Annotated in this window: 110 protein-coding genes (1 of these 110 running past the window's edge); 79 read left to right on the forward strand and 31 right to left on the reverse strand. The window is 46.0% G+C overall.

The window, feature by feature from the left end; all coding sequences use genetic code 11:
* The 15 genes from ATB76_RS27370 to fliJ all read left to right on the forward strand — a co-directional run.
* A partial coding sequence (locus ATB76_RS27370; protein ID WP_276306963.1) for a flagellin occupies nucleotides 1–167 on the forward strand: 167 nt, incomplete at its 5' end.
* 299 nt (nucleotides 168–466) lie between these two features.
* Nucleotides 467–1597, forward strand: coding sequence for a flagellin (locus ATB76_RS16870; RefSeq protein ID WP_038896146.1), 1131 nt, complete (start codon nucleotides 467–469; stop codon nucleotides 1595–1597).
* Between the two features lie 80 nt (nucleotides 1598–1677).
* Nucleotides 1678–2106 carry a flagellar protein FlaG gene (gene flaG / locus ATB76_RS16875; protein ID WP_038872115.1) on the forward strand — a complete coding sequence of 143 codons (429 nt, stop codon included), beginning with the start codon at nucleotides 1678–1680 and terminating at the stop codon, nucleotides 2104–2106.
* A 20-nt stretch (nucleotides 2107–2126) separates the two neighbouring features.
* Nucleotides 2127–4130 carry a flagellar filament capping protein FliD gene (fliD, locus tag ATB76_RS16880; protein WP_061035781.1) on the forward strand — a complete coding sequence of 668 codons (2004 nt, stop codon included), beginning with the start codon at nucleotides 2127–2129 and terminating at the stop codon, nucleotides 4128–4130.
* Between the two features lie 3 nt (nucleotides 4131–4133).
* Nucleotides 4134–4439, forward strand: a complete 306-nt coding sequence (locus ATB76_RS16885) for a flagellar protein FliT (RefSeq protein ID WP_039974189.1) — start codon at nucleotides 4134–4136, stop codon at nucleotides 4437–4439.
* A gap of 12 nt (nucleotides 4440–4451) precedes the next feature.
* Nucleotides 4452–4862, forward strand: coding sequence for a flagellar export chaperone FliS (fliS, locus tag ATB76_RS16890; RefSeq protein ID WP_005438665.1), 411 nt, complete (start codon nucleotides 4452–4454; stop codon nucleotides 4860–4862).
* Between the two features lie 285 nt (nucleotides 4863–5147).
* A complete protein-coding gene (locus ATB76_RS16895; protein WP_038872109.1) occupies nucleotides 5148–6614 on the forward strand; it encodes a sigma-54 dependent transcriptional regulator in 1467 nt (488 codons plus the stop codon).
* A 192-nt stretch (nucleotides 6615–6806) separates the two neighbouring features.
* Nucleotides 6807–7844: an ATP-binding protein gene (locus ATB76_RS16900; protein WP_038882126.1), complete on the forward strand. Its 1038-nt coding sequence runs from the start codon at nucleotides 6807–6809 to the stop codon at nucleotides 7842–7844.
* Complete coding sequence (locus ATB76_RS16905) at nucleotides 7844–9253, forward strand: sigma-54 dependent transcriptional regulator (protein ID WP_038882128.1); 1410 nt, start codon at nucleotides 7844–7846, stop codon at nucleotides 9251–9253. The genes ATB76_RS16900 and ATB76_RS16905 overlap by 1 nt, the downstream gene beginning before the upstream one ends.
* A 126-nt stretch (nucleotides 9254–9379) precedes the next feature.
* Entirely contained in the window at nucleotides 9380–9691 is a 312-nt protein-coding gene (gene fliE / locus ATB76_RS16910) for a flagellar hook-basal body complex protein FliE (protein ID WP_038872101.1), read from the forward strand.
* Nucleotides 9692–9705: 14 nt separating this feature from the next.
* The gene (gene fliF / locus ATB76_RS16915) at nucleotides 9706–11448 is read left to right on the forward strand and encodes a flagellar basal-body MS-ring/collar protein FliF (protein ID WP_095760607.1); all 1743 of its coding nucleotides are present in this window, start codon (nucleotides 9706–9708) and stop codon (nucleotides 11446–11448) included.
* Nucleotides 11441–12493 (forward strand): flagellar motor switch protein FliG, encoded by a 1053-nt coding sequence (gene fliG / locus ATB76_RS16920; protein WP_038872096.1) that lies wholly within the window; start codon nucleotides 11441–11443, stop codon nucleotides 12491–12493. The genes fliF and fliG overlap by 8 nt, the downstream gene beginning before the upstream one ends.
* A 112-nt stretch (nucleotides 12494–12605) precedes the next feature.
* The gene (gene fliH / locus ATB76_RS16925; RefSeq protein ID WP_061035782.1) at nucleotides 12606–13406 is read left to right on the forward strand and encodes a flagellar assembly protein FliH; all 801 of its coding nucleotides are present in this window, start codon (nucleotides 12606–12608) and stop codon (nucleotides 13404–13406) included.
* A 3-nt stretch (nucleotides 13407–13409) separates the two neighbouring features.
* Complete coding sequence (gene fliI, locus ATB76_RS16930; RefSeq protein ID WP_061035783.1) at nucleotides 13410–14729, forward strand: flagellar protein export ATPase FliI; 1320 nt, start codon at nucleotides 13410–13412, stop codon at nucleotides 14727–14729.
* A gap of 6 nt (nucleotides 14730–14735) precedes the next feature.
* Complete coding sequence (fliJ, locus tag ATB76_RS16935) at nucleotides 14736–15179, forward strand: flagellar export protein FliJ (protein ID WP_039974184.1); 444 nt, start codon at nucleotides 14736–14738, stop codon at nucleotides 15177–15179.
* 36 nt (nucleotides 15180–15215) lie between these two features.
* Here the strand turns inward: fliJ and ATB76_RS16940 are convergent, their stop codons facing one another.
* A complete protein-coding gene (locus ATB76_RS16940; RefSeq protein ID WP_038882129.1) occupies nucleotides 15216–15530 on the reverse strand; it encodes an NIPSNAP family protein in 315 nt (104 codons plus the stop codon).
* A 264-nt stretch (nucleotides 15531–15794) separates the two neighbouring features.
* On the opposite strand from ATB76_RS16940, the gene ATB76_RS16945 reads away from it, so the two are divergent.
* The 31 genes from ATB76_RS16945 (at nucleotide 15795) to ATB76_RS17095 (ending at nucleotide 44789) form a co-directional block, all read left to right on the forward strand.
* Nucleotides 15795–17801: a flagellar hook-length control protein FliK gene (locus ATB76_RS16945; protein ID WP_061035836.1), complete on the forward strand. Its 2007-nt coding sequence runs from the start codon at nucleotides 15795–15797 to the stop codon at nucleotides 17799–17801.
* Nucleotides 17802–17840: 39 nt separating this feature from the next.
* A complete protein-coding gene (fliL, locus tag ATB76_RS16950) occupies nucleotides 17841–18341 on the forward strand; it encodes a flagellar basal body-associated protein FliL (protein WP_038872085.1) in 501 nt (166 codons plus the stop codon).
* 7 nt (nucleotides 18342–18348) lie between these two features.
* Nucleotides 18349–19395 carry a flagellar motor switch protein FliM gene (gene fliM / locus ATB76_RS16955; RefSeq protein ID WP_038872083.1) on the forward strand — a complete coding sequence of 349 codons (1047 nt, stop codon included), beginning with the start codon at nucleotides 18349–18351 and terminating at the stop codon, nucleotides 19393–19395.
* A gap of 98 nt (nucleotides 19396–19493) precedes the next feature.
* Nucleotides 19494–19904, forward strand: coding sequence for a flagellar motor switch protein FliN (gene fliN, locus ATB76_RS16960; protein ID WP_005438697.1), 411 nt, complete (start codon nucleotides 19494–19496; stop codon nucleotides 19902–19904).
* Between the two features lies 1 nt (nucleotide 19905).
* Nucleotides 19906–20319 (forward strand): flagellar biosynthetic protein FliO, encoded by a 414-nt coding sequence (fliO, locus tag ATB76_RS16965; RefSeq protein WP_038872081.1) that lies wholly within the window; start codon nucleotides 19906–19908, stop codon nucleotides 20317–20319.
* Nucleotides 20306–21175, forward strand: coding sequence for a flagellar type III secretion system pore protein FliP (gene fliP, locus ATB76_RS16970; RefSeq protein ID WP_038872079.1), 870 nt, complete (start codon nucleotides 20306–20308; stop codon nucleotides 21173–21175). Before fliO ends, fliP begins: the two co-directional genes overlap by 14 nt.
* A 28-nt stretch (nucleotides 21176–21203) precedes the next feature.
* Nucleotides 21204–21473, forward strand: a complete 270-nt coding sequence (gene fliQ / locus ATB76_RS16975; protein WP_005380488.1) for a flagellar biosynthesis protein FliQ — start codon at nucleotides 21204–21206, stop codon at nucleotides 21471–21473.
* An 8-nt stretch (nucleotides 21474–21481) separates the two neighbouring features.
* Nucleotides 21482–22264 carry a flagellar biosynthetic protein FliR gene (gene fliR / locus ATB76_RS16980; protein ID WP_038872076.1) on the forward strand — a complete coding sequence of 261 codons (783 nt, stop codon included), beginning with the start codon at nucleotides 21482–21484 and terminating at the stop codon, nucleotides 22262–22264.
* A 9-nt stretch (nucleotides 22265–22273) separates the two neighbouring features.
* Nucleotides 22274–23404 carry a flagellar biosynthesis protein FlhB gene (gene flhB, locus ATB76_RS16985; RefSeq protein WP_038872074.1) on the forward strand — a complete coding sequence of 377 codons (1131 nt, stop codon included), beginning with the start codon at nucleotides 22274–22276 and terminating at the stop codon, nucleotides 23402–23404.
* Between the two features lie 239 nt (nucleotides 23405–23643).
* Entirely contained in the window at nucleotides 23644–25743 is a 2100-nt protein-coding gene (gene flhA, locus ATB76_RS16990) for a flagellar biosynthesis protein FlhA (RefSeq protein WP_005438706.1), read from the forward strand.
* A 28-nt stretch (nucleotides 25744–25771) separates the two neighbouring features.
* A complete protein-coding gene (flhF, locus tag ATB76_RS16995) occupies nucleotides 25772–27283 on the forward strand; it encodes a flagellar biosynthesis protein FlhF (RefSeq protein ID WP_038882133.1) in 1512 nt (503 codons plus the stop codon).
* Between the two features lie 14 nt (nucleotides 27284–27297).
* Complete coding sequence (locus ATB76_RS17000) at nucleotides 27298–28185, forward strand: MinD/ParA family protein (protein ID WP_038882135.1); 888 nt, start codon at nucleotides 27298–27300, stop codon at nucleotides 28183–28185.
* Nucleotides 28178–28912, forward strand: a complete 735-nt coding sequence (locus ATB76_RS17005) for an RNA polymerase sigma factor FliA (protein WP_038882136.1) — start codon at nucleotides 28178–28180, stop codon at nucleotides 28910–28912. Before ATB76_RS17000 ends, ATB76_RS17005 begins: the two co-directional genes overlap by 8 nt.
* A 45-nt stretch (nucleotides 28913–28957) precedes the next feature.
* A complete protein-coding gene (cheY, locus tag ATB76_RS17010; RefSeq protein WP_017635949.1) occupies nucleotides 28958–29326 on the forward strand; it encodes a chemotaxis response regulator CheY in 369 nt (122 codons plus the stop codon).
* A 119-nt stretch (nucleotides 29327–29445) separates the two neighbouring features.
* A complete protein-coding gene (locus ATB76_RS17015) occupies nucleotides 29446–30186 on the forward strand; it encodes a protein phosphatase CheZ (protein ID WP_038872065.1) in 741 nt (246 codons plus the stop codon).
* Nucleotides 30187–30195: 9 nt separating this feature from the next.
* Complete coding sequence (locus ATB76_RS17020) at nucleotides 30196–32445, forward strand: chemotaxis protein CheA (protein ID WP_061035784.1); 2250 nt, start codon at nucleotides 30196–30198, stop codon at nucleotides 32443–32445.
* A gap of 29 nt (nucleotides 32446–32474) precedes the next feature.
* Nucleotides 32475–33590 (forward strand): chemotaxis response regulator protein-glutamate methylesterase, encoded by a 1116-nt coding sequence (locus ATB76_RS17025; RefSeq protein WP_054757146.1) that lies wholly within the window; start codon nucleotides 32475–32477, stop codon nucleotides 33588–33590.
* 8 nt (nucleotides 33591–33598) lie between these two features.
* Nucleotides 33599–34378 carry a ParA family protein gene (locus ATB76_RS17030; RefSeq protein ID WP_038872059.1) on the forward strand — a complete coding sequence of 260 codons (780 nt, stop codon included), beginning with the start codon at nucleotides 33599–33601 and terminating at the stop codon, nucleotides 34376–34378.
* Nucleotides 34368–35495 (forward strand): chemotaxis protein CheW, encoded by a 1128-nt coding sequence (locus ATB76_RS17035; RefSeq protein ID WP_061035785.1) that lies wholly within the window; start codon nucleotides 34368–34370, stop codon nucleotides 35493–35495. Before ATB76_RS17030 ends, ATB76_RS17035 begins: the two co-directional genes overlap by 11 nt.
* 35 nt (nucleotides 35496–35530) lie before the next feature.
* Nucleotides 35531–36025: a chemotaxis protein CheW gene (locus tag ATB76_RS17040; protein WP_038864816.1), complete on the forward strand. Its 495-nt coding sequence runs from the start codon at nucleotides 35531–35533 to the stop codon at nucleotides 36023–36025.
* A gap of 14 nt (nucleotides 36026–36039) precedes the next feature.
* Nucleotides 36040–36531: a DUF2802 domain-containing protein gene (locus ATB76_RS17045; protein WP_038882173.1), complete on the forward strand. Its 492-nt coding sequence runs from the start codon at nucleotides 36040–36042 to the stop codon at nucleotides 36529–36531.
* A 199-nt stretch (nucleotides 36532–36730) separates the two neighbouring features.
* Nucleotides 36731–37348 (forward strand): cytochrome c biogenesis heme-transporting ATPase CcmA, encoded by a 618-nt coding sequence (ccmA, locus tag ATB76_RS17050; protein WP_038864813.1) that lies wholly within the window; start codon nucleotides 36731–36733, stop codon nucleotides 37346–37348.
* Nucleotide 37349: 1 nt separating this feature from the next.
* Entirely contained in the window at nucleotides 37350–38018 is a 669-nt protein-coding gene (ccmB, locus tag ATB76_RS17055) for a heme exporter protein CcmB (protein WP_038864811.1), read from the forward strand.
* A 109-nt stretch (nucleotides 38019–38127) separates the two neighbouring features.
* Nucleotides 38128–38871: a heme ABC transporter permease gene (locus ATB76_RS17060; protein WP_038864810.1), complete on the forward strand. Its 744-nt coding sequence runs from the start codon at nucleotides 38128–38130 to the stop codon at nucleotides 38869–38871.
* A gap of 11 nt (nucleotides 38872–38882) precedes the next feature.
* Nucleotides 38883–39089 carry a heme exporter protein CcmD gene (gene ccmD / locus ATB76_RS17065; protein ID WP_038864808.1) on the forward strand — a complete coding sequence of 69 codons (207 nt, stop codon included), beginning with the start codon at nucleotides 38883–38885 and terminating at the stop codon, nucleotides 39087–39089.
* Complete coding sequence (gene ccmE, locus ATB76_RS17070; protein WP_038864807.1) at nucleotides 39086–39571, forward strand: cytochrome c maturation protein CcmE; 486 nt, start codon at nucleotides 39086–39088, stop codon at nucleotides 39569–39571. Before ccmD ends, ccmE begins: the two co-directional genes overlap by 4 nt.
* Nucleotides 39568–41550, forward strand: coding sequence for a heme lyase CcmF/NrfE family subunit (locus tag ATB76_RS17075; RefSeq protein ID WP_038882174.1), 1983 nt, complete (start codon nucleotides 39568–39570; stop codon nucleotides 41548–41550). The genes ccmE and ATB76_RS17075 overlap by 4 nt, the downstream gene beginning before the upstream one ends.
* 1 nt (nucleotide 41551) lies before the next feature.
* Nucleotides 41552–42106: a DsbE family thiol:disulfide interchange protein gene (locus ATB76_RS17080; protein ID WP_010449576.1), complete on the forward strand. Its 555-nt coding sequence runs from the start codon at nucleotides 41552–41554 to the stop codon at nucleotides 42104–42106.
* Nucleotides 42103–42588, forward strand: a complete 486-nt coding sequence (locus ATB76_RS17085) for a cytochrome c-type biogenesis protein (protein ID WP_038882176.1) — start codon at nucleotides 42103–42105, stop codon at nucleotides 42586–42588. Before ATB76_RS17080 ends, ATB76_RS17085 begins: the two co-directional genes overlap by 4 nt.
* Entirely contained in the window at nucleotides 42588–43805 is a 1218-nt protein-coding gene (gene ccmI / locus ATB76_RS17090) for a c-type cytochrome biogenesis protein CcmI (RefSeq protein ID WP_039974175.1), read from the forward strand. The genes ATB76_RS17085 and ccmI overlap by 1 nt, the downstream gene beginning before the upstream one ends.
* A 204-nt stretch (nucleotides 43806–44009) precedes the next feature.
* Entirely contained in the window at nucleotides 44010–44789 is a 780-nt protein-coding gene (locus ATB76_RS17095; RefSeq protein ID WP_061035786.1) for a VacJ family lipoprotein, read from the forward strand.
* A 90-nt stretch (nucleotides 44790–44879) separates the two neighbouring features.
* On the opposite strand, the gene ATB76_RS17100 is transcribed toward ATB76_RS17095, so the two are convergent.
* The 4 genes from ATB76_RS17100 to ATB76_RS17115 form a co-directional block, all read right to left on the reverse strand.
* The gene (locus ATB76_RS17100; RefSeq protein ID WP_038871374.1) at nucleotides 44880–46169 is read right to left on the reverse strand and encodes an outer membrane protein transport protein; all 1290 of its coding nucleotides are present in this window, start codon (nucleotides 46167–46169) and stop codon (nucleotides 44880–44882) included.
* Nucleotides 46170–46478: 309 nt separating this feature from the next.
* Nucleotides 46479–47702 carry an outer membrane protein transport protein gene (locus ATB76_RS17105; RefSeq protein ID WP_038871371.1) on the reverse strand — a complete coding sequence of 408 codons (1224 nt, stop codon included), beginning with the start codon at nucleotides 47700–47702 and terminating at the stop codon, nucleotides 46479–46481.
* Between the two features lie 297 nt (nucleotides 47703–47999).
* Nucleotides 48000–48734, reverse strand: coding sequence for a DUF3379 domain-containing protein (locus ATB76_RS17110; protein WP_042603323.1), 735 nt, complete (start codon nucleotides 48732–48734; stop codon nucleotides 48000–48002).
* On the reverse strand, nucleotides 48727–49320 hold the full coding sequence (locus ATB76_RS17115) for a sigma-70 family RNA polymerase sigma factor (protein ID WP_042603324.1): 594 nt from the start codon (nucleotides 49318–49320) through the stop codon (nucleotides 48727–48729). Before ATB76_RS17115 ends, ATB76_RS17110 begins: the two co-directional genes overlap by 8 nt.
* Nucleotides 49321–49932: 612 nt before the next feature.
* On the opposite strand from ATB76_RS17115, the gene fadI reads away from it, so the two are divergent.
* Both fadI and fadJ read left to right on the forward strand, forming a co-directional pair.
* Nucleotides 49933–51240 carry an acetyl-CoA C-acyltransferase FadI gene (gene fadI, locus ATB76_RS17120; RefSeq protein ID WP_038871365.1) on the forward strand — a complete coding sequence of 436 codons (1308 nt, stop codon included), beginning with the start codon at nucleotides 49933–49935 and terminating at the stop codon, nucleotides 51238–51240.
* The gene (gene fadJ / locus ATB76_RS17125; RefSeq protein WP_061035787.1) at nucleotides 51240–53354 is read left to right on the forward strand and encodes a fatty acid oxidation complex subunit alpha FadJ; all 2115 of its coding nucleotides are present in this window, start codon (nucleotides 51240–51242) and stop codon (nucleotides 53352–53354) included. Before fadI ends, fadJ begins: the two co-directional genes overlap by 1 nt.
* Nucleotides 53355–53423: 69 nt before the next feature.
* Here fadJ and ATB76_RS17130 read toward each other — a convergent pair whose 3' ends face one another.
* Nucleotides 53424–56201, reverse strand: coding sequence for an insulinase family protein (locus tag ATB76_RS17130; protein WP_061035788.1), 2778 nt, complete (start codon nucleotides 56199–56201; stop codon nucleotides 53424–53426).
* Nucleotides 56202–56577: 376 nt separating this feature from the next.
* Between ATB76_RS17130 and sixA the strand changes: the two genes are divergently transcribed.
* Complete coding sequence (gene sixA / locus ATB76_RS17135) at nucleotides 56578–57042, forward strand: phosphohistidine phosphatase SixA (protein ID WP_038871355.1); 465 nt, start codon at nucleotides 56578–56580, stop codon at nucleotides 57040–57042.
* 102 nt (nucleotides 57043–57144) lie between these two features.
* Here the strand turns inward: sixA and smrB are convergent, their stop codons facing one another.
* On the reverse strand, nucleotides 57145–57675 hold the full coding sequence (gene smrB, locus ATB76_RS17140) for an endonuclease SmrB (RefSeq protein WP_038871353.1): 531 nt from the start codon (nucleotides 57673–57675) through the stop codon (nucleotides 57145–57147).
* 61 nt (nucleotides 57676–57736) lie between these two features.
* On the opposite strand from smrB, the gene prmB reads away from it, so the two are divergent.
* Nucleotides 57737–58669: a 50S ribosomal protein L3 N(5)-glutamine methyltransferase gene (gene prmB / locus ATB76_RS17145; protein WP_038871350.1), complete on the forward strand. Its 933-nt coding sequence runs from the start codon at nucleotides 57737–57739 to the stop codon at nucleotides 58667–58669.
* Nucleotides 58670–58893: 224 nt separating this feature from the next.
* Entirely contained in the window at nucleotides 58894–59979 is a 1086-nt protein-coding gene (gene aroC / locus ATB76_RS17150) for a chorismate synthase (protein ID WP_005433120.1), read from the forward strand.
* A gap of 84 nt (nucleotides 59980–60063) precedes the next feature.
* Here the strand turns inward: aroC and ATB76_RS17155 are convergent, their stop codons facing one another.
* Complete coding sequence (locus ATB76_RS17155; RefSeq protein ID WP_009707348.1) at nucleotides 60064–60687, reverse strand: trimeric intracellular cation channel family protein; 624 nt, start codon at nucleotides 60685–60687, stop codon at nucleotides 60064–60066.
* 328 nt (nucleotides 60688–61015) lie between these two features.
* Between ATB76_RS17155 and ATB76_RS17160 the strand changes: the two genes are divergently transcribed.
* The 3 genes from ATB76_RS17160 to ATB76_RS17170 all read left to right on the forward strand — a co-directional run bounded on the left by ATB76_RS17160 (nucleotide 61016) and on the right by ATB76_RS17170 (nucleotide 62769).
* Entirely contained in the window at nucleotides 61016–61546 is a 531-nt protein-coding gene (locus ATB76_RS17160; protein WP_061035789.1) for an elongation factor P hydroxylase, read from the forward strand.
* A 280-nt stretch (nucleotides 61547–61826) separates the two neighbouring features.
* The gene (locus ATB76_RS17165; RefSeq protein ID WP_005433127.1) at nucleotides 61827–62090 is read left to right on the forward strand and encodes a YfcL family protein; all 264 of its coding nucleotides are present in this window, start codon (nucleotides 61827–61829) and stop codon (nucleotides 62088–62090) included.
* A gap of 154 nt (nucleotides 62091–62244) precedes the next feature.
* Nucleotides 62245–62769, forward strand: coding sequence for an NADPH-dependent FMN reductase (locus ATB76_RS17170; protein ID WP_061035790.1), 525 nt, complete (start codon nucleotides 62245–62247; stop codon nucleotides 62767–62769).
* A gap of 546 nt (nucleotides 62770–63315) precedes the next feature.
* Here ATB76_RS17170 and mnmC read toward each other — a convergent pair.
* Nucleotides 63316–65334 carry a bifunctional tRNA (5-methylaminomethyl-2-thiouridine)(34)-methyltransferase MnmD/FAD-dependent 5-carboxymethylaminomethyl-2-thiouridine(34) oxidoreductase MnmC gene (gene mnmC / locus ATB76_RS17175; RefSeq protein ID WP_061035791.1) on the reverse strand — a complete coding sequence of 673 codons (2019 nt, stop codon included), beginning with the start codon at nucleotides 65332–65334 and terminating at the stop codon, nucleotides 63316–63318.
* A 128-nt stretch (nucleotides 65335–65462) separates the two neighbouring features.
* Between mnmC and fabB the strand changes: the two genes are divergently transcribed.
* The 10 genes from fabB to purF all read left to right on the forward strand — a co-directional run bounded on the left by fabB (nucleotide 65463) and on the right by purF (nucleotide 79871).
* The gene (fabB, locus tag ATB76_RS17180; protein ID WP_038878775.1) at nucleotides 65463–66674 is read left to right on the forward strand and encodes a beta-ketoacyl-ACP synthase I; all 1212 of its coding nucleotides are present in this window, start codon (nucleotides 65463–65465) and stop codon (nucleotides 66672–66674) included.
* A 317-nt stretch (nucleotides 66675–66991) separates the two neighbouring features.
* Nucleotides 66992–68125, forward strand: coding sequence for a 4-phosphoerythronate dehydrogenase (locus ATB76_RS17185; RefSeq protein ID WP_061035837.1), 1134 nt, complete (start codon nucleotides 66992–66994; stop codon nucleotides 68123–68125).
* Nucleotides 68122–69135 (forward strand): aspartate-semialdehyde dehydrogenase, encoded by a 1014-nt coding sequence (locus tag ATB76_RS17190; RefSeq protein ID WP_038878778.1) that lies wholly within the window; start codon nucleotides 68122–68124, stop codon nucleotides 69133–69135. The genes ATB76_RS17185 and ATB76_RS17190 overlap by 4 nt, the downstream gene beginning before the upstream one ends.
* 199 nt (nucleotides 69136–69334) lie before the next feature.
* On the forward strand, nucleotides 69335–73843 hold the full coding sequence (locus ATB76_RS17195; RefSeq protein WP_061035792.1) for a FimV/HubP family polar landmark protein: 4509 nt from the start codon (nucleotides 69335–69337) through the stop codon (nucleotides 73841–73843).
* Between the two features lie 90 nt (nucleotides 73844–73933).
* Nucleotides 73934–74728 carry a tRNA pseudouridine(38-40) synthase TruA gene (gene truA, locus ATB76_RS17200; RefSeq protein ID WP_038871331.1) on the forward strand — a complete coding sequence of 265 codons (795 nt, stop codon included), beginning with the start codon at nucleotides 73934–73936 and terminating at the stop codon, nucleotides 74726–74728.
* Nucleotides 74729–74923: 195 nt separating this feature from the next.
* The gene (accD, locus tag ATB76_RS17205) at nucleotides 74924–75850 is read left to right on the forward strand and encodes an acetyl-CoA carboxylase, carboxyltransferase subunit beta (RefSeq protein ID WP_038871328.1); all 927 of its coding nucleotides are present in this window, start codon (nucleotides 74924–74926) and stop codon (nucleotides 75848–75850) included.
* Nucleotides 75851–75896: 46 nt separating this feature from the next.
* Nucleotides 75897–77159 carry a bifunctional tetrahydrofolate synthase/dihydrofolate synthase gene (gene folC / locus ATB76_RS17210; RefSeq protein ID WP_038871327.1) on the forward strand — a complete coding sequence of 421 codons (1263 nt, stop codon included), beginning with the start codon at nucleotides 75897–75899 and terminating at the stop codon, nucleotides 77157–77159.
* 14 nt (nucleotides 77160–77173) lie between these two features.
* The gene (locus ATB76_RS17215; protein ID WP_038871324.1) at nucleotides 77174–77767 is read left to right on the forward strand and encodes an SPOR domain-containing protein; all 594 of its coding nucleotides are present in this window, start codon (nucleotides 77174–77176) and stop codon (nucleotides 77765–77767) included.
* Between the two features lie 61 nt (nucleotides 77768–77828).
* Nucleotides 77829–78320, forward strand: coding sequence for a CvpA family protein (locus ATB76_RS17220; RefSeq protein WP_005432921.1), 492 nt, complete (start codon nucleotides 77829–77831; stop codon nucleotides 78318–78320).
* 36 nt (nucleotides 78321–78356) lie between these two features.
* Nucleotides 78357–79871 carry an amidophosphoribosyltransferase gene (gene purF / locus ATB76_RS17225; RefSeq protein WP_061035793.1) on the forward strand — a complete coding sequence of 505 codons (1515 nt, stop codon included), beginning with the start codon at nucleotides 78357–78359 and terminating at the stop codon, nucleotides 79869–79871.
* Between the two features lie 69 nt (nucleotides 79872–79940).
* On the opposite strand, the gene ATB76_RS17230 is transcribed toward purF, so the two are convergent.
* On the reverse strand, nucleotides 79941–80816 hold the full coding sequence (locus ATB76_RS17230; protein WP_038871318.1) for a LysR family transcriptional regulator: 876 nt from the start codon (nucleotides 80814–80816) through the stop codon (nucleotides 79941–79943).
* 285 nt (nucleotides 80817–81101) lie between these two features.
* On the opposite strand from ATB76_RS17230, the gene ATB76_RS17235 reads away from it, so the two are divergent.
* From ATB76_RS17235 to recR, 7 genes are all read left to right on the forward strand, one after another.
* Nucleotides 81102–82208, forward strand: coding sequence for a response regulator (locus ATB76_RS17235; protein ID WP_061035794.1), 1107 nt, complete (start codon nucleotides 81102–81104; stop codon nucleotides 82206–82208).
* A gap of 249 nt (nucleotides 82209–82457) precedes the next feature.
* A complete protein-coding gene (locus tag ATB76_RS28830; protein WP_005380608.1) occupies nucleotides 82458–82589 on the forward strand; it encodes a hypothetical protein in 132 nt (43 codons plus the stop codon).
* Nucleotides 82590–82604: 15 nt separating this feature from the next.
* Nucleotides 82605–83009, forward strand: coding sequence for a YbaN family protein (locus ATB76_RS17240; protein WP_038871313.1), 405 nt, complete (start codon nucleotides 82605–82607; stop codon nucleotides 83007–83009).
* Between the two features lie 166 nt (nucleotides 83010–83175).
* Nucleotides 83176–83721 carry an adenine phosphoribosyltransferase gene (apt, locus tag ATB76_RS17245; protein WP_038871311.1) on the forward strand — a complete coding sequence of 182 codons (546 nt, stop codon included), beginning with the start codon at nucleotides 83176–83178 and terminating at the stop codon, nucleotides 83719–83721.
* 8 nt (nucleotides 83722–83729) lie between these two features.
* On the forward strand, nucleotides 83730–85901 hold the full coding sequence (gene dnaX / locus ATB76_RS17250; RefSeq protein ID WP_061035795.1) for a DNA polymerase III subunit gamma/tau: 2172 nt from the start codon (nucleotides 83730–83732) through the stop codon (nucleotides 85899–85901).
* Between the two features lie 82 nt (nucleotides 85902–85983).
* Entirely contained in the window at nucleotides 85984–86313 is a 330-nt protein-coding gene (locus ATB76_RS17255) for a YbaB/EbfC family nucleoid-associated protein (RefSeq protein WP_005380618.1), read from the forward strand.
* Nucleotides 86314–86343: 30 nt separating this feature from the next.
* Entirely contained in the window at nucleotides 86344–86943 is a 600-nt protein-coding gene (gene recR, locus ATB76_RS17260; RefSeq protein ID WP_038871307.1) for a recombination mediator RecR, read from the forward strand.
* A 53-nt stretch (nucleotides 86944–86996) separates the two neighbouring features.
* On the opposite strand, the gene aqpZ is transcribed toward recR, so the two are convergent.
* Nucleotides 86997–87695 (reverse strand): aquaporin Z, encoded by a 699-nt coding sequence (gene aqpZ, locus ATB76_RS17265; protein ID WP_009707332.1) that lies wholly within the window; start codon nucleotides 87693–87695, stop codon nucleotides 86997–86999.
* Nucleotides 87696–87910: 215 nt separating this feature from the next.
* Nucleotides 87911–89170: an amino acid permease gene (locus ATB76_RS17270; RefSeq protein ID WP_038871389.1), complete on the reverse strand. Its 1260-nt coding sequence runs from the start codon at nucleotides 89168–89170 to the stop codon at nucleotides 87911–87913.
* 307 nt (nucleotides 89171–89477) lie between these two features.
* Here ATB76_RS17270 and ATB76_RS17275 point away from each other — a divergent pair, with 307 nt between their 5' ends.
* Genes ATB76_RS17275 through ATB76_RS17285 form a run of 3 tightly spaced genes read left to right on the forward strand, consistent with a single transcriptional unit; the run spans nucleotide 89478 to nucleotide 91838 of the window.
* The gene (locus tag ATB76_RS17275) at nucleotides 89478–89858 is read left to right on the forward strand and encodes a RidA family protein (protein WP_038881906.1); all 381 of its coding nucleotides are present in this window, start codon (nucleotides 89478–89480) and stop codon (nucleotides 89856–89858) included.
* Nucleotides 89859–89872: 14 nt separating this feature from the next.
* The gene (locus ATB76_RS17280; RefSeq protein WP_042601250.1) at nucleotides 89873–91150 is read left to right on the forward strand and encodes an L-serine ammonia-lyase, iron-sulfur-dependent, subunit alpha; all 1278 of its coding nucleotides are present in this window, start codon (nucleotides 89873–89875) and stop codon (nucleotides 91148–91150) included.
* Between the two features lie 28 nt (nucleotides 91151–91178).
* Nucleotides 91179–91838, forward strand: coding sequence for a PAS domain-containing protein (locus ATB76_RS17285; protein WP_038871302.1), 660 nt, complete (start codon nucleotides 91179–91181; stop codon nucleotides 91836–91838).
* On the opposite strand, the gene ATB76_RS17290 is transcribed toward ATB76_RS17285, so the two are convergent.
* Both ATB76_RS17290 and ATB76_RS17295 read right to left on the reverse strand, forming a co-directional pair.
* Nucleotides 91835–92083: a YkgJ family cysteine cluster protein gene (locus ATB76_RS17290; RefSeq protein WP_038871300.1), complete on the reverse strand. Its 249-nt coding sequence runs from the start codon at nucleotides 92081–92083 to the stop codon at nucleotides 91835–91837. The two genes, ATB76_RS17285 and ATB76_RS17290, sit on opposite strands and share 4 nt — an antisense overlap.
* Nucleotides 92084–92200: 117 nt before the next feature.
* Entirely contained in the window at nucleotides 92201–92458 is a 258-nt protein-coding gene (locus ATB76_RS17295) for a hypothetical protein (RefSeq protein WP_038881903.1), read from the reverse strand.
* A gap of 218 nt (nucleotides 92459–92676) precedes the next feature.
* On the opposite strand from ATB76_RS17295, the gene ATB76_RS17300 reads away from it, so the two are divergent.
* Nucleotides 92677–93117 carry a YcgN family cysteine cluster protein gene (locus ATB76_RS17300; RefSeq protein WP_038871294.1) on the forward strand — a complete coding sequence of 147 codons (441 nt, stop codon included), beginning with the start codon at nucleotides 92677–92679 and terminating at the stop codon, nucleotides 93115–93117.
* A gap of 61 nt (nucleotides 93118–93178) precedes the next feature.
* Here ATB76_RS17300 and ATB76_RS17305 read toward each other — a convergent pair whose 3' ends face one another.
* The 3 genes from ATB76_RS17305 to ATB76_RS17315 all read right to left on the reverse strand — a co-directional run bounded on the left by ATB76_RS17305 (nucleotide 93179) and on the right by ATB76_RS17315 (nucleotide 96723).
* A complete protein-coding gene (locus ATB76_RS17305) occupies nucleotides 93179–93430 on the reverse strand; it encodes a GlsB/YeaQ/YmgE family stress response membrane protein (RefSeq protein ID WP_042601251.1) in 252 nt (83 codons plus the stop codon).
* A 96-nt stretch (nucleotides 93431–93526) separates the two neighbouring features.
* Nucleotides 93527–95254, reverse strand: coding sequence for a hypothetical protein (locus ATB76_RS17310; protein ID WP_038871386.1), 1728 nt, complete (start codon nucleotides 95252–95254; stop codon nucleotides 93527–93529).
* A gap of 74 nt (nucleotides 95255–95328) precedes the next feature.
* Entirely contained in the window at nucleotides 95329–96723 is a 1395-nt protein-coding gene (locus ATB76_RS17315; protein ID WP_042601252.1) for a glutamate decarboxylase, read from the reverse strand.
* Between the two features lie 360 nt (nucleotides 96724–97083).
* On the opposite strand from ATB76_RS17315, the gene ATB76_RS17320 reads away from it, so the two are divergent.
* The gene (locus tag ATB76_RS17320; protein WP_038871288.1) at nucleotides 97084–98775 is read left to right on the forward strand and encodes a mechanosensitive ion channel domain-containing protein; all 1692 of its coding nucleotides are present in this window, start codon (nucleotides 97084–97086) and stop codon (nucleotides 98773–98775) included.
* A gap of 77 nt (nucleotides 98776–98852) precedes the next feature.
* Here the strand turns inward: ATB76_RS17320 and ATB76_RS17325 are convergent, their stop codons facing one another.
* The 9 genes from ATB76_RS17325 to ATB76_RS17365 form a co-directional block, all read right to left on the reverse strand.
* On the reverse strand, nucleotides 98853–99137 hold the full coding sequence (locus tag ATB76_RS17325) for a putative quinol monooxygenase (RefSeq protein WP_038871285.1): 285 nt from the start codon (nucleotides 99135–99137) through the stop codon (nucleotides 98853–98855).
* Nucleotides 99138–99205: 68 nt separating this feature from the next.
* Nucleotides 99206–99601, reverse strand: coding sequence for a VOC family protein (locus tag ATB76_RS17330; protein ID WP_038871282.1), 396 nt, complete (start codon nucleotides 99599–99601; stop codon nucleotides 99206–99208).
* 82 nt (nucleotides 99602–99683) lie between these two features.
* Entirely contained in the window at nucleotides 99684–99980 is a 297-nt protein-coding gene (locus tag ATB76_RS17335; protein WP_061035796.1) for a ribbon-helix-helix domain-containing protein, read from the reverse strand.
* Between the two features lie 145 nt (nucleotides 99981–100125).
* Nucleotides 100126–101703, reverse strand: coding sequence for an alkaline phosphatase (locus tag ATB76_RS17340; RefSeq protein ID WP_061035797.1), 1578 nt, complete (start codon nucleotides 101701–101703; stop codon nucleotides 100126–100128).
* A gap of 172 nt (nucleotides 101704–101875) precedes the next feature.
* Nucleotides 101876–103774, reverse strand: a complete 1899-nt coding sequence (locus ATB76_RS17345; RefSeq protein WP_061035798.1) for a BCCT family transporter — start codon at nucleotides 103772–103774, stop codon at nucleotides 101876–101878.
* A 119-nt stretch (nucleotides 103775–103893) separates the two neighbouring features.
* Nucleotides 103894–104268, reverse strand: a complete 375-nt coding sequence (locus ATB76_RS17350) for a hypothetical protein (RefSeq protein WP_061035799.1) — start codon at nucleotides 104266–104268, stop codon at nucleotides 103894–103896.
* A 459-nt stretch (nucleotides 104269–104727) separates the two neighbouring features.
* Nucleotides 104728–105675: a ChaN family lipoprotein gene (locus ATB76_RS17355; protein WP_045419875.1), complete on the reverse strand. Its 948-nt coding sequence runs from the start codon at nucleotides 105673–105675 to the stop codon at nucleotides 104728–104730.
* 84 nt (nucleotides 105676–105759) lie between these two features.
* A complete protein-coding gene (rlmA, locus tag ATB76_RS17360; protein WP_061035800.1) occupies nucleotides 105760–106602 on the reverse strand; it encodes a 23S rRNA (guanine(745)-N(1))-methyltransferase in 843 nt (280 codons plus the stop codon).
* Nucleotides 106603–106711: 109 nt separating this feature from the next.
* Nucleotides 106712–108748, reverse strand: coding sequence for a Cache 3/Cache 2 fusion domain-containing protein (locus ATB76_RS17365; protein ID WP_061035801.1), 2037 nt, complete (start codon nucleotides 108746–108748; stop codon nucleotides 106712–106714).
* 364 nt (nucleotides 108749–109112) lie between these two features.
* Here ATB76_RS17365 and ATB76_RS17370 point away from each other — a divergent pair, with 364 nt between their 5' ends.
* The gene (locus tag ATB76_RS17370) at nucleotides 109113–110081 is read left to right on the forward strand and encodes a nucleoside hydrolase (protein WP_061035802.1); all 969 of its coding nucleotides are present in this window, start codon (nucleotides 109113–109115) and stop codon (nucleotides 110079–110081) included.
* A gap of 10 nt (nucleotides 110082–110091) precedes the next feature.
* Here ATB76_RS17370 and ATB76_RS17375 read toward each other — a convergent pair whose 3' ends face one another.
* The 3 genes from ATB76_RS17375 to gap all read right to left on the reverse strand — a co-directional run bounded on the left by ATB76_RS17375 (nucleotide 110092) and on the right by gap (nucleotide 112612).
* Nucleotides 110092–110439 (reverse strand): hypothetical protein, encoded by a 348-nt coding sequence (locus ATB76_RS17375; protein ID WP_038871262.1) that lies wholly within the window; start codon nucleotides 110437–110439, stop codon nucleotides 110092–110094.
* A 112-nt stretch (nucleotides 110440–110551) separates the two neighbouring features.
* Complete coding sequence (locus ATB76_RS17380) at nucleotides 110552–111436, reverse strand: D-hexose-6-phosphate mutarotase (RefSeq protein WP_061035803.1); 885 nt, start codon at nucleotides 111434–111436, stop codon at nucleotides 110552–110554.
* A 180-nt stretch (nucleotides 111437–111616) separates the two neighbouring features.
* The gene (gene gap, locus ATB76_RS17385; RefSeq protein ID WP_038871258.1) at nucleotides 111617–112612 is read right to left on the reverse strand and encodes a type I glyceraldehyde-3-phosphate dehydrogenase; all 996 of its coding nucleotides are present in this window, start codon (nucleotides 112610–112612) and stop codon (nucleotides 111617–111619) included.
* Nucleotides 112613–112946: 334 nt separating this feature from the next.
* On the opposite strand from gap, the gene msrB reads away from it, so the two are divergent.
* Nucleotides 112947–113360 carry a peptide-methionine (R)-S-oxide reductase MsrB gene (gene msrB / locus ATB76_RS17390; RefSeq protein ID WP_080774313.1) on the forward strand — a complete coding sequence of 138 codons (414 nt, stop codon included), beginning with the start codon at nucleotides 112947–112949 and terminating at the stop codon, nucleotides 113358–113360.
* 117 nt (nucleotides 113361–113477) lie between these two features.
* Here msrB and ATB76_RS17395 read toward each other — a convergent pair whose 3' ends face one another.
* Nucleotides 113478–114299: a DUF2989 domain-containing protein gene (locus ATB76_RS17395; protein WP_042606005.1), complete on the reverse strand. Its 822-nt coding sequence runs from the start codon at nucleotides 114297–114299 to the stop codon at nucleotides 113478–113480.
* A gap of 101 nt (nucleotides 114300–114400) precedes the next feature.
* On the opposite strand from ATB76_RS17395, the gene ATB76_RS17400 reads away from it, so the two are divergent.
* On the forward strand, nucleotides 114401–114685 hold the full coding sequence (locus tag ATB76_RS17400; RefSeq protein ID WP_038871251.1) for a DUF1315 family protein: 285 nt from the start codon (nucleotides 114401–114403) through the stop codon (nucleotides 114683–114685).
* A 106-nt stretch (nucleotides 114686–114791) separates the two neighbouring features.
* On the opposite strand, the gene ansA is transcribed toward ATB76_RS17400, so the two are convergent.
* A protein-coding gene (gene ansA, locus ATB76_RS17405; protein WP_038871249.1) for an asparaginase crosses the window boundary here: on the reverse strand, nucleotides 114792–115343 show its 3' portion. It continues 462 nt past the right edge of the window; the window shows 552 of its 1014 coding nt (coding positions 463–1014); its start codon lies off the right edge, out of view — the gene reads right to left on this strand; the stop codon is at nucleotides 114792–114794.

The raw sequence follows: 115343 nt of genomic DNA on the forward strand, positions 1-115343 counted from the left end.
ATAACATCAACGAGAACGTGAACGCGTCGAAGAGCCGTATCAAAGATACCGACTTCGCAAAAGAAACGACTCAAATGACCAAGTCACAAATTCTATCGCAAGCGTCAAGCTCAATCCTTGCGCAAGCAAAACAAGCGCCAAACTCAGCGCTAAGTCTTCTAGGTTAATCCCTAACCTAAGACAAGAACCATATTGGCTCGTGGTGAGAGATGAGCGAGTAAACCCAGCTTCGGCTGGGTTTTTTTATGTCTGATTTTTTAATTTAATCGAGTGTTATTTATCCCCAATCGTAATATTAGAGATTCATCACACTTCATTAAGTCGAAGAAAATAATCGCAAAAAATTGAAATTTTCTCCTAAAGGATATTTATAGGCCGCCGTTAAAGGGACTGAGAGAAATGAGATGTACCTAAGTGAGGTGAGAGACACGACGGTACATCAACTAAAGCCTTAAGGAGATCAACTATGGCGATTAACGTTAATACTAACGTTTCTGCGATGACCGCACAGCGTTACCTAAATCAGGCGGCTGAAGGTCAACAAAAATCAATGGAGCGTTTGTCTTCGGGTTATAAAATCAATAGCGCGAAAGACGATGCTGCCGGTCTACAGATTTCTAACCGTTTGAACGCACAGAGCCGTGGTCTAGACATGGCTGTGAAAAACGCGAACGACGGTATTTCTATTGCACAGGTTGCTGAAGGTGCAATGAATGAATCTACCAACATCCTACAACGTATGCGTGACCTATCGCTTCAATCTGCGAACGGTTCGAACTCAAAATCAGAACGTGTAGCGATCCAAGAAGAAGTTACAGCGCTTAACGACGAACTAAACCGTATCGCTGAAACAACTTCATTTGGTGGTAACAAGCTTCTTAACGGTACTTACGGTACTCAATCTTTCCAAATCGGTGCGGACTCTGGTGAAGCAGTAATGCTTTCTATGGGTAACCTACGTTCTGATACTTCTGCAATGGGCGGTAAGAGCTACGCAGCAGAAGATGGTAAAGACGCGTCTTGGACAGTAAGTGACAAAACTGAACTTAAGATGAGCTACACCAACAAGCAAGGTGAAGAGAAAGAGCTGACTATCAACGCAAAACAAGGCGATGATATCGAGCAACTAGCAACTTACATCAACGGTCAGAGCGACGATGTGAAAGCATCAGTAGGTGAAGACGGTAAGCTGCAAGTATTTGCTGCTTCTCAAAAAGTAACTGGTGATGTTGAGTTCTCTGGCAACCTAGCAGGTGAAATTGGTTTCGGCGATGCAAAAGACGTAACGGTTAAAGACATCGACGTAACATCAGTTGCAGGTTCTCAAGAAGCGGTTGCTATCATTGATGGCGCACTAAAATCAGTAGACAGCCAACGTGCGTCTCTTGGTGCATTCCAAAACCGTTTCAACCACGCTATCAGCAACCTAGACAACATTAACGAGAACGTTAACGCGTCTAACAGCCGTATTAAAGATACTGACTACGCGAAGGAAACGACAGCAATGACTAAGTCGCAAATCCTTCAACAAGCAAGTACTTCAATCTTGGCACAAGCGAAGCAGTCACCATCTGCAGCGCTGAGCTTGTTGGGCTAATTGGGTCGACTCAGCCTAGTGATACCATCACCAAAGCGATAGACCTAATCGTTAGCTCATAAGGTGGAAGGGAGATTGTAATGGAAATATCCTCCTACGCATCGAACATCCAGCCTTACGGCACACCGAGTGGCACAAAAGTTGCTAAAGAAAATGGCATAGGCACGCCTAGCACAGCAAGTTCAAACGGTAATACTTCGCCTGTAAAAGCGAAGGAAACCGAACGTGACCTCTCTGTTCAAGCTGCGATTGAAATGGCGGAATCCCGCCAAGAGCTGAACAAAGAAGAGCGCGAGAAAATGGTTGAGCAAATGAATGAATTTGTGAGCGCCATGAATAAAGGAGTGGCGTTTCGAGTCGATGAAGAATCGGGTCGAGACGTCGTGACGATTTACGAAGCCACAACCGGTGATGTAATTCGTCAGATTCCTGATGAAGAAATGCTAGTGGTATTGCGTCGCCTAGCTGAGCACACAGCTAACCGCGGTTTGTTAGTTGAAAAGGTGTAAGTCGTTTTTGAGGTGATTTGATGAGTTTAGGCCCTTTGGGGATGTCTGGTGGCATGGATATCAATTCCATGGTCAGCAAAATTGTAGATGCCGAGCGTGTGCCAAAGCAGCAACGCATCGACAACGAGCGTACGACAATTGACGCCAGCATCAGTGCCTACGGGCGACTCAGAGAATCGTTGGATACGATGAAAAATCTCATGACGAACTTTCGTCAGGAGAAGGCGTTTGCCGTTCGTTCTGTAGAGACAACGGACGACGCAGTCGTATCTGCGACCGCAACTACTGACGCTATAGCCGGTAAGTATGCTATCGATGTGTTGCAGCTTGCACAGAGCCATAAAGTGGCTTCTGACGTTCTGCCAGAAGACGCTAAGTTTGGTCCTGGTAAGCTGCAGATTTCTCTTGGTGATGACACCTTCGACGTTAATGTCCGTTCTAGCTCTAAGCTAGTTGATATCGTTCGTGGAATTAACGGCGCTAAGGATAACCCTGGCGTACGTGCTTCCTTAATTAACGACGTAGAAGGGCCGCGTTTGATCCTTGCTTCGAACCTGTCGGGCAAGGACCATCAACTTAAAGTCAGTGTGGACGCCGAAGCCGGCAGCCCTCTGAAACATTTCGAATACAAAACACTGGAAGACCGAGTTAATGCGCTTGAAGAAGCACGTGAAGCGGCTGAAGCAGTGTTAGGGCCTCTAAAAGCGCCTGAAACCGATGCAAACCAACCGGAAGCGTTGGATGCAGACGGCAATCCTATACCTCCTGAAGAACAACAAGCGGCAGAGAATGTGCCAGATGGCGCAACGGATGAACCGATTTCTGCGGCCGGTGCTGCCGCTGCGAAAGCGGGTCAAGAAGCGATAGAAAAAGCCAATCAACGAGCGGGTATGCGTCCGCAAGACAGTATCCCTGGCTGGACTGAAACCGCTTCAGGTACACTCCTCGATTCTTACCGTCCACCGGAATTAGAGTTGGACGAAGATGCGATCGCCAAAGCGCCAGACGTACCGGGCTGGAACAATACCGCCTCAGGTACGTTGACTGATTCTTACGTCACAACCAAAGAAGCCAAGCAGCAATTAGAGCAAGAAAAAGCCGAGATCGAAGAAAAGATTGCGGATGAAAAACAAGCGCTTGACCAAAAAGTGGAACGTGGAGAACTGACAGAAGAACAGGCAAAGACCATCCATCGCGCTAAATTAGAACCCGAAGAGCGTGAACGTCTTGAAAAGATAGATGTAGCAGAAGCTAAAATTGCTGAGGCTCAAAAATCCTTCGAGGCTTACACCGGTATGGCTCAAGTCCAAGCAGGACAAGACTCCATGGTGATGCTGGATGGTGTTGCGCAGTTGTCGAGTCACAACAACGTCATTGAAGATGCGATTGAGGGCGTGAACCTCACTTTGAAAGGCAAATCAGAGCTGGGTAAACCGCCTGCTGAAATCGGTGTTGAATATGACCGTCAAAGCGTGCGCTCAGATATTGAAAGCTTTGTTTCGGCTTACAACGCGTTCTATCAAACATCCAAAGCATTAGCGAATGTTGACCCAACGACAGGTCAACGCGGGCCTTTAGCGGGTGACAGTACTGTTCGTAATGCTGATTCTCGGTTGAAATCGGTCTTTTCGACCAACATTGAAAAAGCACCAGAAGACCTAAAATCGCTGACTGAATTTGGCATTACTACGACTCGTCAAGGTACGCTAGAAATCAACTACGACATGCTTGATCGTCAGCTGAACAACAACTTCAACGAGTTAGAGAAGTTCTTTGGTGGCAATACCGGTTTTGCCAAACGTGTGGAAGATGCGATTCAAGGCATCACGGGTTTCACTGGCAGTATCCGTACTCGTGAAAAAAGCCTGACTGAACAAAATTATCGTCTGAGTGATGATCAAGCGGCACTCGATCGCCGCATGGACAGCTTAGAGAAGCGCACTCATGCAAAATTCGCTGCCATGCAAGACGCTACTGGCAAGATGCAAGGCCAACTTGGAGCGTTAATGAACGCGCTGGGCTAATAGATGCGAAATGAACTCATTGAAATAAGTGATATTGATCAACTAATTACGAAAGAATTGGAAAAAGTCGACGTTAATGCTGAAGAAATTCAACGTTTGGTCGATATCAGGGAACGGTTATTGCAAAACCTGCTACCCATTGTCGAGAGCAATCCGGTGCTAAAGCAGGAAGCAGAATGGCAAAACTTGCTTATTCGTACCAAAAGAATTGTCGAGCTGATGCAGGCAGAGACTTCTAACGTGGGTAAAGAACTTCATAAGTTCCGTTATGGTCAGCGTTCGCTTCAGCAGTACAAAAAATTTATATAAAAGAGGAATACTATGCGCGGTTCTTTGCAAGCATACAAAAAGGTATCAGTCGACAGCCAATTGAGCGCGGCTTCTCCGCACAAAGTCATTCAAATGCTAATGGCGGGTGCAATTGAGCGTCTGATCCAAGGTAAAGCAGCAATGCAAGCAGGCAATATTCCTGCAAAAGGTGAACGTCTGGGTAAAGCGTTGGACATCATCATCGCACTGCGCAGCTGTCTGTCGATGGACGACGGTGGTGATATTGCATCAAACTTAGATTCACTTTACGAGTTCATGATCACTCAGATCTCGGCAGCGAACCACCAAAACGATCCTCAACCGATCGACGACGTTATCGACATTATTCGTGAGATAAAATCAGCTTGGGACCAGATCCCGACTGAATTCCACAACCTAACAGCTGCTGAAGTCGGCATTTAATAATCAAAACAATACCTTACTTAAATAGTAGGGTATTGCGTCTGATTGCACAGAAAGTTATTCAGTAAAGTTACAATCAAGCTCACACCTCTTTATTGCTTGGTTGCCTTATTTTTTTATTCAAATAAAATAGAAGTCATTAGTGGCCCCTAATGGCTTTTTTTTGTTGCTGATTTTCCTATTTTGTCTATCGTTAATTGAGAGTGGTCCCCCCTTTTTACACTCAATTGCGCAAATCAAGGTCTGGCCGCAACACACCCATAATAAAGGCAATCATTCTTACTTATGCAAGGTTTGGCAAAGCTGCTTGTAATTGATGACGATGCACCAAGTCGTTTAAATATAAGCAATATATTGGAATTTGTTGGAGAAAGTTGCGAAGCGGTCAGTTCTGACCAGCTAGGCGATGTAGACTGGTCTAGCGTGTGGTCAGGTTGTATTGTCGGTAACATCTCGGCGGGTAGTGCTGCGACAACAGTGATGGCTCACCTTAATGAAGCCTACCATATCCCACTTCTCATCTTGGGCTCGTTTCCGCTGCCTGTTGATGACTTGCCAAATTTCGTTGGGGAGTTAGAGCAACCGCTGAACTACCCACAACTTAGCGAAGCACTGCGTCACTGCAAAGATTTCCTTGGTCGCAAAGGCGTTAACGTTGTTGCAAGCGCACGCAAAAATACTCTTTTCCGTAGCCTTGTAGGCCAAAGCCGTGGCATTCAAGAAGTTCGTCATTTGATTGAACAAGTTTCTAATACTGAAGCAAACGTCCTGATCTTGGGTGAATCTGGCACGGGTAAAGAAGTCGTCGCACGCAATATTCATTACCATTCTGCTTACCGTAATGGTCCGTTTGTGCCAATTAACTGTGGCGCAATTCCGCCAGAGCTGTTGGAAAGTGAGCTGTTTGGTCATGAGAAAGGTGCTTTCACGGGGGCATTGACCTCGCGTAAAGGCCGATTCGAATTGGCAGAAGGCGGTACGATCTTCCTTGATGAAATTGGCGATATGCCAATGTCGATGCAAGTGAAGTTACTGCGCGTTCTACAAGAGCGATGTTTTGAACGTGTAGGTGGTAACACCACGATTAAAGTAAACGTTCGTGTTGTAGCAGCAACGCACCGCAACCTAGAGAACATGATCGATGATGGCACATTCCGTGAAGATCTGTTCTACCGCCTCAATGTATTCCCAATCGAGATGCCGGCGCTGAAAGCACGTAAGCAAGATATTCCATTGCTACTGCAAGAACTGATGACGCGTTTGGAAGCCGAAGGTGGGCAACCAATTTGCTTTACGCCTCGTGCAATTAACTCCTTAATGGAACACAACTGGCCGGGTAACGTTCGCGAGCTTGCGAACCTTGTTGAACGCATGATTATTCTGTACCCGAACAGTTTGGTCGACGTAAACCATCTGCCAACCAAGTACCGTTACAGTGATATTCCTGAGTTCCAACCAGAAGGTAACCCATTTACTTCGGTTGAAGAACAAGAGCGTGACGTGTTCCAAGATATCTTTTCTGAGAACTTCAGTTTTGAAGATCAAAGCGATCTAGACCACAACATGAATGCGCCTCAAGCACTGCCGCCAGAAGGCGTGAACTTGAAAGAGCTATTAGCCGATATGGAAGTCAATATGATCAGCCAAGCGTTAGAAGCGCAAGGTGGTGTGGTTGCACGAGCAGCAGATATGCTTGGAATGCGACGCACGACTTTGGTTGAGAAAATGCGTAAATACAACCTACAACGATAGGTAAAGTCTGACGTTCATACGGTTAAACTCTGAACGTTTTGTTATCTTTTCTGACAATAAAACCGCACTTTTCTTAGTGTCAACTTCTTGTCGATAACATAACGCTATGATAAATATAGAAAACAGCTTGGTATGCTAATTGCTTACCAAGCTGTTTTAGTATTTAAATGGCGATATTTCGACAGGCAGTGAATGGACAATAACACCAACCAATCCCATTTAGACTCAGTAGAGAATCAAGTAGAGCGTTACAAACAAGTTTTGGACGTGATGCCTGCTGGTGTGATCTTGCTCGATACACACGGTGTTGTGCGCGAAGCGAACCCAGAAGCACATCGAATTCTAGAGATTCCACTGGTCAACGAGAAATGGTTCAACATCATCCAAGCGGTCTTTGATCCGCGTGAAGATGATGGTCATGAAATCTCACTGCGTAACGGACGTAAAGTTCGCTTGGCGATCTCCGCTTCGGCGACGGGACAGCTGATTCTGATCACCGACTTGACCGAAACACGCTTGCTGCAATCACGCGTGAGTGATTTGCAACGACTGTCCTCCTTAGGTCGCATGGTGGCGTCTTTGGCTCACCAAGTAAGAACGCCGTTATCGAGTGCCATGCTATATGCATCAAATTTAGGTGCGCCAAATCTCCCTCCAGCGACAAGAGAGCGATTTCAAAGCAAATTAATGGATCGACTGCACGATTTGGAGAAGCAGGTTAATGATATGCTGCTTTTTGCCAAGGGTGGTGATAATAAAGTCATTAAGCCATTTAACATTGCTCAGCTTGTTGCGGAATACCAGCCGATGGTGGAAACCGCGCTGAAGAACAATAACATTGACTACTTCTTAGAAGTGGAAGAAGAACAGACTGAGCTGTTAGGCAATGCCAACGCCATTGCATCCGCACTGAGTAACTTGGTGATGAATGCGATTCAGATGTCTGGAAAGGAATCACAAATAGATGTCTTTTTCCGCCCGGTTAACGGTGAACTGCGCATTTCTGTGCAAGACAGCGGGCCGGGAGTACCAAAAGAACTACAAGCCAAGATTATGGAGCCGTTTTTTACCACGCGTTCTCAAGGAACCGGGTTGGGGCTCGCTGTAGTTCAAATGGTTTGCCGTGCCCATGACGGTCGATTGGAACTCATTTCAGAGCAGGGCGATGGAGCCTGCTTTACCATGTGCATTCCGCTAGAGCGAGTGCAAGCAGATACTGGAGAATCATAATGGCGCAAAGCAAAGTGCTGATCGTAGAGGACGATGAAGGTCTTCGTGAAGCCCTAGTAGATACTCTGGCTCTGGCAGGGTACGAATGGTTAGAAGCCGATTGTGCAGAAGATGCGTTAGTAAAACTAAAGTCAAACGCGGTCGACATCGTGGTTTCTGACGTACAAATGGCAGGCATGGGCGGTTTGGCTCTGCTACGCAATATCAAACAGAATTGGCCGAACTTACCCGTTCTTCTTATGACGGCTTACGCAAACATTGAAGACGCAGTATCAGCAATGAAAGAAGGTGCGATTGATTACATGGCGAAGCCATTTGCACCAGAAGTACTGCTGAACATGGTGAGCCGTTACGCACCAATTAAGAGTGACGATAACGGTGACGCGGTCGTGGCGGACGAGAAAAGTCTGCGCCTACTGGCTTTGGCTGACAAAGTCGCGCGCACCGATGCAAACGTGATGATCTTGGGCCCAAGCGGCTCTGGTAAAGAAGTGATGTCCCGTTACATCCACAATGCGTCTAATCGCAAAGATGGCCCTTTTGTCGCAATCAACTGTGCAGCAATCCCAGACAACATGCTTGAAGCGACGTTGTTCGGCTACGAGAAAGGTGCGTTTACCGGTGCGGTTCAAGCGTGTCCGGGTAAGTTTGAGCAAGCACAAGGCGGTACGATTTTGCTGGATGAAATCAGTGAAATGGACTTGAGCTTACAAGCGAAACTGCTACGTGTTTTACAAGAGCGAGAAGTGGAGCGTTTGGGTAGCCGCAAGAGCATCAAGCTCGACGTGCGCGTTCTTGCCACTAGTAACCGTGACCTCAAGCAGTACGTCTCAGAGGGCAACTTCCGTGAAGACTTGTACTACCGCTTGAACGTATTCCCAATTTCATGGCCAGCACTTTGTGAACGTAAGGGGGATATTGCGCCACTTGCAACGCACCTTGCTGAACGTCATTGCAGCAAAATGGGCATGCCAGTACCTAAGTTCTCACCAGTTGCATTAGATAAACTGCTTCAATATCCATGGCCGGGTAACGTTCGTGAGTTGGATAACGTGGTTCAGCGAGCACTCATTTTGAGCGAAAACGGTGACATCGATGCAGAACACATTTTGTTGGAAGGTGTAGATTGGCAAGATGCAAGCAGCCTACAATCTGTTGTGCAAAATGCTGAGGTTTTGGTTCCCGATGTTAAGCCTGTCGCGCAAGTGGATCCGATCAATCGTGTTGCCGCTGGTGGTGAAGGCCTTGGTGGTGAACTGCGTGACCAAGAGTACGCGATCATTTTGGAAACCTTGATCGAATGTAACGGCCGCCGCAAAGAGATGGCAGAGAAATTAGGTATTAGTCCACGTACCCTGCGTTACAAACTCGCCAAAATGCGTGACGCTGGTATCGATATTCCTGCTTAGTACTCACATCAATAGCCATAGGACAAAAGTGTGGGTACACTACGGCACTATTGTCTTATGGCACAGTAATTGCTGTGTCAATAATCAGTTTTAGTTAATAGTCAAACTTTTGGCTTAGAGGTGACAATGAAAGTTGATGGTATTCAAGCACAAATGCGCGCCATGATGGTGGAAGCGACCAACACCGCTCCCGTTGCAACTGGTGCGAAAGTAGGGGCGGATTTTGGCGATCTCCTCACTAAAGCCATCAATAACGTTAACTCACTTCAAAAAACATCCGGCGACCTGCAAACGCGTTTCGATCGTGGTGACGCTGATGTTTCCCTTTCTGACGTTATGATTGCTCGTAACAAGTCCAGTGTTGCATTTGATGCCACTGTACAAATCCGCAATAAGCTCGTTGAGTCCTATAAGGATCTCATGAACATGCCAGTGTAATTTAGGTAATAAGTGTGGCAGACAAGTCTACAGATTTAACCGTCACCGATGGCGGCGCAGATGGTGCACTGATCGCTGGCTCAGATTTGGATGTGGATAGCCAAAACCCAGATCTTGAAGAGCGTAGTGCGTCAAAATTCGATATGGCAGTAGGTGACCTCGATTTACTTCGACAGGTTGTGCTTGTGCTGTCTATCTCTATCTGTGTTGCGTTAATCGTGATGCTGTTCTTCTGGGTGAAAGAGCCGGAAATGCGCCCTCTAGGTGCGTATGAAACCGAAGAATTGATCCCAGTGCTGGATTATCTTGATCAGCAAAAAATCAACTACAAGCTTGATGGAAACACCATTTCGGTTGAGTCGAGTGATTACAACTCGATCAAACTCGGCATGGTGCGCTCAGGTGTGAACCAAGCGACTGAGGCGGGTGATGATATTCTGCTGCAAGACATGGGCTTTGGTGTATCACAACGTTTGGAGCAAGAACGTTTGAAGCTCAGCCGCGAGCGCCAACTTGCGCAAGCGATTGAAGAGATGAAGCAAGTGCGTAAAGCACGTGTGCTTCTTGCTTTGCCAAAACACAGTGTGTTCGTACGTCACAACCAAGAAGCGTCTGCTTCGGTATTTTTGACACTCTCTACTGGCACAAGCCTTAAGCAACAAGAAGTTGACTCCATCGTAGACATGGTGGCGAGTGCTGTTCCTGGCATGAAGACGTCACGTATTACGGTGACCGATCAACACGGTCGCCTATTGAGCTCAGGCTCACAAGATCCTGCCTCTGCAGCTCGTCGTAAAGAGCAAGAACTTGAACGCAGCCAAGAACAAGCGCTACGAGAAAAAATTGATTCCGTCCTGCTGCCAATCCTAGGTTTTGGTAACTACACCGCGCAAGTAGACATCCAAATGGATTTCAGTGCGGTAGAGCAGACTCGCAAACGTTTCGACCCAAATACACCAGCGACACGGAGCGAATACGCACTCGAAGATTATAACAACGGTAACATGGTGGCAGGCATTCCTGGCGCTTTGAGCAATCAACCGCCGGCGGACGCGTCTATCCCACAAGACGTCGCGCAGATGAAAGATGGCTCAATTACCGGCCAAGGCTCGGTGCGTAAAGAATCAACGCGCAACTTTGAACTCGATACCACCATCAGTCACGAACGTAAACAGACTGGTACATTGGCACGCCAAACCGTTTCTGTAGCTATCAAAGACCGTCGCAGCGTGAATCCAGACACGGGTGAAGTCACTTACACCCCAATGTCAGAATCTGAAATTAATGCGATTCGTCAAGTGCTGATCGGTACGGTTGGTTTTGACCAAAATCGTGGTGACTTACTCAATGTCTTGAGTGTGAAGTTTGCCGAGCCAGAACTTGAGCAGATGGTCGATCCACCGATTTGGGAACATCCGAACTTCAATGATTGGGTTCGTTGGTTCGCAAGTGCATTGGTGATCATCGTTGTGGTCTTGGTGTTGGTTCGCCCAGCATTGAAGAAACTGCTCAACCCAGCGAGCGACGACGAAGACGAAATGTACGGACCAGATGGCTTGCCAATTGGTGCGGATGGCGAAACCAGCCTGATTGGTAGCGACATCGAAAGCGGTGAACTGTTTGAGTTTGGTTCAAGCATTGATTTGCCTAACCTTCACAAAGATGAAGATGTATTGAAAGCGGTTCGCGCTCTGGTTGCAAACGAGCCTGAACTTGCCGCTCAAGTTGTGAAAAATTGGATGAATGACAATGGCTAACGATATCGTTCCTCAAGATGAAAATGGCGGATTGCCGGTAGAATTTGATGCGTCCACCATTACTGGTGAAGAAAAAGCAGCCATCTTATTGCTCAGCCTGAATGAGAGTGACGCCGCTGGCATTATTCGTCACCTAGAACCCAAGCAGGTTCAGCGTGTGGGCAGTGCAATGGCAAAGGCAAAGGACCTTAGCCAAGACAAAGTCTCAGCAGTTCATCGAGCGTTTTTGGAAGACATCCAGAAATACACCAACATTGGTATGGGCAGCGAAGACTTTATGCGTAATGCTCTGGTTGCTGCACTGGGTGAAGACAAAGCGAATAACTTGGTTGATCAAATCCTATTGGGTACCGGCTCGAAAGGTCTGGATTCGTTAAAATGGATGGACCCTCGCCAAGTGGCAAGCATTATTGTCAACGAACACCCGCAGATCCAAACGATTGTTTTGTCTTACTTGGAAGCAGACCAGTCCGCAGAAATCCTATCTCAGTTCCCAGAGCGTGTGCGCTTGGACCTGATGATGCGTATTGCCAACCTAGAAGAAGTTCAACCGTCTGCACTCGCAGAGCTGAACGAAATCATGGAGAAACAGTTCGCAGGCCAAGCGGGTGCACAAGCCGCGAAGATTGGCGGCCTGAAGGCAGCGGCAGAAATCATGAACTACCTAGACAACAACGTCGAAGGTATCTTGATGGAACAAATTCGAGACCAAGACGAAGACATGGCGACGCAAATCCAAGACCTTATGTTTGTATTCGAGAACTTGGTGGAAGTGGACGACCAAGGTATTCAGAAATTGCTGCGTGACGTTCCACAGGACGTTCTGCAACGTGCACTTAAAGGTGCCGACGACTCTCTACGTGAGAAAGTCTTCAAGAACATGTCTAAGCGTGCAGCTGAGATGATGCGCGACGATATCGAAGCAATGCCTCCGGTTCGCGTAGCAGACGTAGAAGCGGCGCAGAAAGAAATCTTGGCGATTGCTCGTCGTATGGCTGACGCTGGCGAAATCATGCTGTCTGGCGGCGCAGACGAGTTCTTATAATCCTTTCTTATTCCTCCTGCTTAAGTGGGAGGAATGCACTTCCTTAGTCGCACATTTTTCAAAGCATTTTATTTTAATATCAATTTCAACATAGACAGATTGTAGGTTAAGCATGGCTGGCGATAGAAAACGTGGATTTATCCGTCCTGATGAAGACGATGCGATGATCGAACCGCAGCGCTGGGGTTTGCCTGATTATGGTGAGCCGAAAGCAAAGCAAGCCAAGCAAACTGCGTTTAACTACGATCCAGGTTGGGTGCCAAATTTTGACGAACCGGAAGAAGAGCAAGCGCTTGAGTTGACAGAAGAGCAGATTGAATTGATCAAGCAAGGTGCTTATCAAGAGGGTCTGTACCAAGGTCAAGAAGCGGGCTTTAAACAAGGTTACGACAAAGGCAAAGAAGAAGGCATTCAAGCAGGACATGCAGAAGGTCTGGAGCTCGGCAAAGTTGAAGGCGTGACGGCAGGACAAGAGTACATTCAGCAGCAAGTCGAAACCTTCATGAACTTGGCAAACCAGTTCGCTCAGCCTTTGGAGCTCATGAACGCTCAGGTTGAAAAGCAGCTGATAGACATGGTGTTGTGCCTAGTTAAAGAAGTCGTACACGTGGAAGTGCAAACCAATCCTAAAATTATTCTCGATACGGTGAAGCAGTCTGTCGAGGCGTTGCCTATTTCTGGTCATCCAATCACCTTGCATTTGAACCCCGATGACGTCGCGATCATCCGTTCTGCATATGGTGAAGAAGAGCTCGATTGTCGTAACTGGACGTTGGTCTCTGAACCAGCGCTAAACCGTGGCGATGTACAAATCGCAGCGGGTGAATCGAGCATTAATTACCGCATGGAAGAACGCGTAAAAAGCGTGTTGAACAGCTTTTGTGGTGCAAATCGCCATCAAGGGAGCGAGTAATCCATGCAAGCCTTGGCCGACCGCTTAAAAAACTACAAAGTTGAAGGTTTAACCACACGCCCTGTTGCTTCCGGCAAGCTTGTGCGTGTTGTTGGCTTAACTTTGGAAGCGACGGGTTGCCGTGCGCCAATTGGCAGTTTGTGTTTGGTCGAAACCATGTCCGGTCATATGGAAGCGGAAGTGGTGGGCTTTTCTGGAGACAATCTTTTCTTAATGCCGAGTGAGCAAATCACAGGCATCTTACCAGGGGCGAAAGTGACACCTTTGACCAGCGAGACCGGTCTGCCTGTTGGTATGGAACTACTAGGTCGCGTGATCGACGGTGTGGGTAACCCACTGGACGGTCTTGGTCCGCTTTACACCGAGCAACGGGCTTCGTTCAATGCCGAACCTATTAACCCATTGGCACGTAAACCGATATCCGAACCACTCGACGTCGGCCTGAAAGCTATCAACGGTTTATTGACGGTAGGTAAAGGCCAGCGTATTGGTCTGTTTGCCGGTTCTGGTGTGGGTAAGTCCGTTACTCTAGGTATGATGACACGAGGCACGACGGCGCAAGTTGTTGTCGTTGGTCTGATTGGTGAGCGTGGACGTGAAGTAAAAGAATTCATTGAAGAGATTCTGGGTGAAGACGGACGCCGTCGCTCTGTTGTGGTGGCCGCGCCTGCCGATGCCTCGCCTTTGATGCGTTTGAAAGGCTGTCAAACTGCCCTGACGATTGCCGAATACTTCCGTGACCAAGGGTTAGATGTTCTTCTATTGATGGATTCACTGACTCGTTTTGCTCAAGCACAGCGCGAAATTGCACTGTCAGTCGGTGAGCCTCCTGCAACCAAAGGTTATCCGCCTTCGGTGTTTGCGAAATTACCGGCGTTGGTAGAACGTGCGGGTAATGGCAGTGATGACCAAGGTTCGATTACCGCTTTCTTTACTGTTTTAACCGAGGGTGATGATCTACAAGATCCGATTGCCGATGCGTCACGTGCGATCCTCGATGGCCACATCGTGTTATCCCGGGAAATGGCCGATGCGGGCCACTACCCGGCGATTGACGTTGAGAAATCGGTGAGCCGCGTTATGCCGCAAATCACCACCGAAGAACACGTATTGATGTCGAAAGCTGTGCGCCAAGTGCTCTCCATTTGCCGTAAAAACCAAGACTTGGTGTCGATTGGTGCGTACAAGCCGGGTACTGATCCAGCGATCGATGGTGCGTTTACCCTCAAGCCAAGATTGGACGAATACCTACAACAACGTATGAAAGAATCCGTACCATACGATATGTGTGTCAATATGCTGAAAAGCATTTTAGGTGGGTAATAGCGCATGAATAACGCGATGGAATTCCTACTAGATCAAGCGAAAGAGCGTGAAGACCAAGCGGTGTTGGCACTGAACAAAGCACGCTCAGAGCTTGAAGATTACTACCGCCAAGTCGAACAGATTGAAAAGTACCGTTTAGATTACTGCCAACAGTTAGTCGATCGCGGTATGGCAGGTCTGACGGCCAGTCAATATGGTCACTTAAACCGATTCTTAACCCAACTTGATGAGACTCTATCCAAGCAAAAGCAAGCGGAAAACCACTTCAAAGAGCAAGTCGTCAACTGCCAAGACTATTGGTTAAACATGCGTAAAGAGCGAATGTCTTATGAGTGGATGATTGATAAGCGCGAGAAAGAAAAGCAAATTGCGGAAGCTAAGCGTGAGCAAAAGCAGATGGATGAGTTTTCTACCTTGCTGTATAGCCGAAAGCCGCAACGTTTTTAAGCGTCTCCTGTCGCTATGTAGTATTGTTTTTGTTGGCTACATGTCGACGGATTCAAGCACAGTGACTTTAACCGAGTCTTGCTCGATCAACTCAAACACTTTTGGACGAATGTTGCTAATCCACCAATCATTGTAAGTGTCCGCATAAAGTCTCTGACGATCGGCTTCGCTATCAAATTCTCGTAACCACACAAAATAATCGTGCCCATCTTCACCCGTGTGAACATAGGTGCTTAGGACATGCATGCCTTTGGAGCGTTGGTAGGGCAGCAACTCGTCTTTCATCCACGTTAACCATTGCTCTGTTTTGCCTGTTTTGATTTTGTATTGGCGTAATTCTGTTACTTTCACAGTCGGTCCTCGTCGGTTGAGCAAGGTTACTGTTTACGCCTTGAAAGCGTTTGAGTCAAATTCATCGAACTAAGCCGTTTCTTCTGAGGTTGATCTTGATTCCATCATTCAATCGGGCCTGATGAGCGTCAGAAAACTCACGTTATGCGTTGGCGTGATTTTTGCAATTCTATTTGCCAAACGGGTTCTCCAATCACCTAATTTTGCCATGCAAGGCAATCCGGTAGTGGAATGACTCACGCTGGCGATAACGAGAGTGTCTATATGAATGTGAATTTGTCGAATGTTTCTGCAACCAGTAAGTCATCGGTTTCCGATGCGTCTTCAAAAGTTGATGCAGAAAACCCTGAAAGCAAAGGTTTTTTTGAAACCTTAGCTGGGGTATTTACGGATTCACAAAAAGCAGAAAAGGCCGTCGCGAAGTCTGACACGCCAGAAGCATCAACAGAAATTGAAAGCGAAAGCCTGAAAGTGGCCTCGACAGGCTCTGAAGGTGAGAGCCAAGAAAAAGTCACAACAGAAGGTGAGAAGACCACGTCAGCCGAATCGACCGATGCGTTGCTGATTCAAGGCGAGACAAAGGCAACAAGCGATCAAGGTAGTAAAGCGACGCCTGCAGACTCTGATGTTGACACTGTCGCGGTAAATTCATCGGTTTCAAAGAGCGGCAGTGAAGCCCCTGTTGATACAAAATTTGATTCTGGCCACGCAGGGGATACGTCCGTGGTGGCGAGTGAGACTCAAAAGAACATATCCGATACTCAAGTACAGAGTGATAACGTAAAGAGTGCGATGGGAGAAGGTCAACAGTTGCTTGGTCGAATTGAGCAAGCAAACCAAGCGCTAAAAACTAATGAGTCTTTAGTTGATAGCGGCAAAGCATTGCCACCAGAGGCAGCATTTGCAGCAAAGTCAATGATGACAGTGGATGGTAAGCCGTCATCACCAGCGCAAAAGATCGAACTAGCAGCGTCAAATACGTTACCGCAAGGTGAGATTACCGTGTCGAAACAAGGTGAAACGGTGACTTTGGATGCCGACGGTAAACCAATTGGCCCACACCCTAAGACAGAAGCACAAATTGATTGGAATTCACCGAACACTCAAGCCATGCATGCAGAAGCAACCGTAAACGCGACGACGCAAGCCGCGGTTAACGGCCAAGTTGTCACACAAGGTGCGCAGCCGGTTATTGGATCTGAGGCGTTTCAAAAGACCTTGTCAGCCGACGCTGAAACGATTGACGTAAAACGTATCTCTATCGATGAACTACACGTCATCGATACAAAGTTAGCGCAAGGAAAGCCGCTTTCTAAGCAAGAGAACGATATCATTGAAGGGCTAAAAACGGGCGAACTTATTGCGGATATTCCAGAGCAAGAGTTGGCTCAGTTTGTTGCCTTATCGAGTGATGTAAAAGTCGCAATGGCAGAACATCAAGCAGCTCAACACAATTCTAGAACGGTTGCTTCAACGGTGACCGCTCAGCAAGCGCATCAACTTGCCGCACAGGAACTAAAGCATACGACCGCACAAGTGAACGCTCAAACTGCAGCAACGCCAAATGTCGATAAAGCTGCAATGTCTGTGATGCCAGAGGCACTAGCGGCTTCAACGATGAATCCTGTGAATCAAGCAGCATCGAGTGCTGAATTGAGTAAGAAGGTCATGAATGCTGGCCTTGTTGCAGGCGCGTTGAAAGGTGCTTCAAGTAAGCAAGATAAACCGGAACCACAACTTAGTTTAGCGGGGCAAATTCAAGCGGCAGCAGGTCAACAAGGCGTGACAGCTCAGCAACAAACAAGAGTGGATGCCGCTCAGCAAGCTCAGTTGCCGTTGCAGCTAACCAAAGAGCTGGCGAATGACCAAGTCGCTGAGAAAGTACAGATGATGATATCGAAGAACTTAAAGAACCTCGATATCCGTCTTGACCCACCAGAACTTGGTCGTATGCAGATCCGCATGACAATGAACAACGATCTTGCCAACGTTCATTTTACGGTAGCAAACCCACAAGCACGCGACTTGATTGAACAAACACTGCCTCGTCTAAGAGAAATGTTGGCGCAGCAAGGCATGCAACTGGCGGATTCTTCAGTGCAACAACAAAGCAGTGGTCAGCAGCAAGGTGGCTATGCGAATGCGGATCAAAATGGTCAAAGCGAACAAGGTCGTGGATTTTCTGGCCAGTCAGATGAAAACTTTGATGCCGACGTGAATCTTGATTTGAATGTGGCCTCAAAGCGTGATGGAATTAGTTTTTACGCATAAAATAGCGGCCTAGAAAAAGCAGAACAATAAGAGACAGTAATGGCAGAAGAACAGCTACAAGGTGTTGATGCACCGAAAGGAAAAGGCAAACTACTGGTCATCATTATCGCAGTGGTGGTTTTGCTTATCGGTGGTGGTGCGGCAGCCTTCTTTTTAATGGGTTCTGACGAGCCTGCGCAAGCCGCTCAAACTCAGCAAGCGCAAGCCACGACCGCTGCAGAGCCCATTGCTTACGTTAACATTGCACAACCGTTTATTTTTAACGTGACGGGTGACCGTCGCGACAGACTGGTACAAATCAAAGCACAGCTGATGGTGCGCGGTAGTGAAAATGAGCAATTAGCTCGTTACCACTCCCCACTAATTGAAAGCTCTTTGTTGTCGACTTTCGCATCGGCAACCGTAGAGCAGCTTCGTTCACCTACGGGTCGTGTGGAACTGCGAGATCGCGCTTCAGACGACATCAAAGCGGCATTGAACGCGGCAGTTGGTAAGCCAGTGATTGAGAAAGTACTGTTTACAGATTTTGTAATTCAATAGGTAAAACGTGACCGATCTATTAAGCCAAGACGAGATTGATGCGCTCCTGCATGGGGTTGACGATGTTGATGACGTCGATGAACCCATAGATGCCGGCGACGAAAGTGCCGTCAGTTTCGATTTCTCGTCTCAAGACAGGATTGTCCGTGGTCGGATGCCGACGCTCGAACTTATCAATGAGCGCTTTGCACGACACATGCGAATCAGCCTGTTTAACATGTTGCGTAAAACCGCTGAGGTGTCGATTAACGGCGTACAGATGATGAAATTTGGTGAATACCAAAATACGCTGTACGTTCCGACCAGTTTGAATATGGTGCGTTTTCGTCCACTCAAAGGCACAGCCTTGATCACAATGGAAGCACGTTTGGTGTTTATCTTGGTTGAAAACTTCTTCGGGGGTGATGGTCGTTTCCACGCCAAAATCGAAGGCCGAGAATTCACGCCAACCGAACGTCGCATCATTCAGCTTCTGCTGAAAATTGTTTTCGAAGATTACAAAGAAGCGTGGTCGCCAGTGATGGGGGTGGAATTTGAATACCTCGATTCCGAAGTGAACCCAAGTATGGCAAACATCGTGAGTCCGACCGAAGTGATTGTCGTGAGTTCATTCCACATCGAAGTTGATGGCGGTGGCGGTGACTTCCACGTAGTGATGCCTTACTCCATGGTTGAGCCAATCCGCGAACTGCTTGATGCAGGTGTGCAATCCGACAAGATGGAAACTGACGTTCGTTGGAGCTCTGCTTTGCGCGAAGAAATTATGGATTGCCCGGTTAACTTCCGTGTGAACTTGTTAGAGAAAGACATCTCTCTTCGCGATTTGATGGAACTGCAGCCGGGTGATGTTATCCCAATTGAAATGCCAGAACACGCGACTATGTTCATCGAAGATTTGCCGACTTACCGTGTGAAAATGGGGCGTTCTGACGACAAGCTTGCCGTGCAAGTTTCTGAAGAAATCGAGCGTCCACACGTAGTCAAAACCGATTTAGCCTTCTTGGGTAAAGACATCATGTCTGAACTTGAGAATGACGACGATACAAACGATTAAAAAATCCTTGCTAAAACAAGCCGCCAAGATGTCTCTCTCAATGTCATTGGTGACGAGACTCAAAAAGGCGTAAGCAAGGCTTAACACAGGACAGAAAAATGGAACCAAGTGACGATCAAAAGCTAGCAGACGAATGGGCAGCCGCTCTTGGCGAAGACCCGTCTGCACCTTCAATCGATGTTGATGAGATATTGGCAGCGCCACTGGAAGAGTTGAAAGATACTTCTGCTCCAATTACGGAAGATGAGCGTCGTAAACTCGACACCATCATGGATATCCCAGTGACCATCTCGATGGAAGTGGGTCGCTCGCAAATCAGTATCCGTAACCTGCTGCAATTGAACCAAGGTTCGGTTGTGGAACTTGACCGTCTAGCTGGTGAGTCATTAGATGTATTGGTTAACGGTACTTTGATTGCTCATGGTGAAGTCGTTGTCGTCAATGACAAGTTTGGTATTCGTCTGACCGACGTGATCAGCCAAACTGAACGCATTAAAAAGCTGCGCTAATATGAGCAGTTCAATCAAAACGCGATTGAAGCAAATTACAGGAGCACTCGGCTTAATGCTGAGTGCTCCTTATGCATTTGCAGCCGCGCCAACGAGTCTAGATTTAGCAACCACGTTAGGTTCTTTAGTGCTTGTGATTGGTGTGATTTTATTACTGGCTTGGTTGCTAAAACGCATGCAAGTTCCAGCGATGGGGCAACAGAAAGGGCTGCGTATTGTCAGTCAGCTACCAGTCGGCACCAAAGAGCGTATTGCGGTTGTTCAGGTTGGTGAAGAACAGTTCTTGGTTGGCATTACAAGTCAATCTATCCAAACCTTGGCCAAGCTTGAAACGCCATTGAAAGAGGAAGCGTTGGCGACCAGTGCATTTGCTAGTCAATTTAGCCAACTGATAAAAAAACATGACAAAGGATAATTCAATCCGCCTGATGCTGAGCACCTTTATGTTGCTCATTGGCGTGCTGTTTTCTTCGCTTTCTTTTGCACAAGCAGAGGAATCATCATTGCCTGCCAATCTAGCGCAGGGCGACAGTGTGACGGTTAAGGCAATGGAGGGAGAGTCAGGCTCAAGCCGCAGTATGTCGGTGGGTAATGGTGGCGGTATTCCTGCCTTTACCATGACGACCAACGCCGACGGCAGTGAAGACTATTCAGTGACGTTACAGATTCTTGCCTTAATGACCATGCTTGGCTTCTTGCCAGCGATGGTGATTTTGATGACGTCGTTTACCCGTATTGTGGTGGTGATGTCGATTCTGCGACAAGCCATGGGTCTACAACAAACGCCTTCTAACCAAGTCATCATCGGTATCGCGCTCTTCCTGACTTTCTTTATCATGTCGCCTGTTTTGAATGAGATTAACGATCAAGCGGTTCAACCCTATTTGAATGAGCAAGTGACGGCTCGTGAAGCCTTCGACGCTGCACAAGCGCCGATGAAAGCTTTTATGCTCAAACAAACTCGCATCAAAGATTTGGAAACCTTCGTGACCATGTCAGGTGAAGAAGTGACCAACCCAGAAGATGTCTCGATGGCGGTCTTGATCCCAGCTTTCATTACCTCTGAACTTAAGACGGCATTCCAGATCGGCTTTATGCTGTTCTTACCGTTTTTGATCATCGATCTGGTTGTTGCTTCTGTTTTGATGGCAATGGGTATGATGATGCTATCGCCAATGATCGTATCGCTGCCATTTAAGCTGATGCTGTTTGTACTGGTGGATGGGTGGAACTTGATATTGTCGACACTTGCCGGCAGTTTTGCCCTTTAGATTGGCCACAGAGAGAAGAGGGTAAGACATGACTCCAGAAATGTTTGTCGAGCTTTTCCGTGAGGCACTTTGGATGGTGCTGATCATGGTGTGTGCCATCATTATCCCCAGCTTGCTAATTGGCCTAGTCGTGGCGATTTTCCAAGCGGCAACCTCCATCAACGAACAGACGCTGAGTTTCTTGCCGCGTTTGATTGTCACTTTGTTGGCTCTGATGTTGTTCGGCCACTGGATGACGCAAATGCTGATGGAATACTTCTACGGCCTGATAGAACGCTTACCACAGGTACTCTACTAGAGGCGCGTATGGAGTATCCAACTCATATCGTCCTCGACTGGATCGCAAACTACTTCTGGCCCTATACCCGTATCTCTGCCATGTTGATGGTGATGACGGTAACCGGGGCACGCTTCGTCTCGCCTCGAATTCGCTTATACCTTGGCTTAGCGATCACCTTCGCGGTTGCGCCTGCTATTCCCGCTGTGCCACAAGACATTGAATTGCTCTCTTTCCGTGGTTTCATGACCATCGCTGAGCAAATCATTATTGGCGTTGCCATGGGCATGGTGACTCAATTTATGATCCAAACCTTTGTTCTGCTTGGTCAGATCCTCGGTATGCAATCGAGCTTGGGTTTTGCCTCCATGGTTGACCCTGCGAATGGGCAGAACACGCCACTGCTTGGTCAGCTCTTTATGTTCTTGGCAACTATGTTCTTCCTTGCTACCGATGGGCACTTAAAAATGCTGCAGCTGGTAGTGTTCAGTTTTAAAACCTTGCCAATTGGTTCTGGCTCATTAGGAAGCGTCGACTTCTATGAGATGGCGAGTTGGCTAGGCATCATGTTTAAAACGGCACTGAGTATGTCTTTATCTGGCATCATCGCATTGCTTACCATCAACTTATCATTTGGTGTAATGACGCGTGCTGCACCGCAGTTGAATATTTTCTCACTCGGTTTTGCATTCGCGTTGATGGTGGGCTTGCTGCTTTGTTGGTACATTCTGGCGGGTTTATACAGCCATTATGAATTGTTCTGGGCTGTGGGTGAGGAGCAGATTTGTAACCTCATTCGCTTGAATTGCTAGGAGGCTGGATTGGCAGAGTCAGACGGTCAAGAACGCACCGAAGAAGCCACCCCCCGACGGTTACAACAAGCCAGAGAGAAGGGGCAAGTTGCTCGATCTAAAGAGCTCGCATCCGCCTCTGTGCTGATTGTGGGCGCGATCGCCTTAATGTGGTTTGGTGATGCTTTAGCACGCTCACTGTTTTCTATCATGAGCCGTTTATTTGATCTCAAGCGAGAAGAGATCTTTGATACTGCAAAGTTGTTTGATATTGCGTTTGGCGCGATGACAGATTTGCTGTTTCCACTGTTTTTGATTCTCATCACCTTGTTTGTTGCTGCCATGATTGGAGCCGCAGGGGTCGGGGGCATCAGTTTTTCTGCTGAAGCGGCAATGCCAAAACTGTCCAAAATGAACCCGCTTAGCGGTTTAAAACGTATGGTTGGTATGCAGAGTTGGGTGGAGCTTATCAAGTCCATCCTGAAAGTCGCACTTGTTACGGGGATGGCAATATACCTCATTCAAGCCTCACAAGCGGACTTGATTCAACTCAGTATGGATGTGTATCCGCAAAACATTTTCCATGCTTTGGATATCCTACTCAACTTCATTTTGCTTATCAGTTGTTCGTTGTTAATTGTGGTCGCGATCGATATTCCCTTTCAGATCTGGCAGCATGCCGATCAACTTAAGATGACCAAACAAGAGATTAAAGACGAATACAAAGAGACCGAAGGCAAGCCAGAAGTAAAAGGGCGTATTCGCATGTTGCAAAGGGAAGCCGCACAGCGTCGAATGATGGCGGATGTCCCGCAAGCGGACGTTATCATTACCAACCCTGAGCACTTTTCGGTAGCACTGCGCTATAAGCAGAAAACGGACCGTGCGCCTGTAGTGATCGCCAAAGGTACTGACCACATGGCGATGAAAATCCGAGAAGTGGCGCGTGAACATGACATTACCATTGTACCCGCTCCACCACTGGCGCGTGCGCTTTATCACACCACCGAATTAGAACAAGAAATACCCGACGGACTGTTTACTGCCGTTGCACAAGTTCTCGCATTTGTGTTCCAGCTTAAGCAATATCGCAAACGTGGCGGTCAGCGACCTAAGATCCAAGATTACGATTTGCCAATCCCACCGGAACATCGCCACTAATGAAAATAATTGCATGGGTGAAGTAGACAAAAATTCGCATTAGATCAAAGGATTGTGATTTCTTTGAGCGATTAGTCATTATTTTGGCGTTAATCATGGTACATACATTGCTTATAACGCGTTAATCAACAACAATACCTAAACTTTTAGGCTAAAGCCGTCGCGTAGTACTCATTATAAGCGTTTAATTACTGCTTTCAGTTACGTGATGCTCCAGACCGATTGAGACACCTCGCAGTATGAAGTTAAGCCTGCCATTTGCAGATAAATTGCCAAAGATCCCACAGCGTTCCATGCCTGCCATTGGTGCGCCTGTTATGGTACTGGCCACCCTTGCGATGGTGGTTTTGCCTATTCCTGCGTTCCTGCTGGATTTATTCTTCACCTTTAACATCGCCTTAGCCATGGTGGTGTTGTTAGTGACCGTTTACACACGTCGTCCACTCGACTTTGCTGCATTCCCAACTGTACTGCTTATTGCAACCTTATTGCGCCTTGCATTGAACGTGGCGTCTACGCGTGTGGTACTTCTTTACGGTCATGAAGGGGGCAACGCCGCTGGTAACGTAATCGAAGCCTTTGGTAACGTTGTGATTGGCGGTAACTACGCCGTGGGTTTGGTCGTGTTCCTAATCTTGATGATCATTAACTTTATGGTGGTCACCAAAGGTGCGGGTCGTATTTCTGAGGTAAGTGCTCGCTTCACACTGGATGCTTTACCGGGTAAGCAGATGGCGATCGATGCAGACTTGAACGCCGGTTTGATTGACCAAGACCAAGCGCGTTTACGCCGTTTTGAAGTGACTAAAGAAGCCGACTTCTACGGTTCAATGGACGGTGCGTCTAAATTCGTAAAAGGTGATGCGATTGCGGGTATTTTAATCCTGTTCATCAATATCATCGGTGGTCTATCGATTGGTATGGCGCAATACGGATTGGGCTTCTCTGAAGCAATGCAAATCTACACCTTGCTGACCATCGGTGACGGCTTGGTGGCACAAATTCCATCGCTATTATTGTCTATCGCGGCTGCGATGATGGTAACGCGTCAAAATACTGATGAAGACATGGGCGAGCAGCTGATTTTCCAGATGTTCGACAACCCGAAAGCCCTCATGATCACCGCCGCGATTCTTGGTGTGATGGGTATCGTGCCGGGGATGCCTCATTTCTCATTCTTGTCATTAGCGGTTATCGCTGGTGGTGCAGCTTACTGGCTCGACAAAAAGCAAAAACAAAAAGCCAAAGAACCCGCCTTACCCGCTAAAGCGGAAGATGGCAGTGAACCGATTTCTCAACGTGAGTTGTCATGGGATGATGTACAACCCGTCGATATCATCGGTCTAGAAGTAGGCTATCGCTTGATTCCGTTGGTGGATCGTGACCAAGGTGGTGAACTGCTTGAGCGTGTGAAAGGGGTGCGTAAAAAGCTTTCTCAAGACTTCGGGTTCCTTATTCCTGCGGTTCATATCCGTGACAACCTAGAACTGACGCCAAACAGCTATCGCATTACCTTAATGGGCGTTGCTGTTGGTGAGGCCGAGATTCGTCCCGACCAAGAACTAGCTATTAACCCTGGCCAGGTTTACGGCATGATTGAAGGCGAACCAACCATGGACCCAGCGTTCGGTCTTGAAGCGGTTTGGATTCGTGAAGAGCAACGTGAACATGCACAAGCTCTTGGTTATACCGTTGTTGATTCTTCAACTGTATTGGCGACGCACCTAAGTCAACTACTCACCAATAACGCATCACAGCTGATTGGTCATGAAGAAGTACAGAACCTATTGGAAATGCTTGGTCGTAGCGCACCTAAGTTGGTGGAGAACTTCGTCCCTGATCAACTGCAATTAGGTGTGGTGGTCAAAGTGCTACAAAACCTACTTAACGAAGCCATCCCTATTCGCGATATCAGAACCATAGTGCAGACGTTGGCCGAGTACTCGAGTAAGAGTCAAGAACCTGACATTTTAACGGCAGCGGTGCGCATTAGCCTGAAGCGACTAATTGTTCAGGAAATCAATGGCATAGAGCCAGAGTTGCCGGTGATAACACTCATTCCTGAACTGGAACAAATATTGCATCAAACCATGCAGGCATCAGGGGGCGAATCTGCGGGCATAGAACCGGGGTTAGCTGAGCGACTTCAGTCCTCCTTGAGCCAAGCGACACAAGAGCAAGAACTGAAAGGTGAGCCTGCGGTTCTGCTGACGTCTGGCGTATTGCGTTCTACACTGGCGAAGTTTGTTAAGAACACAATACCTAACCTCCGCGTACTGTCTTACCAAGAAATACCGGACGAGAAACAGATCAGAATTGTGCAAGCCGTGGGTAACTGATCCCGCGCATCATTAATGGATTCATAGTTTGAAGATTAAACGATTTTTTGCCAAAGACATGCGAACGGCGCTGCTCCAAGTGAAAGAAGAACTTGGTGCCGAAGCGGTGATCATGTCGAATAAGAAAGTGGCGGGCGGTGTCGAGATCGTTGCGGCAATAGATGGTGAGTCCAATGCGGCACCGTCTTCGCAAGCGCAGTCGCTTCCTAATCGCAGCGCAGCTCAATCGAATCGTTATAGCGAACCTCGTCAAATGTCATCATCCGCGTCTGAGCGTTATCAAGATCGCCGTTTAGATGAAGACAGAATCAGCCTAAACGCGAACAATGAAAAATCAGGCTCGATGACAAAACGTTTCGCGAACATGCTCAAGCAATACAGTGGCGGTGCCGCTGAGTCAGATGACCACGTAGCGGAAAATGAAGATTCGCTATCGGCATTGTTGCAACGCCAAAATAAGCATCGTGAAAGCTATAACCAAGAAAAGCCAGCGCCTTACCAACCAGACTCGCCCTTGGCGAAGTTGATTGCTCAAGACAGCCGTTTTGAGCGTCCGACGCCAAAGTTGGACCCAACCCGCTACGATCGCCGCCGTCCTTCGGATGAGCGTGAAGACGCAGCGGATGAGCTGGAGAACATGCGAGAAGAGATGACATCAATTCGTCGTCTGCTTGAGCACCAAGTCTCTGGTTTGATGTGGCAAGAAGTTGAGCGCCGTGAGCCTCTAAGAGCCATGCTGATCAAACGTTTAGAGCGAATGGGTGTGTCCCCGGAGCTTGCGGATCAAATGGCATGCTATATCCCAGAAGACACTAAACCAGCGCGAGCGTGGAAAGCACTGCTTTCTCTTGTTGCAGATCAAATCACGATTCCAAAACAAGACATTTTAAAGCGTGGTGGCGTGGTTGCATTGCTTGGCCCGACAGGAGTGGGTAAAACCACGACCGTTGCGAAGCTGGCAGCACGTGCGGCGATGGAGTTTGGTGCCGATAACGTAGCCCTTGTGACAACAGATACATATCGCATAGGTGCACATGAGCAGCTCTCAATTTACGGAAGAATTATGGGTTGTCCCGTAAGAGTTGCTAAAGATTCTAACGAGTTAGCCGATGTTATATATCAGCTACGAAACAGAAGACTGATTTTGGTCGATACGGCAGGGATGGGGCAGCGAGATGTAAGGCTCTCTGAACAGCTTGATACCCTGATGCAAGAGAGTGGTGAAGTGATTCACAGCTACCTTGTTTTGCCAGCTACCGCTCAACGTCGAGTTTTGCAAGAAACACTGGATCATTTCCGACGCATTCCGCTGTCGGGCTGTATTTTGACTAAGCTTGATGAATCATTGAGCTTGGGTGAATTTATCAGCGTCGTGATTCAGAATGCGATGCCAGTGGCATACATCGCCAATGGTCAGCGCGTGCCAGAAGACATTGTGATAGCACAACCAAAATACATGATTGCGAAAGCAAATGAACTGTTAGAGAAGTCGACAGAGAACGAACCTCACTTTTGGAACAGTGACAGCGAAGGACTCTAGGGCGGCGGACTACTATGACTGAGAATATGATACACGATCAAGCAAGCGGCCTCCGTCGCTTAACACAACCATCATTGACTAAAGTAATTGCTGTTACTGGCGGCAAAGGTGGTGTGGGTAAATCAAACGTAACACTGGGTCTGGCGATCTGTATGGCTCGCCAAGGCAAGAAGGTGATGGTTCTCGATGCTGACCTAGGTCTAGCCAATGTTGACGTTATGCTCGGAATCCGTTCAAAACGTAACCTTGGGCATGTCCTTGCGGGTGAATGTGAGCTAAAAGATGCGATTGTTGAAGGCCCTTATGGTATAAAGATAGTCCCTGCAACTTCTGGCACACAAAGCATGACCGAGCTATCTCCTGCTCAACATGCTGGACTCATCCGTGCATTTGGTAGTCTTGAAGAAGAAATGGACGTACTGCTGATTGATACAGCAGCGGGCATTTCTGACATGGTGATTAGTTTTTCACGAGCAGCTCAAGATGTTGTGGTTGTTGTCTGCGACGAGCCGACTTCTATCACAGATGCCTACGCATTAATCAAGTTGTTGAGTAAAGAACATCAGGTCCAACGCTTCAAAGTTGTTGCAAATATGGTCAGAAGCTACCGTGAAGGCAGAGAATTATTCGCAAAGTTGACGCTAGTCACAGAGCGCTTCTTGAATGTCAGCCTTGAACTCGTAGCATGTATTCCATTGGATGACAAAGTTCGACAAGCCGTTAAACGACAAAAGATCGTTGTGGATGCATTCCCTCGTTCTCCAGCGGCTTTAGCAATCAGCTCATTAGCGAACAAAGCACTAACGTGGCCACTGCCGAAAACACCAAGTGGACACCTAGAGTTCTTTGTTGAAAGGTTGCTAAATCGTACTGAATTCACAGAGGACCCTTTTGGTGAATAAAGCGATTACCTACGACCAACATGGCAAGTTTAATAGCCAGCAGGCGTTCATTGAACGTTATTCTGTGTTGGTCAAGCGTATTGCTCATCACCTGTTAGGCCGTTTACCGCCGAGTGTTCAGGTAGAGGATTTAATTCAGGCCGGCATGATCGGTCTTATCGAAGCTCAGCAGAATTATGATGGTTCTAAAGGTGCGAGCTTTGAAACTTATGCAGGTATCCGTATTCGCGGTGCAATGTTAGATGACATTCGCAAAGGCGATTGGGTACCTCGTTCTGTTCATAAAAATAATCGTGAAATTAACCAAGCGGTAGCGGAGCTGGAAGGCATCTTAAATCGCGATCCGTCTGACTCTGAAGTCGCAGCGCATCTTGGTATGACACTAGATCAATACCACAGTGCGTTGACCGACATAAATTGTTCAAGGTTAGTGGGTATCGAAGATTTAGGTGTTTCTGATGACGTGATTTCACCAGCGGACGAAACCGATGACAGCAACCCATTTAAGGGCGTAGCTGATGAATCGTTTCGAAAAGCACTGGTTGAATCAATAAAACAGCTTCCGGAGCGTGAAGCTTTGGTACTTTCGCTTTATTATGACGAAGAACTCAATTTGAAAGAGATTGGCGATGTGTTGGGCGTAAGCGAATCTCGCGTAAGCCAAATACTGAGTCAAGCGATGCAACGTTTACGCACCAAGCTCAGTGCGTGGACACAAAATGACTAAACACACTGATTTTACGATTCAGTGGAGGCAATTTTGAATAAAAACATGAAGATCCTTATTGTTGACGATTTCTCAACAATGCGCCGTATTGTTAAAAACCTGCTTCGTGACTTGGGTTTCAATAACACTCAAGAAGCGGACGACGGTTTAACTGCATTACCAATGCTGAAAAAAGGTGACTTCGATTTTGTTGTAACTGACTGGAATATGCCAGGTATGCAAGGCATCGACTTGCTTAAACACATCCGTGCAGATGCAGAATTAAAGCACCTTCCTGTTCTTATGATCACAGCAGAAGCTAAACGTGAGCAGATCATTGAAGCAGCACAAGCAGGCGTTAACGGCTATATCGTTAAGCCATTTACCGCTGCAACACTAAAAGAAAAATTAGATAAAATTTTCGAACGTTTATAACTCTCTCTTTTTCTTTGTTACTCGAGTCATCACTCCTAATACCTAATACAAAAGGGTGGCTCGGTTGACGCTCAAAAAAGCAAAAGAAAGCACTAAACGTAAAAAAGGGTCTATTCAGGATGATCTCACTAGAGCAGGCGAAGTCGCTCGTTCAGATGCTAGAAAACGGGGAACAGGACCAAGCTAACACGCTTGTTGCCTCGATATATGAAGGCGACGGGAATCCGATGCTTAAAGAAATCGGAACATTAACCCGTGACCTTCATGATTCACTTAAGCAGTTCAACCTCGATCAGCGCATGACAGAAATTGCAAAAGCCGAGATACCGGATGCAAGAGACCGTCTGCAATATGTGATTGATAAAACTGAACTGGCAGCAAACAAAACGATGGATGCGGTTGAGTGCTGTTTACCTATCGCTGATAACCTGCATGAGTGCCTTCAACAAGTTCGACCTCAGTGGAACGAACTCATGCACGGACGCATTGAATTAAGCGATTTCAAAACACTTTGTCACCGTATCGATGAACTGTTAGTTCAAGTCGAAGGTGACAGTACTGAGTTGCGCGGTCAACTGACCGAAATTCTTATGGCACAGGACTTCCAAGACTTAACGGGTCAAATTATTCGCCGTGTGATCACGCTTTCTAATGAAGTGGAAGATCGCTTGGTTGAGATCTTGACCGTCTTTTCTGCAAATAAACCAGAAGAACAGACTCAAGTTTTGCCAGAACCGTCAGATAAAAAGATTAAACAATCAAGCGAAGCTGAAGGCCCTATTCTGAATCCGGAACTTAGGGAAGATGCGGTTTCATCGCAGGACGAAGTCGACGATTTGTTGTCCAGTCTTGGATTTTAAAGGTAACGTATGAGCTACGATTTAGACGAAGATATTCTTCAGGACTTTCTCATTGAGGCTGGAGAAATCCTAGAGCTGCTGTCTGAGCAGCTGGTTGAACTGGAAAATAACCCAGAAGACAAAGATCTCCTAAACGCGATTTTCCGCGGCTTCCACACCGTAAAAGGTGGTGCTGGTTTCCTATCATTAGCAGAGCTGGTTGACACTTGTCACGGTGCTGAGAACGTGTTTGACGTGTTAAGAAACGGTCAGCGTTCTGTATCGCCAAGCTTGATGGACACCATGTTAAAAGCGTTGGATACAGTCAATACGCAATTCCAAGCGGTGCAAGATCGTGAGCCACTAGATGCGGCAGATCCAGCATTGTTGGAAGAGCTTCACCGTTTGTGCAAGCCAGAGTCAGAAGACGAGGTTGTTACGGTCGCAGAAGCACCAGTTGTAACGCCAGAGATTCCTGAACCTGCTATCGAGCAGCCTGCTGCGCCAGTAGAAGCAAGCACAGCTCCAGTGAGTGTTGGGTCCGTGGATGAAATTACTCAAGACGAGTTCGAGAAACTGCTTGATGAACTGCACGGCAAAGGCTCAGCACCAGGTGCATTAACGCCTGTACCGGCTGCTCCTGCAACGCCTACTCAATCGAATGCTCCGGCAACCGATAGCGGTGATATTACTGACGATGAGTTCGAGAGGTTACTCGACGAGCTACATGGTGTTGGTAAGAGCCCATCTGCTTCTGAAATTGCTCCAGTTGAGCCGCCAAAAGCGGCAGAACCTGCTGCGCCAGCCGGCTCAGCATTTTCGAACGACAGCGATTTGATGACGGATGAAGAGTTTGAAAAACTCCTCGACGAATTGCATGGTTCAGGCAAAGGTCCTTCTCTTGAAGAGCTCGATTTTGCGACTAAGCCTGCATCAGCAAACGTTGTTCCAGAAGCGCCAAAAGCGGAACCCGCTCCAGCTCCTCAACCAGTTTCAGTAGCGGCTGCGCCTTCTCCTGCACCTGCTTCTGCTCCTAAGCCAGAAGCAAAACCGGTTGCGGTAAAAGAAGAAGCGAAAGCGCCAGCGGTTAAGAAGCCACAAGCAGAAGCGACAGTACGTGTTGATACTTCGACGCTAGACACCATCATGAACATGGTTGGTGAGCTTGTATTGGTGCGTAACCGTCTACTAAGCCTGGGTTTGAACAGCAACGACGAAGAAATGTCGAAAGCGGTAGCAAACCTAGACGTCGTGACTGCAGACCTTCAAGGTGCAGTGATGAAAACGCGCATGCAGCCAATCAAGAAAGTATTTGGCCGTTTCCCACGCGTTGTTCGCGACTTGGCGCGTAACCTAAATAAAGACATCGTGCTTGAAATGCGCGGTGAAGAAACCGACCTAGATAAAAACCTAGTAGAGGCGCTAGCGGATCCATTGATCCACTTGGTGCGTAACTCGGTTGACCACGGCATTGAAATGCCAGACGACCGCGCGAAAGCAGGTAAATCTCGTACTGGTAAAGTTATCCTATCTGCGTCACAAGAAGGCGATCATATCGAACTGGCTATCGTTGATGATGGCGGTGGTATGGATCCGAACAAACTTCGTGGTATCGCCGTGAAACGCGGCATGATGGACGAAGATGCGGCAGCGCGCCTGTCTGACAAAGAGTGTTTCAATTTGATCTTTGCTCCTGGTTTCTCAAGCAAAGATAAGATTTCTGATATCTCAGGTCGTGGTGTTGGTATGGACGTGGTAAAAACCGCGATCAATACACTAAACGGCTCTATCGATATTGACTCTGAATTAGGTAAGGGTACGAAGATTACGATCAAAGTACCGCTTACATTGGCAATTCTACCAACGCTAATGGTTGGCGTTGGCGGTCACCCATTTGCACTACCTCTGGCTTCTGTTAACGAGATCTTCCACTTAGATCTTAGCCGCACGAATGTGGTAGATGGCCAGCTGACGATCATCGTACGTGATAAATCTATTCCACTGTTTTACTTGCAGAACTGGTTGGCTTCTAAGTCTCCACGAGTACAAGAGCGTACGGGGCACGGTCATGTTGTTATCGTACAGATCGGCAGCCAACGTGTTGGTTTCGTGGTGGATACGCTTATCGGCCAAGAAGAAGTGGTTATCAAGCCATTAGACAATCTATTGCAAGGCACGCCAGGTATGGCAGGTGCGACTATCACGAGTGATGGCCACATCGCATTGATTCTTGATGTGCCAGACCTACTTAAGCAATATGCTGCGGCTTCACGCATTTAAGCGAAGCTGGGGTTTATAAAAGGAATAAAATGGCGATTAAAGTACTAGTCGTTGATGATTCGAGTTTTTTCCGTCGTCGCGTAAGCGAAATCATCAACTCAGAATCGCGCCTAGAAGTGATTGACGTTGCGGTTAACGGCAGAGAAGCGGTAGAAAAAGCCAAATCTCTCAAACCTGACGTCATCACGATGGATATTGAAATGCCAGTCATGGACGGTATTACTGCCGTTCGTGAAATCATGGCTGCGTCTCCTACGCCAATCCTGATGTTTTCGTCCCTGACGCATGATGGGGCGAGAGCGACACTTGATGCACTAGACGCTGGTGCGTTGGATTTCTTACCGAAGAAATTCGAAGACATCGCACGTAATCGCGATGAAGCGGTATCGCTGCTCCAACAACGAGTGATCCAAATTGCTTCCAAGCGTGCGTTTATGCGCCGTCCTATTGCGAAACCAGCGGCGACAACGGCTAATTCGACAACACGTCCTTTAGCATCTCGTTCAGCTACGCCAATGGCATCTGCACCAAGTCGCGCTATGGCTGCGAAATTCCGCGCGTCTGGTAAGAAGTATCAGTTAACGGCTATTGGCACTTCAACCGGTGGCCCTGTTGCGCTGCAAAAAATTCTAACTCGCTTACCTGTAAACTACCCGCACCCAATCGTGCTTATTCAACATATGCCAGCGACTTTTACCGCGGCGTTTGCGAGTCGTCTAAACACGCTATGCAAAATCCAAGTGAAAGAAGCGCAAGATGGTGATGTGTTGCAAGCTGGCGTTGCTTATCTTGCCCCAGGCGGCAAACAGATGATGGTTGATGGTCGTGCTGGTGCTGCTCGTCTTCGTATTATTGATGGTGGCGACCGTATGAACTACAAACCTTGTGTTGACGTAACGTTTGGCTCGGCGGCAAAAGTCTACGGCGACAAAGTCTTGTCGATGGTACTGACCGGCATGGGTGCTGATGGTCGTGAAGGTGCGCGTATGCTGAAATCGGCTGGCTCAACTATTTGGGCTCAAGACGAAGAAAGCTGCGTCGTCTACGGCATGCCTCAAGCGGTTGCGAAAGCGGGTATATCCACTGAAGATTTACCTCTCGACCGTATTGCTGAGCGCATGCTGGTCGAAGTCGGCTTAGCGTAGGAAAAATCATGATCGTTTGGAGTGTAGCAAACCAAAAAGGTGGGGTAGGCAAAACGACATCAACAGTGACGTTAGCAGGCCTATTAAGCCAAAAAGGCCATCGTGTCTTAATGGTGGATACGGACCCACATGCGTCACTGACCACGTACCTTGGTTATGATCCTGATGCTGTGACGTCGAGCTTGTTCGACCTTTTTCAGCTCAAGACGTTTACTCGTGAGACGGTAAAACCGTTGATCGTAGAAACGGATCTTGACGGCATGGACATTATCCCTGCGCACATGTCATTAGCTACGCTCGACCGTGTAATGGGCAACCGCAGCGGAATGGGGTTGATCTTAAAGCGAGCTCTACAAGCCGTTGCTCAAGATTATGATTATGTGCTGATCGACTGTCCGCCAATTCTTGGTGTGATGATGGTGAACGCACTAGCAGCGAGTGATCGCATTTTAATTCCGGTACAGACTGAATTTTTGGCCATGAAAGGTTTAGAGCGCATGATTCGCACGTTAACCATCATGCAAAAGTCTCGTCCGGGCGGGTTCAAAGTGACTATCGTGCCGACTATGTACGATAAGCGCACGAAAGCTTCGTTGCAGACGTTAACACAGCTGAAAAAGGATTATCCGAATCAGGTGTGGACCTCAGCGGTACCGATTGACACGAAATTCCGTGATGCAAGCTTGAAGCACCTGCCAGCATCGCATTTTGCTTCTGGTAGCCGTGGCGTGTTTGCATACAAGCAACTGCTAATTTACTTGGAGAGGCTAGCGTTCGATGAGCAATAACGACGTACTTTCCAGTGAACAAGCACTTGATGATTACTTCAGTGCTTTGCTTGGCGAAGAGGTCGAAGTTATTGAGCAAGAAGAAGCACTTGACTTGCTCGCTCAAGAACTATCATCTGCAGAGCCAGAGCCAGAGCCAGAGCCAGAGCCAGAGCCAGAGCCAGAGCCAGAGCCAGAGCCAGAGCCAGAGCCAGAGCCAGAGCCAGAGCCAGAGCCAAAATTGCAACTGCATTACGCTGAACCCGAGTCTTACCAATACAGCGAAATGTATTCCCCAGCATTGGAAGCGCCCAATCTGGAGGATGTACAACGATTATTAAGCCAGCTTGAATCTACAAATGTCGTAGCAGAGTTGGATATCGATGACATTCTGGAACAAAACACCATTGATATAGCTGCAGAAGCAAAGTCAATCATACAAGAACCAGTAATCGAAATCGAAGCGGCGGTTGAAGCCGTGGAAGAAATCCAAGAGTGGGACATTGAAGAAGATTCAGTGTCTGCTCTTGAGATTGAACAACCCGAACCAATCAGGGTTCAACCAGAAGTTGAAGTGGTTGAACCAAAGTTTGATGCCGATGTGGAAATTGAACAACGCATCGAGACAGAAACAGAGCTGGAGACCGAAGCGGGAGCAAAGCTACCTGATGCTTGGGAAAGCACACAACGTAGTGAAGACTTTCAAGTATTGTACTTTGATGTAAACGACGTGACGTTCGCTGTACCGCTTGATGAGCTTGGTGGCATTCATCGCATCACAGAGCTCAATCACTTAATCGGTCGACCTGCTTGGTATTTGGGTTTACAAACCAGTCGCGAACAGCAATTTGATGTCGTAGACACTGCAAAGTGGGTGATGGCAGATAAGCTTCGTGATGAAGACTACAAAGAGAATTACCAATATGTCGTCATGCTTGGTGAAAGCATGTGGGGGTTGGCAAGTAACCAGTTAATGGGAACTGAAACACTCAATATCGACAAAGTCCGTTGGCGTGAACAAGCCGGCAAACGCCCTTGGTTAGCGGGTATGGTGAAAGAAAAAATGTGTGCTTTAATTCATGTCCAAGCACTTATAGACATGCTAAACGCCGGTTTAGATGTAAAATCACTGAATTAGATTTTGGTCGGGAACGACATTAACGAGGATTAACTATGTCTCAAGCTTTTGAAGTTGAAGTGAAGAAAGATACATCGAACGACGAAGTTCTTCAGTGGGTGACGTTCCAACTTGAAGAAGAAACTTATGGTATCAATGTGATGCAAGTTCGTGAAGTGCTTCGCTACACAGAAATCGCTCCAGTTCCGGGTGCGCCAGATTACGTACTAGGTATCATCAACCTGCGTGGTAACGTGGTTACCGTTATTGATACTCGCTCTCGTTTTGGCTTAATGGAAGGCGAAGTGACTGACAATACACGTATCATCGTGATTGAGTCTGAGCGCCAAGTTATCGGTATCCTAGTCGACAGCGTTGCTGAAGTGGTTTACCTACGTTCTTCTGAGATCGATACAACCCCATCTGTAGGTACTGACGAAAGCGCTAAGTTCATTCAAGGCGTAAGCAACCGTGATGGTAAACTGCTTATTCTTGTTGATTTGAACAAGCTACTAAGCGATGACGAATGGGATGAGATGGCTCACCTATAATTGGCTGATGAATCATGGCTGAAGAAACCTTCCTATCTTTGCCGCTATTTGCAGGCGGCTTGGCTTTTGTATTTCTGATTCTGCTTTTAATGCAGTTACGCGTGCGTGCTGGCTTACAAAAGCAAATGGATCAGCAGCGTGCTCATGCGCGAAATGCTGAGAAAGAAGTACAAAAGCTGAACAAACAACTGTTGGAAGTGCGTTCTGTGGTTGTTGGTTTAGGCCAAAAAGTCACTGAACAACAAGATGTAATTCAACATCTTAATGAACGCATTCGCGAACTAGAACACGCAGATACAGACGGAAGACTGTATAGTCGCGCTTCAAAAATGGTTCAGCTTGGTGCTGATATCAACGAGTTGATTGAAGAGTGTGAATTGCCGAAAGCGGAAGCTGAATTAATGCTGTCTTTGCAGAAGAAACTTGCAGGGAAAGAGAAAATTCCACCACTAAGCAGTCAACCCTCTGATGACCCGACTTATCCACCTCGTGGAAGACGTCGATAAAAGATGAAAAAAGAAGCTACGGCTTCTTTTTTTATTTTTAAAATAAAAACTTATAATCACTTATGGTTAATTTTATTAAAATGTGACTATAAGTTAACAAAAACTCACGAACTTACATACATCATCGCTTTCTTATCCTGTTTTGTCACAACTAAGCTGTGTTAATATAGCCGCTCATTCATTTTTTAGTTGAAGCCCTATGTTAGAAGTCTCTAACCTAACTGCGATCCGTGACGAAAGGGTCCTGTTTGAAAACCTGCAATTTGAAATTAAGCCTGGTGAGCTTGTCCAAATAGAAGGACGAAACGGCACAGGTAAAACGACATTGCTGCGAATCATTATCGGGTTAGGGGACAGAGAAGAGGGCATCATCAAATGGAAAGGCGAAATCACGGAAAAATCTCGTGACGTCTTTCATCAAGACTTGCTCTTCCTTGGGCATCAAACTGGCGTAAAACGCGAGTTGACGGCATTCGAAAACCTACGCTTTTATCAATCTATTCACAATAACCGTTCTTCTGATGACGAAATCTTTGCTGCATTGACTCAAGTTGGTCTTGCAGGTAGAGAAGATGTGCCTGTAGCACAACTTTCTGCCGGTCAGCAACGACGTGTTGCGCTTGCTCGATTGTGGTTGAGTAAACAAATTCTATGGATTTTAGATGAGCCGTTGACGGCAATTGATAAACAAGGTGTGAAGGTGCTTGAATCATTGTTTGCAAATCATGCTGATAATGGTGGCATCGTTATTCTGACTACACACCAAGATATGTTTGCAGATAGCTCTAAACTTAGAAAAATAAAATTGGGTGATTAGTATGATTTCGTCCATGACCACCATTATCCGCCGTGAGTTGTTGATTGCATTTCGTCGTCAGGCAGACATTCTGAACCCGCTGTGGTTCTTCATTATCGTGATCACACTTTTCCCTCTTAGCATCGGTCCAGAGCCTAATTTGTTAGCACGTATTGCAGCTGGCATCGTTTGGGTTGCTGCGTTGCTGTCTGCCTTATTATCATTAGAGCGTCTATTCCGTGATGATTTTCAAGACGGTGCGCTAGAGCAAATGATGCTGATGCCAATTCCGTTGCAACTTGTTGTGATTTCTAAGGTCATAGCACATTGGTTGTTAACTGGATTGCCGCTAATTCTAATTAGCCCATTATTGGCGATCCTGCTTTCTCTTGATTTCAATACTTGGTTGTCTGTGGTTTTGACACTCGCGATCGGAACTCCGACGCTAAGTTTTATCGGTGCCATTGGTGTGGCGCTGACAGTTGGGTTACAAAAGGGCGGCGTTCTTCTGAGTTTGCTTATTCTGCCGCTCTACATCCCAATTCTGATTTTCGCTACATCCGCGATTGATGCTGCAGCATTAGGTATCGCGTATAACGGACAACTGGCTATTTTAGGGGCCATGTTGATGGGGGCCGTTACCCTCACCCCGTTTGCTATCAGCGCGGCGCTAAGAGTTAGTGTTAACTAACTCAGTAAAGTGCGGATTAAGCGACGTTTGATCAAAGAATTATTATTAAAGCACTGCTACGGTCTCGACCCTCTAGACAGTGTCCCTGAAGTAAGAGTGAGAACTTAACATGTGGAAATGGCTACATCCTTATGCCAAGCCTGAAGCAGCTTATCACCTAAGTGGTAAGTTTCTCCCTTGGTTTTCTGTTTTGGCCCTCGTATGCCTGTCGGTTGGTACCGTATGGGGGCTTGCGTTCGCGCCTTCGGACTACCAGCAAGGCGACAGTTTCCGAATCATTTATATTCACGTGCCTTCAGCCATTTGGTCGATGGGTGTTTACATGTCGATGGCCATTGCCGCATTTATTGGTTTGGTTTGGCAGGTTCGCCTTTCAGAAATGGCCGCACTCGCCATGGCACCAATTGGTGCAGTGTTTACTTTTATCGCTTTGCTTACTGGCGCGGTGTGGGGAAAGCCAATGTGGGGCACTTGGTGGGTATGGGATGCACGCCTAACCTCAGAACTCATTCTTCTATTCCTATATCTTGGTGTTATTGCGCTGTACCACGCGTTTGACGATCAAAAAACCGCCGCAAAAGCCGCTGGTATTCTTGCGATTGTTGGCGTTGTTAACCTACCTATCATCCACTTTTCTGTGGAGTGGTGGAACACGCTACATCAAGGCGCAACCATTACGAAATTTGAAAAGCCATCCATTTCATCCAACATGCTTTGGCCGCTGTTGTTGAACATCTTTGGCTTTGCGTTCTTCTTTGGTGCAGTGACTATGGTGCGTTTCCGTAATGAAATCATCAGTAAAGAAAGTCACCGTCCTTGGGTTCGCAAACTCGCATCTGAAAAAACTCAGTGAGGTAATTAATCATGCATTTTGAATCTCTGAGCGAATTATTTGCCATGGGTGGCTACGCATCATACGTATGGAGCGCGTTTGGTATTACTTTCTTGTCTATGCTGATTCTTTTGATTTCAAGCGTCCGTCGTGGGGATGCGTTATTGAAAGAAGTTCAAGCAAAAATTGACCGCCAAGCGCGTATCGACGCGGCGAAGAATATGGAGAACACGTTATGAACCCGAGACGTAAAAAGAGGCTGGGCATTGTCCTCGCTATCTTTATCGGCATCAGTGCAACCATTGGTTTGATGTTGTATGCGCTTAACCAAAATATGGACCTTTTCTATACTCCAACAGAGTTAGTTAATGGTAAGCCTGATGGTACGAAACCGGAAGTCGGTCAACGCTTGCGTATCGGCGGTATGGTTGTTGTAGGTTCAGTTCGCCGCGACCAAGACTCTCTGAAAGTGCGTTTTGATCTACACGACGTGGGTCCAAAAGTGACGATCGTGTATGAAGGTATCCTTCCAGACTTGTTCCGTGAAGGTCAGGGTATCGTAGCTCAAGGCGTACTTAAAGATGCAACAACGGTTGAAGCGTTTGAAGTGCTAGCGAAGCACGACGAAGAGTACATGCCACCTGAAATTGCAGAAGCGATGAAGAAAACCCATGAGCCTTTGCAGTACACCACTGAACAAAAACAAGGAAGCGACCAATGATTGCTGAAATCGGTCACTTTGCCCTCATTTTATCGCTTGCGATGGCAGTACTGCTAAGCGTACTGCCGTTATGGGGCGCATCAAACAATAACACGATGCTGATGAATACAGCACGACCGCTATCTTGGTCGATGTTCATCATGCTATTTTTCTCATTCGTGATCTTATGTTGGGGTTTCTATACCAATGATTTCACGTTGCAATACGTGGCAAGTAACTCAAACAGCCTACTACCTTGGTACTACCGTCTAACGGCAGTTTGGGGCGCGCACGAAGGTTCACTGTTGCTTTGGGTGCTTATCCAAGCTGGTTGGACTGTGGCTGTAGCGACATTTAGCCGCGGTATGCCACAAGAATCGGTTGCACGTGTGCTTGCTGTGATGGGCATGATTTCAGTTGGTTTCTTGCTGTTCATCATTCTTACTTCAAACCCGTTCCTACGTACGTTGCCATTCTTCCCTGTTGATGGTCGTGACCTGAACCCACTTCTTCAAGATCCGGGTTTGATTGTTCACCCGCCAATGCTTTACATGGGCTATGTAGGCTTCTCGGTTGCGTTCTCGTTTGCGATTGCTTCTCTAATGACAGGCCGTCTTGATACGGCTTGGGCTCGTTGGTCTCGCCCTTGGACTACAGCTGCATGGGTTTTCCTAACACTAGGTATCGCACTAGGCTCTTGGTGGGCGTACTACGAACTTGGCTGGGGTGGCTGGTGGTTCTGGGATCCAGTAGAAAACGCATCATTCATGCCTTGGCTAGCGGGTACGGCTCTCATGCACTCTCTAGCGGTGACGGAAAAACGCGGTACGTTTAAAGCATGGACAGTATTACTGGCAATTTCTGCATTCTCATTAAGTTTGCTTGGTACCTTCTTGGTTCGTTCCGGTATTCTGGTGTCGGTACACGCATTCGCGTCTGACCCATCTCGCGGTATGTTTATTCTAGGTTTCCTCGTTTTCGTCATTGGTGGTTCACTCCTGTTATTTGCAGTGAAAGGGGCGGCGGTTCGGGTTCGCGGTAACTTTGATTTGGTTTCGCGTGAGAACGCGCTACTTGGGAACAACGTGCTTCTGATTGCTGCACTGGTCGTCGTACTAGTTGGTACATTGCTGCCATTAGTTCACAAACAAATTGGTCTTGGTTCAGTATCTATTGGTGCGCCATTCTTCGACATGCTGTTCGCATGGTTGATGATGCCGTTTGCCTTCCTGTTAGGTATTGGTCCTATGATTCGCTGGAAGCGCGATAATCTATCTAAGCTTATTAAGCCGATGATTGTTTCCGGTGTGCTTGCCTTCGCATTAGCGGCAGTGTGCGTGTTCCTGTTCGCAGACTTCTTCTCAGTGATGGCTTACATCGGTTGGGTAATGGCAATCTGGATCATTGCAATGCATTGCTTTGAATTGTACGAGCGTGCGACGCACCGTCACAGCTTTGGTGAAGGTGTTCGTAAATTGCAACGCAGCCACTGGGCAATGATGCTTGGTCACATTGGTTTAGCCGTTACTGTGATTGGTATTGCGATGGTGCAAAACTACAGCATCGAACGTGACGTACGTTTGGCGCCTGGTGAGCACTTCAAGATTTACGGTTACGATTTCTACTTCTCAGGTCTACGTGACAAAGATGGTCCAAACTACGATGGTTACATCGCGGACTTCGAAATCACCAATGATGGTAAGTACGTGAACACGCTACACGCTGAAAAACGTTTCTACCGCACGGCGAAGTCGATGATGACTGAAGCGGCTATTGATCGCGGAATTACTCGTGATTTGTACATCGCGATGGGCGAGCGTCTAGACGACAACCGTTCGTGGGCAGTACGTATTTACTACAAACCATTCGTTCGTTGGATCTGGGCTGGTTCATTGATCATGTCTTTAGGTGGTGCGCTTGCTATCTCTGATAGACGTTACCGCTTCCGCAAGACGGCTAAGAAAGACGGAAAGTCAAAGCTAGCGGAAAAGGAAGCATAATATGAATAAGAAAGTCTTATTTATCCCGTTGGTCGCTTTTATGGTTTTGGCGGGTATCTTCGCGACTCAGTTGGTTCGTAACCAAGACGGCGACGATCCAACAAAATTGGAATCAGTACTGGTAGGTAAGCCAGTACCTGAGTTCCACCTAGAAGATTTAGCGGAACCGGGTAAGCAATACGACCAGTCGATCTTTAAAGGTGAGCCGCTGTTGCTTAACGTTTGGGCGACTTGGTGTCCAACTTGTTACGCTGAGCACAAATACTTAAACGAACTTGCAGGCAAAGGCGTGAAGATCATCGGTATGAACTACAAAGATGATCGTAATAAAGCGATTGGTTGGTTAAACGACCTTGGTAATCCATACCTAATCAGCTTGTTTGATGGAAGCGGTATGTTGGGCCTAGACCTTGGTGTTTACGGCGCTCCTGAAACGTTCATCATCGATGCCAATGGTGTGATTCGCTACCGTCATGTTGGCGATGTGAACCCTCGTAACTGGGCTGAGACCCTAGAGCCGCTTTATACCAAATTGGTTGAGGAGGCGAAGCAATGAAAAAGTTTATTCTAGCGGCGCTCGCTGCAATGACATTTTCGCTTGCAGCACACGCTGCAATCGAAGTGTATGAGTTTGATAACTTAGAGCAAGAACAACAGTTCAAAGAGCTCGGTCATACGCTTCGTTGCCCTAAATGTCAGAACAACACGATTTCTGACTCAAACGCAGAGCTTGCTCAAGACCTGCGTCACAAGGTTTATGAAATGACCAAAGACGGTAAGTCTAAAGATGAAATCGTTGACTACATGATTGCCCGTTACGGTAATTTTGTGACTTATAACCCTCCGTTTACCATGGCAACCGCGATTCTTTGGCTTGGTCCATTTGCTGTTGTTTTAGGTGGCTTTGGTTTGATCGTGCTTCGCAGCCGTAAAGCCAAAGTAAAAACTGTTCAAGATAGCGATGAAAATTGGGATGAGAACAAAGAAGCTCGTCTTAAAGCGCTACTTGATGAAGAGAACAACGGAGATAAGAAGTAATGACACTATTTTGGATTTCTACCGTTGTTTTAACGCTGATTGCTTGCGTGTTGGTCGCTTTGCCACTGCTAAAGCAAAAAGCAAACAACGATGAAGTATTACGTGACGAGCTAAACAAAGCGTTCTATAAAGACCGACTTTCTGAGCTTGAAGAAGAAACCGATGAAGGCTTGGTCGAGAGCCAAGACGAGTTGATTTCTGATTTGAAACAGTCGCTACTGGATGACATCCCAAGTGAAAAAACACAAGGCGAAACCAAAGTTTCTCCAATGGCGGTATTGATTCCTTCGGTTATTTTAACAGTGGTATTGAGTTACGGTCTTTACTACAAGTTTGGTGCCTCTCAGGACGTTGTTAAGTGGCAGGAAGTCACGTCAAACCTACCTGAACTTTCGAAGAAGTTGATGTCAGCATCGTCTGAGCCTTTAAGCGAAGATGAAATGGATGACTTATCGTTAGCACTTCGTACGCGTCTGCATTACCAACCAGATGATTCAACAGGTTGGCTGCTTCTTGGTCGTATCGCTCTGGCTAATCGTGATGTCACAACCTCGATTGATGCAATGGAGAAAGCGTACAAGCTGGAGCCGAAAGATCCTGACGTACAACTCGGTTACGCTCAAGCTTTAATGCTGTCTCAAGACGAGATGGATCAAGCGACAGCACGTTCTCTGCTTGGCAAGCTAATGCAGCAAGACTATGTCGACCTACGTGTATTCTCGCTGTTGGCATTCGATGCGTTTGAGCGACAAGATTTCCCTGCAGCGATTAAATACTGGGGCATCATGCAGCAGATGATTGGTCCAGAGGATAGCCGTTACGAAATGCTAGGTCGCAGTATCGAAAGTGCGCGTAAGCAAATGGGTGAGGCGGTGTCTCCAGATAAAAGCGTGGCAGTGACGATTAACGTTGCTCCAGAAGCTCAATTGGACCCAAATGCAGTATTGATTGTATCTATTCATCGCGCAGACGGCTCCCCAATGCCAGTTGCAGCAGCGCGCTATCCACTAGGGACTTTCCCTCGTACCGTGGTTTTAGACGACGGTAATGCGATGATGGAAGGGCAGAAGCTGTCGTCGTTAGAGAAACTGATGGTACGTGTTCGTATCGACTCTGACGGTAACGTAGCGACTCGTGACCATGATTGGCACGGCGAAAGTGAAGCGGTTGAATTTGGTCAACCAGTGGATGTGATGATCGATAAGCAGTATCAATAAATCTATCCTGTCTCTGATAGTGGACACTTTGTGATTGTCCTATCGCTTTTGTGGTATGACTACCAACTATCGAGTAGAATGATGAAGGCCAGCGCTTGCTGGCCTTTCTTTATTTATATACCCAAGTGACTTTTTAAGAGCAGTATCGCGTACATCAATCTTTAAGGTTGCTTAGGTATATTAATCGTCGTTATGGAACGCAGAATGTATAACAAGGGTAAATCCACCTTCTTGTTGTTGTTTGCAGTTGGAATGGTTGGCTGTTCGACTGCGCCTGAAGAGGCGGCAACAGAAGAAAACAAAACGAATCAAACGACTTCTGGTGTTTATGATCCGTTAGAAGGCTTCAACCGCGCGATGTGGGAAATCAACTACGATTACCTTGATCCGTATTTGGTTCGTCCTATCTCTCTTGCGTATGTGGACTACACGCCAGTCCCAGTTCGCTCAGGTATCGCAAACTTTTTGGCGAACTTAGATGAGCCAGCAAGCGTGGTTAACAATTTGGTAATGGGAAACGGCACTAAAGCGGTCGATCACTTTAACCGATTCTGGATTAACTCGACTTTTGGTGTACTTGGCTTGTTCGATATCGCGACAGCGGCGGGTATCACCAAATACGATAACAAAGAGTTCAGTAGTGTGGTGGGTCATTATGGAGTAGGAAATGGTCCTTACTTCATGGTACCTGGTTACGGCCCATATACGTTGCGCGAAGTAACAGATACGGTAGATGGTATGTATTTGCCGCTTTCTTACCTTAACTTCTGGGCTGGTCTTGGTAAGTGGGCATTGGAAGGTATGGAAAAGCGTGCACTGATTGTTCCACAAGAAGCGCAGTTAGAAGCCTCTCCAGACCCATACGTATTAACGCGTGATATTTATCTTCAGCGTCAAGATTTCAAAGCAGAAATCAACAATACGGATGAAGTGAATGAGGACGAAGAAGCGTACTTGGACGAGTACTTAGAAGAAGACTTCTAAACGTTTTCTACAGACAAACAAAAAGGCTTGGTGAAAACCAAGCCTTTCTTTTTATCGGTAACTTTCTTTTATCGATAAATAGCGTTTAGATTAGAACTTGTAGTTCGCTTGAACACCGATTAGCCAAACGTTGCCCGTTACCTCACCTTCAAATGCACCACCGAAAACGGCTGCTTCGTTATCAGATGCATCACGAGGTTCGCTGATTGGCGCATCTTTCGCAAAGATGTAAGTAAAGCCAGCGTCTAGAGTTAGGTTTTTAGACCATTCATAGCCTGCACCAACACTTAGCCATAGACGGTCAGTCTCTGGAATTGTTGTTGTACGGTACTTGTCATCAACTGCAGACATGTCGTAAGCAACGCCTGAGCGCAATGTCCATTTTTGGTCAAGCTTGTAAGTCGTACCTACAGCAAAGCGGTAGTTATCTTCCCAGTTTTCCGATTTGATTAGATCAGATGAATCAGGGAAATCTGCCACTAGCTCTTTAAAGCTGCTCCAATCTGTCCAGTTAATGCTTGCGTGTACTGCTAACTGGTCATTTAGTTGGTGGAAGCTCGCTAGTTCAGCTGTCGCTGGCAAGGTAAGGTCCATTGAACCTGCTTTTTTCGCGTTAGGGTTCACTGGGTTGAATGCAAGACCATTCGCGTGACCTTCTAGGGTCAGATCTACCGCTGATTTATATGCGAAACCGATGCGGTTGTTATCATTGATCTGCCATGCAGTACCCACTTGCCAACCCCAAGCGGTGTCATCACCTTCCATGTATTTAAGTGTTTGACCCGGTAAAGTCGGTTTCACTAAACCCATCTGAGGTGGCATTACCGCGCCAATGCTACCATCTGCGATGATGTAACGGATACCACCACCAATGCTTACCGCTTCATTTAGTTTGTAAGCCGCGTTCAGGTTCGCTTCCATCGACGTTACGCTAGCTTGGTTACCAAAGTTTGCTGCAGCAAAATCTTTACCTAGGTCTGTTTCCATACCGTAGTTAGTGCCAAAGGCTAGACCAATAGCAAACTTGTCGTTGTACTGGTGAGATAGGTAGAAGTTAGGGATAACAGCATCGTGTGCAAAGTCATGTGAACTTGCTTTATTAGAACCATTTACAAATGTCGATGTGCCATCAACATCAATATTAGGGTTTACATAAATAGCGCCAACAGACACTTGTGTGCCTTCTAGGTACGTTAGCATTGCTGGGTTACGCCACTGTGCACCTGCGTTATCAGCCATCGCTGCTTCACCAGCGTATGCACGACCTAGGCCAGTCGCAGAGTATTCTGCAAGTTGGAAACCTGCTGCGTTTGCAACGCCTGAAGTGCTTAATAGGCCGAATGCCACTGCTGCTGAAAGGAGAGTCTTGTTGGTTTTCATTGTAATGTTCGCTGAGTTATTTATAACGTGGGGCGAAAGTTTACGTCTAGAGTTATTACTTTAAAAATGAAAATCCAATAAAACAGTGTTTTCAGGTTAATTATCTATTGGTAGTTAAATATGTAGTTAATTTATCTAACTGTAAAGGCGTTGTGAAGAATTTTCAGCGAACAACTGTGAGTTCTAATAACTGCTTTTAGTTACACGTGTGCGCTCAGATTAGGTGAGGGATAAATGATAGATAAGAAAAAAGGCTGGAATTCCAGCCTTTTATATAGAGAGTGTTTATATTAGCTTCATGCGTAATGCTTAGAAGCTGCGGCTGTATTGTAAGCCGAATAGAATCGCATCTGCGCGAGTTGTACCTGTAAAGGAGCCTGTTGGAGCACTTGTCTCTACAACATCTACATCTTTACCTACCAGATATGTAAAGCCAAGATCGATGTTCGAGCTTGAATCTAGATGATAAGTGAAGCCACCAGAGAACCATTGACGATCAGAATCAGGTACAGAAACTGAAGTTAGGTCAGCTTGAGCACTTGTGTCGTACATGTAGCCCGCACGTAGTGTCCAATCATTATTTAGGTAGTAAGTACCACCAATAGCGTAGTGCCAACCATCTTGCCACTCATACGGCTTGTCGTAGCTACCAGTTAGAACGGAGTCTTTTAGATTGCGGAATTCGATTTGATCGAATGTACCCCAACCGATGTATTGGATGCTGTAGTGAACCGCAAATTTAGTATCTTGAATTTTGTGGTAGCCAGAGAACTCTGCCATATCAGGTAGCGGAAGAGTAATCTTTTGGCCCTTATCGTCTTTAGCTTCCATTTCTGGGCTGTAACGGTAAGAGAAACCAAAACGGTTGTTTTCATCTAGCTCAAATACAGTACCTACGTTGAAACCAACAGCCCAACCATCTGCACCATCTACATCTAGAAGAGGCATTGGTAGAACTTCTGCTTCACGTTTCATTGTACCTTGACCGTAGATTAGGTCGATGCCAGCACCGAAGCTCCATTGGTCGTTTAGACGGTAAGAACCCGCTAGACCAAAGTTTGCGCTTTTCACATCTGTAAGGCCGCCGTATTCGCGAGCAGCAAAGCTGTCATCAAATTCAGTTTTAGTACCGAAGTTTGAGTATGCGTTTACACCCCAAGCGAATTTGTCATTAACAGGAACGATTAGGTGGATATTTGGTGCGATAGAAGTGTCACCTGCATCGTCATAGTTAGATGATGTACCTAGAGGAGCTGTTACGCCGCGGTACGTCGCATCTTTAACTTCAATCATTGAAGTAATGCTTTCAAAACCAAGCGACAGTTCCATTTTATCAAATAGAGCCATTGCTGCTGGGTTACGAGCCATTACAGATGCGTTGTCTGCAATTACTGCATCACCTGCGAATGCACGACCGATACCAGTCGCTGATTGTGCGTTTAGCTGGAAACCAGCTGCCATTGCTTGACCAGATGCCATTGCAACCGTCACTGCTAGGAGAGTCTTTTTAAACAGACGCGTATTCTGAGTCATTTTTTATTCCTTATGGGTTTCGTCTCTTTGGACGATAAGTTGAGCATTTGCTCAGTGGCGCAGATAGTAGTATTAAGAGTGGACCATACAAATCCGACCATTGGATAAATTTGAATAAAAATTGCAGAAATGATGTCTAAATGTCGGGAAATTGCATCTAAAGTGTGTAATTTAGAGTTTTGACTCTAAACTTGATTGGTGGGGTGAATGTTTTTATTGGTATCTATAAGAAAAAGCCGCTAAATTTCGAGATTTAGCGGCTTTTCACGTTTTATCGATGCGGTATTAAGGAACTTGTTACATAGGTTCCATCATCGGAGCAAGCTTAGCTGCAATAGCATCGATATCCTCGCCATTGCTACCAACAAGAATCATACTGGCTTTGCCCACCGGTTTCACAACACCACTCATACCATCTTTATCAAAGTCGACTTTCTGGTCACTCTTCACATCAGTCACAAACATGGTGACTCTGCCTTCTTTACCTTGGAAGACGACATGAAGCGCATTGTTCGACTCACCAAAACCACAATGGTTTAGGTAGTAAACGTGATATGGAAAATCACCGTTTATTTGGTAATGGAAAGGCATCATTTTCGCGTTGACTTGTTTATTCGAAACATCTTCATCGATGTTACGGACAAACGGTTCTTCTGCCACTACGTGTTTCATTGCGGTGTCTGCCAGACTTGCTTGCGCTGGAGAAACAATAACGTTACCCCAGTTAATCTGACCTACAAGTAAACCAGCAGTAAATGCAACGGATGCCGCCAAAGCCATCGCTTTACGTGCGAAATTAGGTCTGACTATCTTTTCATCTTCTAATGCATTTGATGTTTGGTTAAACAAAATCTTGTCGGCGAGATCTTCTGGCACATCCACATTCATGGCTTGCTTAATCTTTAGATCGAGGTCCAAAACGTCTTCAACAAACTTACTGTTAGCGTCGTTCTCAGCTAAAGCTTGCAGAATCTTTTCATCCTTCTGTTTTGGATCCGACAAAATACGACGACGAAATTCTAAATCATCCATTTTTTTGTCCTCTCTGAGTATCTTGAGAATCCAACATCTCTTTTAGTTGATTGCGGGCGCGGAAAAGGCGCGTCATTACCGTGTTTTTGTTCAGTTCCAAAATGTTACCGATTTCTTCTCCGCTGAAACCGCCTACAACTTGGAGGAACAAAGGTTCACGATATTCGACATCAAGCTTCATTATTTGAGCTTGTAGCCATTCCTGCTGATGATGTGGGTCATCGCTGACTTTAGCATCATTGCCGTAGTCATCGATATCAACCAAATCAAATTGTTTGCGTTCGAAGCGGCGCGCATTTTCTCGTCTCAGAATGGTAATAAGCCAAGATTTCGCAGCCTTTTCATCTTGAAGGCTATCGAGAGACTTCCACGCACGCAGACAGGTTTCTTGAACCAAATCTTCTGCAACCGCCTTTTCCTTGCATAACCAGTATGCGTAGCGATATAAGTCTCTGTGATAGCCCCGAACAAGAGCTTCGTATTTTCTTTGTCTGTCCATATCAGAGTTGACCGGACTGTCGGAATTTTTCTTTCCAAACATTTTAAATATTGCCACAGGAGCCTCCGTCTTGCTCTGTGAGGTCATATATACCGCTTATATTTATAATCGAACCGACTACACTTTTTGTAGTTTAGCAGCAGCACAATATACGTCTTCAACGATCAAGCACTTATTTGAAGTGATGATAATTTATTTTTTATTGTTGTCAGTGAGGCGTTTTACCTCATTTGGTTGGCTACTTGGTCAGTCTTCAAATCCTATTCCTGCAAGAAACCATAAAATCACCATAAAAATTGATCTATTTCAAAATCTCATACAGTGAAGGGGCTATAGTACATCTTGTCATCTAGTTAGTCATTGCGACTAACATGTTGAGCAAGATGACACTTCCTTTTGAAGGCTGACTTTACTTTCTCCTAATCAGGAAACTGATTAATTTTACAATTGGCGTATGTTAATTGTTTTATAGATATTCCGACCACACAATATTGTGTGGTTTTTTTTTGCTTCAATTTTACCCACAGCACACTTCTTCTCTTTTTAAGTCACTATAGTTAAGCAATCTTAATCGCATAAGAATCAATGAACTAGAGTAATAGATCTACTCGCTTCACGTTTATTTAAACGCACGTTTGATAAATTTAACAAGTTGATTACAATGCATGAGGTCAGACCTCTTGTATTTAAGGAGAAACAATGGGCAAGCAGGAAGTAAAAACACGCCATGGTGAACGTGTTGCTATTGTCGCAGGGCTCCGAACTCCCTTTGCTCGTCAAAGCACTGAGTTCAGCCAGGTGCCAGCGGTCGATTTAGGAAAAATGGTAGTGAGCGAAATGCTTGCTCGCACAGACATCGATCCGAAACTCATCGAACAAGTGGTATTTGGACAAGTAGTTCAAATGCCAGAAGCACCAAACATTGCACGTGAAATTGTGCTTGGTACAGGAATGCACATCCACACTGACGCTTACAGTGTTACTCGCGCGTGTGCGACCAGCTTCCAAGCTGCTGTCAATGTTGCCGAAAGTATTATGGCTGGCAGCATTGATGTGGGGATTGCTGGTGGTGCGGACTCTTCTTCTGTGTTGCCTATTGGTGTATCAAAAACGCTGGCTGCTAATTTGCTGGCGCTCAGCAAAACCAAAACGCTGGGTCAAAAGCTCAACATTCTTAAAAAACTCAGCTTCAAAGATTTGATGCCAGTGCCGCCGGCAGTGGCTGAATACTCGACGGGTCTCTCAATGGGTCAGACTGCCGAGCAAATGGCGAAGTCACACGGAATTACTCGTGCAGAGCAAGATGCGTTGGCGCACCGTTCTCATTCTCTAGCTTCGCAAGCTTGGAAAGACGGCAAAATCCAAGACGAAGTGATGACTGCTTTCCCAGAACCTTACAAAAAATGGATCTCTGAAGATAACAACATTCGTCATGATTCGACATTAGAAGGTTATGCAAAATTGCGTCCGGCTTTTGACCGCCAATACGGTAGTGTAACAGCCGCAAACAGTACGCCATTAACCGATGGTGGTGCCGCTGTGATGCTAATGCGTGAAGGTAAAGCGAAAGAGCTTGGGATGGAAATTCTTGGCTACATTCGCGGTTATGCATTCTCGGCTATTGGCGTTGAAATGGATATGTTGATGGGGCCAACTTACGCGACATCGAAAGTATTAGAAAATACCGGATTGGAACTCTCAGATCTTACGCTTATTGATATGCACGAAGCGTTTGCAGCTCAAGCACTTGCAAATGTGAAGATGTTTGCTTCTGATAAATTTGCCCAAGAAAACCTAGGTCGCGCGAAAGCGATTGGCGAGATCGACATGGACAAATTCAATGTCCTTGGCGGTTCAATTGCTTACGGTCACCCATTTGCTGCGACTGGCGCTCGTATGATGACACAAACGTTACGTGAGCTGAAACGTCGTGGTGGTGGTCTTGCGTTGAATACTGCGTGTGCCGCAGGTGGTCTTGGTGCAGCAATGATTTTGGAGGTTGAGTAATGAGCGAGCAAAAAGCATTTAGTCTAAAGATTGATGAGCAGAACATTGCTTGGCTAGCCATCGATGTGCCAAACGAGAAAATGAACACGTTGCAAGCGGCGTTTGCAGATGAGATGAAAGAGATTTTCGCTCAACTGAAAGACACCAACGGCGTAAAAGGGATGATCATCCATTCCTTAAAACCAGATAACTTTGTTGCGGGTGCCGATGTACGAATGCTCGAAGCGTGCACGACGGCAAGTGAAGCTGAAGCCTTAGCCAAGCAAGGCCAAGACTTGTTCCAGCAGTTGTCTGAGCTGCCTTATCCGGTTGTCGCAGCGATTCATGGTCCATGTCTGGGTGGCGGTTTAGAGCTTGCTCTCGCGTGTGACTACCGAGTGTGTACTGATTCCGATAAAACGCGTCTTGGTTTGCCTGAAGTGCAACTTGGTTTGCTGCCTGGTTCTGGTGGTACTCAACGTCTTCCACGTTTAATTGGTCTGTTGCCCTCGTTAGATTTAATCCTTACAGGTAAACAACTGCGTGCGAAGAAAGCGAAAAAATTGGGTGTGGTTGACGCATGTGTGCCAGAGACTGTCTTGCTTGATGTCGCGAAGATGCATGTCGAAAAAGGCAAGAAGAAAGGCAAACAAAAGCAATCGACCAAAGAGAAATTGATGTCGGGCAGCGGCTTAGGTCGTAAGTTTGTGTTTGAGCAAGCAGCGAAAAAAACTAATGAAAAAACGCGTGGTAACTACCCTGCAACCGTGGCTATCCTAGAAGTTATTCAACACGGTCTTGAGAAAGGTTTTGCTCAAGGCCAAGAACTTGAAGCAAAGCGCTTTAGCGAATTGGTGATGAGCTCTGAATCAAAAGCATTACGCTCTATTTTCTTTGCTACCACTGAAATGAAGAAAGAGAATGGTACAGAGGCTGAGCCCGCATCGGTCGGTCGAGTTGGTGTACTTGGTGGTGGTTTGATGGGGGCGGGTATTAGCCACGTTTCCGTCGCCAAAGCAAAAGTGCCAGTGCGTATTAAAGATGTTAGTAACGACGGTGTGCTTAACGCATTGAACTACAACTACAAGTTGTTTGATAAGCAACGTAAGCGCCGCATTATCTCTAAAGCGGGTCTGCAAGCGAAGATGCTGCAACTGTCTGGCGGCATTGACTTTACAAGCTTCAACCATATTGATGTAGTAATTGAAGCCGTGTTTGAAGATCTTGACCTTAAACAGACGATGGTTGCGGATATTGAAGCGAATGCGAAACTAGATACTATTTTTGCGACCAATACGTCTTCTTTGCCGATTCACAAAATTGCGGAAAAAGCAGAGCGTCCAGAAAACATCGTCGGTTTACACTATTTCAGCCCAGTAGAGAAAATGCCGCTGGTGGAAGTGATTCCTCACGAGACGACGTCGGATGAAACCATTTCTACCGTGGTTGCGCTTGCGAAGAAACAAGGTAAAACGCCAATCGTTGTGAAAGATAAAGCAGGCTTTTACGTAAACCGTATTCTTGCACCTTACATGAATGAAGCCGCACATATCTTGTTGGCAAATGAGCCAATCGAACAACTGGACAATGCACTACTCGATTTTGGTTTCCCGGTTGGCCCAATTACTTTGCTTGATGAAGTTGGTGTCGATATTGGCGCGAAGATCATGCCAATCTTGGTTAACGAATTGGGCGAGCGATTTAAAGGCCCAGACGTATTCGAAACACTACTGAACGACGGTCGTAAAGGTCGTAAGAGTGGCAAAGGTTTCTATACCTATAAAGGTAAGAAGAAGGAAGTTGATAAGTCAGTGTACAAACTGCTGAACTTAACGCCTGAATCAAAACTGAGCGACAACGACATTGCTTTGCGCTGCGTGCTGCCAATGTTGAACGAAGCCGTTCGTTGTTTGGATGATGGGATCATCCGTTCTCCACGCGATGGTGATATCGGTGCGATCTTTGGTATTGGTTTCCCACCATTCCTAGGTGGTCCATTCCGTTACATGGATCAATTCGGTTTGAAAGAACTGATTGAGAAAATGAACGAGTTTGCATCGAAATATGGTGATCGTTACGCGCCATGTGATGGCTTACTCACTCGCGCGGGTGAAGGTCGTAATTTCTACGACTAATCTGTCTATTTAGGTAATAAAAAGGCTTGCACTGCGCAAGCCTTTTCTAATTTTGCTCGTTAAATCTGATTAACCCAAACCACAATCTTTTGGTCGTAATTGAAACTCTTCAATCGATCCAATTTCTAAACCAAGATTAACTCGCGGAGCATCTGCGTGTGCTATACCTTGCGAGTGCATGACCAAACGGTTTGCTGTACGCGGTTTTAACTCGTTGACAACAAAGCGGATCATATCGGTACGAGTAAGCCCTTTAAGCTCTTCTAGTACTTTTTCACGTTGATTGAAATCCGTGTCTTTGTTGCCAATAGCGACCCACAAGCGCTGAGCTCTACCACGCAATGTTGTGTCGGGCGTTGCTATTTGATTCCATAAACCTCGCTTGCTGCTGTGCCACTGGTATTCATTTAGCTCTAGCAATACCATGTAGAAAGCGTTCAAAAACTCATCAATTGATGTGACCAATTCAGCGGGAGCGGCATTTGGAGACTGAACGTACAGCACAATACCTGGATGGCGATTGAGAGGCATATTTCCCGTACCGACCATATAGCCAAGTTGCTGCTTGGTGCGGATTTCATGGAAGAAGGTCGCCGACATCAGATGGTTAGCCAGTGTATACAAGGCGATATTGCGTGGCTCGATATCTTCACATTGGTGGTAAATCACCACCGCGGAATCTTGCTGATTACAGTGGACTTCACGTTGGAAACTGCCATTTTCGCCAAGCATGACCAACGGGCGGAGTGCCTCTTCGTAGCGTTGTTCTTTTACTCTAAGGGCATCTTTCAACGTTGTTGCCATCTCTTTTGCGTGCTGACGCTGCCAGTCGCCGTAAACGAACATTTCTACATGCAACTCGGCCAAAATTGATTCAACAAACACCGACAGTTCATCCACTTCTATTTCTTCCAGCGCTTCAACGAGTGTTGCGAAAGGCGGATTGTTGGGTTGAAGAAGCCCTGTCAGTGCATTGAATAGCTGCGAAATAGGGCGGTCCTGAGATGAATTTCGCCAATTACGTAATAGTTGTTGTTTGATGGTTTCGAATCGAGCAGGGCTGAACTCACGTGCCGCGAAGCGATGCAGAATCATTTCTAACAGCTGAGGCAATTTCTCGCTAAAACCTGATAGCGTCAGAGTAACACCACCTTGGTGAGCGTACATGTTGTAACCCATACCTGCGATTTCAGCTTGATAGGTCTCTTTCGCTAATGAATCAAGGAACATCTCAACACATAGGCGTGTTTTCACGATGTTTTTCGGTGAAGCGACGGCGTGCGAGCTGTCGATAGCGACATACACGACGCCTTTTGGCACTCGGAATTCGTCATCTTGCAAATGCCATAAACGGAAGCCTTCGACATCTTCCACTAATTCTGGCAATGAGCCACCATTTTCAAACGGTTTTGGATCGAGCTCGTAGCAAATGTATGGGTTCTTTTCTGGGAGAACGAATTGCCAACTAGGATCGATTTGTTGATATAAACGACGTTGTTCATCGTTGAATGGATGCACTGAGTAGGGCGTGAAATACCATTCTGCGGTTTGGTTGTACTCTAATCCTTTGGCAATCAGAGTCACACGAACATTTTCGATGTTGAGGTAGTGCAATAAAGAGCGTTGTAGCTCTTCATCATACCCTGTCATTTTGTAGTCACCGTAAACCGTGTCTTCCGGCTGATAGTGCTGCATGTTGATCACAAGGTGGCTGACCAAATCCATCGGACGAGATGGCTCTTGAAAGCGGAAGGCAGACTCCAGTACTGCTTGTTTTTCAAGGTAACGCCATTCATCCATCCCATCTTGTTTGATCATAGACAGATACTGGAATACGGCTTGAATGATGTTATCGACATAACCCAAGCCATCTTGGGTCAATGTGCAGCTGACTGTGAAGTCTCGGTAATTGCTGCCGCTTGCACCTCCACCGGCAGATAAGGAAGTAATCCAACCTTTGTTTTTCAGCTCTAGCATCAAGCTGCCTTCGCCTTCATAACCCAACAAATGCGCAAAGTAGGAGAGGGGTTTCGCGCCGTAATGCTCATCCATCCCTGGCATCGGGAAGGTTAAGATCAGTTTACGAAATTCTTTAATCGGTTCGACTTGAACCAAAATGCCGGTGCTGTCTTCGTTACCTATAGGTACATCAATCGATTTTCCGTGTAATTGATGATTTGGAATGTCAGCAAACATGGTTTCTACCCAAGCTTGCTGTTCATCAAGAGATTGAGGACCAAACAAGGTCAATGTCATCAAATCAGCGGAATATTGCGAGTGGTGAAACTCGACTATCTCGTCGCGAATCGATTTGCCATCGCGATCGCCGAGGGTTTCCAAGTTGCCGACAGAGAACTTAGAAAACGGATGATCAGGGTTGATGACCTCTTTGTTTACTTGATATAGACGGCGAGAATCGTCGTTCAGTTTGAGCTTGTATTCGGAGTCGACAGCTTGGCGCTCTTTGTCTAACGCTTCTTCATTAAACAACGGTGCGGTGAAGAATTGGCTGAAACGGTCAAGCGCGGTTTCAAACGCTGTGGGGGTGACGTCAAAGAAGAAACAAGTATGCTCTGTTCCCGTCCAAGCGTTATTTGTGCCACCGTGTTGACTAATATAACTTTGAAACTCGCCAACTTTAGGGTATTTTTCCGTTCCCAAAAAAAGCATGTGTTCTAGGTAGTGTGCCAGACCTTGACGATCATTTGGGTCATCAAAGTGTCCAACATTTACTGCCAAGGCTGCTGCCGACTGTTGAGCGGTGTCGGAGTGGATCAGCAACACGCGCAGTGCATTACTCAAGGTAATGTAGCGGTATTGATTTGAATCGTTTGGACTTAAGTGCACGATGCGTCTCCAGATTTCGCATTACAGTAATGATGAACCCCGAATGGGGCTGCGCAAAGTTTGCGCTTCGACAAATACTGCTTGCCGTATTTTTGTTATTCGTAAGAGTACTGCATAAGCCCAATAGCCAATGCTATGGGGTTCGAGCTATTTGAAGGAATGCACTGAGTTCATAACTTCATCGTAGAATGTGATGAACTGAGTCTATTCTTTTTAATAGATTGTTAAGAAAGTCGCTATCTTTAGCAAGCGAATTGGTATAATGAACCGATAATTATATCAGTATTTTTGTTTCGACATTATTAAAGTTAGCCCGCTATCCGTATAAAGATAGCAGTCAACCTTTTGGTAGCGTTAGCTATCCCTAGGAAATAACATGAAAATATTTATCTTGCGTCACGGTGAAGCGGAACATTTCGCGGATACCGATGCAGAAAGACAACTGACCCAAAGAGGCAGAACTGAATCGGAAGCAGTTGCCCGAGCATGTAAAGAGCAAGGTTTTGCTCAATTCGATAAAGTGCTAGTCAGTCCATACATCCGAGCGCAACAAACATGGCAAGAGATCAGCGTCCATTTCTCGGCGAAAAGTATTGAGACTTGTGAAGACATCACGCCATACGGTCAATCGGACCATGTATTTGATTTTGCCAATGCATTGATTGAGGTTGAGAAGTTAGAATCACTTCTGTTTGTGTCGCACTTACCGCTGGTGGGGTATCTCACTTCTGAGTTTGTGAAAGACATGACACCACCGATGTTCCCAACATCTGGCTTGGTGTGCATTGAATACGATCCGCAAACACAACGCGGTGAAGTGTTGTGGCATATCACGCCATAGAACACTCGCTCTCGGGATCACGACTCGAGAAAAACAAAAAGGCAGGGTTAACCTGCCTTTGTCGTTCTTGTTCGTCAGCGAAACATCTTCGAAGTCGGTGGTTTATTTCTCTGGAATAGACAGTAATACCAGTAGCGCACCGTCTCCGCCAAACTCTAAAGGCGCTTGGTGGAATGCCATCACGTCTGGGTGTTGAGCAAGCCACAGCGGTGCTTTCTGCTTCAAGATGTGCTTACCAATGCCGTGTTGAACACACGCACAGTGGATTTCGTTTTTGACACAGTAAGCGATCATCGCACCGAGCTCTCGCTTAGCTTCCAGTTGGGTCATACCATGCATGTCCAGGAAGACATCAGGTACGTACACACCACGGCGCAGACGTTTCACTTCATAAGTTGAGACATCATCACGCGCGTAGCGAGTTGGTCCATCCGCATTTAAGAGCGGGACAAACTCATCGGAAAAGTAAAACTCAGAATCACTCGCTTCACGATTTGAGCGCGTGATTTCTTTTTGCTTAGTATTTTTTTTTGGTTGCTGGATTATGGTATCCTGTCGCAACTTTTTTACGCCCTGTACTGCATCCTTAAACAAGGCGAAATCGTCATCGTGTTCGGTGTCTTTTTTGCTCATTAGGTAAACAATTTCATTTTTACAATTTATGGCAGTATTGTAGCGCTTTTCGGAGGCAATTTTGGATAAGATTTTTGTAGAAGAGGCGGTATCGGAACTGCATACCCTTCAAGATATGATTCGTTGGACGGTCAGCCGCTTTAACGCCGCTAACTTGTTTTACGGTCATGGTACTGATAATGCGTGGGATGAAGCGGTTCAGCTTATCCTACCGACATTATACTTGCCGATTGATGTGCCTCCGCATGTATTGAACTCTCGCCTAACGACAAGCGAGCGTCTACGTATTGTTGAGCGCGTAGTAAAACGCATCAACGAGCGTACACCAACTGCATACCTAACGAACAAAGCATGGTTCTGCGGTCTTGAGTTCTTTGTTGATGAGCGTGTACTTGTGCCACGTTCTCCAATCGGTGAATTGATTCAAGCGGAATTCCAACCTTGGTTGGTGGAAGAGCCAACTCGCATCATGGACCTATGTACGGGTTCTGGCTGTATCGCGATTGCTTGTGCGCACGCTTTCCCTGAAGCAGAAGTCGACGCGATCGACATCTCTACAGACGCTCTACAAGTGGCTGAACAAAACGTACAAGATCACGGTATGGAGCAGCAAGTATTCCCAATCCGTTCAGATTTGTTCCGTGATCTGCCAAAAGAGAAGTACAACCTGATCGTGTCTAACCCACCTTACGTGGACGAAGAAGACATGAACAGCCTACCAGACGAGTTCACGCACGAGCCTGAGCTAGGTCTAGCTGCGGGTACTGACGGTCTAAAACTGGTTCGTCGTATTCTTGCCAACGCTCCAGACTACCTAACAGAAAACGGTATTCTTATTTGTGAAGTCGGTAACTCGATGGTTCACATGATGGAACAGTACCCTCAGATCCCATTTACTTGGGTCGAGTTCGAGAACGGCGGTCACGGCGTATTCATGCTAACACGTGATCAGTTAGTTGAATGTGCAGAAGAGTTCAAACTCTACAAAGACTAAGTCTGTCTAAGCAAACCAGTCGAACAAACAATGAAAACACCGAGCCTAGTGCTCGGTGTTTTTTTATCCGCTTCGCAGTGAGCTTGAAAATTCAGGCTGATTTGTTTTTTCCGCCAAAACGGGCTTTACATCAAAACGTAATACCGCCACTATGAATTCACGAAGAATTGATAAGCAGTTGCGCTCCCACAGTTCGAGCGTGGCGACAATAATTTGAGGAAGTAATGGCAGGAAACAGTATCGGACAACATTTCCGAGTGACGACATTCGGGGAAAGTCACGGTATCGCACTAGGATGTATCGTAGACGGATGCCCTCCAGGTTTGGAAATCACTGAGGCAGATCTGCAAACGGATCTCGACCGTCGCCGTCCTGGCACATCACGTTACACCACACAGCGTCGTGAACCGGACGAAGTAAAAATTCTTTCTGGCGTATTTGAAGGTCAAACTACAGGTACTTCAATTGGTTTGATGATTGAGAACACTGACCAGCGTTCTAAAGACTACTCAGACATTAAAGACAAGTTCCGTCCAGGACATGCTGATTACACTTACCACCAAAAATACGGTGTGCGCGATTATCGAGGTGGCGGCCGTTCGTCTGCTCGTGAAACGGCAATGCGTGTGGCGGCTGGTGCAATCGCTAAGAAATACCTGAAAGACGAGTTCGGTGTAGAAATCCGTGCTTACTTGTCGCAAATGGGTGACGTTTCAATCGATAAAGTGGATTGGAATGAAATCGAAAATAATGCGTTCTTCTGCCCAGATGCAGACAAAGTAGAAGCATTTGACCAACTTATCCGTGACCTGAAAAAAGAAGGCGACTCCATTGGCGCAAAAATTCAGGTTGTGGCAACCAACGTGCCTGTTGGTCTTGGTGAGCCTGTATTTGATCGTTTAGATGCAGACATCGCACACGCGCTAATGAGCATCAATGCGGTGAAAGGCGTGGAAATCGGCGACGGTTTTGACGTGGTAAACCAAAAAGGCAGCGAGCATCGTGATACGCTTTCTCCAGAAGGCTTCGGCAGCAACCACGCAGGCGGCATTCTTGGCGGTATCTCTACCGGCCAAGAGATTGTGGCAAACATCGCGCTTAAGCCAACCTCAAGCATTACGGTTCCAGGCGAGACTATCACTAAAGAAGGTGAACCAACTCAGTTGATCACTAAAGGTCGTCATGACCCATGTGTGGGTATCCGCGCCGTGCCTATCGCGGAAGCGATGCTGGCTATTGTCGTTATGGATCACTTGCTACGTCATCGTGGTCAAAACCATGGCGTACAAACCGAGACTCCAAAGATTTAAGTTTGAAACTCAACTTAATAGAAATGCAAAAGGCAGCTCAATGAGCTGCCTTTTTAATAGGGTTTCAATTGGTTTCGAATTCAATTAGTGAATCGAACCTTCGGTTTCCAAGTGGAATGAAGGTAAGCGCCATTTAAAGCGAACTGCCGCCATACGCAGCATGTAACCAGTAATCAGAGTCACAATCGTCGCGGTTACGTCAGGTACGTTGAACTCAAGTAAAGCTAAGTACAAGCCCGATGCAATAAGTGCCACAGAGGCGTAAAGCTCTTCATGCAACACAAGCGGTGTTTGACGACAAATCAAATCGCGTAGCAGACCACCAAATACACCAGTGACTAGTGCAGACACCATACAAATGCCAGGGTGTAAGCCCATGCCAATCGCTACCTTGGTACCAATGATGCTAAATACGATCAAGCCCAGCGCATCCAAACGGATAAATAGCCCTTTGAATTTAATCACCCATTTCGCTAAGCCAGTCGTCAGAACACCAGCTACACAAGTGATTGCCAAAAATTCTGGATTCTTTACCCAACCTAGTGGGTAGTGGCCAAGAAGAATGTCGCGCACCGTACCGCCGCCAATAGCCGTTGCACTGGCTACCAACATAACACCAAACCAATCCATTTTTCTTCGGCCGGCACTCAATGCACCAGTCATGGCTTCAGCCGTGATACCAATGATGTACAACACACTTAGCAGCATAAGGGGACACTCAAATAAAAGGGCTCTGTCATGGTCCTTGAGATTAAGGAAAACAGCAGCAAAACTTACCAACAAGATTTAAACCTTGGGGAGAGGCTTAAATCCAAAAAGAATCTCGCTTCAAGTGGCGTTGAAGTCGCCATCGTTAAGCGTAAAAATAAGGCGTGAGTGTAGTGGGAAATATGATCTGTGACGAATGAGAAATAGTATGGAGAAAGCGACTTTCAGATTAACTCAGCTAATAACCAAACATGTTGTGTGGCTTTACCTGTGTAAGAAAAACAGCGACAATGCGCACCGCATATCAATTTGACGTACAGAATCGATGATGAACCACGAATATCAAGACCTTATCGCTATTTTCAATGACACATTTCTTGGGCCTTTTAACACTGAGTTAGAGCTAGGCGGCGATGAGCCAATTTACTTGCCAGCAGATGAAGAACATCCGCATCATCGGATTATTTTTGCTCGTGGCTTTTATGCGTCAGCACTGCACGAGATTGCCCATTGGTGCGTAGCAGGACCAGAACGTCGTTTGCTGGAAGATTTTGGTTATTGGTACGAGCCAGATGGCCGAACAGCAGAGGTTCAAGCTGAGTTCGAAAAAGTTGAAATTCGCCCTCAAGCTTACGAGTGGATTCTAGCGAAAAGTGCTGACTTCCCTTTTAACGTCAGTTGTGACAATCTACACGGCGATTTTGAACCAGATCGTCTTGGTTTTATGCACAAAGTGCACAATGAAGTAATGGGTATTCTAGAAAACGGTCTTCCGCCTCGCGTGAAAATGCTATCGGATGCGTTGTGTGCCTTTTACCAAACCAAGCCGCTGGAAACGTCTGACTTTATACCCAAGTAATTTCAAGTTACGGGTTCAGAGCAATTTCACTGATTCGAGTTCAAGGAAAGCTTTGCCGTGTAATAGAGAGCCTATTCCCAAAAAGCTTGACGTAGAAATCGTTTCAGTGAAATGCTCCCGAAGGGCGAGTTATCTTGGCTTGCAGACATTGTTAATGATTTTTGATTTAGAACCACTAGATCTTTAAATCATTGCCGCGCCTGCAAACCAAGTTATTCTCGCTGAACCCTGCCACTTGAAGTTTCTTGGGTATACCCTTAAATAACCTCAGAGAAACGCCATGATTATTGAATTTGAAGAAAAACTACTAGAACTGATTGATGCTCGCATTGAAACAGCATCGGATGATGAACTGTTTGCTGGTGGTTATTTGCGTGGTCACATTTCTCTGTCTGCTGCAGCGTGTGAAGAAGAAGGCATTAACGATGTGACTGAGCTTAAATCTCGCATCGAAAACAGTCTTGAAGAAGCACGTTCAGAACTAACGCCTGCCGATCGCGTGATCGTGAGCGATCTATGGCAAGAGCTTCAAGCGCAAGCTTAAGCCACAATTAATTATAAGCCTCTGGTTGAAGCAAAAAGAGTTGAAATAAACTCCTTCGAAATTTTCGAATCTCTCCTTAAAATTTTTGTGGTTGTAGCACACTCGTTCACCTTTTACTCTTGTTAGTACAAAACGTGAACAAAGGATTACAACCATGAAAATTATCGCATTCGGCGCTTCTACTAGCTCTACCTCTATCAATAAAACCCTTGCGACTTACGCTGCTAACCTTGTCGAAGGTGCAGACGTGCAAGTGTTAGACCTCAATAGTTACGATGTTCCTTTGTTCAGTGAAGACAAAGAGAAAGAAATCGGTCAGGCGGAAGGCGCAAAAGTGTTTCTTGCAGATATCGCAACGGCGGACGCTTTGGTGATTTCTTTTGCTGAGCACAACGGCTCTTACCCAGCAGCGTATAAGAATCTATTCGATTGGGCGACACGTATCGATCGCAACGTATTCCAAAATAAACCGGCGGTGTACTTAGCAACTTCACCTGGCCCTGGTGGTGCACAAACGGTACTCGCAGCGGCGACAGGCTCTGCGCCTTACTTTGGTGCTGAAGTGAAAGCATCGCAATCTATTCCAAGCTTCTACGATAACTTTGATTTGGAAGCGGGAGAATTCCGTAATGCTGAAATTGCAGAACAGGTGAAAGCGGCCGTGGCGGCATTGAATTAAAAAACTTGTAACCCCCTCTAACTCCCCCTTAGAAAGGGGGAGGACGAATGCGGAGTTCATAACTTGCTTCTCCACTTTTTTAAAATGAGGCTAGGAGTAGTAGTTTGTCTTCAGAGCAACCCCCTCTGACTCCTTCTTGGAAAGATGGATGGACTAAAGCGGGTTAAGAACTTGTTCCTCCCCTTAAAAAGGGGAGGCTAGGAGGGGTTCTTTGTTCTTAGAGCTCCCCCCTCTAACTCGCCCTTGACAGGGGGAGGATTAATGCGGAGTTCATAACTTGCTCCTCACTTTTTTAAGATGAGGCTAGGAGTGGTAGTTTGTTTTCGGAGCAGCCCCTGACTCCTTCTTTGAAAGATGGATGGACTAAAGCGGGTTAAGAACTTGTTCCTCCCCTTTTTAAGATGAGGCAAGGAGTGGTTGTTTGTTTTCAGAGCAACCCCCTCTTACTCCTTCTTGGAAAGATGGGTGGACTAAAGCGGGTTAAGAACTTGTTCCTCCCCTTTTTAAGGGGAGGCTAGGAGGGGTTCTTTACGCAATCGAAAAACGTTACAACTCAGTAATCGCCTTACCTTTACGCAGCTTTCTTACCCACATACGGCTCGGGTGCAGTTCAGTCAGCACATCAACAGGCAGTGGTAACGGGTCGCCACAGATTTGTGATGCCAACACCTCGGCCATTAGAGGCGCAGAGCTCAAACCACGAGAACCTAAACCAAGGAAACAGAATAGGTTAGGGAACTGGTGAATCGCTTCAACGTCTTGTTCTTGTTGATTTTGCAGACCCGCATATTGCGCTTTGATGGTTTCAAAGTCGCCTACGTTACCTACAAACGGCAGGTGATCACGGCTAACACAGCGAATGCCTTGGCGTGATAAATTACCAGAGGTATCCACCTCTTTCGTCCAAATTTGGTTCGGCAAACACTTCACCAATTTGTCGGCGTTGTCTTTTTGTGCTTCTTCGTCAAATTCGTAGTCTAGGTGACTGCGGTCGTAACTTGCACCGATGCACAAGTGCTGATTATTCGGGTTAATAGGTGTCATGTAACCGTCGTAACACAGTACTGTTTTCAGCTTAGACAGCGTTTCAGTTGCAGGGGCGTGGCTAACTTGACCTTTTACCTGACCCATTGGTAGATCCGCGGTTTGGCTTAGTGTTTGGAATTCACTGCCGTTAGCAACCACTACAGTGGAGTGTTCAAAGCTTTGACCGTTTGCTTTCAATGTCCATAGTTGGCGCGCTTCATCCCAAGTTAGTGACTCGACTTGATGCTCGAACTTAACTTCAAAAAGTTCTGTTTTCTCCAGTTGAGCAATCAAACCACGGGTCAGTTCTGCAGGGCATAACCAACCGCCAAGAGGGTAATGAACCGATGCCATATCGATCGGCAAGCCAATCTTCTCTGCGGTCTCTTCAGCAGATAGTTTATGAATTAACTCTGGCGTGAAATTACCAGCAAGCATTTTTTCCAACTTGTCTGCAGATTTGTCATCCCACATTAACTGAGTGATGCCGCACCAATCGTGATCGAATTGGATATTTTGCGCGGCCTGGTCAACAAACTGACGGGCAAACAAAAAGCCCGGAGCGAACACACGAGAAACGCCTTTGTGGGGACCATTTAATAATGGGTACACTGCGCCTTGGCGGTTGCCTGATGCGCCTTCTGCGGGTTGAGCGTCTTTGCAGTAGAGTGTGACATTTTGACCGCGGCGAACCAGCGTTTTAGCCAAAGCCGCGCTAGCGATGCCGCCACCAATAATCGCGATGGAATCATGATTGGTCGACGCAGTGCGGTTAAACCAAGGTAGGTGGTTTGAATGCGCTTCACGCTGCTCCATCGAGCCCGCGATCATTTCGCGTTTGGTACCGAAGCCTTTGACTTTCTTCATTGAAAAGCCTGCTTCGTTTAAGCCGCGACGCACAAAGCCCGCTGCCGTGAAGGTTGCGACCGTACAATCCTGCTTCGCCAATTTTGCCATGCCGTTGAATAGGTTTTGGTTCCACATTTCTGGGTTTTTGCTTGGTGCAAACCCGTCTAAGAACCAAGCATCAATCAAGCCTTGCTCCCCATAAGGAACAAGCGGCATGCAGTCTTTTATATCGCCAAACCAAAGGTCGAGTGTGATCGCTCCGTCTTCTAAAACAATGCGATGACATTCAGGCACTGCGGCTGGGTAGTGCTGTTGCAGCTTTTCGGCAAATTCTGCCAACTCTGGCCAAGATTGATGTGCTTTTTCTAGATCAGCTTTGCTGAGTGGGTACTTCTCAAAACTAACGAAATGCAATTCTTTTAACGCTGCCTCTGGATATTCGCGACGAAATTCGGTAAACCATTGCCACACGGCTAAGAAGTTCAACCCCGTGCCAAATCCGGTTTCGCCAATAACAAAGCGTCTTTGGTCAAATTCCTGCCATCTTTCTGGTAGATGATTTTGTTTGAGGAACACGTAACGCGTCTCTTCGAGACCGTTTACGTTGGAGAAATAAACATCATCAAATTGGTCAGAAACCGGTGTACCAGCTTCGTTCCAACCAAGTTCTGCGTTTTTAATCGAAGTCATAATGGTGCAAATATGTGATTTGGCGCGGTTAGAATTCGGCAATTGTACGAATTTCTGGGAAAGCTGACCACTTTTGTTGACTATCTTAGTTATTATCTAGCGGATTTTTGAATTATAGGAATGTCATAATGAAACGAGTCGTAATCACCGGTATGGGTATTGTTTCAAGTATCGGTAACAACGTCGAAGAAGTTCTAGCGTCTCTTAAAGCGGGCAAATCTGGCATCACTGCGTCTGAGCAGTTTAAAGAAAACGGTCTGCGTTCGCAGGTATGGGGTGATCTGAAAATCAACCCAGCAGAATTTATTGACCGTAAGCAGATGCGCTTTATGGGTGATGCGGCTGCTTATGCATACCTATCAATGCAGCAGGCGATTGAAGACGCTGGTCTATCTGAAGAACAAGTTTCAAACGATCGTACAGGTATCGTTGCTGGTTCTGGTGGTGCTTCTGCATTAAACCAAACAGTGGCAACTGATACGATGCGTGCAAAAGGCGTAAAACGCGTAGGTCCATACATGGTGCCGCGTACTATGTCTTCAACAGTATCAGCGTGTCTTGCAACACCATTTAAGATTCGTGGTGTGAACTACTCAATGAGCTCAGCTTGTGCAACATCTGCACACTGTATCGGTCACGCGATGGAGCTTATTCAACTTGGCAAACAAGACATCGTATTTGCAGGTGGTGGTGAAGAGCTAGATTGGTCTCAAACGATGATGTTTGATGCAATGGGCGCACTATCTACCAAGTACAACGAAACACCAGAAAAAGCATCTCGTACTTACGATGCTGATCGTGATGGTTTCGTTATCTCTGGTGGCGGCGGCATGCTAGTTATCGAAGAACTAGAGCACGCACTAGCTCGTGGCGCGAAAATCTACGGTGAGATCGTAGGTTACGGTGCGACTTCTGATGGCTACGACATGGTAGCACCATCAGGCGAAGGCGCAATCCGTTGTATGAAGATGGCAATGCAAGACGTTGATAGCATCGATTACATCAACACGCACGGTACTTCTACTCCAGTAGGTGACGTGAAAGAGCTAGGCGCTATCCAAGAGCTATTCGGCAACAACAGCCCAGCAATCTCTGCGACAAAAGCGATGACTGGCCACGCACTAGGTGCAGCAGGTGTTCACGAAGCAATTTACTCAACGCTAATGCTAGACAATGGCTTCATTGCTCCAAGTGTGAATATCTCTAACTTAGATGAAGCAGCACAAGGTCTAGACATCGTGATGGAAGCTCGTGACGCTGAACTGACGACAGTTATGTCAAACAGCTTTGGTTTTGGTGGTACAAACGCGACATTGGTAATCAAAAAGTACCAAGCATAAGCGACCCAAAGCTAACTGAATTTGTTGGGCTGTGATTCTCTTCGTGGAGTGAACCGACCAACAAACCAGTTTCCAGAGCTTGATCAGGTTAACTGATCGAACAGACGCAGACTTTATCCCAAGGAGAGCGGGATAGGATCCTTTTGTTCTGGAACTTTGCCCGGCTAATTTGGCCGGGCTTTTTCTTTTCTGAAACCTGCTTTTGAAAGTCACTTAGGTATAGTTGTTGAGATTTTTCAAGAAAAGGGCACAATCGCTTTAGCTTCGCATCTTGCGAATAAACGAACTCATACAAATGGATGTTAAACGCTGGCGCTATGAAAATTATTGTTGATGAAAATATGCCGTACGCTGAAGAGCTATTCAGCCAACTCGGTGAAGTGATTCTAAAACCCGGTCGTACACTGACAGCCGATGATTTAGTGGATGTAGATGCGCTAATGATTCGCTCAGTCACCAAAGTAAACGCAGAACTGATCAGCAAAGCAAATAAGCTGAAGTTCGTTGGCACGGCGACGGCGGGCATGGATCATGTTGACCAAGCGCTTCTTCAAGAGAAAGGTATTTTCTTCACCGCAGCACCAGGCTGTAACAAAGTCGGCGTTGCTGAGTATGCGTTCAGCGTCATGATGGTACTTTCCCAACAGCAAGGCTTCTCTGTTTTCGATAAAACTGTTGGCATCATCGGTGCGGGTCAAGTGGGTAGCTACCTTGAGAAATGTTTGAAAGGCATGGGCATTAACGTGCTCATCAACGACCCATTCAAGCAAGAAGAGGGAGATTCTCGCAGTTTTACTCCGCTAGCAGAGTTGATCGAACGTTCTGACGTCATCACGCTGCACACACCTATTACCAAAGATGGCCTACACCCAACGCATCATTTGATTGATGATAAGGTGTTAAATGGTCTTCGTTGCGATCAAATTCTTATCAATGCGGCACGCGGTCCTGTTGTGGACAACCAAGCATTGAAGCAACGTTTAATGAAAAACGATGGCTTCACGGCGGCATTAGATGTATTTGAATTTGAACCAGAGGTTGATATGGAGCTTCTGCCTCTGCTAGCATTCGCAACCCCTCACGTTGCAGGCTATGGTCTGGAGGGGAAAGCTCGCGGTACGACGATGATTTTCAACAGCTACTGTGAGTTCTTAAATAACGAATTACGTGCGCATGCCAGCGATTTACTGCCGACCGCGCCTGTTCCTACAATGGTATTGGACAGAGCATGGGATGAAGCAACGCTGCACAACATCACGCAGTTAATCTATGATGTGCGTAAAGATGACGCTCTTTTCCGCCGCGAAATCAGTAAGCCAGGCTCTTTTGACCTGATGCGTAAAAACTACTGGGATCGCCGCGAATACAGCGCTGTCACGCTAGTGGGTAACGAAACATGCAATCTTGCACCATTAGCAGAACTAGGTTTTCAGGTTGAGGTAAGTCAATGAGCCAGCAATACAATGTTGCCGTATTAGGTGCGACCGGCGCGGTCGGTGAAACAATTTTGGAAGTGCTTCAAGAGCGCAAATTCCCAGTAGGCGAAATCTTCCTGTTGGCAAGTGAACGCAGTGAAGGTAAGACTTACCGCTTCAACGGTAAAACAATTCGCGTTCAAAACGTAGAAGAGTTTGATTGGTCTCAAGCGCATATTGCGTTGTTTTCAGCTGGTGGCGAGTTGTCTGCTAAATGGGCGCCAGTTGCCGCAGACGAAGGCGTTATCGTGATCGACAACACGTCTCATTTCCGCTACGAATACGACATTCCTTTGGTGGTGCCAGAAGTTAACCCAGAAGCAATTGCTGAGTTCCGTAACCGTAACATCATTGCGAACCCGAACTGTTCAACCATCCAGATGCTAGTGGCACTAAAGCCTATTCACGATGCTGTTGGTATTGAGCGTATCAACGTTTCAACTTACCAATCAGTGTCTGGTGCGGGTAAAGCTGGTATTGATGAGCTTGCAGGTCAGACTGCGAAACTACTGAATGGTCTTCCTGCGGACAAGAAAGAATTTTCTCAACAGATCGCGTTTAACTGTATTCCACAAATCGACCAGATGATGGAAAACGGCTACACCAAAGAAGAAATGAAAATGGTGTGGGAGACGCAAAAGATCTTTAACGACCCATCAATCACTGTAAACCCAACGTGTGTACGCGTTCCGGTATTTTACGGTCATGCAGAAGCATTACATGTTGAAACTCGTTCACCAATCGATGCACAAGAAGTGGTTAACCTGCTTGAGCAAACGGATGGCATCGAAGTGTTCCACGGTGAAGATTTCCCAACACAAGTGCGTGATGCAGGCGGCAAAGACCACGTAATGGTTGGTCGTATTCGCAATGATATTAGTCATCACAGTGGTGTAAACCTATGGGTAGTTGCTGATAACGTACGCAAAGGTGCAGCGACAAACGCCGTACAAATTGCTGAAGTTTTGATTCGCGATTACTACTAAGCCACGCTGACGAATGAATCCAAAGCCTCGCACACTGCGAGGCTTTTTTGTTCGAACGGCGTAAATTTGTGTGAGATTAGTACGAATATGGTGAGAGCCACACATTTTTTGCCCTCAAAGCTATAGTTTTGCGTGTGTTATCCGATATATTTAACCGATCACCATTTCAAATTGTTTCTAGCACCAAACTGAGCCTTCTATGCGTCAAAATTATAAGCGTTTGTTAGCAGCCCTTGTGTTGATGAGCGCGACTCAGACATCGTCAGTGGTTCAAGCCGAAGGAATTCGACTTGTAGGACCCTCTGGTGAAGTGCAAACGTCTCCTAGCTACGCTGAGGAGATTGAGCGAGCGTTACCTGCTCCGCCTGAAAATAACCAACCGTCGCGCTTTTATGGTCCGACGAATAAAAACGAGACTTTGTGGTCGATTGCTTCTCAATTGCGACCTTCTCGTAATGTTTCTGTTCAACAGACGCTTCTCGCCATTTACCGAATCAACCCTCAAGCGTTTGATAACCAGAATATTCATGAATTGATCCCAGGCAGCCGACTTCGCGTGCCTTCATTAGAGCAAGTTCAGAGTGCTACCACGCCTCAGGCGATTGCCGTGATGAATGCTCATGAAGTTCGATTAGCTCAACAAAAACCAGCAAAAACATCGCCTGTTAAGCCAAAACCGGAAACACCAAAGCCTACGGCTGAAGTTACGAAACCTCAACCTAAGCCAGAAGTTGCTCAAATTGAGCCGTCTAAACCGGAATTGGCAAAGCCAGAACCAATCAAGCCGGTTGAGTCTACGACCCCCGTACCTGAAGTCGTGACTTCACCGGAAGGTGAGAAACAAGTAACAGCACTTAAAGATAAACTGCAAGGCTCACAAAGTGAGTTGGACTCTCTCGAAGAGAAGAACCATCGTTTACGTTTGATGCTGTCTGAAGTGCAGAGTGAGGTCGCAACGCTTAAAACTTCGCTCAACGATGAAGAACGAATTCGCTCTGAAGTTGAAAAACTGCTAGCGGAAGAACGTCAGCGTCTTGCAGAGCAGCAACGAATGCAGCCAAGTACGATGGACAAGGTTCTGTCTAACGGTTGGCTAGTAGGCCTTGCAGCACTTATTCCAGGTGCATTGATTGCCATGTTAATCGTCATGTTGCTTGGTCGTCGCTCTAAAGAGAAAGAGGAAGAAGCTGCTGCGCAAGAACAGCAAAGTGTTGATCCACTTGCTGCGCCAATCGGATTGGCAGCGGCAGATGAGTTGGATGAAGAATTAAGTCTAGACGACGATTTGTTTGGTGACGATGACGACACGGAGCAACTATTCGGCCAAGAAGAAGCGCAGCCAGAAGAAGAGGATGTCTTTGCTAATCTGGATGACGACGATCTCGATTTCAACCTCGAAGGGGATGATGGCGAAGACCCATTCGCGGGGATTGGGGATGATGGCAATCTTGACGTTGGCTTCGATGAATTTGACTCTTCAAGCAATGGCATAAAAGTAAACGGCGAAGAAAAAGCGCTCGGTCTTGAAGAGATGGAGCGTGCACTTGATGAAGTCTCTCCAGAGCTTGAAGTTTTGGATGATGACGATGAAGTCGGTTTCGATCTTTCAGATGAAGATAACGCTGATGTGATGTCGGATGATGCATTTGCCGAGTTACTCTCTGCTGACGACCCATCTGAAGAGTTACAAAGTGACGCGGTTGATCAAGCCATGCTTGATGACTTATTTGCTGACCTTGATGGTGACGACCTCAATCTTGATGTTGAGGACGAGAAGCCATCTCAAGTGTCAGAGAGTGCTTTCTCTGCTGGTGAAGCAACCGACGATGACATCGATAAACTGCTTGCTCAGTATGAACAGCCAGTAAGTGCGGATGCCGATGACACACTACTTGATGAACTAGAATCATTGTCTGGTCTGTCTGATTCAGACTTAGAGCAGGATGATGCATCAGCACTCCTCGATGAGTTGATGGGTGACGACGAAGGTGAATCAATCAATGAGCGAGATCCTCTTGACGATCTAGAAGACATTGCAGGCTTAAGTGAAGAACCTTCCATTGATGAAGACAGCACAGATTTGCTTGACGAGTTGATTGGTTTTGATGATGAGGATGCATCTGACGATGATTTTGATCCACTTGATGAACTAGAGAAACTGTCTGGTTTTGAGGGCGATGACGCATTAGAAGATCTTGATGAAAACAGCGTCGATTTGTTGGATGAGCTACTTGATGACAGCGGCGATGAAACAATAGACGAACAAGAGCCTACGGATGTTGACCCATTCGATGATTTGATTCGTGAAGATGATGAGCCAGAAATCGCGAGTGCGCAGCAGAGTGACGATGACTTATTGGCCTCGTTAGGTTTTGATGATCTTGAGCCAGAAGCGACTCAACCTGCTGAAACTCAACAACAGGTTAAATCTGCTTCTGAATTGGAAGACGAAAAGGCGCTTGGTCTGGATTCAGGCTTAGATATCGATGCATTACTGAACGAGAACCAACCAGAGGTTGAGCCGAAAGTAGATGCGTTGAGCCGCGAATCAGAGGCTGAATCAGCACTAGAACAAACCGTTGAAGATTTTGACAAAGAGGATTTCTTTGGTGATTTAGAAGATTCAATCCCAGAGCACGATCCTTTGATGTCGGAATTGGATGAGTTGTTTGAATCTAATGAAGACGATCTAAAACAAGCAGAGCAAGAGCGCGCCGATTTCGCTGCGGAACTGGATGCGCTTATTAGTGAGCAAGCGACAGAAGAAGATGAGTTAGATTTTGAACCTGAGTTGATTCAAGAACCTTCTATCGAATCAGAACCGCAAGATGCGATCTTAGAAAAAGCGGACTCAGACGTTGAAACATCACTCAGCAAAACAGAAGAAGAGCCCGTGTTCACTCCGACGCCAAACACCGTCGAAAATGAATTTGGTATTCCGCAAGAAGAAGACTGGCTTGTTGATGACATAGAGCCCGAGACGAAGACGGAACAAGAACCCGTAGCGGCAAGTTCAACTGAGACAGCTACCGAAGACGAAGAGTTCAACTTCGATGAACTGGATCTTCCGGAGTTCAACGAAGAAGATGCACTAACATCAATGGCACAAGAGCCAGAGTTAGCTGAATCTGAAACCGCTGATCCAGAAACTGCGGCGAATGAGCCAACGGCTGAAGAAGAAGAATTCAATTTTGATGATTTAGAGCTTCCGGAGTTCAGTGAAGAAGATGCACTAACATCAATGGCGCAAGAGCCAGAGTTAGCTGAGTCTGAAATTGCTGAACCAGAAACTGCGGCGATTGAGCCGACGGCCGAAGACGAAGAATTCAACGTCGATGAGCTAGACCTTCCGGAGTTCAACGAAGAAGATGCTCTAGCGTCAATGGCGCAAGAGCCAGAGTTAGCTGAGTCTGAAATTGCTGAACCAGAAACTGCGGCGATTGAGCTGACGGCCGAAGACGAAGAATTCAACTTCGATGAGCTAGACCTTCCGGAGTTCAACGAAGAAGATGCACTAACGTCAATGGTGCAAGAGCCAGAGTTAGCTGAATCTGAAACCGCTGAACCAGAAACTGCGGCGATTGAGCCAACGGCCGAAGACGAAGAATTCAACTTCGATGAGCTAGACCTTCCGGAGTTCAACGAAGAAGATGCACTAACGTCAATGGTACAAGAGCCAGAGTTAGCTGAATCTGAAACTACTGACCCAGAAACTGCGGCGAATGAGCCAGTGGCTGAAGATGAAGAGTTCGACTTCGATGATCTGGATCTTCCGGAGTTCAGCGAAGAAGATGCTCTTGCATCAATGGCTGACGAGCCAAGATTGTCAGAAGCAGAAACTTCACAGCCAGCCGCCGGCATGGCGAGCGATGAGGAGTTCAACTTTGATGATCTGGACTTGCCAGAGTTCAATGAAGAAGATGCATTGGCTTCAATGGGCGATGCAGAACTAGAAACGCCGGTAAAGCACCCTGAAGCGTCTCAAACTGTTATTCAATCAGACAATGACCATGATGCTTTGTTTGATGTATTCGCGCAGCCAGAGGCTTTCAGTGTCGAGCCTGATCCCGTTCCCGAAGCACAAGCAGACTTAGAGTCTGAACTCAATGATTTTGAAGAATCTGCAATGGCGAACCTGTTGTCAGAAAACGCAGACTCAGAAGTGTTTGATGGAAAATTGGACAATGACACCATCGCAAGTGCGGGTATGGATTTCGAAACCATGCTGGATGTGGGCGATGACTGGGATGGTTTTAAACTGTCATCAGACAGCGCGGCGTCAACAACGGAAGTCCCAGAAGATCAAAGAGACGTTTGGAGCTCGACAGAAGCACTTGCGCAACCAGAAATCGCTCAGGAAAACTGGGGTGAGCAGGATGATCTTACCGACTTCGACCCGAAGAAAAATCAATTCATGACGATTGATGAGTTGATGGCTCAAGTGGATAAAAATGGCGGTGACTTCGAAGAGCAAGAATTAAAGCTCGATGTTGGTTTGAATGAGTTCCCTGATGTGATTGGTGACATCGGTGATGTGGATGTAGACACCAACGCAGAAGCCGCAGGTAAGCTTGATTTAGCAAAAATCTATCTAGAAATGAACGATCCTCAAGGGGCGATCAAATTGCTAGAAGAGGCCATCGTCTACGGTGAAGATGATATTCGCCGTGAAGCGAAAGGGCTTATCGACGCCATTAACGGTCGATAAAGAAAAATGGGTAGCAAATGCTGCCCATTTTTGTATCTGGAAGGACTTACGTATATACTTCCCGCCCCATTTTAGAGTTCGAAGGTTAAAATGAGAATCGCATTAGGTATCGAGTATAACGGTACAAATTACTTTGGTTGGCAACGCCAAAGAGAAGTAAAAAGTGTCCAAGAAGCGCTGGAAAAAGCACTTTCTGTAGTAGCAAATCACCCTGTAGAAGTTCAGTGCGCTGGTCGTACCGATGCAGGTGTACACGGCACAGGACAAGTTGTTCACTTCGACACCAACGTAAATCGAAAAATGGTTGCTTGGACAATGGGCGCAAATGCGAACATGCCAAGTGATATCGCTGTCCGCTGGGCGGTAGAAGTACCTGATGACTTCCATGCACGATTCTCAGCGACGGCGCGTCGTTACCGCTACATCATCTTTAATCACGCATTGCGTCCTGGCATCTTAAATTCTGGAGTGAGCCATTATCACGGTGACTTGGATGAAAAGAAAATGCACGAAGCAGGACAATACTTGCTTGGTGAGAATGACTTCAGTTCATTTCGTGCAGCACACTGCCAATCGTTGAGCCCTTGTCGAAATATGATGCACTTGAACGTGACTCGACATGGTGACTACGTCATTATCGATATTAAAGCGAACGCTTTTGTTCACCACATGGTGCGTAACATTACAGGCAGTTTGATTAAAGTGGGTCGTGGCGAAGAAAAGCCTGAATGGATCAAGTCACTTTTAGAAGCAAAAGACCGCAAATTAGCGGGTGCAACGGCCAAGGCTGAAGGTTTGTATTTGGTTGATGTGGACTACCCAGAAGCGTTTGGATTACCACAAGTGCCGATCGGTCCGCTATTTTTACCGGATAATTTGAACTAAATTTGCGAATTTGTTTCAAATTATCGGTAGTTTAGACTGGAAATGCGCAGAAACTATGCGTTATTAATGATATCAAAAATAGGTACAACCAGTTTTTTATCTACAGTCGCGGCAAGATATGTTTTAATCCATCCGCAATATTCCGAATTTATATCTTTCGCAATGAAGCGGAAGAATTGAGAGAAAAGGTCTTCCATGAGTTGGCTTGAAAAGATTTTAGAAAAAAGCAACCTAGTAAGTTCACGCAAAGCTTCTATCCCTGAAGGCGTGTGGACGAAATGTACCTCTTGTGAGCAGGTTCTTTACCATGCTGAACTTGAGCGTAACCTAGAAGTTTGTCCTAAGTGTAATCACCACATGCGCATGAAAGCACGTCGTCGTCTAGAAACATTCTTAGATGAAGGTGAGCGTGTAGAGCTAGGCACAGAGCTTGAGCCACAGGACAAACTGAAATTTAAAGATTCTAAGCGCTACAAAGAGCGTATCTCTGCTGCTCAAAAGAACAGTGGCGAGAAAGACGCATTGGTGGTTATGCAGGGTGAACTGCTTGGTATGCCATTGGTAGCGTGTGCGTTTGAATTCTCTTTCATGGGTGGTTCAATGGGTTCCGTTGTTGGTGCTCGTTTCGTGAAAGCAGTTGACGCCGCAATTGAAAACAATTGTGCACTGGTGTGTTTCTCTGCAAGTGGTGGTGCGCGTATGCAAGAGGCGTTAATGTCTCTAATGCAAATGGCGAAAACCAGTGCAGCGCTTGAGCGTTTGTCAGAAAAAGGCCTACCATTCATTTCGGTACTGACTGACCCAACAATGGGTGGTGTATCGGCAAGTTTGGCGATGCTAGGTGACATCAACATTGGTGAACCTAAAGCATTGATCGGTTTCGCTGGCCGTCGTGTAATCGAGCAAACAGTACGCGAAGATCTTCCTGAAGGCTTCCAGCGTAGTGAGTTCCTGCTAGAGCACGGTGCGATTGACATGATCGTTGACCGTCGTGAAATGCGTCAACGTGTGGGTGGTCTGATCGCTAAGATGACTAACCACAAGTCTCCGATGGTGGTTTCCGTTAACGAATCTCCAAATGAAGAGCCATATTCTGTACCAGAAGCGGACGAAAAAGGGTAAAGTATCAACTAACATAAAAACCAAAGAAATTAATGGTTAAAGTTAGATGACACAAAACGCAATTCCTCAAGCCACATCCACTCTAACGATGTGGCTTGATTATTTAACAAATCTCCACACATCAGCTATCGACCTCGGCTTAGACCGCGTTCAAGCGGTAGCGAAAAAAGCCAACCTCACCAAACCAGCCCCTACTGTGATTACTGTTGCCGGCACCAATGGCAAGGGTTCGACGTGCGCGTTGATGGAAGCGATTCTATTAGATGCCGGCTACTCAGTCGGAGTTTACAGTTCACCTCACCTTATTCGCTACAACGAGCGTGTTCGTATTAACGGTGTAGATGCAGAAGATCGTACACACTGCGAAGCATTCGATTATATCGAGCAACAACGTGGTGATATTAGCCTAAGCTTGTTTGAATTCGGTACGTTGGCTGCACTTCGTATTTTCCAAGTTGAAAAAGTGGACGTGGTGTTGTTAGAAGTTGGCCTTGGTGGTCGATTAGATGCAACAAATGTCGTAGATCATGATGTCTCTGTTATTACCAGCTTGGCTATCGACCATGTGGATTGGCTAGGTGATGACATCAATGTAATTGGCTTTGAGAAAGCGGGTATCTACCGTACTGGTAAACCTGCGATTTGTGGCCAACCGACGCCGCCAGCAACCGTTGCTGCGCACGCTGATGACATTCAAGCTGAGTTCTTCCAAGTTGGCATCCAGTTCGATTACCAATTGACTGAGAAAGGTTGGAAGTGGACCAGTGGAGCGTTTGGCTTAGACGACCTTCCATTGCCTTCTCTGCCCTTACCGAATGCAGCAACTGCTCTGATGGCACTTGGCGCTTCAGAATTGCAAATCACTGACATTAATATCGTTAATGGCTTGAATAATGCTCGCCTAGCTGGCCGAATGCAGGTTTTGCAAACGGAACCAGACATTGTGCTTGATGTGGCGCACAATCCTCACTCTGCAGAATACTTGGTAGAGAAGGTGAAGCACCAATACGTGAATAAAAACATCCATGTCGTGGTGGCAATGCTGCACGATAAAGACATCAAGGCAACAATTGAAGTATTAGCGCCAATTGCAACCCAATGGTACCCAGCATCACTGACTGGCCCTCGCGCGGCAACTGCCGACGAGTTATGTCAATATTTACCCGAAGGGCAGATTCAGTTCCAAACTCCAGTAGAGGCATTTGAGAGCGCGAAAACTCATGCGGCTCATGATGATGTCATTTTGGTGGTGGGTTCATTCCACACAGTGGGTGAAGTGTTGGAGTATTGGCAATCAAATAATGAGTAATCAAAGGTAATTTGATGGCAAGTAAATTTCAAAGTCGTTTAGTCGGCACCATCATTCTAGTGGCGGTGGGGGTCATCGTACTTCCAGACGTACTGGATGGTAAGAAACTGCACTATAAAGAAGAGTTTGCCAGTATTCCTATCAAACCTGAACTTGATAGCGATGTGGAGAACTTCGAAATACTAGAGCCTGTTGAAGACGACGTTTCATTACCGGAATCTCCAGTAACTGCAACAGTGAATGAATCTCAAGAGCCTCAAGTCGCGGTTTCTCAGCCAGAACCAGAGTCAGTTTCTCAGCCAGAAGAAGTCAAACAACCTGAACAGGTTGAAGTTGCCGTTCGTCCGGTTGAAGAAAAAAATCAATATGAAGATTCAGCCTGGATCATTCAGTTGATGGCACTAAAAAATCATGAAAATGCGGTTGCACTTGTAGAGGATCTTCAGAAGCGTGGCTACCAAGCTCATGTAAAAAAAGAGACAGCCTTTACTCGAGTGATTGTCGGTCCTGATGTGTCAAAAAGTAAACTTGAACGACAGGTCAAGGAATTACAAAAAATTACAGGCTCAAAAGGTCAATTGCTTAAATTTAAGCCATTAAATCCATAAGAAAACGTTTGCGTCAGCATTTTTTCTGTTAAAATGCGCGCCAACTTAAGATGAAGAAAACATGAATTGGTTAGATTTTGTCATTTTAGGTGTGATCGGATTTTCAGCTCTGATCAGTTTAGTTCGCGGTTTTGCTAAAGAAGCTTTGTCTTTGGTGATTTGGTTTGGAGCATTTTTTATCTCCAGTAATTACTACGCCAAATTGGCGGTGTATTTCACCAACATCGAAGATGAAATGTTTCGTAACGGAGCCGCAATAGCGGCGTTATTCGTCGCTACCTTAGTAGTTGGTGCAGTGGTGAATTACGTCATTGGTCAACTGGTACAAAAAACAGGGCTATCAGGAACCGACCGAATTCTCGGTGTGGTGTTTGGTGGTTTACGCGGAGTACTGATTGTTTCTGCGGTGCTGTTTTTTATGGATGCGTTTACTGCATTCCCAAGCTCGGATTGGTGGAAAGAGTCACAGTTGGTCCCAGAGTTCAGCCGTATCATCGCCCCATTCTTCGAGCACTTAAAAGCAACATCAAGTTTTCTGTCTGGCACTATCTAGTAGTGCCAGCTACTGTCGCAAATCGAGGATTAGGACATGTGTGGTATTGTTGGAATCGTGGGCACAACGCCTGTAAACCAGTCTATTTATGACGCGTTAACGGTGTTACAGCATCGTGGCCAAGATGCCGCTGGTATTTGTACCATAGAAAGCAATCGTTTTCGTCTGCGTAAGGCGAACGGTTTAGTGAAGGATGTGTTCGAAGCAAGACACATGCAACGCTTACAAGGTGAGGTTGGTATCGGTCATGTTCGTTACCCAACCGCAGGCAGTTCAAGTGCCTCTGAAGCTCAACCTTTCTACGTAAACTCTCCTTTCGGTATTACACTTGCCCACAATGGTAATTTGACTAACGCTCATGAAGTTCGTCAAAAACTGTTTGAAAAAGACCGCCGTCATATCAATACGACTTCAGATTCTGAAGTGCTTCTGAATGTACTCGCTCACGAAATCGATACAGTAAAAGGCAATGTGACAGCTGAAGATGTCTTCCGTGCGGTTACGAATGTTCACCGTACAATCCGTGGTGCTTATGCTGTTGCTGCGATGATTATTGGCCACGGTATGATTGCGTTTCGCGACCCACATGGTATCCGCCCTTTATGCTTAGGTAAGCGTGAAGTGAACGGAAGAACAGAATACATGGTGGCGTCAGAGTCAGTGGCGTTAGATGCTGTTGGTTTTGATTTTGTTCGCGATGTCGCTCCTGGTGAAGCGATTTACGCAACGTTTGATGGTGAACTATTTACGAAACAATGTGGCGACAATCCAAAACTGAATCCGTGTATCTTTGAATTCGTTTACTTTGCACGTCCGGACTCTTTCATCGACAAGATTTCTGTTTACAGTGCTCGTGTTGAGATGGGTAAAAAGCTTGGTGAGCGTATTCGTGAAGATTACGCAGAATTGGATATCGACGTGGTTATTCCTATTCCTGAAACGTCTTGCGATATTGCTCTACAAATTGCCCAAGCTATTGATAAACCTTACCGTCAAGGCTTTGTGAAAAACCGTTACGTAGGTCGTACTTTCATTATGCCGGGTCAACAACAGCGTAAGAAATCGGTGCGCCGCAAACTAAACGCGATTCGTTCTGAATTTAAAGGTAAGAATGTTCTGCTTGTGGATGACTCTATTGTTCGCGGTACAACATCAGAGCAGATCATTGAGATGGCTCGTGACTCTGGCGCAAACAAGGTGTTTATGGTCTCGGCGGCACCAGAAGTACGTTTCCCGAATGTTTACGGTATCGATATGCCAAGTGCAACAGAGCTGATTGCTCATGGCCGCGATAACGAAACCATCTGTAAGCAAATTGGTGCTGACGCGCTTATTTACCAACGCTTGGATGATTTGGTTGAAGCAGTTGGTTTAGGCAATCAAGACATCACTCAGTTCGATACATCAGTATTTAACGGTGAATATGTGACGGGTGACATCGACCAACAATACCTCGACTTCCTTGATGGTTTGCGTAACGATGATGCAAAGACACAAGCAGAAATTCAGCAAGATCTTGCTAATCTAGAACTGCATAACGAAGGCGCTTAATCTGCCCGAAAATCCAAGACATAAAAAAACCAGAGCTCGCGCTCTGGTTTTTTGTATCTGCTATCGAGTTTAGTGAATGTTGTAAGCGATCACGAAGTCGATAAAAAGACGCACTTTCTCAGGAAGATGGTCTTTGTGATTGTACAGCATGTAGATGTCGCGCGGGTTAGCGCTCCAATCTGGTAATACACGCAGTAGATCGCCACTTTCAATATACTCTTTGATCATCACGTCAGGCATTAATGTAATCCCCAACCCTTCAGAGCAAGAGCTACGCACGACATTCAGTGCATTGGCTTGAAAACGACCACGTTCTGCATTCACCACAGACTCTCCCTTGCTGTTGATTAGTGTCCACTTGATCAGTGGGTAGCCTTTCAGCAAAGAATGGTTAGAGAGCTCTTCAGCGTGGTTTGGTGCCGGATTTGCGGCGAGATAGTCAGGACTTGCGACCAGAATATCCTTCACTTCACCAATTTTACGGGCGATCAAGCTTGAGTCACGCTGTGGTCCAACGCGGAAAATCACGTCCCACTCAGTAGGATCAAGTTGATCGGCGTTGTTTTCTGTCGTCAGCTCGATGTTGATGTCAGGATACTGCTTCATGAACCCATTAAACATAGGCATCATCATGCGTTTAGTCAGGTTGTACGGTGCAGAAATCTTAATCTTGCCCGATGCGCCACGACAGTCATCCGTAATCTCCTCAGCTGTCGATGTTAGGCGTTGTAGCAGAGGTGAGCATTCATGGTAAAAGCGTTCTCCGGCCTCGGTCAGAGAAAGCTTACGCGCATGACGGTTCAGCAATCGAAGATTGACAGAGTCTTCTAGCGCTTGAATGCGTCGGGTGATGGTTGCCACCGGAATCATGGTTTTTCGCGAAGTTGCGGTATAGCTCCCATTTTCGACAACCAATCGAAACAGGTTTAGATCATCTAATTTCATATTTCCAGACACATTAAACTACCGTTTATGGCTAATTTATAATTAACTTTGTGATCAAAGTTTGCTTTAAGTCAACATGTTGCGTCATTTGAACACAGCAAGCCTCCCTGAGTAAATACTGATAGACCATGGAATATTTGTATAAACGTCAATTTCAGGCTACGGTTTATAACAAGGTGAAAGGGCCTGATGTCTTGCTGCATAACGTTTTGTAAGATGTGAATACAACAAAAATAACGACATATAAATTTGTTTTTTTGACTGAGCTTTGTGAGGTGCAAAGGTATGTTTAAGACTCACAGTCAAACGGCAATGGTCTCGGCGCAGGAAGTGGTCAATCATAAACTCATCATGTTAGTGGACGATGATCCGATATTTCGTAGCGTGACTAATGCCTATTTGGAAAGTCAGGGTTTTAAGGTGGTCGAAGCAGAAAACGGCCTAGAGGCGCTTCAACAACTAAGGGAATGCCAACCTGATTTGGTCTTATGTGATTTATCCATGCCCGTGTTGGACGGGATAGAATTTGTCGAGGAAGTTAGCTTAGAGTATCCGTCTATGCCACTGATTGTTGTGTCTGGAACGGATGAGATGTCTGACGTCGCGAAAGCGCTTCGTTTTGGTATTAAAGATTTCTTACCTAAACCAATAGGAAACTATCAACATCTATCTCAAGCGATCGACAACACGCTTGAGGAATCAGACTGTCACTACTCTGACCATCGAGATTTTTCGAGCCAATGGTTTAGGGTTGATGACGGTGGGGAAATGCCAGACGATCAAGAACTGCACTGGCACCTAGAATATCTACAACAACATCCAAATGCAGCAAGAGACTTGCTACACGCTTTATTGCCAGAAAAAGACGCATCACAAGGTGATTGGAAATGCTCTTATCGTTTATTGCAATCAACCGACGTTATGCCTTTAGTGTTTGATTACCGTTGGCTGATGAACGGGCAATTTGCCTTTTATCTCGTTGATTCAGCGTCATCAGCGCACGATGGTGTGGCAACAACGCTGCTGGTGCGTGCTTTGTTTGATGACTACTTACGTAACTTAAAGAGTTTTAGTGCAGACCTGAAAGACATGGTCGACATTATTGAAAAAGGTATTCATTGCTCTGATAGTACCGGTGCCGTAAATGCCGTTTTCGGTGTTGCAGATCTTGCTTCATCTTCTGTCTCAATACTACCAGCGGGTTTGGATAGTCAGTGGTCAGACGGCCATTCAAATCAGCACATAGCCGCTGGTAATCAATTAGGTGACGGCAGTATGAAAAACTTCATCACCCGAGACTTACCAATCAGCACTAACGGGCAGCTTTCAATTGGTTGTCTTGGGACATCCAGCTTTAGCCTCAATATGGTTCGTCTGAATCGATTGATATAACGAGCAGCAGGTAAAAACATAGATACATCAATAAAAGCAGCGTCCATTACGCTGCTTTTTTATTTCTAGCTGCTTGGCTTCGAACTAATGATACTTCGCTTTATAACCCTACTTTTTGTTGGTGTTTAGCGTTAATTGTTTAAGGTATAGTCATCGCTTAAAACAATAATGACCCATTTGTGCAACGATAATTTAACGATGTAAGGTGGGGGAAGCGAAGTCAACTCAACTCTAGTGAGAAGAAACATCATGGCAGACAAAGATTTTAAAGAGCCTTATAATATTTTTTACTTTTTAGGTTTCATTGCAGTCCTTTTGATCCCAACTTTACCTGCAACGTTAACCTGGCTTCGTGTAATGAATGGTTACGCGGGCTTTTAATTTAGCGTTAGTTTATTGGAGTCCACCATTCGTATTAAGCGTTACCTTTTCAATATAGCTGGTGGACTCTGCATGCTGCTTGGCATTGCCGGCATCGTTCTTCCTCTTCTTCCTACCACACCCTTTATTCTTTTAGCGAGTGCCTGTTTCATGCGAGGCAGCCCTGCGTTTCATCGTTGGCTGCATGAACATAAAACGTTTGGACCTTTACTCGAAAACTGGCATAAACACCGAGCAGTCACACGCAAAGTGAAACAACGTGGCGCGGTCTTCATCGTACTCAGTTTTACTTTCTCCATCATTGTCGCTCCAATGGTTTGGGTAAAAATTGCGCTTTTAGTGATGCTAATCGTTTTACTGAGTTGGTTTATGCGTCTCCCTGTGACTGAGTTGGTTGCTGACCGAGAAGAAAATCACTAAGATTGTAGAGAATAGTGTGCCCGCTCTTCGAGTGGGCGTTTGTATTTTCAGCGCTTGTGACTTTTACGAAAGTAAGCACATAGTGATGAAAACCTATTGTTTGTTGCCCTCATATATACTGCGATTAGAACAGAGGGTGATGAGCCAATCTAAGTAAATCGGTATTATGACTACAGAAACAATCTCACTGATCAAATCTAGCATCAAAAGCATCGAAGATTACCCGAAACCAGGCATTCTTTTCCGCGACGTAACCAGCCTTCTTGAGGACGCGAAAGCGTATCAAGCGACAATCAATCTTTTGGTTGAGCGCTACAAAGATATGGGTTTCACGAAAGTTGTGGGTACAGAAGCTCGTGGTTTCTTGTTTGGTGCACCACTAGCACTAGAACTGGGTGTTGGTTTTGTCCCTGTGCGTAAGCCAGGCAAACTACCTCGTCCTACTGTGGCTCAATCCTACGAGCTTGAATATGGTGTTGATACGCTAGAAATCCATACTGATGCGATCGTAGAAGGCGATAAAGTATTGGTTGTAGATGATCTACTTGCTACGGGCGGTACGATCGAAGCAACAACAAAGCTTATCCGTCAACTAGGCGGTGAAGTAGAGCACGCTGCATTCGTTATCAACCTGCCAGAAATTGGTGGTGATAAGCGCCTAGAAGGTCTAGGTCTGAACGTATACAGCATTTGCGAGTTTGAAGGACACTAATACATTCAATGAGTTATTTAGCTTTAGCGCGAAAATGGCGTCCGAATAAGTTTGACCAAGTCGTAGGGCAAAGCCATGTCCTTACGGCTCTGGAAAACGCGTTGGCGCAAAATCGCTTACACCATGCGTATCTCTTCAGCGGTACGCGAGGCGTTGGTAAAACATCGATTGGCCGACTGTTTGCTAAGGGCCTGAACTGTGAAACAGGTATTACCGCTAACCCTTGTGGTGAGTGTGATACTTGTCGTGAGATTGATGAAGGTCGCTTTGTTGACCTACTAGAGATCGACGCGGCTTCTCGTACTAAAGTTGAAGACACTCGTGAACTATTAGATAACGTTCAATACAAGCCCGCTCGCGGACGTTTTAAAGTGTACCTCATTGATGAGGTACACATGCTTTCGCGTCACTCTTTCAATGCGCTGTTAAAAACGTTGGAAGAGCCGCCAGAGTATGTGAAGTTCTTGTTGGCTACGACGGATCCACAAAAACTGCCGGTAACGATTCTGTCGCGCTGTTTACAGTTCCACCTTAAGCCAATCAGTGTTGATGACATTCATCAGCAACTTGACCATATTTTGGAAAAAGAACAAGTCTCTGCAGAAGCAAGAGCACTTGGCATGATCTCGCATGCTGCAGATGGCAGTATGCGTGATGCACTGAGCTTAACTGACCAAGCTATCGCCCTAGGTAACGGCACGATTCAGACCGATATCGTTAGCCACATGCTTGGTACGATTGATACTGACCAAGCGATTCATTTGCTGGAATCGGTCAGCAGTAAGCAGCCGCAACAGGCGATGGACAAAATCCAACAACTTGCATCAAACGGTGTCGAGTGGGATGGATTGCTACAACAATTGGCATCCCAGCTTCACCGCGTCGCGATGTACCAAGCTCTGCCATCGACCTTAGATCAGACTCAACCTGATGCTGAAAAAATCGAATTATTGAGTAAAGCGTTAACACCACAAGATGTTCAGCTTTACTACCAAATTGCTTTAAAAGGCCGTGAAGACCTAACGTTGTCACCGAATGGTCGCGTTGGGATGGAAATGATCGTTTTGCGCATGATGGCATTCCGTCCATCTGCAAGTAACAGCGCCACCGTCATCTCAACCTCATCGCAGACACAAGGCTTGCCTGCGCAAAGTGCAGTGCAAACACAAGCAGTATCGGTGGCAAAACCGCAAGCGCCAGTTCAGCAAGTACCTTTACAGCAAACGCAAAGTCAGCCTAGACCAAGCCAGTTAGCGCCGAATATGGCGTCACAACCGCTGTCTCAGGCAGCACAGCAGCCGACGAATGAAGCACCATCATACCAACCTGAATATCAAGGTGGTTATGATATGGCTCCGCCACAGTATGACATGGCACCACCAATGAGTGAGAATCCTGTGCCTACACAGCAGGTTCCTCAACAAGCTCAACCTATGCCAGAGAATGCGCCAGCGCCTGCTCGAGGTAATTTGAGTGGTCTTCGTCATCAATTGCGCTCGCAACGCCAGGGTCAGCAACAGGCGACGACGCAAAATGGTGGCCCAAAAAAGCCTAACGCGACATCTGCTCAAAAAGAGTCGGTCATTGACCGTCTAGCGCAATTGCATGGCAATTCCGCGCAGGTGTCGCTACCATCCTCTTCTCAAGCGGAACAACCTGTCATTGAGGATGAAGCATATCGTTGGCGTCCAACCAAGCAACCGGTTGAAACAAAAACGAATACGCAACTGACACCTACGCAGCTCAAGAAAGCTCTTGAGCACGAAAAGACGCCAGAAATGGCGCAAAAGCTTGTCGATGAATCATTGGAAAGCAGTGAGTGGGCAAAGCTGATCAGCTTAATGAATACACCCAAGCTGGTGGAGCAACTTGCACTAAACTCGCATTACAGCAAAGAAGGCTCGACAGTTTCGCTACAATTAAGAGACAGTCAGGCACACTTGAATACTGACAGAGCGCAAAGCGAGCTGTTGAACGCGTTAAATGGCGTGTTAGAACAAGAGTGCCATCTTAGTATTGATGTGGGCGAAAACGGTGAGACCCCCCTTGAGCTTAGAGACAGGCTGTATCAAGAAAAATTGCAACAAGCTCTGAACAGTTTAGAAAACGATCCACATGTTCAGTTCATCGAACGTCGTTTCGCTGCAGAGCTCGATAAAGATAGTGTAAGACCTATCTAAATTTTGAACGGAATGGGGTTGAAAACGTTCAGTGAAAACCCCATTAACAGATGCAACACCTAATTAAACCAGAGAGATAAACATGTTTGGTAAAGGCGGTATGGGCAACCTAATGAAGCAAGCCCAGCAAATGCAAGATCGCATGCAAAAGCTTCAAGAAGAAATCGCGAATATGGAAGTAACTGGCGAGTCTGGTGCTGGTCTAGTTAAAGTTACAATCACTGGTAGTCACAGTGTGCGTCGTGTTGATATTGACGAGAGTCTAATGGAAGACGACAAAGAGATGCTAGAAGATCTTATCGCTGCGGCATTCAACGATGCAGCACGTCGTGTTGAAGAAACTCAAAAAGAGAAAATGGCTTCAGTAACTGGCGGTATGCAATTACCACCAGGTATGAAAATGCCATTCTAATCTGCTGAATTCTAACTAAGCGGATTTTCAATGCGTACCAGTCATATGCTGGAACAATTGATGGAGGCCTTACGTTGTCTACCTGGGGTTGGCCCCAAGTCGGCGCAGCGTATGGCCTTTCATTTGTTACAGCGTGATAGAAAAGGCGGTCTGCAACTGGCAGATGCGCTGAGTCAGTCAATGACAGAAATTGGTCATTGCACCGAGTGCCGTACCTTCACTGAAGAAGACGTTTGCCATATTTGTACGAACCCAAAGCGCCAAGAAAATGGCCAAATTTGTGTAGTAGAAAGTCCAGCAGACATCGCGGCAGTAGAAGCGACAGGTCAATACTCGGGTCGATACTTTGTACTAATGGGGCACTTATCACCACTGGACGGAATTGGTCCAAGTGATATTGGTCTTGATGTACTGGATTACCGTCTGCGTCGCGGTGATGTTTCTGAAGTGATTCTTGCAACCAATCCAACGGTTGAAGGGGAAGCAACAGCGCATTACATCGCGGAGCTGTGTAAAGAACACCAAGTGGATGCAAGCCGTATCGCGCACGGTGTACCAGTGGGGGGCGAGCTTGAGCTCGTGGACGGGACAACCTTGTCTCACTCTCTTCTAGGTCGACACAAGATTTAATAAAAAAGCCGCTGAATTCAGCGGCTTTTTTGATCTTGAGGTTCGAGAATCGATTAATCGTTTGATTCTGTACCAAGAAGGTTCTTGTAGATAAGTGCACCTAGAATACCACCAACGATTGGTGCTACCCAGAATAGCCAAAGCTGAGAAACCGCCCAGTCGCCAACGAATACGGCAACACCAGTACTACGTGCTGGGTTAACCGATGTGTTAGTCACTGGAATACTGATTAGGTGGATAAGAGTCAAACATAAACCGATCGCGATAGGTGCAAAACCTTGTGGTGCGCGTTTGTCTGTGGCACCCATGATCACGATTAGGAACATCATTGTCATCACAACTTCAGTCACTAAAGCAGCAACCATAGAGTATTGACCTGGAGAATGCGCGCCGTAACCGTTCGCAGCAAAGCCAGAACCAACTACGTCAAAGCCTGCTTGACCGGTTGCGATTACGTAAAGTACGCCACCCGCAATCACACCACCAATCACTTGCGCGATGATGTAAGGCACTACGTCTTTAGTCTCAAAACGACCACCGGCCCATAGACCGATAGTTACTGCTGGGTTTAGGTGACAACCTGAGATATGGCCAATAGCAAATGCCATTGTGAGTACGGTAAGACCGAACGCCAAAGAAACGCCCAACAAGCCAATGCCGACATCAGGGAAGCCAGCCGCTAACACTGCACTACCACAGCCACCAAGCACTAACCAAAAAGTACCAAAAACCTCTGCCATGTATTTATTCATATTGTTTCCTATTGCGGATTTAGATTACCCGCTGAACATAGTAGAGAATTGTCAGAAAAGTGTGAGTTGAAGCACGGAAATTAACCAAAATGCCAGATATGAGCGTTTCTGTCTCATACATGAAACGAAATGAGTAAGGAGAGGGTAGGTGGATGAGTTGAAAGGAAAACCTCGGCTATCGTTATAGAGTTTGATAACCGAGGCGAGAGGAAGCGTTAGCTAAAAGCAATAAATGGTGAGATACACAACAAGATGCCCGTCGCGATGATTAGGTATAGTGAAGCACCTTTGTATTTATGTAGAGAAGGCACTTGATACACCAAGTAAGCAGGAATCAAACAGCCAATCAAACCAAAGATAGGGCTACAAACCGAAGTGAAGCTCAAAACCGGTAGGTTGAGTACGATAGCGCCCCATGCCATCAAAATCGCGAATAGAATGATGCCTTTCGTCACGAGATCTTTGTTGATTTGCTCTTCAGGCATCACTTTTTTCAATGCCAACATCGCAAGGCCTTGGCAAGAATCACGGAAGCCAAGGTAAACACCAAAGAAGGCTGTCATTACAGAAAAGATGTTCAACATCAGGCTAAGCAGTTTAAGCGTCGTGCCGTCCATGCCTTGTGCTACCATCGCAAGCGCAGAGATGTTCTCGTTTGCTGCGCGGACTGCTTGTTCATGAGACATCGCCAACGTGAAAGAAATCGCGTAGAAAAACACGGTCACAAACAAAATGCCAAAAGCGATATTCATGGCACGCATCGCTTTAAAACGGGCAACTTCAATAGACTTCTCTTTCGAACGGTAAGAGATCACCATCGGACTCAAGCTTTGAATAAACAAAATAGAAGTGAGGGTGAACGGTAGCAGCTCAATCGCATCTTTTAGGCCAGCACCCGCTGTTGGGACGCTACCTACATTCGCCAGATCCCATTTTTCAATCATCATGAAGCCTAGCAGTGCTACGGTACAAAGTTTTACCAATACTAATCCGGTGCTGACCTTAAATAGGACCTTCTCACCACGCGAAGCGATTGCCACCAAAGCGCAAACCAATGCTAGACCATACAGCGGGTTTTCCGACAACAGCCCCTCAGTGATACCAAAGCTGTGTAGGAAAGAGGCTGAGTCATTATTGATTGCTGTCGAGTATACGAATACCCAAATCACCAACATGATGAAGTAGAGCACGCCTAACAATGCGCCCCATTTATTGCCAAGGTAGCCAGAGATAACCCCCGCATAGTCTTGACACTTCGGAGAGGTGGAAAGCGTGTTAATAAATAGGCGTTGGAACAAGTACATCGCTGGATAACCAATCACCGCGGAGGCAAGAAATACCCATATGCCAAGTACGCCCACCTTTACTGGAAGAAAAACAATACCAGCACCGATTGCCATGCCGATACTCATGATTACCCAGCCCCAGTCAGTGCTATCAAACTTAGTCGCCGCTTTCCATTCTGTGGCTGTCATTCCGGCTTTAACGTGAGGTGGTTCTTTAGTTATTGGAAGAGTTTGTGTAGGTACAGTAACGCTCATTGTCGTTTTCTCTTTGTTAGTATGAATTTTTCTCAAATCTATTTGAGAAAAAGATTAACAACAATTTTTTTGTGGAAAATTCAGATAAATTTGAGATCTCGACAAAATTACTCAATAAAATCTGAATTTAGATCGATTTGTGTGATCTATAGTGGTTGTTTTGCTCACATATAGTTGAAAGAATAGCTTTGAAACGAATGCTAAAGCTGAGTTTTACGACTAAAACTATGTGAGGATTAACATGAAAGAATTGATCACTTCAGAGCACGCTCCTGCCGCAATTGGCCCATATTCACACGGAACCACTTACGGGGATTTGATTTTTACGTCTGGCCAACTCCCAGTTGATAGCGCGACAGGTAAAGTAGTAGAGGGAGGGATTACTGCTCAAAGTCATCAATCTCTAACGAACTTAAAACATGTGCTTGAAGCGGGTAACGGCAGTTTAGATACGGTTCTAAAAACGACGTGTTACTTGGCAAACATCAGTGACTTTGCGGAATTCAACAAAGTGTATGCAGAGTTTTTCCAAAAGGATTGCCCAGCACGAAGCTGCTTTGCGGTGAAAGATCTTCCGCTAGGTGTTTTGATTGAAGTTGAAGCGATTGCTAGTAAAAAGTGATACGGAGAAGAAGCATGAATCAGCAATGGAACCAATATATCCAAATCATTAAGCAAGTTGTGAAACCTGCCCTCGGATGTACCGAACCCATTGCTGCTGCATATGCGGCAGCAGTTGCAAAGCGTGAGCTTGGATGCCAAACCCCGGACATGATTGAAGTACGTGTCTCAGATAACTTGTTTAAAAACTCCATGGGGGTTTACGTTCCCGGCACTGGGAAAATTGGCCTTAAGATCGCGGCGTCAGTTGGGGCATTAGCGGGAGACCCAAACGCAGAACTGGAAGTGCTCGCTAAAATTAATCAAGACGATGTGACTGCTGCCCAGCAACTTATTGATGAAGAGCGAGTCAGTGTTGCTCGCATTGATACACAAGAATTTATCTTTTGCAGTGTCACCATGAGCGTTGGAGAAGACACCGTCTCGGTGACTATCAGCGGTGGACACACTAATATTATCCAGATCACTCGCAATGGAGCGGTGACGTTCGATGCCCCTTTGCAGCAGCGAGTTGCGACAGGATCAGTATGTGAAGGGGTGGATATCTCTATTAAGCAGATTTACGACTTTGCCCTTCAAGCGCCATTTGATGACATCAAATTCATTCTGCAAGCGGCTGAACTCAACTCTTCCTTAGCGCAAGAGGGTATCGACCGAGGTTACGGCTTAGAAATTGGCCGAACATTAAAAGGCAATATCGAACAGGGGTTGCTTGGTAATGATCTGATGAGCAGAATCCAAATGATGACCTCTGCAGCATCCGATGCTCGAATGGGCGGTGCGACGCTGCCAGCGATGAGTAACTTTGGCAGCGGTAACCAAGGTATTGCCGCGACGATTCCGGTTGTTATCGCAGCAGAAGCGTTTCAAAGTAACGAAGAACAACTCGCTCGCGCACTAATCATGAGTCATTTAGGCGCGATCTACATTAAGTCATACTACCCACCTTTATCTGCATTCTGTGGTAACACCGTCACTAGTGCTGCCGCATCCATGTCACTAGTGTATCTAGCAGGCGGCTCGTTTGAGCAATCTTGCTCTGCAATTCAAAACGTCATTAGTGACAGTTCAGGCATGGTGTGTGATGGCGCGAAGTCATCTTGTGCAATGAAAGTTTGCACCTCATCAACGACGGCAGTTCGCTCATATTTGATGGCGATGGGTAACCACAGTGTGAAGAATCAAGGTATAGTAGGCGACGAAGTCGAACAAACTATAAGAAACGTAGGCTCTATGGTTAGACTTGGTATGCCGTATACTGACAAATCTATTATCGATATCATGTCGGCCTAGCCTCAAAGTTTTTGCTAAGGGAAGTAAATTGCAGCTTAAGAAACTCACCAAAAGTGATTTAGATATTTTGAATTCGATGAAGAACGTCGTCGATGGCATTGCGCGCATGTATGGCAAGCATACCGAGGTCGTTCTTCACAGTCTTGATGCAGAAGCTCCGGAAATCATCAAAATTGCCAATGGCCATGTTACTGAGCGTGGAGAAGGTGCACCGATTACCAACTTAGCAAGAATGAAGCTGCTTGAAGGTAACGACGTTTCAGATTCGTATGTGACGAAAACCGTAAGCGGTAAAACCTTGCATTCCATCACGACCATTGTCCGTAACCCAAAGAACAAACCTATTGGGTTATTGTGTATCAACGTCGACATGGATGTACCGATGCAAGATTTTTTGAGATCGATTATGCCAACTCAACAAAATGACTGCTGTGCGGGCGCACGTTCACCAGAAACCTTCGCTCGTAACATCGATGAAACCATCATTAGTACCATTGAGACCGTACAAGCAGAAGTGTGGTCGAACGAAGCGATTTCTCCTTCAAAACGCAACCGTGAACTGGTCACGCGTTTACAAGGTTTGGGGATTTTTAAATACAAAGATGCGGTATTGATGGTGGCAAATCATCTCGGTATTTCACGCGATACTATTTACCTTTACTTGAGAGAGTTGGGTAGTAACGACTAGGTCAGTTGTTCAAGTTCGGTGATATTATTTATCGCTTCTTGATTCGTTTTGCCGCACACAACTGGGCAAGGTTTGAAGTCGTGGCAAACTTTTGGGCGTTCAGGCATTCCGAAAAGTTTACATAAGTTGTCGTCATTTAATTGAATGCAGCGCTCTCCAGCAGGTTTGCCTTTTGGCATGCCCGGAATCGGAGAAGAGATACTTGGTGAGATACAACACGCCCCACAACCTAATCGACAATCCATCTAAAAGCCCTCGTAAAAATGAAGGGGGCATTATGGCCATTTCTCGTCAGATTGGAAGAGGCGTGCGTGAATTCACGCCAACAAAGTTAGCCCTTTCTACTCGTCATTAAGTCCTTTTTACTCATCATTAAGTAAAGCAGCGACTTCAAAATTCTGATCGCGTTTAGCCTGTTGGATATAACGGTTGCACTCTTGCATGCTTAAACCCCAGGTTCCAGCCTCGGTGCGAGAAGACATTTCCGTTAGGAACGTTGCTTGACCTTCTTGAACATTAGACGCTAGATCCTTGCCGTATTGTTGACAAAGTTCTGCATCGGTACTTGCCGCAGCTCCGAACGAAACAAGAGAGATAATGGTGATCATTGCGAGCTTCATAATATTGATTCCTTTATTCACACTATGATCTAAAACCATAGGATAGGAATCACTAATAGTAAAAATATCAATGTTGATCGCCCTTGCTAGTGAAATAGAACAAACGTTGATAATAGTTCGTATTACGGGGCGGAATTCGGCAAAACTTGAACTTTTGTTGTCAGAGGGGTATAAAACGCACCCAATTCATTCCCATTCGAGAAATAAGTAGTAAGCGTATGAGCACTCCATTTTGGCAAAGTAAATCGTTAGAGAACATGACAGAAGAAGAATGGGAATCTCTCTGTGATGGGTGTGGCAAATGTTGTCTGCACAAGCTAATGGATGAAGATACGGACGAAATCTACTACACCAACGTGGCGTGTAGTTGGCTGAACAGCAAAACATGTTCGTGCAAAGACTACCCGAACCGTTTTACTTCAGGCGAAGAGTGCACCAAGCTGACGCGTGAAGATATTGATGATTTTACGTGGCTGCCACACACTTGTGCATACCGCTTGTTGGCAGAAAGCCAGCCACTGCCAGAATGGCACCCATTAATCACTGGCTCTAAGTCTGCAATGCACGCAGCAGGGGAAAGTGTACGAAATAAAGTGGTGTATGAAATCGATGTGGTGGACTGGGAAGATCACATTTTAAATCACCCAAATCGCCCATAGCCGAATGTAAAACAAGCCTTTCATTGAAAGGCTTGTTTATTTTGGGGTGAGGCAAAAGTACCTAACCTTTTAAGAAACGGTTATAGACAAACAATATAACGAAAGCACCTAAAGTCGCGGTGACGATGCTGCCGATGTTTACTCCGTCTGCACCGCCAAGGCCCACAAAGCTTCCTAAGAAACCACCAACGAAAGCGCCTACGATACCGAGCACCATCGTGGCAATCCAGCCGCCTCCATCGTTACTTGGCATCAACCACTTAGCCAATGCTCCTGCAATCAAACCTAGAATAATCCAAGATAGAAAGCCCATAATTTCTCCTTACTCATTATTGTGTTAGGTACGTGTCGTTACGCATTCATGGTTACGTTTCAATCATAGACCATTCATCCAAAAGCGTAGATTTAACTAACTGATGACCATCGCGATGTAACCTAATATCAGGACTAAAACTGAAGTTAATGCGTATGGCACGGGGTAGCCAATCGCTGGCATGTCACTGTGGCTTGCATCTTGGGCTCCTTTCATTGCAGGGGTACTGTTTCTCCCTCCGGCACAGGCTCCCGCTAAAATAGCAGGGTTCATTTTGCGGAAGTACAATCCGTATAACCAAGCTAGCAGAGGTGGTACGAGTGCTGCAGTCACACCCAGTAACGCAATCTTGATGACAATGATGCCTTGGAATGACGCTAAGATTTTCGGCCCCACGGTTGCCGCTAATACCGCGACAAATAGGTTTAGGCCGATGTCTTGTAGAAAGCTTCTTGCCCCTTCACTCATGGGGCCGCCAAAGCTAGGGTTACGAGTTCGTAGGAATGAGAAAACGATCCCGGTTAACATGCAACCCGCCGATGTGCCAAGGGCAAAAGGGATACCTGCAACGGTGACACTCAAATGTCCAAAGACATAGCCAATAAGAAGGGAGAGGGCGAGGTAGAAGGTTTCAGTGACCGTACTCTCTACAATCGGAACGCTATTGAGTTTGGATGCGGTTTGTTCTACGCACCATTGGGAGCCTGCAATACGCACAACATCGCCCACTTCGACCTTAGTTTGTGGCAATAAAGGTTGCTGGTGGCCTTGTCGAAATATCGCTTTGAAATAAACACCAAAGCCGACTTCGGCATGCAATTGTGCGACAGTTTTCCCTGCATGCTCAGATTTACCAACGTGAATATCAGCCACTTCAATGTCGACATTTCTTGCGCGTGGCTCATCGACTTCATTTCCGATATCGGCTTCACCTTCCGCAATCAAGACGCGATATTCTCCGCGAATGCCAATAACATCATTTAACTCAAGCATTGGATTATCAGAAGCATCAATGACTTGCTCACCTCGAACCACTTTAAGCACGGCCGCATCAGGGAACTTCTGATACAACTCTTGCACTGAACGGCCAACTAACTCTTGGTGTGTGACTTTATAGGCACGAACATCAATCGGTAGGACGCCCACGTCTGAAAACCCAAAGGTGCTTGGGAGTTTCTCGTTGTCATCGCCAGTTGAGAATTCCGCTTCTGCCTCTTTACCTGCTTTGACGGGGTCAATACCAAAGAGAGAAGGGAGGTACTTAATGAACAAGATGATGAGGACGGTCGAAAGGACATAACTTATCGCGTAGCCCGCCGCAATATTGGCACTGACGTGATCAATGCTCATCCCTTCAGGTGGCGTAAATGCGCCTGAACTAATTGCTGACTGCGCTACGCCCATTACGGCGGTCACTGTGTAACTGCCAGAAATGATGCCAGCGGCGTAGCCGGGCTCCAGACCCATTAGCTTGGCGCCGATGACAACAATCGCAAAATTGCTGAACACGACAATCAAACCAATGACGACGAAGTCGATCCCTCCTCTAGCAAGACCGGAGAAAAATTGTGGCCCAACTTTCATCCCAATCGCGTACATGAACATCATTAAGAAGATATCTGAGACCAGACCCGGCTCTTCAATTTTTAGCCCATAAACCGAAAAGGAGGTAAGAGCTAAAGCAACACCAACAACTAAAGTGCCAGCTGTTGTTCCTAGGCTCACTCCTTTGAATGTAAGTCGACCAAGCGGGTATCCAATAGCGAGAGATAGAAAGAGAAAAACGAACGGATTTTCTGACAAGTAACTAAATAGAAAGGACATAGTGTCACCTGTGAACTTGTTGATATAAGAGCAAGGAACCATGAGAGTTCCTTGCTTTAAGTGGAAGGGGACAATTAGCCGTGGTTAAAGTTACTCGACTCATCAGCGTCGCTACCGTTGACGACAGGATGCTTGTCGAAGAAGTCCACGCAGTGTTGTAAATCGGAAATCAAAAGATCCGCCATGTCTCGGCTAAATCCATGTCGAACCAAAATACGCATGATCACTAGATCTTCGCGTTCGGCAGGCATAGCGTAAGCCGCAATTTGCCAGCCACGAGATCGAATGCGATCAGAAAGATCGTAAAGATTGAAGCCTGGGTTTGCGCCATCTTTTATTGACCAACTCAGTGCAGGGATACCACCATGTCCATCATAGATGATGTGGAACATACCCATTTTTTCGACTTCTTTGGCAAGGTAACGAGCTGTGTCATAACAAGCATCGTGGATCTTACGATAGCCCTCTTTGCCAAGACGCAAGAAGTTATAATATTGAGCAACGATTTGACCACCAGGGCGAGAGAAATTGAGTGCAAAGGTGGGCATGTTGCCACCGAGGTAGTTGACGTTAAAGATCAAGTCTTCATGTAGAGCATCGGCATCTCGCCAAACAATCCAACCAACGCCGAGTGGGGAAAGGCCAAACTTATGTCCAGAGGCATTGATGGACTTTACTCTTGGTAAACGGAAGTCCCACACTAAATCTGGATCGCAGAATGGGGCAAGAAAGGCACCACTCGCACCATCAACGTGAATCGGAATATCTAGCCCGGTATCTTCTTGTAGCTTATCTAACGCTTCGTGCACCGCTTGTACTGGCTCGTATTGGCAAGTAAAGGTCACGCCTAACGTTGGGACAACACCAATCGTATTTTCGTCACAACGTTTGATTACTTCCTCTGGGGTCATGATAAGACGGTCGCCTTGCATTGGGATTTCGCGAAGTTCAATGTCCCAGTAGCGCGCAAACTTATGCCAACAAACTTGAACTGGGCCACAGATAAGATTCGGGCGATCAGTTGGTTTGCCTTGCTTCTTCATTTTTTCGCGCCAAGCCCATTTTAGCGCCATGCCGCCTAGCATTGCCGCTTCACTTGAGCCTGTTGTTGAACATCCCATAGGGTTTTCAGCATCCGGTGCATGCCAAAGGTCGGCAAGCATATGCACACATCGAGATTCGATTTCCGCCGTTTGAGGGTATTCATCTTTGTCGATCATGTTTTTGTCGATGCACTCGTCCATCAATTTGTGGACTTCGTCTTCGACCCATGTTTGACAGAATGTCGCAAGGTTCTGACGCGAATTGCCATCAAGCATGAGCTCATCATGGACAACTTGGTAAGCATGATCGGGAGCATGCTCATGCTCTGGAATACGGTACTTGGGCATAACAATGGAAAGATCTTTAGACGAATACACATCGTCTAGGATTGAGCCACGAACGGTTGATTTTTTATGAAGAGGCATGGTGAATCCCTTATCTTATTGAATTAATTCCACTTATTGCTATTTTTTGTAGGGTTAATAGCAATGACGGCAGCAAAAATAAACATAGCAGGGTTTTCTATAATGTCAGGAAAAATAAGCATTTTGTTGCTTATTTCACGTTGTTTTATTTTATTTTGTGCTCGATTAGGCAAATATCAGAGACGTACACCATGTGGCACATGAATTGAGTTGTCATAAGAGGAGAATTGTGAATTTAGTACGCACTTTTTATTAGTGCTCGTTTTCTATTTCGTGGTGTAAACTTACAGCATCTACTTTCAAGGATTTATATCCCGGCGCTTGACCATCCCGTTCAAGTTCGTCCCTTACGAGGTAAAAATGACGTTACTATCCCCCCTAACAGTGCGTTTTACACCATTCAAGGTGTTGTTTATGGCGTTTGCTTTGACGATGAGTTCCTTCATTGTTAATGCAACAGAAAGCACAGAAAAGGTCGTAGAAGTGCCAGAGGTTTCTGCCGCTGAAAAGGCCATCGATAATATCAATCAAGATATCATTGATTTGTCGGAAAGCTTAAAGCAGGCCCGTGGTGATGAACGCGATGCTTTGCAATTGCAACTGTTCCAGAAAAATGAAGAACTGAGAAGCCGCCTTTCAACAGCGATCAGCAATAAATCGATCCCTCACGAGACGTTGATTGAGCTGGTAAAAACTCAAGAGATGTACTCCGAAGGCGCTGTCGCTTATCTGGATGATAAAATCATAGCGTTAAATGAAGAACTCAATAAAGCCAAAGATGAAGACAAACTGTCGCTCGTTAATCAATATCGCGAATTACAACAATATTTAGATGTAAGCTACGAGTCGAGTTGGCAAAACCTAAAATGGTTAAAGAGCCTTGATATTCAAGACAAGGATGCTGACTCAGAATTTAAAGATAGTGTCGATAAGCGCATGCGCTTATTGTCTGCTTCGATTGAGTACTTGAACCAGCAGAGTGAGATCATTGGTTCGCAAGTCTCTTCTAGCCCAGAGTCGGAAAAAGCATCACTTCAGTTGAACCAATTGATTCTCAAGCAGCGATTGAACGTGGCGACAGAGAGTTTGCGTACTCTGATTACGATTGGTGACAACCTTGGTTTAGAAACCTCTGAATATAAACGTCAGATTTTTGAAGTAACAGGCAGCATTACTCACGACTTGCTGAACACCAAAGTAATTCTGTCTATCTTGAGCCATTGGTCGAACTCAATGGTGGATTGGTTTGCTGAGAACGCACCACAGCACATCTTCCAGTTGTTTGTGTTTGCTCTGATCCTGCTGATTGCCCGCGCACTGGCGAAGCTAACGCGTAAAGTGGTTAGCAAGACGGTGGCATCGAAGAACTTGAAGCTGTCACACTTGATGCAAGACTTCTTTATCTCGATGTCAGGCAAAGCCGTGTGGATCATCGGTATCATGGTTGGTCTATCTCAAATCGGCCTTAACCTTGCTCCAATCCTGACCGGTTTCGGTATTGCTGGTGTGATCATCGGTTTCGCATTACAAGATACGCTCTCAAACTTCGCTGCGGGTATGATGCTACTGATCTACCGTCCGTTCGATGTTGGTGACTTTGTTTACGCAGGTGGTGTAGACGGTAAGGTAAGCCACATGAGCTTGGTGAACACAACAATCCGTACTTTCGATAACCAAATCATCATCGTGCCAAACAGCAAGATTTGGGGTGACGTGATTAAGAACGTGACACATGAGCGCATTCGCCGTGTCGATATGGTTTTTGGTATCGGTTACTCAGATGACGTACTAAAAGCAGAAGAAGTATTGGCAGATATCGTGACGTCTCACCCTTCAGTACTTCGTTCTCCAGAGCCAATGATCAAGCTTCATACACTGAACACTTCTTCAGTTGACTTCATTGTTCGTCCTTGGGTTAAAACGGATGACTACTGGGATGTTTACTGGGATGTAACCCGAGAAGTGAAACTGCGCTTCGACCGTGAAGGTATTTCGATTCCATTCCCACAACAAGATGTGCATTTGCACATGGTGGAAAAGAAAGAAGCATAAATTTCTTTTACTTGAATCCAAAATCAACAAAAAGGCGCTCAATTAGAGCGCCTTTTTTATCGGTTTAGCAGTAAAGATTACAGCTCATCCAAGAACGTGATTTTTGGCTCACTGGCAAGTAAACCATCAATCTCACTCAATAGAGTCTGGAAATGCGTTGTTTTGCAGTGTTCGTCAAACGCGGCTTGGTCTGCAAACTGCTCTTGGAATAAGAATTGGCTTGGGTCATTTTTGTCTTGGAACAAGTGATAACGCACGCAGCCCGTCTCATTTCGAGTCGGCTCTAGCATCGCTTCTAATGCTTGTTTTAGTTGATATACGCAGTCAGGTTTTGCGTGAAATGCAGCAGTTAAATGAATCATAGTTGTGTTTGCTTCTTTGTTTTTGTTAAAGGGGATAGTGGCAGTTTCTGTTAGGACAGAACTTACTATCAGAGATAGCGACCTTGACGCTGCAAGAACTCAATTTTGTAGCCGTCTGGGTCGGTAATGAAGAAAAATGTCGCTAAGTGTTTTTCCTGATGGTCAAAGACTTTGATGTCGCTCGCTTCGATATCTAGCGAGTTCAAGCGTCGATAAGTCGCCGCAATGTCTTCTACGCTTACCGCAAGGTGCCCGTAAGCCGTACCATGTGTGTATGGCTCACTTTGGTCGTGATTGTGAGTGAGTTCTAACTCGAATCCCGTTTCAGGGTTTGCTAAGTAGGTAAGAGAAAAGCCGTCGAATACGTATTGGTCTTTGATTTCTAGCTCAAGTGCGTCGCGATAAAACTTAAGAGAACGCTCCAGATCGCTTACGCGAATCATGGTATGAATCATTTTTGTCATGAGTACTCCTTAATACTGCGCCTAGACTAGTCAGTTTTAGCGCGAGTTTGGTAGTACTCAGGTACGACAATAATGTGAGTGGTTAGCTTTGCTCACTTAGTGCTTGATCTAGCGTCGCTTGTGGTTGTCGAGCGTAGGTAAGGCAGGCGCAGCGAAGCAGAGAGGCGAAGTTATTGACCTCCCCGTTGTGTTCTAACGCTTCTTGGTAAACGGTCGTGATGAACTTAGGTACGGTCATGTCTTGGGCAGAGGCAATTTCTTCTAGAATCAACCAAAAACTCGATTCCAACTTTACGCTGGTGGCATGGCCATCAATGCGGATGGAGCGGGTAACAAACTGATAGTTTTCTTGTGGTTGTTTAGCAAATATTTCGCACATAAGGTTATTCGTTTTTATAAAAGAGCCGCAATTATTGAAGGGAGGGAGTAAGCCGTCAACCGTTTCTATCACAAAAAAACGCTCCCAGAAGAGAGCGTTTGAGTATCACCATGAAAGTGGCTGAGTGTGGTTATGCGTTGACGAGTTAGTTAATTTGCTTGATGAGGTATTGACCTAGCTCAGAGTGATGCATGATCTTGGAGATAGGTAAAATCGTGCCAGCAGGCCCCCAAGCAAATACGTTTACAGGGGTGTGCGTATGTGTGCCAGTTCCCCAGACTGTATTCTGTTTCGTCCCTTGTTCGCGAGCGAGTACGTTACCTCTATCGTTGTAAGGAAAAAACGCATCAAAATCGTTAATTGCTGGGACGTTTTCTTCACTTAAATATTTGTGGCTTGCTAAGCGATAAGGGTTTGGTTTACTTGCTAAGACGCGCTCTGCCTGTTCTGGTGTGATAGAAAAGTCACTATTTTCGTTTACGATTTCGGCCAATTTAGCTGGTGTTTGTTTTGTTTTATCAAGCTTTTGAAACTCGCTGATCATACCGTAGTAGCTTTGTTTTTGATTATAAAGTCCATCAAGAATATCGAACTTGCCGAAGTTGAAGTTGGGTGCGTAATCGCGGTTCGTAAAAGCCTCACCATTGCGCTTTTGTGGTTTGGGTAAATCAGCGGAAGAATAACTGAAGCCAAATGAACCGGTTTCATGATCGGCAGTGACTATCACCAACGTGTCTTCACGGCCTTTTGCCCATTCGTATACAGAGTTCACTGCTTCATCAAACTTAATCAGTTCGTGCAACATGGTTCCGGCGTCATTGCTGTGACCCGCCCAGTCGATTTGACCTCCTTCGACCATTAAGAAGAAGCCATCTTTATCCTTAGATAGGATATCGAGCGCTTTTACGGTCATTTCTTCTAGTGACGGTTGAGTCCGTTTCGGATCATTTTTGTTTTTGCGGTAAGCGATGCCATCATCCATGCCTGAATAGGCAAATAACCCCAGTAGTTTATCGCCGTTGGAGGTTTCAAGCATATTGCGGTTAAACGCCAAACTGTAACCTTGCTGCTGCGCTTCCGTCAGAAGGTTTCGCTCGTCTTTGCGTTTCGATTTTAGGTAAACGTCACCCTGGGTCAGCTTCTCAAGTTGTTTGTATGTGTCGCCTTTCTCGTTGGTTGATTTAGGAATCCAATGACGAAGGCCGCCAGAAAGCATCACATCCACGCCTGTCTCTAGCATATCAACTGCGATACTATTTTCGAGAGAACGATGCGGTTGATGAGAAGCAAAAGCCGCTGGTGTAGCGTGTGTCATTCGTGTATCCGACACCAAGCCTGTTGCTTTGCCTTTCGCTTTGGCTTTTTCCAGAATGGTTTCCACGTGATTACCCTGGCTATCAATACCGATCACTTCTGATGCCGTCGGGGTGCCAGTAGCGAGCATTGTGGCCGAGCAAGCAGAATCGACGACAATCGCATCTTCAGGGTTGGTCAAGGATGAACCAATTACCCCTTCCTGTGCGAGCTTGTAAATGGCGGTCGTTTCGCCTTTGTAAATCGAGTTTGGTGCGTGATTCGCGTAAGTCTCTAACAAGCCTACTTGCTGAGGGCCCATGCCATCACCAATCATTAGGATAACGTTTTTGATTTCTGCTGATAGAGCATTGAAAGAGAGCGTGGACGCCGCTACTGCGGTCACAATTGGGGTCACTAAGTGCTTCATTGTATATTCCTTATTTATAAAAGCGTGCAAATTAAAACAAGGATTTATGACAAAATTGCTACCGTCACAAAAGGTTCATGTGTACTTCATTTCTTTTTACTAGGGCAGAAATAAGAAAGCCCACAGAAGTGGGCTTGAATTAGGTTTAGGAGTGGAAAGTCATGAGCTAAAGCTACACCGCGTAAGCAGGGCTTTGGGCCACGATTTGATTAAACTCGACTCTTGATTGCTGGGCCGCATCAGATAGCTCGAGTTTTCTCTCTTTTGCTTTCATGACATTATCCAATAGGGTCTGCAGCTCATCCTGCATCTCCTGAGGTAAGTGATGATCAGCAAAATCATTGTCGTCGTTATGCTCCAGAGCAAAAGCGCGAATTCGTTTACGTAGTTTCATGAGCTCGGCTAACGCTTCACGCTCTTCTTCTGCCGCATCTTGAGCTGCATCACGCGCACGTTCAAACTTCGCCATTGCCATGCCTTCTGTTGACCACGGATCAAATTCTGGTAGCTCTTCAATGTTGATGGTTGGTTCGATGTAATCTTCTTGATGACGAATATCCAGCGTGGTTGCACGTACCGCAGAAACCATCAGCATGATTGAGATACCCAACAAAGGTAAACCACCCACGATAGCCGCGGTCTGTAGTGTGCTTAACCCACCCATAAACATCAGAACTGTTGGAAGAAAGGATAAGGTGAATGCCCAGAACATTCGGTTCCAACGCATTGGTTCTTCCGTGACGTTGTTTTGTACAACAGACGCAAGAATGTAGGAAATCGAGTCAAAGGTCGTGGCAGTGAAAATAATGCAAAGCACAGTAAACACGGCGATGACTAACGTACTCATTGGCAGTGCATCTAACATCGAGAAGATCGCCGCGGTTGCGCCTTCTGCATTTAGGATAGCAACAACGTCTAGTTCTCCTGATAACTGTAGCGACAAGCCATAGTTACCTAGAATCATAAAGAATAAGAAACAGCCTAGAGAACCAAAGAAAATCGAGCCAGATACCATTTGTTTGATAGTACGACCACGAGAGATACGCGCCACAAACAAGCCCATGCTAGGTGCAAATACTAGCCACCATGCCCAATAGAAAATGGTCCAATCTTGTGGGAAGTGGGTGTTATCAAACGTACCGTAACCGCCGAACGGTTCCGCCCATGTTGCCATTACAAAGAAATTAGACAGCATTCGGCCAATCGAGTCTAAACCCGTTTCCAGCATGAAGATGGTAGGTCCAACCGCTAAGATGAACGCCAGTAAGCCCATCGCACCCCAGAAGTTAATGTTGCTTAAAACTTTAATGCCTTTCTCCATACCTGCGTAAGAGGAGTAAGCAAAAATGGCCGTACAGATCAGCAGTACTAACACTTGGCTATATGTGTTTTTAGGCATACCGAAAAGATAATGCAGACCTTCGCCGATCAACGGAGCGGCTAAACCTAAGCTCGTTGCGGCACCGCCAAGCAGGCCGAAGATAAACAGTACATCAACGATTTTACCGGCGGCGCCTTTACTACGTTCTTCGCCAAGCACTGGCATCAATGCACTGGATACTTTCAAAACGGGTTGTTTACGTACGTAGAAGAAGTACGCAATTGGCAGAGCAGGGATAAGGTAGATAGACCATGCGATTGGGCCCCAGTGGAAGAGGCCATAGGTCGCCGCCCAACGCACCGCTTCTTCACTGCCTGGTTCTAGTTGAAAAGGTGGTGATTGGTAGTAATACGCCCATTCGATGCAGCCCCAGTAAAGAATGCTGGCACCGATGCCGCCACAGAACAGCATCGCCGCCCATGACGCAGTAGTAAATTCTGGTTTCTCGTCAGGGTCACCGAGTTTGATTTGTCCCATGTCGCTGAAGACAACGTAAATCATGAAAATAAAGGCAGCAAGGCCGAGTGCAAGGTACAAGAACCCCAATTTATCCGTCATGAAGGTTTTTGCGATCGCAATCCATTCTGCACCCTCAGTCGGGAACATAATTAATGGAAAGACAATAGAAAGTAACAGCGCGATAGCGCCAAAGAAGGTTGGTTTGTCTATGAGAGAAAATGCATTTTTCACAGTTCATCGTCCGTTAATGAATAGTTATCCATTATGGACTTGGGTAAAAACAGTGTTCAAATGAGGATGGTTGTCGTAACGGAAAAAACTCTTTTTAACCAATAATTTAAGGCGATATTTTAAACAAGAGCGAGAATAATACCACCAACGGTCAATGCCGCAGACAAATATTGACCAGCAGAGTATGAGCCATCATCCTCTCCTTCAATTGTATCTGGGTGATCCATCCCGAGTGCGCCATGAGCGAAAGATTCGACTTTGTCACCAACGGTCTTATTTTCGGCTTCCACCTTTTTGCTCTCGTGATCTATCTGTTGTAATGCGACGAGTAAGGCTTTCCCTTCAGAGGACAGCGTGACCGTATTTTGGTCGACCTTTAATGGTGCGGCATTGGCACTTTGTTCAGCCACTTTCGCTTGGTCTCGGTTATTTTGCTGTGCTGCATTACTATAAACCGATTGACGGTTGACTGAATTGCTTCCTACTGGATTCATCTGTTACCCCTTCGAACAACGACACTTTTATGAGTGCAGGTATACCCAAGTGACTTCAAGATGCAGGATTCAGAGCGTTGTCATTGATTCGAGGTCAAGGAAAACAAACGAAGCGTAATAGCTGGCTCTTTCCAAGTTGTTTGACGCAGAAATTGGGTCAATGACACGCTCCCGAAGGGCGAGTTGACTTGGCTTGTATACTTTGTTGTCGATTCTTGATTTGGATCCACCAAACCTTTAAATCGCCGCCGCGTCTACAAACCAAGTCATTCTCGCTGAACCTAGCATCTCGAGGTTACTTGGGTATAAAAAGCAGTTATCCCTATATCGACGGCAAAGGCTATTTCTTGAATCAATCAAATACAAAAATAGGTCTGTTTTTGCCGCTTTCTATGTATATCTAGAATAGCTAGCAAAAAGCAGACCTATTTATCTTAAGTCGTGGTCGGATTTTTCCGATTACTTACATTGAAGATCGCTGTTGCGCTTAGCTAGATGCTTGTACGCGGCCATGCGGTTTGCGTTTTGTACATAACGCACAGGTGGCGCAAGGACTTCTAATTGGTAATCCGAACCGTCTGCAGTAATGTCCGCAGTAGGGGTAATGACGACAACGTTTAAATCTGGGTTACGATTCAAGATAGAAGCCGCTGTCCCTAAACCGCCTTCAGTATGGAATTTGCCCGCGACGTGAACCACTTGAGTACCTGGGTGTTGCTCTAGGTATTTGACGATGGATTCTGCCATGGTCTCATCCCATGTTACCTGAGCTGCGTATTGCTTCTCAGTTTGTTCTGGCTTGCCGTGGTGCATGGATGCCATGAACTTCTCTTTGTATGGGCTGTTTGCGGTGTTGACTTCGTCCGCGACAAAACTGCGCTCATCACTGTCGAGCTTCTCTAAGTAATCGATGCCTTGGCGGCCAATGCAACGCACAATATTTTTCGGTGCATTTGCGGCAATCACGGGAATATCAGCTTGCTTGGCAAACTCAACCAGCGGGCGGTAATCACTTTCGTAGTTTGGCCAAGCATTACTTTGCTTCATAAAGTATTGCTCACCAATTTCGCCGTTTAAGTATGAATCTAAGATTGCTTGCTTGTCGCGTGTGACCTGCTCCATTGAAAGCGCAAGAGGACGACTAGTAGAAGACAACTGCTTTAGCATGTCAGTCTGGAAACGGTGAATACCTGCGTGTGTGTGCCATTCGCCAATCAAAATTACATCGGCTTGTTGTAGGGCTGGGGTTAGCTGATTGACTGAGATGGCTTCACCGGAAGGTGCATGAAGCTGGTAGTCGTAGAAACTGGTTACGTCGTCAGTTGCGGCGTTGGGAACGGTCGGTGCATTTGAAGCACAACCAGTAAGCAAGCCTGCAAAAATCAGACTTAGTGTAGAAAAGCGCATTAAAAAGCCTCCAAAAATGTCCGAATGATATTAATGGAGGCTGATAAATGAATCAATGGTAATGAGAATAATTAGCGTTACATTTTATGCTTCATTCTCAGATTGATTCGATTTCTTACGGTAAACGCGCAACATAAAGTCAGCCTCACATTGGAAAAGTGTAGATGACTTTAGCTCTTCGCGAAGTTCGTCGCTGGCTTTCCATGCGAATGGTGTCATTTGCAGTAGGTCGAATGCGACGCCGTCTTTTAAGTCCATGGTGTAGTTGAGCTTTTGTTGATGCTCAAGTTTGAACCCTTCAATGTTCTCTGGTTCTTCGTTGTGCAAGCGTATCTCTTGGTAGATACGTTCACGGAACTGGTACAAATGACGGCCTGCTGGCGTGACTGTGATAACAACACCGTTATCTTTAATCACACGTTGTAGCTCTTCTGCTTTACACGGAGCGTAGATACGTAAAATCGCGTCTAGAGATTGCTCTGCAAACGGCAAGCGATGGCTTGATGCCACGCTGAAATCGCAATTTGGGTAGCGCTTAGACGCGAAACGAATGGCGACTTTAGAAATATCTAGACCATACACCGTCGCTTCTTCATTTTGTGAATGCAGAGACTGCTGAACTTGGTCTGTGTAGTAGCCTTCGCCGCAACCAATATCCAACAATTGATGGCTTGTGCCTTCGGTGTATTTGGCACATAGGCTTGCCACTTCTTGGCGCATCGGATCGTAATGATTGCCTTCTAAAAAGCGACGACGTGCTTGCATCATCTCTTTGTTATCACCTGGATCTTTTGAGCGTTTGTGGTGCGCTGGCATCAAGTTGACGTAGCCTTCTTTTGCTAAATCAAACTGATGGTTGTTTTCACACTTAAACGTCTTTGCTGTTAGCTCAAGAGGTTGGTGACATAGAGGACATTGATAGTTCATGACGATCTCTGGACAGGAAGTAGGGCGGCAAATTCTATCAAAAAGGGATACTGCAAGCGAAACAAAAAAGAGCCGAATTATCGGCTCTTTCATCGGTTTTATTGGAGGGTTAGTGGAAGAAATCCACTTGCTGTTTTAAGTTTTGTGCTTGGTGCTGTAGCTCGGTTGCGCTTTGCGATGTTTTAGCGCTGGTATCACGGCTTTCGCGGTTCAATTCGCTAATAGAGTGCGCGTTTGCGGCAATCTCTTGAGAAACTTGAGCTTGTTCTTCTGAGGTTGCAGCAATAGCATCGGCTTGAGAAGCAATGGACTGAACTTGTCCTGCAATAGCTTCCAGCGCGGTGCCTGCTTCTTGTGCTTTATCCAATACCTTATTCGCGTTTTGCTGGCTTTCCGTCATCATGCTTACGGCATTGCTGGTGGAGCCTTTAAGCTTCTCGATGATCTCTACGACATCTTTCACGGAGGTCTGAGTACGATGAGCAAGGGTTCGTACTTCGTCTGCCACTACGGCAAAGCCACGGCCTTGTTCACCGGCACGTGCAGCCTCAATTGCTGCGTTAAGCGCAAGTAGGTTGGTTTGCTCTGCGATCTCATCAATCATTTTCGTCACGGTTTGGATGCTTTCGCTGTCACGGTTCACTTGCTCGATAGCTGCCGCAGATTGGTCGATTTGGTCGTTTAGCTGAGCCACATCAATACAAACGCCTTCAACGACTTCGAGACCTGATTGGCTATCAGTATTTGCAGAGCGCACATTTTCGGCAATTTGCTCAACTTGCTGAGCGACAGATTGAGCAGACGAAGCCATCTCTTCAATTGCAGTCACCACTTGCTCTACCTGTTCTTGTTGAAGATCCGATTGCATGAGGTTGCGGTTTGCATCATCCACAACGCTGGTCGAGTTACTTTCAACTTGGTCGCTAGTTGAGCGAATTTGACCAACCAACTCGTTCAGTTGTCCCGCCATATTGGCAACGCCGTTGTTCAAGTTAACGATTTCGTTTTTCGATGCTTTACCTGAAGCCGGAATATCAATACTCACTTCACCTTTTGCTAAACGGTTCATGTAGCCATTTAAAACGGTGAGTGGATTTAGCGTTCGGTTAAGAACAAGCGTAAGCACCACAAAAGTGGCCGTTGCCACAATTAGAGAAATCGTCGCAATCAGTTGAAGTAAAGCTTGGCTGCCTTTGGTGACTTCATTGATGAAAGTGCCACCCAAGAGTTTCCAGTTCCAACCTGGTACTTGAGTGTAAACTAAGTACTTTTCACCCACGGTGCCTTGGTACTCAAATGGGTAGCGAATTAAGCCACTTTCTTGTTCGAAAAGTTGGTAGAAAGGCTTGTTGCCGTTGTAGTCAGACACTTCTTGAATCGGTGGATCGCTCTCTTCGTGTTTTGGGTGAAGAAGGTAGTGACCTTGGTTGTCTTTTTCGTTATCCAGAATAATGGTGTAACCAGTGTCACCCCATTTTACGCTTTGTAGCGAGCTGAATAGATCTTGGGTTGCGCGCTCAACAGGTAAACCAATGAATGAGATACCGTTGACCTTACCATTCGCGTCTTTTAAAGGTGCGTAGTAGGTGATGTAGCGCTCACCATAAAGTTTGATTTGCGCATAGTAAGGTTGGCCGTTTTTAAGCTTTTGGTAACCTGGGTGGTTAAGTCCCAATGTGGTACCAAGTGCTCTTTTACCTTGAGGATCTTTTAGTGAAGTAGCAACGCGAATGAAGTCGTTGCCCATTGGAGCAAACAGGGTTGCAACAGCGCCAGTGTCACGAGTGAAGCTATCAACTAACTTAGTGTCACCAATCAAGCTTTCACTGTATTGGGTTATGTTTGGTACTTGGTGACCTTGAAAGTCGACGTTGTAACTCTCGACATAGACGCCCGCCAAATAACCATTACGGAAGGTTGATTCCAAAACTTCTGCCGTGTGCAGATAAGCATTGAACTGGCCTGCAATGGTTTTTGCCATCGATTCCACTTTAGATTGATGTTCTTTCAGCGTGTTTTCTAAAAGTACGTTTGAAGCGTTTTGATAAACAAGCGCAGCAATGCTTGAAAATGCAATAAGCAGACACAGTGTGATGACCAGCTTGAGCTGAAAACCGACACTTTGATTCCGATATTTGTCTAGCATGTAGTGTCTTTCCTGATTATTGATAGATGTTATAAATGTTGTATCGGCATGCTAGCGATTTATATGACGAGTTTTTTTGATATTTATTAAGTTAATTGTCAAAAAATAAGAGCAACCAATAGCTTAGATAACAAATGACCGCTGGCTGGGTGATTTTATTGCAGAAATGGAATGACCAAATAAGGTTGAGTAAGTTGAGCTACCAATGAATTTGATACTAGTGGGCGAAAGTTTCATTTGTTTGGTTGAAGCAATAGTAAGGAGCAGCGACTAAAAGAAAGCTCATACCTTCGGCTTTGGTCACGTTTATCCTTGTTTTTTATAGGTATTGTTGGGGCTTTCCAAGCGTTTAATAGAAGCTGATATGACAAAGAAAATCATCCTAGACACAGATCCTGGCATCGATGATGCGATGGCCATTCTTTTTGCTGAAGCCCATCCTGATATCGACCTTATGGCCATTACAACCGTTTATGGCAATGCAACGATAGACAACGCGACGCAAAACGCCCTTTACCTAAAACAGAAGTTTGGTATGAAAGCATTGGTTGCGAAAGGTGCGGATAAGCCTTTAGTAAAAGCGCCGGTTGGAGCAACAGTTGTCGTACACGGGGAAGCTGGCTTTGGTGATGTGAAAGCGCCGATCGCACTGGATGTAAGTGCCATTGATACGCCTGCCTATCAGTTCATCATCGACAGCGTTAGAGCAGAACCGGGAGAAATCACCTTGGTGGCCGTGGGCCCTTTAACTAACCTTGCGCTCGCTTTGGAAGCAGACCCAGAAATCGTTAACTTGGTTAAGGAAGTGGTTGTAATGGGCGGCGCTTTTGGTGAAAACGATCATCGAGGCAATGTTACGCCATTTGCGGAAGCAAACATTCATGACGACCCTCATGCCGCCGATAAGGTATTCACGGCTTCATGGCCAGTCGTTATCATCGGTTTGGATGTTACGGAAGAGAGCTTCTTTACGGGGCAATACCTAGACCAACTGCGGGAGGATGCGGGAGAAGTAGGGCAGTTCATTTGGGATGTGAGCCGCTACTATTTGAAGTTTTATTCCGAGAAGGTTGGAATGGATGGTTGCCATGTCCATGATCCTTCTGCAATTGCGTATGTCATTGATCCTAAGCTGTTTACTTTGCGCAGTGGTGCCGTCCGAGTGGTGACTGATGGACCTGCTGAAGGGATGACGATTCAGAAAACGGATCAACGCAAATACATGCACGATGAGTGGAGTGCTTTCTCCGCGCAAAACGTTGGGATCGGTGTGAAAAGCGATACACTGCTTTCACTTTATCGAGAATCGATTATTCGTTATTCAAAGCGATAACGGAGTGGGGTTATCTGTAATAGTCGATGACTTGCACAGATATTCTCTCGTTGTCTGATTTTACGGGAAGAGTAAAAACATTCGACGCCGGATATTGATTTTGATTGTCGTAGGTCAGCCCCTCAATCTTCTTGAACGGTTTATTTTCGGCATAGAACATCTCAATGCTTATTGCCGTTTTCTGGTTCGCGGAAACTTGGAAGCGGCAGATTCCGGTGGGGCAATAGACTTGATATCGTGTTGGAGACAATTGCTTGTATTCGGCGACGTTCTTTTCGGCTTGTAACGAGACCTCAGTGTTGGCACAGCCAAACAATAAGCCCGTAAGAAGCGATATTGAATAAATGCGGTATTTCATCGTTACACCATTATCTCGACTCGTTTTGGTTGGACTTAGTATGGCATGAGTGATTCTTGTGTTGTGCTTTGGAAATGTAAAAAAAGCCGGGAGAACCGGCCTTTAAACTGTATTACTGCGCTGAAATCACAGTGATAAGTTCATGTGTCTCACCTGGCTGTAACATCTTGCCTTGCTCGATACTTGGCGCATGCACTGTCGATTCCACACATATCATGGTTTCGTAGCCGTTGTCTGCCATGTCACCCATGCCTTGTGCGCCTTGTGCCCAAGGATTCCACAATACTGCTGAGTTATGGCCTTGGTTTTCAACGCTCAACGTGCGATCTAACACTGGGTCTTTCACTAAGATTTGCGCTTCTGGCTGAGTGTAAACACGGTCGATGGTATCAGTTAGTTGAAGGACATCACCACCTTGGCAGATTTCACCTTCTTTTAAGCTGTCGATGTACTCAGGTCCCATACCTGTTGTTTGTGCTTGTTTGATATCACCTACGTTTAGATACGTGTGTAGTGCACCTGAGAATGTCCACTCTGCATCATCAATGTTGGTGACTTTCAGCGTCACCTTTAGCTCGTCGCTGATTTCAACAACAAGACGAGCATCAAACATATGTGGCCAGATGTCGTGAGTTTCTTCGGTTGGGAAGAGAGCAAGTTCAACGATCACGCCGTTGTCGTTCTCACGGTGTTCAACCAATTCCCATTCTGCTGTGCGCGCAAAACCATGAGCTGGTGCTGCAATGCGGCCAAACCAAGGCCAACAAACAGGAATACCACCACGAAGTGCCGCTTTGCCATCAAAGATTGCTTTTTCGCTCATCCAGATTAGGTCTTCTTGGCCTGCTGGTGTGAACGACACGACATGACCACCGTGTAGTGCGATACCTGCCGTTGCTTTCTCATGAATAACGCGAACGACTTTAACCTGATCAACTTCAACGATAGTGACGTTATCAGATAGCACGGTTAGAGCTGGGAGAGTTTTTAAATCCATGTGTTGCTTCCTATCGCTGGGAGGGAGAGCTTTTTAGACGCACTTCGCACATTGAGTGCAACGTCGAGTCTTCATTCTCTCAAATTCCAGATACAAAAAAGGCGACTCTAGAGCCGCCTTTTATTCAAATCTTATGTTTCAAACACAAGCTTCGCTAATTGCTTTTCAGCTAAGTAATAATTACTTAGAGATGTGAGCGATTAGGTCTAGAACTTTGTTTGAGTAACCGATTTCGTTGTCGTACCAAGATACAACTTTAACGAAGTTATCAGTTAGAGCGATACCAGCTTTAGCATCGAATACTGAAGTTTGAACTTCACCGATGAAGTCTTGAGAAACAACTTGGTCTTCAGTGTAGCCTAGAACGCCTTTTAGTTCGCCTTCAGAAGCTTCTTTCATTGCTGCACAGATAGCTTCGTAAGATGCGCCTTTCTCTAGGTTAACTGTTAGGTCAACTACAGAAACGTTAGCTGTTGGTACGCGGAAAGCCATACCAGTTAGTTTGCCGTTTAGTTCTGGAAGAACAACGCCTACAGCTTTAGCAGCACCAGTTGAAGATGGGATGATGTTCTGAGAAGCACCACGACCACCGCGCCAGTCTTTAGCAGAAGGACCGTCTACAGTTTTTTGAGTAGCTGTAGTAGCGTGAACTGTAGTCATAAGACCAGATACGATACCGAACTTGTCGTTAAGAACTTTAGCGATAGGCGCTAGACAGTTAGTAGTACAAGAAGCGTTAGAAACGATGTCTTGACCTGCGTAAGTTGAATCGTTTACGCCCATAACGAACATTGGAGTTGCGTCTTTAGAAGGACCAGTTAGAACAACTTTCTTCGCACCAGCAGTGATGTGCTTACGTGCAGTCTCGTCAGTTAGGAAAAGACCAGTTGCTTCAGCTACTACGTCAACGTCGATAGCATCCCATTTTAGATCTTCAGGGTTGCGCTCTGCAGTTACACGTACAGTTTTACCGTTAACGATTAGGTTACCGCCTTCAACTTCAACAGTACCGTTGAAACGGCCGTGAGTTGAGTCGTACTTAAGCATGTATGCCATGTAATCTACGTCGATAAGGTCGTTAATACCTACAACTTCGATGTCGTTGCGCTCTTGCGCTGCACGGAATACGAAACGACCGATACGGCCAAAACCGTTAATACCTACTTTGATAGTCATTATAGTTGCTCCACAACTTAATTTCTGATTAAAGATAACTGGTAGTAAAATTACAGAATCCAGTAAACATCTGCAACAGATAATCGGACTTAACTTGTTTAAAGTCAAAAAAAAGCGACGCTTTTTTTAACAATTCTTCGCAAATGCTCGTTTTTTAAACTTTTAACTGGTTATTCTACATCCCAGTTGGCGTAATATAACTTCCGAGATAAGTACTCGTATCAAATTAATTACACATGGTGTTCTGGTGAGAAAGTATGTGCTACAACTGTTACGAGAAGCAAGTTTTTTGCTAAAAAAGTCATTGCCAAAAATAAGAAATAAGGAACAGGAATTGGTGGAACAAAGCGGAAGAAAAGTAACGAAGTCCGATGAACAGTGGCGTGAGCAGCTCTCTGAGGAAGAGTTTCGCGTCTGTCGCGAGCAAGGAACAGAAGCTCCGTTCTCCGGTAAACTGCTTCACAACAAAGAGACAGGCGTCTATGCCTGTACTTGTTGTGATGCCCCTCTATTTGTCTCTGATAATAAGTACGACTCAGGGTGTGGCTGGCCAAGTTTTGATGCGCCAATTAATGACACCGCGGTCCGTTATTTAGAAGATCTGAGTCACGGAATGGTTCGTACAGAGATTCGATGTGGCGCTTGTGACAGTCATTTAGGTCATGTTTTTGAAGATGGGCCACAAACAACAGGCGAACGCTATTGTGTAAACTCGGTGTCGTTAATTTTCAACAAATCTGACCAATAAGCCGGATAATGGTTGAAAGAATGTTTCATCCTTTCAATTAATAAAATAGTAATTGCCCACTCAAGATAAGCCGAGAGACAAATAAAAAACTCCCAATATGAATGGGAGTTTTTTATTTTATAAATTACTTGGGATCATCCTTGGCGAATAATTCCCTTTCTCTATCGACTTCGAAATAGATTTAGCTAAATCGTCTAGTTGTTCATATTTCTCTGTCTTTGAAAAATTGAACATACGCTTTAATTGTTGCTCATTGGCGAGCGGAACATCAAAGCGTTTGGCTACCATCGCCCATAAATAGGCCTGCTCTTTGTTACCTAACCCTTGATTGATGCTCGCGAGCGACTTGAGGATGGCTGGATTGAGGTTGTTCTCGTTAGACATTGAAAGCGAATTATGAAGTAATGTTAACGTTTTTTGCTGGTCTCTATTGGTATAGAAGGTCGCTAAGGCATATTGCATCTCAGCATTGTTAAGTTGAGGGGAGCCTTCCATTTGCAAGAATTGACGCCTCGCTTGATCGTCTCCCGTCTGAGACCATAAAAAGTATAGGGTCGCAGGATCGTCAGAACCTTTTAGTGTCGCGACTATACGTTCTAATTCGTCAATGCTATGCACTAATGCATCGAAACGTTTTCTTTTTAACGCGCTTTGATCTATAGGGGTAATTTGAGAGGCAAGCTCAAGGCATTTCCTGTACTCAGCAACCAAAGCGTATTCGGTGATCTGGTTCGCTTCTGTTGGGCTTTTGAGTAACTCAAATCGATGCCAGACTAAATTCGTTCTAGGAATCCGGCACTGTCCATCGTCCATGTTGAGTTGCTCGCAACGCAGTTTGGGATTGTTTTGGCACAATTCTTCCGTTGTTACGTTGCCTTCAAAGCAGCCTGTTAAAGTCAAAGAGGCAAGGCTTGCTAGTAGCCAGTATGTTCGTTTCATGGTTTTGCTTGTGATCCGTTACACCAATTCATTTTTGGATTCTTGACTCTGTTTACTAACCCGTTATGTTCTGTGAATAGAATGTAATAAGAAGGTACATTATGGACGCAGAACAATTATTAAATGCGATAACGCCAGAAGTCTATGATCGATTGGTTTACGCAGTAGAAACAGGAAGATGGCCTGAGGGTACAACACTTTCTAAAGAGCAGCGAGACTCATGTATGCAAGCTGTGATGTTGTATCAATCAAAACACAACACTGATGCGCAGCACATGACCGTGGCTGCTGGTGGAGAAATCAGTTTTAAATCGAAGCAAGAATTGAAGAAACAGTTCAACGAAGAAGAGCAAGATATTGTTCGAGTAAACCCGAATCACAGCTGATAGTCCTATTCTTACTCTCCTTGCAGTAGGCAGAACAGTAAATATTGAAAAGCCCAATTTTGAATTGGGCTTTGTTGTTTAAGATACGAACAGTAGGTTTACCGAACTACAGGCTCATTTCACCACGCAGTACTTCTTGCATCTTCGTTTTGATCTCTTCATAAGATAGGTTCTGGCTTAAAAGGTAGTGCAGTTTTGCTAGCGCTGCTTCTGGAGTCATATCAAAACCACTGATTACGCCAGAATCTGCAAGTGCACAACCAGTTGCGTAGCCGCCCATGTTGACTTTACCCGCCAAACATTGCGTTAAGTTCACGACAATGACGCCACGCTCAGATGCTTCTTTTAGATGACCTAGTAACTCAGGATTTTGCGGGGCATTGCCCACACCAAATGTCAGCAAGATCATCGCATTGACTGGTTGACGAAGTGTATTGCGGATTACTTCGTGTGAAATGCCAGGGTACATGGTGATCACGCCGATAGGTTGTGGCGTGATGTTGTGTACTTTGAAGTCACCCTCTGGCTTTGTGCCTACTGCAACATTGTTGCTGATCTGGATATTGATACCTGCCTCCAACAGAGGTGGCAAGTTTGGCGATGTAAACGCGTTAAAGCCATCAGCATGAGACTTGGTGCTGCGGTTGCCGCGCATCAA

The sequence above is a fragment of the Vibrio sp. MOR3 genome (assembly GCF_001557775.1).
Taxonomy (GTDB): Bacteria; Pseudomonadota; Gammaproteobacteria; order Enterobacterales; family Vibrionaceae; genus Vibrio; species Vibrio jasicida.

Bases quoted from the DNA above. Each gene is read 5' to 3' on its own strand.
- ATB76_RS16870 (WP_038896146.1), top strand. From the start codon at position 467: ATGGCGATTAACGTTAATACTAACGTTTCTGCGATGACCGCACAGCGT.
- flaG (WP_038872115.1), top strand. From the start codon at position 1,678: ATGGAAATATCCTCCTACGCATCGAACATCCAGCCTTACGGCACACCG.
- fliD (WP_061035781.1), top strand. From the start codon at position 2,127: ATGAGTTTAGGCCCTTTGGGGATGTCTGGTGGCATGGATATCAATTCC.
- ATB76_RS16885 (WP_039974189.1), top strand. From the start codon at position 4,134: ATGCGAAATGAACTCATTGAAATAAGTGATATTGATCAACTAATTACG.
- fliS (WP_005438665.1), top strand. From the start codon at position 4,452: ATGCGCGGTTCTTTGCAAGCATACAAAAAGGTATCAGTCGACAGCCAA.
- ATB76_RS16895 (WP_038872109.1), top strand. From the start codon at position 5,148: ATGCAAGGTTTGGCAAAGCTGCTTGTAATTGATGACGATGCACCAAGT.
- ATB76_RS16900 (WP_038882126.1), top strand. From the start codon at position 6,807: ATGGACAATAACACCAACCAATCCCATTTAGACTCAGTAGAGAATCAA.
- ATB76_RS16905 (WP_038882128.1), top strand. From the start codon at position 7,844: ATGGCGCAAAGCAAAGTGCTGATCGTAGAGGACGATGAAGGTCTTCGT.
- fliE (WP_038872101.1), top strand. From the start codon at position 9,380: ATGAAAGTTGATGGTATTCAAGCACAAATGCGCGCCATGATGGTGGAA.
- fliG (WP_038872096.1), top strand. From the start codon at position 11,441: ATGGCTAACGATATCGTTCCTCAAGATGAAAATGGCGGATTGCCGGTA.
- fliH (WP_061035782.1), top strand. From the start codon at position 12,606: ATGGCTGGCGATAGAAAACGTGGATTTATCCGTCCTGATGAAGACGAT.
- fliI (WP_061035783.1), top strand. From the start codon at position 13,410: ATGCAAGCCTTGGCCGACCGCTTAAAAAACTACAAAGTTGAAGGTTTA.
- fliJ (WP_039974184.1), top strand. From the start codon at position 14,736: ATGAATAACGCGATGGAATTCCTACTAGATCAAGCGAAAGAGCGTGAA.
- ATB76_RS16945 (WP_061035836.1), top strand. From the start codon at position 15,795: ATGAATGTGAATTTGTCGAATGTTTCTGCAACCAGTAAGTCATCGGTT.
- fliL (WP_038872085.1), top strand. From the start codon at position 17,841: ATGGCAGAAGAACAGCTACAAGGTGTTGATGCACCGAAAGGAAAAGGC.
- fliN (WP_005438697.1), top strand. From the start codon at position 19,494: ATGGAACCAAGTGACGATCAAAAGCTAGCAGACGAATGGGCAGCCGCT.
- fliO (WP_038872081.1), top strand. From the start codon at position 19,906: ATGAGCAGTTCAATCAAAACGCGATTGAAGCAAATTACAGGAGCACTC.
- fliP (WP_038872079.1), top strand. From the start codon at position 20,306: ATGACAAAGGATAATTCAATCCGCCTGATGCTGAGCACCTTTATGTTG.
- fliQ (WP_005380488.1), top strand. From the start codon at position 21,204: ATGACTCCAGAAATGTTTGTCGAGCTTTTCCGTGAGGCACTTTGGATG.
- fliR (WP_038872076.1), top strand. From the start codon at position 21,482: ATGGAGTATCCAACTCATATCGTCCTCGACTGGATCGCAAACTACTTC.
- flhA (WP_005438706.1), top strand. From the start codon at position 23,644: ATGAAGTTAAGCCTGCCATTTGCAGATAAATTGCCAAAGATCCCACAG.
- ATB76_RS17000 (WP_038882135.1), top strand. From the start codon at position 27,298: ATGACTGAGAATATGATACACGATCAAGCAAGCGGCCTCCGTCGCTTA.
- cheY (WP_017635949.1), top strand. From the start codon at position 28,958: ATGAAGATCCTTATTGTTGACGATTTCTCAACAATGCGCCGTATTGTT.
- ATB76_RS17015 (WP_038872065.1), top strand. From the start codon at position 29,446: ATGATCTCACTAGAGCAGGCGAAGTCGCTCGTTCAGATGCTAGAAAAC.
- ATB76_RS17020 (WP_061035784.1), top strand. From the start codon at position 30,196: ATGAGCTACGATTTAGACGAAGATATTCTTCAGGACTTTCTCATTGAG.
- ATB76_RS17025 (WP_054757146.1), top strand. From the start codon at position 32,475: ATGGCGATTAAAGTACTAGTCGTTGATGATTCGAGTTTTTTCCGTCGT.
- ATB76_RS17030 (WP_038872059.1), top strand. From the start codon at position 33,599: ATGATCGTTTGGAGTGTAGCAAACCAAAAAGGTGGGGTAGGCAAAACG.
- ATB76_RS17035 (WP_061035785.1), top strand. From the start codon at position 34,368: ATGAGCAATAACGACGTACTTTCCAGTGAACAAGCACTTGATGATTAC.
- ATB76_RS17040 (WP_038864816.1), top strand. From the start codon at position 35,531: ATGTCTCAAGCTTTTGAAGTTGAAGTGAAGAAAGATACATCGAACGAC.
- ATB76_RS17045 (WP_038882173.1), top strand. From the start codon at position 36,040: ATGGCTGAAGAAACCTTCCTATCTTTGCCGCTATTTGCAGGCGGCTTG.
- ccmA (WP_038864813.1), top strand. From the start codon at position 36,731: ATGTTAGAAGTCTCTAACCTAACTGCGATCCGTGACGAAAGGGTCCTG.
- ccmB (WP_038864811.1), top strand. From the start codon at position 37,350: ATGATTTCGTCCATGACCACCATTATCCGCCGTGAGTTGTTGATTGCA.
- ATB76_RS17060 (WP_038864810.1), top strand. From the start codon at position 38,128: ATGTGGAAATGGCTACATCCTTATGCCAAGCCTGAAGCAGCTTATCAC.
- ccmD (WP_038864808.1), top strand. From the start codon at position 38,883: ATGCATTTTGAATCTCTGAGCGAATTATTTGCCATGGGTGGCTACGCA.
- ccmE (WP_038864807.1), top strand. From the start codon at position 39,086: ATGAACCCGAGACGTAAAAAGAGGCTGGGCATTGTCCTCGCTATCTTT.
- ATB76_RS17075 (WP_038882174.1), top strand. From the start codon at position 39,568: ATGATTGCTGAAATCGGTCACTTTGCCCTCATTTTATCGCTTGCGATG.
- ATB76_RS17080 (WP_010449576.1), top strand. From the start codon at position 41,552: ATGAATAAGAAAGTCTTATTTATCCCGTTGGTCGCTTTTATGGTTTTG.
- ATB76_RS17085 (WP_038882176.1), top strand. From the start codon at position 42,103: ATGAAAAAGTTTATTCTAGCGGCGCTCGCTGCAATGACATTTTCGCTT.
- ccmI (WP_039974175.1), top strand. From the start codon at position 42,588: ATGACACTATTTTGGATTTCTACCGTTGTTTTAACGCTGATTGCTTGC.
- ATB76_RS17095 (WP_061035786.1), top strand. From the start codon at position 44,010: ATGTATAACAAGGGTAAATCCACCTTCTTGTTGTTGTTTGCAGTTGGA.
- ATB76_RS17100 (WP_038871374.1), bottom strand. From the start codon at position 46,169: ATGAAAACCAACAAGACTCTCCTTTCAGCAGCAGTGGCATTCGGCCTA.
- ATB76_RS17105 (WP_038871371.1), bottom strand. From the start codon at position 47,702: ATGACTCAGAATACGCGTCTGTTTAAAAAGACTCTCCTAGCAGTGACG.
- ATB76_RS17110 (WP_042603323.1), bottom strand. From the start codon at position 48,734: ATGGATGATTTAGAATTTCGTCGTCGTATTTTGTCGGATCCAAAACAG.
- ATB76_RS17115 (WP_042603324.1), bottom strand. From the start codon at position 49,320: ATGACCTCACAGAGCAAGACGGAGGCTCCTGTGGCAATATTTAAAATG.
- fadI (WP_038871365.1), top strand. From the start codon at position 49,933: ATGGGCAAGCAGGAAGTAAAAACACGCCATGGTGAACGTGTTGCTATT.
- fadJ (WP_061035787.1), top strand. From the start codon at position 51,240: ATGAGCGAGCAAAAAGCATTTAGTCTAAAGATTGATGAGCAGAACATT.
- sixA (WP_038871355.1), top strand. From the start codon at position 56,578: ATGAAAATATTTATCTTGCGTCACGGTGAAGCGGAACATTTCGCGGAT.
- smrB (WP_038871353.1), bottom strand. From the start codon at position 57,675: ATGAGCAAAAAAGACACCGAACACGATGACGATTTCGCCTTGTTTAAG.
- aroC (WP_005433120.1), top strand. From the start codon at position 58,894: ATGGCAGGAAACAGTATCGGACAACATTTCCGAGTGACGACATTCGGG.
- ATB76_RS17155 (WP_009707348.1), bottom strand. From the start codon at position 60,687: ATGCTGCTAAGTGTGTTGTACATCATTGGTATCACGGCTGAAGCCATG.
- ATB76_RS17160 (WP_061035789.1), top strand. From the start codon at position 61,016: ATGAACCACGAATATCAAGACCTTATCGCTATTTTCAATGACACATTT.
- ATB76_RS17165 (WP_005433127.1), top strand. From the start codon at position 61,827: ATGATTATTGAATTTGAAGAAAAACTACTAGAACTGATTGATGCTCGC.
- ATB76_RS17170 (WP_061035790.1), top strand. From the start codon at position 62,245: ATGAAAATTATCGCATTCGGCGCTTCTACTAGCTCTACCTCTATCAAT.
- mnmC (WP_061035791.1), bottom strand. From the start codon at position 65,334: ATGACTTCGATTAAAAACGCAGAACTTGGTTGGAACGAAGCTGGTACA.
- fabB (WP_038878775.1), top strand. From the start codon at position 65,463: ATGAAACGAGTCGTAATCACCGGTATGGGTATTGTTTCAAGTATCGGT.
- ATB76_RS17185 (WP_061035837.1), top strand. From the start codon at position 66,992: ATGAAAATTATTGTTGATGAAAATATGCCGTACGCTGAAGAGCTATTC.
- ATB76_RS17190 (WP_038878778.1), top strand. From the start codon at position 68,122: ATGAGCCAGCAATACAATGTTGCCGTATTAGGTGCGACCGGCGCGGTC.
- ATB76_RS17195 (WP_061035792.1), top strand. From the start codon at position 69,335: ATGCGTCAAAATTATAAGCGTTTGTTAGCAGCCCTTGTGTTGATGAGC.
- truA (WP_038871331.1), top strand. From the start codon at position 73,934: ATGAGAATCGCATTAGGTATCGAGTATAACGGTACAAATTACTTTGGT.
- accD (WP_038871328.1), top strand. From the start codon at position 74,924: ATGAGTTGGCTTGAAAAGATTTTAGAAAAAAGCAACCTAGTAAGTTCA.
- folC (WP_038871327.1), top strand. From the start codon at position 75,897: ATGACACAAAACGCAATTCCTCAAGCCACATCCACTCTAACGATGTGG.
- ATB76_RS17215 (WP_038871324.1), top strand. From the start codon at position 77,174: ATGGCAAGTAAATTTCAAAGTCGTTTAGTCGGCACCATCATTCTAGTG.
- ATB76_RS17220 (WP_005432921.1), top strand. From the start codon at position 77,829: ATGAATTGGTTAGATTTTGTCATTTTAGGTGTGATCGGATTTTCAGCT.
- purF (WP_061035793.1), top strand. From the start codon at position 78,357: ATGTGTGGTATTGTTGGAATCGTGGGCACAACGCCTGTAAACCAGTCT.
- ATB76_RS17230 (WP_038871318.1), bottom strand. From the start codon at position 80,816: ATGAAATTAGATGATCTAAACCTGTTTCGATTGGTTGTCGAAAATGGG.
- ATB76_RS17235 (WP_061035794.1), top strand. From the start codon at position 81,102: ATGTTTAAGACTCACAGTCAAACGGCAATGGTCTCGGCGCAGGAAGTG.
- ATB76_RS28830 (WP_005380608.1), top strand. From the start codon at position 82,458: ATGGCAGACAAAGATTTTAAAGAGCCTTATAATATTTTTTACTTTTTA.
- apt (WP_038871311.1), top strand. From the start codon at position 83,176: ATGACTACAGAAACAATCTCACTGATCAAATCTAGCATCAAAAGCATC.
- dnaX (WP_061035795.1), top strand. From the start codon at position 83,730: ATGAGTTATTTAGCTTTAGCGCGAAAATGGCGTCCGAATAAGTTTGAC.
- ATB76_RS17255 (WP_005380618.1), top strand. From the start codon at position 85,984: ATGTTTGGTAAAGGCGGTATGGGCAACCTAATGAAGCAAGCCCAGCAA.
- recR (WP_038871307.1), top strand. From the start codon at position 86,344: ATGCGTACCAGTCATATGCTGGAACAATTGATGGAGGCCTTACGTTGT.
- aqpZ (WP_009707332.1), bottom strand. From the start codon at position 87,695: ATGAATAAATACATGGCAGAGGTTTTTGGTACTTTTTGGTTAGTGCTT.
- ATB76_RS17270 (WP_038871389.1), bottom strand. From the start codon at position 89,170: ATGACAGCCACAGAATGGAAAGCGGCGACTAAGTTTGATAGCACTGAC.
- ATB76_RS17275 (WP_038881906.1), top strand. From the start codon at position 89,478: ATGAAAGAATTGATCACTTCAGAGCACGCTCCTGCCGCAATTGGCCCA.
- ATB76_RS17280 (WP_042601250.1), top strand. From the start codon at position 89,873: ATGAATCAGCAATGGAACCAATATATCCAAATCATTAAGCAAGTTGTG.
- ATB76_RS17290 (WP_038871300.1), bottom strand. From the start codon at position 92,083: ATGGATTGTCGATTAGGTTGTGGGGCGTGTTGTATCTCACCAAGTATC.
- ATB76_RS17295 (WP_038881903.1), bottom strand. From the start codon at position 92,458: ATGAAGCTCGCAATGATCACCATTATCTCTCTTGTTTCGTTCGGAGCT.
- ATB76_RS17300 (WP_038871294.1), top strand. From the start codon at position 92,677: ATGAGCACTCCATTTTGGCAAAGTAAATCGTTAGAGAACATGACAGAA.
- ATB76_RS17305 (WP_042601251.1), bottom strand. From the start codon at position 93,430: ATGGGCTTTCTATCTTGGATTATTCTAGGTTTGATTGCAGGAGCATTG.
- ATB76_RS17310 (WP_038871386.1), bottom strand. From the start codon at position 95,254: ATGTCCTTTCTATTTAGTTACTTGTCAGAAAATCCGTTCGTTTTTCTC.
- ATB76_RS17315 (WP_042601252.1), bottom strand. From the start codon at position 96,723: ATGCCTCTTCATAAAAAATCAACCGTTCGTGGCTCAATCCTAGACGAT.
- ATB76_RS17320 (WP_038871288.1), top strand. From the start codon at position 97,084: ATGACGTTACTATCCCCCCTAACAGTGCGTTTTACACCATTCAAGGTG.
- ATB76_RS17325 (WP_038871285.1), bottom strand. From the start codon at position 99,137: ATGATTCATTTAACTGCTGCATTTCACGCAAAACCTGACTGCGTATAT.
- ATB76_RS17330 (WP_038871282.1), bottom strand. From the start codon at position 99,601: ATGACAAAAATGATTCATACCATGATTCGCGTAAGCGATCTGGAGCGT.
- ATB76_RS17335 (WP_061035796.1), bottom strand. From the start codon at position 99,980: ATGTGCGAAATATTTGCTAAACAACCACAAGAAAACTATCAGTTTGTT.
- ATB76_RS17340 (WP_061035797.1), bottom strand. From the start codon at position 101,703: ATGAAGCACTTAGTGACCCCAATTGTGACCGCAGTAGCGGCGTCCACG.
- ATB76_RS17350 (WP_061035799.1), bottom strand. From the start codon at position 104,268: ATGAATCCAGTAGGAAGCAATTCAGTCAACCGTCAATCGGTTTATAGT.
- ATB76_RS17355 (WP_045419875.1), bottom strand. From the start codon at position 105,675: ATGCGCTTTTCTACACTAAGTCTGATTTTTGCAGGCTTGCTTACTGGT.
- rlmA (WP_061035800.1), bottom strand. From the start codon at position 106,602: ATGAACTATCAATGTCCTCTATGTCACCAACCTCTTGAGCTAACAGCA.
- ATB76_RS17365 (WP_061035801.1), bottom strand. From the start codon at position 108,748: ATGCTAGACAAATATCGGAATCAAAGTGTCGGTTTTCAGCTCAAGCTG.
- ATB76_RS17370 (WP_061035802.1), top strand. From the start codon at position 109,113: ATGACAAAGAAAATCATCCTAGACACAGATCCTGGCATCGATGATGCG.
- ATB76_RS17375 (WP_038871262.1), bottom strand. From the start codon at position 110,439: ATGAAATACCGCATTTATTCAATATCGCTTCTTACGGGCTTATTGTTT.
- ATB76_RS17380 (WP_061035803.1), bottom strand. From the start codon at position 111,436: ATGGATTTAAAAACTCTCCCAGCTCTAACCGTGCTATCTGATAACGTC.
- gap (WP_038871258.1), bottom strand. From the start codon at position 112,612: ATGACTATCAAAGTAGGTATTAACGGTTTTGGCCGTATCGGTCGTTTC.
- ATB76_RS17395 (WP_042606005.1), bottom strand. From the start codon at position 114,299: ATGAAACGAACATACTGGCTACTAGCAAGCCTTGCCTCTTTGACTTTA.
- ATB76_RS17400 (WP_038871251.1), top strand. From the start codon at position 114,401: ATGGACGCAGAACAATTATTAAATGCGATAACGCCAGAAGTCTATGAT.